The 113,326-nt window shown below is 71.6% G+C and carries 103 protein-coding genes and 5 pseudogenes (2 of these 108 running past the window's edge); 61 read left to right on the forward strand and 47 right to left on the reverse strand.

Annotated features, from left to right (window positions below; genetic code table 11):
- The 3 genes and pseudogenes from ACQP0N_RS15245 to ACQP0N_RS15255 all read right to left on the reverse strand — a co-directional run.
- Positions 1-778: pseudogene (locus tag ACQP0N_RS15245) on the reverse strand (hypothetical protein) (its annotated part extends 63 nt beyond the left edge of the window); the annotation flags it as partial.
- Between the two features lie 6 nt (positions 779-784).
- Positions 785-1,045, reverse strand: coding sequence for a hypothetical protein (locus tag ACQP0N_RS15250; RefSeq protein WP_007076395.1), 261 nt, complete (start codon positions 1,043-1,045; stop codon positions 785-787).
- 152 nt (positions 1,046-1,197) lie between these two features.
- Positions 1,198-1,578 (reverse strand): hypothetical protein, encoded by a 381-nt coding sequence (locus ACQP0N_RS15255; RefSeq protein WP_355052448.1) that lies wholly within the window; start codon positions 1,576-1,578, stop codon positions 1,198-1,200.
- A 138-nt stretch (positions 1,579-1,716) separates the two neighbouring features.
- Here ACQP0N_RS15255 and ACQP0N_RS15260 point away from each other — a divergent pair, with 138 nt between their 5' ends.
- From ACQP0N_RS15260 to ACQP0N_RS15270, 3 genes are read left to right on the forward strand one after another with little or no spacing between them, the layout of a single operon-like run.
- Positions 1,717-4,275 carry an ATP-dependent Clp protease ATP-binding subunit gene (locus tag ACQP0N_RS15260; RefSeq protein WP_433120973.1) on the forward strand — a complete coding sequence of 853 codons (2,559 nt, stop codon included), beginning with the start codon at positions 1,717-1,719 and terminating at the stop codon, positions 4,273-4,275.
- Entirely contained in the window at positions 4,272-4,445 is a 174-nt protein-coding gene (locus ACQP0N_RS15265; protein WP_357122105.1) for a hypothetical protein, read from the forward strand. The genes ACQP0N_RS15260 and ACQP0N_RS15265 overlap by 4 nt, the downstream gene beginning before the upstream one ends.
- Complete coding sequence (locus tag ACQP0N_RS15270; RefSeq protein ID WP_234582023.1) at positions 4,445-4,795, forward strand: DUF3140 domain-containing protein; 351 nt, start codon at positions 4,445-4,447, stop codon at positions 4,793-4,795. The genes ACQP0N_RS15265 and ACQP0N_RS15270 overlap by 1 nt, the downstream gene beginning before the upstream one ends.
- Before the next feature lie 56 nt (positions 4,796-4,851).
- On the opposite strand, the gene ACQP0N_RS15275 is transcribed toward ACQP0N_RS15270, so the two are convergent.
- Complete coding sequence (locus tag ACQP0N_RS15275; RefSeq protein ID WP_266241928.1) at positions 4,852-5,097, reverse strand: hypothetical protein; 246 nt, start codon at positions 5,095-5,097, stop codon at positions 4,852-4,854.
- 60 nt (positions 5,098-5,157) lie between these two features.
- Complete coding sequence (locus ACQP0N_RS15280) at positions 5,158-5,880, reverse strand: TetR/AcrR family transcriptional regulator (RefSeq protein WP_433120976.1); 723 nt, start codon at positions 5,878-5,880, stop codon at positions 5,158-5,160.
- Between the two features lie 24 nt (positions 5,881-5,904).
- On the opposite strand from ACQP0N_RS15280, the gene ACQP0N_RS15285 reads away from it, so the two are divergent.
- Positions 5,905-7,032: an FAD-dependent oxidoreductase gene (locus ACQP0N_RS15285; protein WP_433120977.1), complete on the forward strand. Its 1,128-nt coding sequence runs from the start codon at positions 5,905-5,907 to the stop codon at positions 7,030-7,032.
- A 4-nt stretch (positions 7,033-7,036) separates the two neighbouring features.
- Here ACQP0N_RS15285 and ACQP0N_RS15290 read toward each other — a convergent pair.
- Positions 7,037-8,007: pseudogene (locus ACQP0N_RS15290) on the reverse strand (LysR substrate-binding domain-containing protein).
- 88 nt (positions 8,008-8,095) lie between these two features.
- Positions 8,096-8,704, reverse strand: a complete 609-nt coding sequence (locus ACQP0N_RS15295) for a hemerythrin domain-containing protein (protein WP_433120979.1) — start codon at positions 8,702-8,704, stop codon at positions 8,096-8,098.
- Positions 8,705-8,877: 173 nt separating this feature from the next.
- Here ACQP0N_RS15295 and ACQP0N_RS15300 point away from each other — a divergent pair, with 173 nt between their 5' ends.
- Entirely contained in the window at positions 8,878-10,206 is a 1,329-nt protein-coding gene (locus ACQP0N_RS15300) for a M20/M25/M40 family metallo-hydrolase (RefSeq protein ID WP_433120981.1), read from the forward strand.
- A gap of 42 nt (positions 10,207-10,248) precedes the next feature.
- Positions 10,249-10,908: a hypothetical protein gene (locus ACQP0N_RS15305; RefSeq protein ID WP_396799381.1), complete on the forward strand. Its 660-nt coding sequence runs from the start codon at positions 10,249-10,251 to the stop codon at positions 10,906-10,908.
- Positions 10,909-10,992: 84 nt separating this feature from the next.
- Here the strand turns inward: ACQP0N_RS15305 and ACQP0N_RS15310 are convergent, their stop codons facing one another.
- Entirely contained in the window at positions 10,993-11,184 is a 192-nt protein-coding gene (locus ACQP0N_RS15310; protein ID WP_039906151.1) for a DUF5703 family protein, read from the reverse strand.
- A gap of 100 nt (positions 11,185-11,284) precedes the next feature.
- Positions 11,285-12,256 carry an aldo/keto reductase gene (locus ACQP0N_RS15315; RefSeq protein WP_421470824.1) on the reverse strand — a complete coding sequence of 324 codons (972 nt, stop codon included), beginning with the start codon at positions 12,254-12,256 and terminating at the stop codon, positions 11,285-11,287.
- 187 nt (positions 12,257-12,443) lie between these two features.
- On the opposite strand from ACQP0N_RS15315, the gene ACQP0N_RS15320 reads away from it, so the two are divergent.
- Both ACQP0N_RS15320 and ACQP0N_RS15325 read left to right on the forward strand, forming a co-directional pair.
- On the forward strand, positions 12,444-13,496 hold the full coding sequence (locus ACQP0N_RS15320; RefSeq protein WP_433120984.1) for an LLM class F420-dependent oxidoreductase: 1,053 nt from the start codon (positions 12,444-12,446) through the stop codon (positions 13,494-13,496).
- Positions 13,493-14,329, forward strand: coding sequence for an undecaprenyl-diphosphate phosphatase (locus ACQP0N_RS15325; protein WP_433120986.1), 837 nt, complete (start codon positions 13,493-13,495; stop codon positions 14,327-14,329). The genes ACQP0N_RS15320 and ACQP0N_RS15325 overlap by 4 nt, the downstream gene beginning before the upstream one ends.
- A 65-nt stretch (positions 14,330-14,394) precedes the next feature.
- On the opposite strand, the gene ACQP0N_RS15330 is transcribed toward ACQP0N_RS15325, so the two are convergent.
- Entirely contained in the window at positions 14,395-14,961 is a 567-nt protein-coding gene (locus tag ACQP0N_RS15330) for a hypothetical protein (RefSeq protein WP_433120988.1), read from the reverse strand.
- A gap of 751 nt (positions 14,962-15,712) precedes the next feature.
- Between ACQP0N_RS15330 and ACQP0N_RS15335 the strand changes: the two genes are divergently transcribed.
- From ACQP0N_RS15335 to mshC, 4 genes are all read left to right on the forward strand, one after another.
- Entirely contained in the window at positions 15,713-16,426 is a 714-nt protein-coding gene (locus tag ACQP0N_RS15335; RefSeq protein ID WP_433120990.1) for an MSMEG_4193 family putative phosphomutase, read from the forward strand.
- A gap of 172 nt (positions 16,427-16,598) precedes the next feature.
- Positions 16,599-17,177, forward strand: coding sequence for a DUF3090 domain-containing protein (locus tag ACQP0N_RS15340; RefSeq protein ID WP_355052975.1), 579 nt, complete (start codon positions 16,599-16,601; stop codon positions 17,175-17,177).
- The gene (locus tag ACQP0N_RS15345) at positions 17,174-17,992 is read left to right on the forward strand and encodes an SCO1664 family protein (protein ID WP_433120992.1); all 819 of its coding nucleotides are present in this window, start codon (positions 17,174-17,176) and stop codon (positions 17,990-17,992) included. Before ACQP0N_RS15340 ends, ACQP0N_RS15345 begins: the two co-directional genes overlap by 4 nt.
- Positions 17,993-18,059: 67 nt before the next feature.
- On the forward strand, positions 18,060-19,298 hold the full coding sequence (mshC, locus tag ACQP0N_RS15350) for a cysteine--1-D-myo-inosityl 2-amino-2-deoxy-alpha-D-glucopyranoside ligase (RefSeq protein WP_433120994.1): 1,239 nt from the start codon (positions 18,060-18,062) through the stop codon (positions 19,296-19,298).
- 419 nt (positions 19,299-19,717) lie between these two features.
- Here mshC and ACQP0N_RS15355 read toward each other — a convergent pair whose 3' ends face one another.
- Together ACQP0N_RS15355 and ACQP0N_RS15360 are read right to left on the reverse strand one after the other, a co-directional pair.
- Positions 19,718-20,509 (reverse strand): GntR family transcriptional regulator, encoded by a 792-nt coding sequence (locus tag ACQP0N_RS15355; RefSeq protein ID WP_355052978.1) that lies wholly within the window; start codon positions 20,507-20,509, stop codon positions 19,718-19,720.
- A gap of 122 nt (positions 20,510-20,631) precedes the next feature.
- A complete protein-coding gene (locus tag ACQP0N_RS15360; RefSeq protein ID WP_145782100.1) occupies positions 20,632-21,501 on the reverse strand; it encodes a PAC2 family protein in 870 nt (289 codons plus the stop codon).
- Between the two features lie 262 nt (positions 21,502-21,763).
- On the opposite strand from ACQP0N_RS15360, the gene metH reads away from it, so the two are divergent.
- Positions 21,764-25,279, forward strand: a complete 3,516-nt coding sequence (gene metH, locus ACQP0N_RS15365) for a methionine synthase (protein ID WP_433120997.1) — start codon at positions 21,764-21,766, stop codon at positions 25,277-25,279.
- Between the two features lie 398 nt (positions 25,280-25,677).
- Here the strand turns inward: metH and ACQP0N_RS15370 are convergent, their stop codons facing one another.
- Together ACQP0N_RS15370 and ACQP0N_RS15375 are read right to left on the reverse strand one after the other, a co-directional pair.
- A complete protein-coding gene (locus ACQP0N_RS15370) occupies positions 25,678-26,010 on the reverse strand; it encodes a hypothetical protein (protein WP_433120999.1) in 333 nt (110 codons plus the stop codon).
- A gap of 428 nt (positions 26,011-26,438) precedes the next feature.
- Positions 26,439-27,158 carry a hypothetical protein gene (locus ACQP0N_RS15375; protein WP_433121001.1) on the reverse strand — a complete coding sequence of 240 codons (720 nt, stop codon included), beginning with the start codon at positions 27,156-27,158 and terminating at the stop codon, positions 26,439-26,441.
- 257 nt (positions 27,159-27,415) lie between these two features.
- On the opposite strand from ACQP0N_RS15375, the gene ACQP0N_RS15380 reads away from it, so the two are divergent.
- Positions 27,416-27,844, forward strand: coding sequence for a hypothetical protein (locus ACQP0N_RS15380; RefSeq protein ID WP_433121003.1), 429 nt, complete (start codon positions 27,416-27,418; stop codon positions 27,842-27,844).
- On the opposite strand, the gene ACQP0N_RS15385 is transcribed toward ACQP0N_RS15380, so the two are convergent.
- Together ACQP0N_RS15385 and ACQP0N_RS15390 are read right to left on the reverse strand one after the other, a co-directional pair.
- A complete protein-coding gene (locus tag ACQP0N_RS15385; RefSeq protein WP_433121005.1) occupies positions 27,841-28,545 on the reverse strand; it encodes a hypothetical protein in 705 nt (234 codons plus the stop codon). The two genes, ACQP0N_RS15380 and ACQP0N_RS15385, sit on opposite strands and share 4 nt — an antisense overlap.
- A gap of 70 nt (positions 28,546-28,615) precedes the next feature.
- Positions 28,616-29,089: a response regulator transcription factor gene (locus ACQP0N_RS15390; RefSeq protein WP_433121007.1), complete on the reverse strand. Its 474-nt coding sequence runs from the start codon at positions 29,087-29,089 to the stop codon at positions 28,616-28,618.
- A 162-nt stretch (positions 29,090-29,251) separates the two neighbouring features.
- Between ACQP0N_RS15390 and ACQP0N_RS15395 the strand changes: the two genes are divergently transcribed.
- The 3 genes from ACQP0N_RS15395 (at position 29,252) to ACQP0N_RS15405 (ending at position 32,820) form a co-directional block, all read left to right on the forward strand.
- A complete protein-coding gene (locus ACQP0N_RS15395; protein ID WP_433121009.1) occupies positions 29,252-29,662 on the forward strand; it encodes a hypothetical protein in 411 nt (136 codons plus the stop codon).
- Complete coding sequence (gene fxsT, locus ACQP0N_RS15400; protein ID WP_433121011.1) at positions 29,659-32,286, forward strand: FxSxx-COOH system tetratricopeptide repeat protein; 2,628 nt, start codon at positions 29,659-29,661, stop codon at positions 32,284-32,286. The genes ACQP0N_RS15395 and fxsT overlap by 4 nt, the downstream gene beginning before the upstream one ends.
- Before the next feature lie 72 nt (positions 32,287-32,358).
- On the forward strand, positions 32,359-32,820 hold the full coding sequence (locus ACQP0N_RS15405; RefSeq protein ID WP_433121013.1) for a hypothetical protein: 462 nt from the start codon (positions 32,359-32,361) through the stop codon (positions 32,818-32,820).
- A gap of 16 nt (positions 32,821-32,836) precedes the next feature.
- On the opposite strand, the gene ACQP0N_RS15410 is transcribed toward ACQP0N_RS15405, so the two are convergent.
- A complete protein-coding gene (locus tag ACQP0N_RS15410) occupies positions 32,837-33,430 on the reverse strand; it encodes an N-acetyltransferase family protein (RefSeq protein WP_433121015.1) in 594 nt (197 codons plus the stop codon).
- A gap of 4 nt (positions 33,431-33,434) precedes the next feature.
- Here ACQP0N_RS15410 and ACQP0N_RS15415 point away from each other — a divergent pair, with 4 nt between their 5' ends.
- The gene (locus tag ACQP0N_RS15415; protein WP_433121016.1) at positions 33,435-33,908 is read left to right on the forward strand and encodes a hypothetical protein; all 474 of its coding nucleotides are present in this window, start codon (positions 33,435-33,437) and stop codon (positions 33,906-33,908) included.
- Positions 33,909-33,940: 32 nt separating this feature from the next.
- Here ACQP0N_RS15415 and ACQP0N_RS15420 read toward each other — a convergent pair whose 3' ends face one another.
- Positions 33,941-34,510: a TetR/AcrR family transcriptional regulator gene (locus ACQP0N_RS15420; RefSeq protein WP_433121017.1), complete on the reverse strand. Its 570-nt coding sequence runs from the start codon at positions 34,508-34,510 to the stop codon at positions 33,941-33,943.
- Positions 34,511-34,641: 131 nt separating this feature from the next.
- Here ACQP0N_RS15420 and ACQP0N_RS15425 point away from each other — a divergent pair, with 131 nt between their 5' ends.
- Entirely contained in the window at positions 34,642-35,556 is a 915-nt protein-coding gene (locus ACQP0N_RS15425; protein WP_433121018.1) for a zinc-binding dehydrogenase, read from the forward strand.
- Positions 35,557-35,602: 46 nt separating this feature from the next.
- On the opposite strand, the gene ACQP0N_RS15430 is transcribed toward ACQP0N_RS15425, so the two are convergent.
- Positions 35,603-36,322 (reverse strand): SDR family oxidoreductase, encoded by a 720-nt coding sequence (locus tag ACQP0N_RS15430; RefSeq protein ID WP_433121019.1) that lies wholly within the window; start codon positions 36,320-36,322, stop codon positions 35,603-35,605.
- A gap of 129 nt (positions 36,323-36,451) precedes the next feature.
- On the opposite strand from ACQP0N_RS15430, the gene ACQP0N_RS15435 reads away from it, so the two are divergent.
- Together ACQP0N_RS15435 and ACQP0N_RS15440 are read left to right on the forward strand one after the other, a co-directional pair.
- A complete protein-coding gene (locus tag ACQP0N_RS15435; protein ID WP_433121020.1) occupies positions 36,452-37,339 on the forward strand; it encodes a LysR family transcriptional regulator in 888 nt (295 codons plus the stop codon).
- A 181-nt stretch (positions 37,340-37,520) separates the two neighbouring features.
- Positions 37,521-37,961, forward strand: a complete 441-nt coding sequence (locus ACQP0N_RS15440; protein WP_433121021.1) for a VOC family protein — start codon at positions 37,521-37,523, stop codon at positions 37,959-37,961.
- An 81-nt stretch (positions 37,962-38,042) separates the two neighbouring features.
- Here the strand turns inward: ACQP0N_RS15440 and ACQP0N_RS15445 are convergent, their stop codons facing one another.
- On the reverse strand, positions 38,043-41,390 hold the full coding sequence (locus tag ACQP0N_RS15445; protein ID WP_433121022.1) for a GH92 family glycosyl hydrolase: 3,348 nt from the start codon (positions 41,388-41,390) through the stop codon (positions 38,043-38,045).
- Between the two features lie 224 nt (positions 41,391-41,614).
- Here ACQP0N_RS15445 and ACQP0N_RS15450 point away from each other — a divergent pair, with 224 nt between their 5' ends.
- Positions 41,615-42,055, forward strand: coding sequence for an N-acetyltransferase family protein (locus tag ACQP0N_RS15450; RefSeq protein WP_433121023.1), 441 nt, complete (start codon positions 41,615-41,617; stop codon positions 42,053-42,055).
- Here the strand turns inward: ACQP0N_RS15450 and ACQP0N_RS15455 are convergent.
- On the reverse strand, positions 42,052-42,960 hold the full coding sequence (locus ACQP0N_RS15455) for an NAD-dependent epimerase/dehydratase family protein (RefSeq protein WP_433121024.1): 909 nt from the start codon (positions 42,958-42,960) through the stop codon (positions 42,052-42,054). The two genes, ACQP0N_RS15450 and ACQP0N_RS15455, sit on opposite strands and share 4 nt — an antisense overlap.
- Positions 42,961-43,064: 104 nt before the next feature.
- Between ACQP0N_RS15455 and ACQP0N_RS15460 the strand changes: the two genes are divergently transcribed.
- A complete protein-coding gene (locus ACQP0N_RS15460) occupies positions 43,065-43,493 on the forward strand; it encodes a VOC family protein (RefSeq protein WP_433121025.1) in 429 nt (142 codons plus the stop codon).
- 69 nt (positions 43,494-43,562) lie between these two features.
- Positions 43,563-44,147 carry a hypothetical protein gene (locus ACQP0N_RS15465; protein WP_433121026.1) on the forward strand — a complete coding sequence of 195 codons (585 nt, stop codon included), beginning with the start codon at positions 43,563-43,565 and terminating at the stop codon, positions 44,145-44,147.
- Positions 44,148-44,237: 90 nt separating this feature from the next.
- Here ACQP0N_RS15465 and ACQP0N_RS15470 read toward each other — a convergent pair whose 3' ends face one another.
- From ACQP0N_RS15470 to ACQP0N_RS15480, 3 genes are all read right to left on the reverse strand, one after another.
- Positions 44,238-47,069 carry a PQQ-dependent sugar dehydrogenase gene (locus ACQP0N_RS15470; protein WP_433121027.1) on the reverse strand — a complete coding sequence of 944 codons (2,832 nt, stop codon included), beginning with the start codon at positions 47,067-47,069 and terminating at the stop codon, positions 44,238-44,240.
- Between the two features lie 87 nt (positions 47,070-47,156).
- On the reverse strand, positions 47,157-48,425 hold the full coding sequence (locus tag ACQP0N_RS15475) for a ThuA domain-containing protein (protein WP_433121028.1): 1,269 nt from the start codon (positions 48,423-48,425) through the stop codon (positions 47,157-47,159).
- Between the two features lie 269 nt (positions 48,426-48,694).
- Positions 48,695-49,438 (reverse strand): SAM-dependent methyltransferase, encoded by a 744-nt coding sequence (locus ACQP0N_RS15480; RefSeq protein WP_433121029.1) that lies wholly within the window; start codon positions 49,436-49,438, stop codon positions 48,695-48,697.
- Positions 49,439-49,543: 105 nt separating this feature from the next.
- Between ACQP0N_RS15480 and mug the strand changes: the two genes are divergently transcribed.
- Positions 49,544-50,137, forward strand: a complete 594-nt coding sequence (gene mug / locus ACQP0N_RS15485) for a G/U mismatch-specific DNA glycosylase (RefSeq protein ID WP_433121030.1) — start codon at positions 49,544-49,546, stop codon at positions 50,135-50,137.
- Here mug and ACQP0N_RS15490 read toward each other — a convergent pair.
- Positions 50,110-50,610 carry an SRPBCC family protein gene (locus tag ACQP0N_RS15490; protein ID WP_433121031.1) on the reverse strand — a complete coding sequence of 167 codons (501 nt, stop codon included), beginning with the start codon at positions 50,608-50,610 and terminating at the stop codon, positions 50,110-50,112. The two genes, mug and ACQP0N_RS15490, sit on opposite strands and share 28 nt — an antisense overlap.
- Positions 50,607-50,969, reverse strand: a complete 363-nt coding sequence (locus ACQP0N_RS15495) for an ArsR/SmtB family transcription factor (RefSeq protein WP_433121032.1) — start codon at positions 50,967-50,969, stop codon at positions 50,607-50,609. The genes ACQP0N_RS15490 and ACQP0N_RS15495 overlap by 4 nt, the downstream gene beginning before the upstream one ends.
- An 89-nt stretch (positions 50,970-51,058) precedes the next feature.
- Here ACQP0N_RS15495 and ACQP0N_RS15500 point away from each other — a divergent pair, with 89 nt between their 5' ends.
- Complete coding sequence (locus tag ACQP0N_RS15500) at positions 51,059-52,159, forward strand: calcium:proton antiporter (RefSeq protein ID WP_433121033.1); 1,101 nt, start codon at positions 51,059-51,061, stop codon at positions 52,157-52,159.
- Between the two features lie 67 nt (positions 52,160-52,226).
- Here ACQP0N_RS15500 and ACQP0N_RS15505 read toward each other — a convergent pair whose 3' ends face one another.
- The 3 genes from ACQP0N_RS15505 to ACQP0N_RS15515 form a co-directional block, all read right to left on the reverse strand.
- Positions 52,227-53,477 (reverse strand): RNA polymerase sigma factor, encoded by a 1,251-nt coding sequence (locus tag ACQP0N_RS15505; protein ID WP_433121034.1) that lies wholly within the window; start codon positions 53,475-53,477, stop codon positions 52,227-52,229.
- Between the two features lie 4 nt (positions 53,478-53,481).
- Positions 53,482-53,883 carry a YciI family protein gene (locus ACQP0N_RS15510; RefSeq protein WP_433121035.1) on the reverse strand — a complete coding sequence of 134 codons (402 nt, stop codon included), beginning with the start codon at positions 53,881-53,883 and terminating at the stop codon, positions 53,482-53,484.
- 237 nt (positions 53,884-54,120) lie between these two features.
- Positions 54,121-54,486: a hypothetical protein gene (locus tag ACQP0N_RS15515; protein WP_433121036.1), complete on the reverse strand. Its 366-nt coding sequence runs from the start codon at positions 54,484-54,486 to the stop codon at positions 54,121-54,123.
- 340 nt (positions 54,487-54,826) lie between these two features.
- On the opposite strand from ACQP0N_RS15515, the gene ACQP0N_RS15520 reads away from it, so the two are divergent.
- Positions 54,827-55,570, forward strand: coding sequence for a neutral zinc metallopeptidase (locus tag ACQP0N_RS15520; RefSeq protein WP_433121037.1), 744 nt, complete (start codon positions 54,827-54,829; stop codon positions 55,568-55,570).
- A gap of 122 nt (positions 55,571-55,692) precedes the next feature.
- Positions 55,693-56,343: an HAD family hydrolase gene (locus tag ACQP0N_RS15525; protein WP_433121038.1), complete on the forward strand. Its 651-nt coding sequence runs from the start codon at positions 55,693-55,695 to the stop codon at positions 56,341-56,343.
- Between the two features lie 69 nt (positions 56,344-56,412).
- On the opposite strand, the gene ACQP0N_RS15530 is transcribed toward ACQP0N_RS15525, so the two are convergent.
- The 4 genes from ACQP0N_RS15530 to ACQP0N_RS15545 all read right to left on the reverse strand — a co-directional run bounded on the left by ACQP0N_RS15530 (position 56,413) and on the right by ACQP0N_RS15545 (position 61,921).
- The gene (locus ACQP0N_RS15530) at positions 56,413-58,968 is read right to left on the reverse strand and encodes an ABC transporter permease (RefSeq protein ID WP_433121040.1); all 2,556 of its coding nucleotides are present in this window, start codon (positions 58,966-58,968) and stop codon (positions 56,413-56,415) included.
- A complete protein-coding gene (locus ACQP0N_RS15535; RefSeq protein WP_433121042.1) occupies positions 58,968-59,735 on the reverse strand; it encodes an ABC transporter ATP-binding protein in 768 nt (255 codons plus the stop codon). The genes ACQP0N_RS15530 and ACQP0N_RS15535 overlap by 1 nt, the downstream gene beginning before the upstream one ends.
- 330 nt (positions 59,736-60,065) lie before the next feature.
- Entirely contained in the window at positions 60,066-60,752 is a 687-nt protein-coding gene (locus tag ACQP0N_RS15540; protein ID WP_355053013.1) for a response regulator transcription factor, read from the reverse strand.
- A 254-nt stretch (positions 60,753-61,006) separates the two neighbouring features.
- Complete coding sequence (locus tag ACQP0N_RS15545; RefSeq protein WP_433121045.1) at positions 61,007-61,921, reverse strand: RecB family exonuclease; 915 nt, start codon at positions 61,919-61,921, stop codon at positions 61,007-61,009.
- Between the two features lie 173 nt (positions 61,922-62,094).
- On the opposite strand from ACQP0N_RS15545, the gene ACQP0N_RS15550 reads away from it, so the two are divergent.
- The 3 genes from ACQP0N_RS15550 to ACQP0N_RS15560 are packed head-to-tail and all read left to right on the forward strand — an operon-like array spanning position 62,095 to position 64,752.
- Positions 62,095-63,153: a M50 family metallopeptidase gene (locus ACQP0N_RS15550; protein WP_433121642.1), complete on the forward strand. Its 1,059-nt coding sequence runs from the start codon at positions 62,095-62,097 to the stop codon at positions 63,151-63,153.
- Complete coding sequence (locus ACQP0N_RS15555; RefSeq protein WP_433121047.1) at positions 63,150-64,151, forward strand: tRNA (adenine-N1)-methyltransferase; 1,002 nt, start codon at positions 63,150-63,152, stop codon at positions 64,149-64,151. The genes ACQP0N_RS15550 and ACQP0N_RS15555 overlap by 4 nt, the downstream gene beginning before the upstream one ends.
- Before the next feature lie 28 nt (positions 64,152-64,179).
- Complete coding sequence (locus ACQP0N_RS15560) at positions 64,180-64,752, forward strand: hypothetical protein (RefSeq protein WP_355053016.1); 573 nt, start codon at positions 64,180-64,182, stop codon at positions 64,750-64,752.
- 47 nt (positions 64,753-64,799) lie between these two features.
- Here the strand turns inward: ACQP0N_RS15560 and ACQP0N_RS15565 are convergent, their stop codons facing one another.
- On the reverse strand, positions 64,800-65,093 hold the full coding sequence (locus tag ACQP0N_RS15565; protein WP_433121049.1) for a ferredoxin: 294 nt from the start codon (positions 65,091-65,093) through the stop codon (positions 64,800-64,802).
- A gap of 179 nt (positions 65,094-65,272) precedes the next feature.
- On the opposite strand from ACQP0N_RS15565, the gene arc reads away from it, so the two are divergent.
- The 7 genes from arc (at position 65,273) to prcA (ending at position 73,470) form a co-directional block, all read left to right on the forward strand.
- The gene (gene arc / locus ACQP0N_RS15570; RefSeq protein ID WP_355053018.1) at positions 65,273-67,057 is read left to right on the forward strand and encodes a proteasome ATPase; all 1,785 of its coding nucleotides are present in this window, start codon (positions 65,273-65,275) and stop codon (positions 67,055-67,057) included.
- A 131-nt stretch (positions 67,058-67,188) separates the two neighbouring features.
- On the forward strand, positions 67,189-69,153 hold the full coding sequence (locus ACQP0N_RS15575; RefSeq protein WP_433121051.1) for a hypothetical protein: 1,965 nt from the start codon (positions 67,189-67,191) through the stop codon (positions 69,151-69,153).
- Between the two features lie 125 nt (positions 69,154-69,278).
- Entirely contained in the window at positions 69,279-70,796 is a 1,518-nt protein-coding gene (gene dop, locus ACQP0N_RS15580; protein ID WP_355053020.1) for a depupylase/deamidase Dop, read from the forward strand.
- Between the two features lie 105 nt (positions 70,797-70,901).
- Positions 70,902-71,117, forward strand: coding sequence for a ubiquitin-like protein Pup (locus tag ACQP0N_RS15585; RefSeq protein ID WP_088948111.1), 216 nt, complete (start codon positions 70,902-70,904; stop codon positions 71,115-71,117).
- 181 nt (positions 71,118-71,298) lie between these two features.
- Positions 71,299-71,820 carry an endonuclease VII domain-containing protein gene (locus tag ACQP0N_RS15590; RefSeq protein ID WP_357119264.1) on the forward strand — a complete coding sequence of 174 codons (522 nt, stop codon included), beginning with the start codon at positions 71,299-71,301 and terminating at the stop codon, positions 71,818-71,820.
- Positions 71,739-72,578, forward strand: a complete 840-nt coding sequence (prcB, locus tag ACQP0N_RS15595; RefSeq protein WP_357119261.1) for a proteasome subunit beta — start codon at positions 71,739-71,741, stop codon at positions 72,576-72,578. The genes ACQP0N_RS15590 and prcB overlap by 82 nt, the downstream gene beginning before the upstream one ends.
- Positions 72,579-72,639: 61 nt before the next feature.
- Positions 72,640-73,470, forward strand: coding sequence for a proteasome subunit alpha (prcA, locus tag ACQP0N_RS15600; protein WP_355053023.1), 831 nt, complete (start codon positions 72,640-72,642; stop codon positions 73,468-73,470).
- Positions 73,471-73,678: 208 nt separating this feature from the next.
- Here the strand turns inward: prcA and ACQP0N_RS15605 are convergent, their stop codons facing one another.
- The 4 genes from ACQP0N_RS15605 to rfbB form a co-directional block, all read right to left on the reverse strand.
- A complete protein-coding gene (locus ACQP0N_RS15605) occupies positions 73,679-74,983 on the reverse strand; it encodes a polysaccharide biosynthesis protein (RefSeq protein ID WP_433121055.1) in 1,305 nt (434 codons plus the stop codon).
- Positions 74,980-75,681, reverse strand: coding sequence for a glycosyltransferase family 2 protein (locus ACQP0N_RS15610; protein WP_355053025.1), 702 nt, complete (start codon positions 75,679-75,681; stop codon positions 74,980-74,982). The genes ACQP0N_RS15605 and ACQP0N_RS15610 overlap by 4 nt, the downstream gene beginning before the upstream one ends.
- Positions 75,674-76,045, reverse strand: coding sequence for a DUF2304 domain-containing protein (locus ACQP0N_RS15615; protein WP_007459918.1), 372 nt, complete (start codon positions 76,043-76,045; stop codon positions 75,674-75,676). The genes ACQP0N_RS15610 and ACQP0N_RS15615 overlap by 8 nt, the downstream gene beginning before the upstream one ends.
- A 169-nt stretch (positions 76,046-76,214) precedes the next feature.
- Positions 76,215-77,216 (reverse strand): dTDP-glucose 4,6-dehydratase, encoded by a 1,002-nt coding sequence (gene rfbB, locus ACQP0N_RS15620; protein WP_396805168.1) that lies wholly within the window; start codon positions 77,214-77,216, stop codon positions 76,215-76,217.
- Between the two features lie 88 nt (positions 77,217-77,304).
- On the opposite strand from rfbB, the gene rfbA reads away from it, so the two are divergent.
- The 5 genes from rfbA (at position 77,305) to ACQP0N_RS15645 (ending at position 81,875) form a co-directional block, all read left to right on the forward strand.
- Entirely contained in the window at positions 77,305-78,192 is an 888-nt protein-coding gene (gene rfbA / locus ACQP0N_RS15625) for a glucose-1-phosphate thymidylyltransferase RfbA (RefSeq protein WP_433121058.1), read from the forward strand.
- Entirely contained in the window at positions 78,189-78,812 is a 624-nt protein-coding gene (gene rfbC, locus ACQP0N_RS15630; RefSeq protein WP_433121060.1) for a dTDP-4-dehydrorhamnose 3,5-epimerase, read from the forward strand. The genes rfbA and rfbC overlap by 4 nt, the downstream gene beginning before the upstream one ends.
- Before the next feature lie 68 nt (positions 78,813-78,880).
- A complete protein-coding gene (pafA, locus tag ACQP0N_RS15635; protein ID WP_234581936.1) occupies positions 78,881-80,239 on the forward strand; it encodes a Pup--protein ligase in 1,359 nt (452 codons plus the stop codon).
- Between the two features lie 67 nt (positions 80,240-80,306).
- A complete protein-coding gene (locus ACQP0N_RS15640) occupies positions 80,307-80,501 on the forward strand; it encodes a hypothetical protein (RefSeq protein WP_355053029.1) in 195 nt (64 codons plus the stop codon).
- Between the two features lie 234 nt (positions 80,502-80,735).
- Positions 80,736-81,875 (forward strand): oxalate decarboxylase family bicupin, encoded by a 1,140-nt coding sequence (locus ACQP0N_RS15645; protein WP_433121063.1) that lies wholly within the window; start codon positions 80,736-80,738, stop codon positions 81,873-81,875.
- 103 nt (positions 81,876-81,978) lie between these two features.
- Here ACQP0N_RS15645 and ACQP0N_RS15650 read toward each other — a convergent pair.
- Together ACQP0N_RS15650 and ACQP0N_RS15655 are read right to left on the reverse strand one after the other, a co-directional pair.
- A pseudogene (locus ACQP0N_RS15650) lies at positions 81,979-83,063 on the reverse strand (DUF3866 family protein).
- Positions 83,064-83,123: 60 nt separating this feature from the next.
- Positions 83,124-84,125 (reverse strand): cation diffusion facilitator family transporter, encoded by a 1,002-nt coding sequence (locus ACQP0N_RS15655; RefSeq protein WP_433121065.1) that lies wholly within the window; start codon positions 84,123-84,125, stop codon positions 83,124-83,126.
- A 119-nt stretch (positions 84,126-84,244) separates the two neighbouring features.
- On the opposite strand from ACQP0N_RS15655, the gene ACQP0N_RS15660 reads away from it, so the two are divergent.
- The 6 genes and pseudogenes from ACQP0N_RS15660 to ACQP0N_RS15685 all read left to right on the forward strand — a co-directional run bounded on the left by ACQP0N_RS15660 (position 84,245) and on the right by ACQP0N_RS15685 (position 89,093).
- Positions 84,245-85,243, forward strand: coding sequence for a helix-turn-helix transcriptional regulator (locus ACQP0N_RS15660; protein WP_355053033.1), 999 nt, complete (start codon positions 84,245-84,247; stop codon positions 85,241-85,243).
- The gene (locus tag ACQP0N_RS15665; RefSeq protein ID WP_433121067.1) at positions 85,240-86,304 is read left to right on the forward strand and encodes a helix-turn-helix transcriptional regulator; all 1,065 of its coding nucleotides are present in this window, start codon (positions 85,240-85,242) and stop codon (positions 86,302-86,304) included. Before ACQP0N_RS15660 ends, ACQP0N_RS15665 begins: the two co-directional genes overlap by 4 nt.
- Before the next feature lie 10 nt (positions 86,305-86,314).
- Entirely contained in the window at positions 86,315-86,560 is a 246-nt protein-coding gene (locus tag ACQP0N_RS15670; protein ID WP_433121069.1) for a hypothetical protein, read from the forward strand.
- A gap of 158 nt (positions 86,561-86,718) precedes the next feature.
- On the forward strand, positions 86,719-87,054 hold the full coding sequence (gene tatA, locus ACQP0N_RS15675; protein ID WP_433121071.1) for a Sec-independent protein translocase subunit TatA: 336 nt from the start codon (positions 86,719-86,721) through the stop codon (positions 87,052-87,054).
- 18 nt (positions 87,055-87,072) lie between these two features.
- Positions 87,073-88,023: a twin-arginine translocase subunit TatC gene (gene tatC, locus ACQP0N_RS15680; protein ID WP_433121073.1), complete on the forward strand. Its 951-nt coding sequence runs from the start codon at positions 87,073-87,075 to the stop codon at positions 88,021-88,023.
- Positions 88,024-88,167: 144 nt separating this feature from the next.
- Positions 88,168-89,093, forward strand: a pseudogene (locus ACQP0N_RS15685) (diacylglycerol kinase family protein).
- On the opposite strand, the gene ACQP0N_RS15690 reads toward ACQP0N_RS15685, so the two are convergent.
- Complete coding sequence (locus ACQP0N_RS15690) at positions 89,056-89,967, reverse strand: EamA family transporter (RefSeq protein WP_433121075.1); 912 nt, start codon at positions 89,965-89,967, stop codon at positions 89,056-89,058. The pseudogene ACQP0N_RS15685 and the gene ACQP0N_RS15690 overlap by 38 nt on opposite strands.
- 65 nt (positions 89,968-90,032) lie before the next feature.
- Entirely contained in the window at positions 90,033-90,794 is a 762-nt protein-coding gene (locus tag ACQP0N_RS15695) for an HAD family hydrolase (RefSeq protein WP_433121077.1), read from the reverse strand.
- 86 nt (positions 90,795-90,880) lie between these two features.
- On the opposite strand from ACQP0N_RS15695, the gene ACQP0N_RS15700 reads away from it, so the two are divergent.
- The 9 genes and pseudogenes from ACQP0N_RS15700 to ACQP0N_RS15740 all read left to right on the forward strand — a co-directional run bounded on the left by ACQP0N_RS15700 (position 90,881) and on the right by ACQP0N_RS15740 (position 101,025).
- On the forward strand, positions 90,881-93,682 hold the full coding sequence (locus ACQP0N_RS15700) for a DEAD/DEAH box helicase (protein WP_433121079.1): 2,802 nt from the start codon (positions 90,881-90,883) through the stop codon (positions 93,680-93,682).
- A gap of 165 nt (positions 93,683-93,847) precedes the next feature.
- Entirely contained in the window at positions 93,848-94,732 is an 885-nt protein-coding gene (locus ACQP0N_RS15705) for an MHYT domain-containing protein (protein ID WP_433121081.1), read from the forward strand.
- A gap of 197 nt (positions 94,733-94,929) precedes the next feature.
- Complete coding sequence (locus ACQP0N_RS15710) at positions 94,930-95,781, forward strand: fumarylacetoacetate hydrolase family protein (RefSeq protein WP_433121083.1); 852 nt, start codon at positions 94,930-94,932, stop codon at positions 95,779-95,781.
- Complete coding sequence (locus tag ACQP0N_RS15715; RefSeq protein ID WP_433121085.1) at positions 95,778-96,527, forward strand: SDR family NAD(P)-dependent oxidoreductase; 750 nt, start codon at positions 95,778-95,780, stop codon at positions 96,525-96,527. Before ACQP0N_RS15710 ends, ACQP0N_RS15715 begins: the two co-directional genes overlap by 4 nt.
- 19 nt (positions 96,528-96,546) lie before the next feature.
- A complete protein-coding gene (locus ACQP0N_RS15720) occupies positions 96,547-97,302 on the forward strand; it encodes a (Fe-S)-binding protein (protein WP_433121087.1) in 756 nt (251 codons plus the stop codon).
- A 20-nt stretch (positions 97,303-97,322) separates the two neighbouring features.
- A pseudogene (locus ACQP0N_RS15725) lies at positions 97,323-98,743 on the forward strand (LutB/LldF family L-lactate oxidation iron-sulfur protein).
- Entirely contained in the window at positions 98,740-99,339 is a 600-nt protein-coding gene (locus tag ACQP0N_RS15730; protein WP_433121089.1) for a LutC/YkgG family protein, read from the forward strand. The pseudogene ACQP0N_RS15725 and the gene ACQP0N_RS15730 overlap by 4 nt, the downstream one beginning before the upstream one ends.
- A gap of 83 nt (positions 99,340-99,422) precedes the next feature.
- A complete protein-coding gene (locus ACQP0N_RS15735) occupies positions 99,423-99,998 on the forward strand; it encodes a TetR/AcrR family transcriptional regulator (RefSeq protein ID WP_433121092.1) in 576 nt (191 codons plus the stop codon).
- Positions 99,999-100,041: 43 nt separating this feature from the next.
- The gene (locus tag ACQP0N_RS15740; protein ID WP_433121094.1) at positions 100,042-101,025 is read left to right on the forward strand and encodes a zinc-dependent alcohol dehydrogenase family protein; all 984 of its coding nucleotides are present in this window, start codon (positions 100,042-100,044) and stop codon (positions 101,023-101,025) included.
- Positions 101,026-101,139: 114 nt separating this feature from the next.
- On the opposite strand, the gene ACQP0N_RS15745 is transcribed toward ACQP0N_RS15740, so the two are convergent.
- Complete coding sequence (locus tag ACQP0N_RS15745; protein WP_433121644.1) at positions 101,140-103,569, reverse strand: DUF4132 domain-containing protein; 2,430 nt, start codon at positions 103,567-103,569, stop codon at positions 101,140-101,142.
- 1 nt (position 103,570) lies between these two features.
- Positions 103,571-103,963: a hypothetical protein gene (locus tag ACQP0N_RS15750; RefSeq protein WP_433121096.1), complete on the reverse strand. Its 393-nt coding sequence runs from the start codon at positions 103,961-103,963 to the stop codon at positions 103,571-103,573.
- 124 nt (positions 103,964-104,087) lie between these two features.
- On the opposite strand from ACQP0N_RS15750, the gene ACQP0N_RS15755 reads away from it, so the two are divergent.
- Both ACQP0N_RS15755 and ACQP0N_RS15760 read left to right on the forward strand, forming a co-directional pair.
- Positions 104,088-105,878, forward strand: a complete 1,791-nt coding sequence (locus ACQP0N_RS15755) for an HSP90 family protein (protein WP_433121098.1) — start codon at positions 104,088-104,090, stop codon at positions 105,876-105,878.
- A complete protein-coding gene (locus ACQP0N_RS15760; protein WP_433121100.1) occupies positions 105,875-107,938 on the forward strand; it encodes a hypothetical protein in 2,064 nt (687 codons plus the stop codon). The genes ACQP0N_RS15755 and ACQP0N_RS15760 overlap by 4 nt, the downstream gene beginning before the upstream one ends.
- 9 nt (positions 107,939-107,947) lie before the next feature.
- On the opposite strand, the gene ACQP0N_RS15765 is transcribed toward ACQP0N_RS15760, so the two are convergent.
- Positions 107,948-108,817 (reverse strand): endonuclease/exonuclease/phosphatase family protein, encoded by an 870-nt coding sequence (locus ACQP0N_RS15765; protein WP_433121102.1) that lies wholly within the window; start codon positions 108,815-108,817, stop codon positions 107,948-107,950.
- Positions 108,818-108,907: 90 nt separating this feature from the next.
- Between ACQP0N_RS15765 and ACQP0N_RS15770 the strand changes: the two genes are divergently transcribed.
- Positions 108,908-109,237 carry an NIPSNAP family protein gene (locus tag ACQP0N_RS15770; RefSeq protein WP_355053057.1) on the forward strand — a complete coding sequence of 110 codons (330 nt, stop codon included), beginning with the start codon at positions 108,908-108,910 and terminating at the stop codon, positions 109,235-109,237.
- A gap of 45 nt (positions 109,238-109,282) precedes the next feature.
- Here the strand turns inward: ACQP0N_RS15770 and ACQP0N_RS15775 are convergent, their stop codons facing one another.
- Together ACQP0N_RS15775 and ACQP0N_RS15780 are read right to left on the reverse strand one after the other, a co-directional pair.
- A complete protein-coding gene (locus ACQP0N_RS15775) occupies positions 109,283-110,476 on the reverse strand; it encodes an endo-1,4-beta-xylanase (protein WP_433121104.1) in 1,194 nt (397 codons plus the stop codon).
- Positions 110,477-110,778: 302 nt separating this feature from the next.
- Positions 110,779-113,326, reverse strand: partial view of a carboxyl transferase domain-containing protein gene (locus ACQP0N_RS15780; protein ID WP_433121107.1) — the end only. It continues 2,915 nt past the right edge of the window; only the last 2,548 of its 5,463 coding nucleotides appear in the window; its start codon lies off the right edge, out of view; the stop codon is at positions 110,779-110,781.

The raw sequence follows: 113,326 nt of genomic DNA on the forward strand, positions 1-113,326 counted from the left end.
CCACGGCCGAGTCGGCGGCGTGCGGCGGCTCCCCGGACGAGCGTGGCGGCGGCATCCGGCACACCCGGGTCAGCAGGGTCTCCAGCACCGGCGGCGGCAGCCCGGGCAGCAGGTCCCGTACCCGGCCGTTCAGCTCCCCGCGCAGCCGGCCGAGGTCGCTGGCGCGGGGCGGGTGCCCCAGCAGCTCACCGGCCAGCTCGCGCAGCAACGGTGGCGCGAGCGCCGCCATGCCGAGGCCCACGTCGGCCGACGCGCGGCGCAGCTCGGTCCGCAGTCGGTCGCGGTCACCGGCGCGTACGCCGCCCACGACCCGGCGCAGCAGCTCCGTCGAGTCGCGTAGCCGCTCGTCGGGCTCGTCCGCGTCGGTCTCGCGCCCGCCGGTCAGCTCGGCCACCCGTACGGACCACCAGCGACGCATCCGTACCTGCTCGGGCCGCTCCGGCGCCACAGTGGTGGGTCCGTCCGACGGCGCCTCGTCGTGGCGCTGGTCGCGCTGCTGCGGTCGGGGTGCCGGGGCGCCGTCGGCGGCCAACCCGATCGCGGCCAGGTACGCCGACAGCTGCTCCTGCGCCACCCGTAGCGCGTAGTTCGCGCTCTCGGCGTGCTCGGTGGCGGCGGACAGCTCGGGCACGCCCATGGGGTTGGCCGACTCCTGGCGGACCCAGCGCAGCCGCTCGGCGGCCAGGCCGAACTTCTCCAGGGCCTGACCGAGCAGACCCACCGGGAACTCCTCGCTGGCCGCACGGACCTGACCGCCGATGTCCTCGATGATGGACATGTCGGCCTACAGGGTGGAGACGTAGAGCTGGGCCTGCTCCACCGCGACCAGTGTCGCGGCGAGACACTCCTCCAACTCCTGACTGGCCTGTGTCAGCGAGGCCTGGGCCGCCTCGACCGTCTCGTGGCCGCTGCCCTCCAGCGCGCCGGCCAGTGTCTGTTGCGCCTCGGCCAGCTTCTCACCTGCCGCCTGGACGGCTGTCTGCCCGTCACCGATCTGTTGGAGGGCGACATCGATGGCAGCCTTCAGCTCGGCGACGCTCGCCACGGCGGAACCTCCTGGGGGCGGGGAGATCTCCATTAGAGCCTACCGGCGTCGCCGGGAGAACATCCGCCCTGGCGGTGTTGATGCCCGCCTGACCGTTAACCCCCGTGAAGTGCCGGGAGTCCGTTCTGTGGGAGTCCCAGTGCGAGAACCTTTCAGTTATCGCGGAGCCAGCGGGGGCCGTACACCTCGGCGCCCAGGGCCGTGACCCGCTCGCGCAGCTCCCGGTCGGCGGTGACCACCAGCCGGCGGCGCTGCGGGGCCGTCCGCACCAGCTCGACCACCGTGTCGTCCCCCGAACCGGGGGCGGAGACCACGCGCACCTCGTCGATGCCCGGCACGTCCCGCGCCGCGCCCTCGACCACGAGCACCACGTCGACCGGTGCCGTCAACCGGGCGGGCAGCCCCTCGGCGGCCACCGGCGCGAGGGCGTCCCGCAGCCGGGCGGCGGCCCCGGCCCGGTCTCGCCACCACCCGTTGGGGCGGGAGCCCACCACGTTGGCACCGTCCACGATCAGCAGCGGGTTCTCCGTCATGCCGCCAGCCTGCCACCACCGGACCGAACCGGCCGGACGCCACTCCACGGCGAGGTGCGCCACCGCCTGCGGCGTTTGTCGGGCCGGGTGCCGGGTAGCCCCTGCCGACCGTGCCGCGCCCGACTGCGGAGGAGAGACATGATGGGACCCGGTGATCTCGGCTCCGACCCGTGGGATGAATTCCTGGCCCGGTACTTCGGCCGGGGCGAGGGAGGACGCCGACCGCCGCACCGGGTCGACATCACCCGACTGATGACCGCCGACGCGCGGGAGATGCTGGCCGACGCGGCCCGTCGCGCCGCGCAGCGGCAGAGCAACGACCTGGACACCGACCACCTGCTCTGGGCCGCGCTGCAACGCGAACCGCTGCGCGACCTGGTCCGCCGGGCCGGCGCCGACCCGGACACCCTGCTCAACGCCCTCGGTGGAAAGGGCGACGGCGCGCCGCGCGGCGAGGTGCCGCCCAACCTCTCGCTGACCCCGGCGGCCAAGCGGGCGCTGCTCGACGCCCACCAGTTGTCCCGGGCGATGGGCGCCAACTACATCGGCCCCGAGCACATCCTGATGGCCCTGCCGCTCAACCCCGAGTCGCCCGCCGGCCGGATGCTGGCCGCCGGTCGGATCCAACCCGAGTCGTTGCAGGCGGCCAACGCCGAGCGCGGCCCGATGAACGGACCGAAGCCGGACCGGGGTACGCCCACCCTCGACCAGTACGGCCAGGACCTCACCGACCTGGCCCGCAACGACCAGATCGACCCGGTGATCGGCCGGGCCGACGAGATCGAGCAGGCCGTGGAGATCCTGTCCCGCCGGACCAAGAACAACCCGGTGCTCATCGGCGAGGCCGGTGTCGGCAAGACCGCCATCGTCGAGGGATTGGCCGAGCGGATCTGTGACGGGGACGTCCCGCAGACCCTGCTCGGCAAGCGGGTCGTCCAGCTCGACCTCGCCGGCCTGGTCGCCGGCACCCGCTACCGGGGTGACTTCGAGGAACGCCTCAAGAAGGTCATCGACGAGATCCGCGCACACCGCGACGAGCTGATCATCTTCCTGGACGAGATCCACACCCTGGTCGGCGCGGGTGGCGCCGGCAGCGAGGGCGGGATGGACGCGTCCAACATGCTCAAGCCCGCCCTGGCGCGGGGCGAGCTGCGGGTGATCGGCGCGACCACGCTTGACGAGTACCGCAAGAGCATCGAGAAGGACGCCGCGCTGGCCCGGCGTTTCCAGCCCGTGTTGGTGCCCGAGCCGAGCATCGACGACACGATCGCGATCCTGCGCGGACTGCGGGACCGGTACGAGGCGCACCACCAGGTGCGCTTCACCGACGAGGCGCTGGTCACCGCCGCCGAGCTGTCCGACCGGTACGTAACCGACCGGTTCCTGCCGGACAAGGCGATCGACCTCATCGACCAGGCCGGCGCGCGCGTGCGGTTGCGCACCCGTACCCCGGCGTCCGACGTACGGGAGCTGGAACAGGAGCTCGACGACGTACGCCGCGACAAGGAGCAGGCCGTCACCGACGAGCAGTACGAGCGGGCCTCGGCGCTGCGCGACCGGATCTCCGAGCTGGAGGAGGAGATGCGGCGGGCCAACGGCGAGGACGGCCAGTCGTCCTCGCAGGTGCCCGAGGTGGGTCCGCAGGAGATCGCCGAAGTTGTCTCCCGGGCCACCGGTATCCCGGTCAGCCAACTCACCGAGGAGGAACGCGACCGGCTGCTGCGCCTGGAGGGTCACCTGCACGAGAAGGTGGTCGGCCAGGACGACGCGGTCACCGCGGTGGCCGAGGCGGTCCGCCGGTCCCGGGCCGGGCTGGCCGACCCGGAGCGCCCGATGGGCAGCTTCCTGTTCCTCGGCCCCACCGGCGTCGGCAAGACCGAGCTGGCCCGCGCCCTGGCCGAGGCGCTGTTCGGCGAGGCGGACCGGATGGTCCGGGTCGACATGAGCGAGTTCCAGGAGCGGCACACCGTCAGCCGGCTGGTCGGCGCCCCGCCCGGGTACGTCGGCTACGAGGAGGCCGGCCAGCTCACCGAGGCGGTACGCCGCCGCCCGTACGCGGTGGTGCTGCTCGACGAGATCGAGAAGGCGCACCCGGACGTGTTCAACATCCTGCTCCAGGTGCTCGACGACGGACGGCTCACCGACAGCCAGGGCCGTACGGTGAACTTCAAGAACACCGTCCTGATCATGACGAGCAACCTCGGCTCCGAGCTGATCACCGGCACCCAGCGTGCCGTCGGCTTCGGCACCGGCGCGCCCGGCAGCGAGCAGGAGAACGACGAGCTGCGCGAGCGGTTGATGCGCCGCCTGCAGGAGAACTTCCGCCCGGAGTTCCTGAACCGCATCGACGAGGTCATCATCTTCCGTCGACTGGAGGCCGAGCAGTTGCGCGACATCACCGCGCTGCTGCTGGAGGAGACCCGCCGCCGGATGCACGCCCAGGACATCCAGGTCGAGTTCACCACCGCCGGGGTGGACTGGCTCGCCGAGCACGGCTACCAGCCGGAGTTCGGCGCCCGTCCGCTGCGCCGGGTGATCCAGCGCGAGGTCGACAACCACCTGTCCCGGATGCTGCTCGAATCGGCGATCTCACCCGGCCAGAAGGTCGTCGTGGACGCCCGCGACGGGCAACTCACCTTCGACGTGACCGCGGGCGAGCGGGGCTACACCGCCGCCACGACAACACACCCACGATGAGCGGGCCGGCGGGACGCGAGGACCACGACGAGCCGCACGAGGACGCGGACGAGCACCCCGACCCGATCCTGGCGCCCCCGACGGCCAATCCACGTCGGACGCGGGTACCAGCCGAGGGCCTGCACCCCAAGACCGACCAGGACGACCCGGAGACGCGAGAGGAGACGTGATGGTACGCGACACGCGGCTCGACCCCGAGGTGGAAGTGCTCTGGGAGGACTTCCACGCCGAGGTCAACGTCCCGTCGGAGCAGCTGCGCACCTGGCTGTTGACCAGGGGATCGGGGGAGGAGTCGTTCAGTCCGAACCCGGACCTGGATCTGCCCCAGCCGGGGCGGGAGATCCTCAAGGTGCTCAACAAGCGCAAGGTCGACCTCACGCCGGAGGACATCGAGGTGATGCGCGAGGCGGTCGAGCGGATCCGCGAGCTGATGGACGCCAAGCCCCGGCGCGGCAACGCCGACGACGAGTGGCGGCACTCGCTGCTCGACCTCGGGCACGATCCGCTCGTGGAACGCTGAGCGCGGCCGTACGGGACGGCGCCGACCCGGTACCGGGTCGGCGCCGTCGTCGCGCCCTACTGGCCCTGGTCGGGTTCCAGGCTGCCGATGGTCAGCCCCGCCGCGTCGGCGGCGGCGTCGCGTTCGCCCCGGGTCTGGTCCTCGCGGGTGAGCAGGTTGGCGTACTCGGTGACGTCGGCCGGGTCGGGCACCTCCGGGAGCCGGCGCAGGAAAGCCTCCACCTGACGGGTGGCGGCGGTGTGCGCGGCGGCGGCCTGGCGGAGCAGTTCGCGGTCGTCGGCGGGCGGGTAGAGATCGGTCATGTCCGCCAGATACCCGGACAGCGGCGGTTCGCACCGGCGGTGGCCCTCGTCTCGCCTCATCTAGCCTCCCCGGCCGGCGATGCCGTCCAGGAGGGTGGTCAGGTTGTGGTCGAAGGTCTCCTCGGCGTCGAGGTGCGCGCCGTCGACGACGAGCCGGGCGATCGTGGGGTAGCGGCCCGTGTCGAGCATGCGCGTCAGGTAGGGGCCGAGGCTGGCCTGCCAGGCGCTCAACTCGGTGCCGGTGGCCCGGGCGGTGCGCCGCTCGGTGACCTCCCGCCGCAGCGCTCCGATGATGAAGGCGTTGAGGGCGCCCAGGGCCCGCTGGAGGTCGTCGACGTCGCGTACGGCGGGGGCCTGGCTGAGCGCCGCGGCGGTCGACTCGCCCACGGCGAGCGCGTGCGGCCCGAGCTGTGGTCGGCCGCCGAGCAGGTCGGAGAACCACTCGTGGTCGAGGGCGGCGGCGCGGGTCCGTCGCACGATGGCCAGCACCGTGGCACGCCACCCGGGGTGCGGGCCGCCCTCGGCGATCTCGCCGTAGACGGCGTCGACCATCAGGTCGAGCAGCTCCGACCGGTTGGTCACGTAGTCGTAGAGGCGCATCGGGCCGACGCCGAGTTCCTTGGCGATCCGGCGGACCGACAGGCCGTCGAGGCCGTGCGCGTCGGCGAGCCGGATCGCCGTGTCGGCGATCTTCGCGCGGCTCAGCGGCACCGGCGTCGCCCGCGGGCGGGGCTCGGGCCGTTCCCACACGGGCACCACTTCGCTACCGTACGGTGTATCCACGCAATACAGTGTACGGTAAGGAGCATGGCGATGCGACTGGCGATCGTGGGCGGCGGCCTGGGTGGGCTGACACTGGCACGGATCCTGCACCGGCACGGCGTCGAGGCGGTGGTCCACGAACGCGAGGCGGACCGGGCCGCGCGCTCGCAGGGCGGGATGCTCGACCTGCACCCGGAGTCCGGGCAGCGCGCCCTCGCCGAGGCGGGCCTCGGCGAGGAGTTCCGGTCGTCGGCGCGGCCCGAGGGCGAGGAGCACCGCATCCTCGACCCCGCCGGGCGTACGCTCGTGCACCACACACCGCGCCCCGGCTCGTTCGACGGACGCCCGGAGATCGACCGCACCGTCCTGCGTCATCTTCTGCTCGACGCGCTCCCGTCCGACGCGGTCGCCTGGGGTCATCGCCTCGTCGGGGCGACGCCGCGACCCGCCGGCGGTTTCCTGCTGACCTTCGACGGCGGTCGTCGCGTCGAGTGCGACATGCTCGTCGGCGCGGACGGCGCCCGCTCGGTGGTCCGACCGCTGCTGATCGACGCGCCACTGACGTACGTCTCCACCCACGTGGATCTCACCATCGGCGACGCCGACCGACGCCACCCGGATCTCGCCGAGATGGTCGGCCCCGGCAACCTGTGGTGCGTCGGCGTCAACCAGATCCTCGCCGCCCAGCGCCTCGGCGACGGCAGCATCCGGGTCGGGATCTCCCTCCGTGCCGAGGGCCGTGACCTGGACGCCTACCGCAGCAAGGATGCGCTACGGGCCCTCTTCGACGGCTGGGACGCGCGCCTGGTCGCGCTCATCGACGCCGGCGACGACGCGCCGACGCCGCGCCGGGTCGAGGCGATGCCGGTCGGCGCGCGCTGGGTCCACCAGCCGGGCGTCACCCTGCTCGGTGACGCCGCGCACCTCATGCCCCCGGTCGGCGAGGGCGCCAACCAGGCCATGCTCGACGCCGCCGAACTCGCCCACGAACTCGTCGTCCACCCCGACGACCCGGACGCGGCGATCCGGGCGTACGAGGAGGCGATGTTCGCCCGGGTCCAGCCGATCGCCGAGATGTGCGCACGGGTCCAGGCGATGATGCTGTCCCCGACGGCGGCCGACGACCTCGTCCGCTTCTTCACGCGGCGACCCGCCGAGCCCGTCGGGCAGTAGGCCCTCACGCCGCGCTGGGCTGCCGGACGCCGAAGGCCGGATTGCGCACCAGCCAGTCCAGGTAGGTGGGGTGCGACGCCAGCGAGTCGGTGTACGCCGCCTTCGCCGTGGCCAGCAGCAGCTCGGCGTCGCGGGCGGCGGGCGACTCCGGATGCCACCCCAGCAGCAGTCGCCAGCGCAGCGGGACACCGGCCAACCGCCGGGTGACCAGACCGGCCACCGGCCGGAACGTCGCCTGGCACAGGGCCACCGCCACGCCGGCGTCCACCAGGTCGACGCAGCCGCGGATGTCGGTCTCGTACACCTTGCGCGGGGTGAAGCCGGCGCGGGCGCAGGCGGCGGCGAAACAGTCGCCGAAGCAGCCGTCGCCGGGCGCCGCCACCCATTGCTCGTGGCGCAGGTCGGCCAGGCGCACCTCGTCCCGGTCGGCGAGCGGGTGGCTCGCCGGCAGCAGGACCAGCACCGGATCGACGGCCACCTCCCGCCACCTCAACCCGAACTCGGCCGACGGGGTGGCATCGCCGCAGACGCCGGTGAGGGCGAAGTCCAACCGTCCGCCGGCCACCAACTGCGCCAGCTCGTCCACCGACCACGAGGCGTACGTGGTGATCTGGGCCGGCGGCTCCTCGGCGGCGAGCCGGTGCACCAGCCGGCCCAGGATCGGGCTGTTCACGCCGCCGAGCCGGTAGCAGCGCGACACCTCGGCGGCGCCGGCCAGCCGCGCCGCCTCGTCCTGTAGGCCCTTCATGGCCGGCAGCAGCACCGGGCCCGGGCGAGCACCAGCTCACCGAGCGCGGTGGGGCGGGCGCCGCGCCGGTCCCGGTCGAACAGCGGCCCGCCCAGCGTCCGTTCGATCCGCTGGAGCTGGGCGGTCAGCGCCGGCTGGGCGAGCCCGAGGGCCGACGCCGCCTTGGTCACACTCCCTGTCTCCGCGATCGCGCAGACCACCCGTAGGTGTCGCAGCTCCAGGTTCATACGGTGACGGTAGGACCACGTCGCAGCCTGCGGAAGGGGCCAAGTGGATCGGTGACATTGAATGCATTCTGTGGTGCGGCCCGCGCCTTCAGTCGCGCGGCGGCTCCGGCAGGTCCTTCAGGTACGTCGGCCGCCGCGTCACCGCGTCGCGGAGCTTGTCCACCACGCCCACCGCCGGCTCGACGATGCGGTTCCACGGCGGCGTGGCCGGAGTGCCCGGGTGCGGCCGGGTCGGCGCGGCCTCCTCGGCGATCTCCAACCGGTTGCCCAGCCGGATCAGCTCCTCCGACGTCGCCACCGCGCGCAGCTCGGTGACGAGCGCGCCCACCCCGTCGACGTGGCGGCGGACCCGCTCGGCGACCTCGGTCACGCTCTCGTCGTTCAGCCCCTTGAGGGTGGCCAGCAGCGCCGCGTCACCGTCGATCTCCGCGTCCACCCGGGCGGCCTCGGCCGGCAGCGCCGCCCGCACCGCCGGCAGCAGGTACTGCTCCTCGGCGGAGATGTGCCGCGACAGCGCGGCGGTGAGCACCGCGAGTGCCTCGTTCGGCGTGGCGTCCGGGCCGCTCAGCTGGTCCACGAGGGTCAGCAACTGCCGGTGCTCGCGGTCCACGATGTCGGCGACGCTGCGGCCGCCGGGCCGGTAACCCTCGTCGGGGGCGGGCGTGGGCGGCAACGGGGGCAGGGGAACGGCGGACATGATGCCCTCCTCGACTGGCGGGCGGAAGCCCCGGCAGGGGATGTGCGGTCGTGGGCGGCGGTACCCGAACGCGGCCGCCGCGAAACCGCCGCCCGATTCGTCGACCTGGATGCCCGGCCGCGTCCCGTCGGTGCGCCGGCCCGCCGGTAACTCCGGGCTGGTATGAAGGGGCGATGACGAGCGACGCCGCCTCCGCCCGACCGGACCCCACCGCGGAGGTCGTGGACCTCTGCCGCGACCTGCTGCGCATCGACACCACCAACACCGGTGACAACGACACCAGCGTGGGCGAACGCCGCGCGGCCGAGTACGTGGCGGAGAAGCTCGCCGAGGTGGGCATCGAGCCGGTCCTGCACGAGTCCGCGCCCGGCCGGGCGAACGTGGTGGCCCGCATCCCCGGCGCCGACCCGAGCCGGGAAGCCCTGCTGGTGCACGGCCACCTGGACGTGGTGCCCGCCGACGCCGACGAGTGGTCGGTGCACCCGTTCTCCGGCGAGCAGCGCGACGGCTACCTGTGGGGTCGCGGCGCCATCGACATGAAGGACTTCGACGCGATGGTGCTCGCCGTGGTGCGGCACTGGCAGCGCACCGGCGTCCGGCCCCCGCGCGACATCGTCCTCGCGTACACCGCCGACGAGGAGGCGGGCAGCGACTACGGCGCGCGCTTCCTGGTCGAGAACCACCGCGACCTCTTCGACGGCTGCGCCGAGGCGATCGGCGAGGTCGGCGGGTTCTCCTACTCGGTGAACGACAGCCAGCGCCTCTACCTCATCGAGACCGCCGAGAAGGGCATCGACTGGCTGCGGCTGCACGCCAAGGGCCGACCCGGGCACGGGTCGATGGTGCACGACGACAACGCGGTCACCGCCCTCGCCGAGGCGGTGGCCCGCATCGGTCGGCACCGCTTCCCGGTGGTGGTCACCGACACCGTACGGGCGTTCCTGACCGAGGTCTCCGACCTGCTCGGCATCGAGCTGGACCCGGAGGACCCGGAGGTCGCCATCGCCAAGCTCGGCCCGATCGCCAACATCATCGGCGCGACCATCCGCAACACGGCCAACCCGACGCGCCTCGCCGCCGGCTACAAGGACAACGTCATCCCGGGCCGCGCCACCGCCACCATCGACTGCCGCAGCCTCCCCGGCCAGTCCGAGCTGCTGGAGCGGCAGTTGCGCGAGCTGGTCGGCCCGGACATCGACATCGAGTACATCCAGCGGCAGCCCGCGTTGGAGACCACCTTCGACGGCGACCTCGTCGAGGCCATGTCGGCGGCGCTGCGCGCCGAGGACCCGGGCGCTCGGCCGGTGCCGTACATGCTCTCCGGCGGCACCGACGCGAAGGCGTTCTCGACGCTCGGCATCCGCTGCTTCGGATTCGCGCCGCTGCGGCTGCCCGCCGACCTGAACTTCTCCGCGTTGTTCCACGGCATCGACGAGCGCGTTCCGGTCGACGGACTACAGTTCGGCGTGCGGGTTCTCGACCGGTTCCTCCGCACCTGCTAGCAGTGTCCGCGTTACCTACCCATCGTGAAGGGACTGCCCCACATGACCGACCAGCACGGTGAGCTGGACGCCGCACTCGAGCGGGTGATCGAAGCGGCCCGCCACCACCTGGCCGCCGTACGCGCCGCGCAGGGCCGCGTCGACGACGACGACGTCTGGCAGGCGTACGTGGCGTTGAACAACGCCTCCTTCGCCTACGACGAGCAGCTCCTCGACGCCTTCGGTGAGGTCACGCCGTGGGACGTCGACTCCATCGACCCGGACGAGGCCGACGAGCGCTTCGGCGGCGACGGTGTCGAGGCCAGCGACCCGCACCCCCGGGTGATCTCGGTGCGCCAACGCCGCGACTACCGGGTGCCGAGCATCTCCGCGCTGCTGCGGGCGGCCGAGGCGGCCCGCCGCGAGGGCACCCCCGAGGACGACGAGCCGGCGCCGGTGGAGGGCGTCGGTGAGGCGGTGCTGGAGCTGCTGCAGAGCGGCGACGGCTCGCTCGGCGCGCTGGACGTCCCGGAGCTGGAACCGCTCGACGGGGTGGTGATGGTCAGCGAGGTGGGCACCCCGGTCGACCTGGAGTCGTTCGACGACGACGACGCGGTCGGCCCGTTCCAGCCGGCCAGTGACGACCGGCTCGTCGGCCGGCTCGACGAGCACCCGTTCCTGGAACTCGACGACGACCACGACCACGCCGGGCACCAGCACTAGTTGGTTTCGGGCCGTACGACGCCCGGGGCCCGACCGAGCGCGGTTCGGGTCCCGGGCGTTCCGTCGCGGTGCCCCGGCCGGGTGTCAGTACGACAGGCCCGGCTGCGGCTGGTTGACCCGCCGACGGCGCAACATGACCTGCCGCGTGCCGTCCCGGAACAGCCGTACCCGGGCCAACTCCCATCCGGAGAACTCCGCCTGGATCGCCAACTGCGCCGCTGCGGTCAACCGGTCGACGTTGGGCGGCAACCGCAGCGGCGCGTACTCGTAGTCCATGCCACCCATGCTGCCCAGCCCGGCGGCAGTCCGCCACCCCCTGGAGGGTGACCGACGCCGCTGCCGTGCCCGGTTCCTGCCGTCCTTGGGCCGTCTCGGGTCACCCGTCGCGTTCCGGGTAGCCGACCGGCACCCCGGAGACATCCTCCAACGCCGTGGTGATCTCCTCGGGCAGCGTGATGCGCTCGACCTGCAACGCGCCGAGCAGTTGCCCGACCGTCCGGGCGCCCAGGATCGGCGCGGTCACCCCGGGCCGGTCCCGGATCCAGGCCAGCGCCACCTCCAGCGGCGAGACCCCCAGCCCGCCGGCCGCGGTCGCCACCGCCTCCACGATGCTGGAGCAGCGCGGCTCCAGGTAGGTGGAGACGAACCGCTCGAAGTGCGGGGAAGCGGCCCGGGAGTCCGCCGGACGCCCGTGCCGGTACTTGCCGGTGAGCACCCCCCGACCCAACGGCGACCAGGGCAGCACGCCGAGGCCCAACGCGTCTGCGGCCGGCAGGACCTCCCGCTCCACCCCCCGCTCCAGCAGCGAGTACTCCACCTGGGTGGCGACCACCGGCGCCCGCCCCGGCCAGGCCGTCTGCCAGGCGGCGGCCCGCGCGGTCTGCCAGCCGGAGAAGTTCGACACACCCACGTAACGGACCTTCCCGCTGGCCACCGCGTGGTCCAGCGCCGCGAGGGTCTCCTCCAGGGGGGTGTCCGGGTCGTAACCGTGCACCTGGAACAGGTCGACGTGGTCGGTGCCGAGCCGACGCAGCGACGCCTCCAGGGTGCGCAGCAGGTGACCCCGGGAGCCGTCGCGCCGCCGGGCGCTGCCCGGACGCAACCCCGCCTTCGTGGCGATCAGCAGCTCGTCGCGCGGGACGAGGGTGCCCAGCAGCGACCCGATCACCGACTCGGCATCGCCGTCGCCGTACACGTCGGCGGTGTCGATCAGGTTGCCGCCCGCGTCCAGGAAACTCTTCAGCTGGGCGGCCGCATCGTCGGCGTCGGTGTCCCGGCCCCAGGTCATGGTGCCGAGCGCGAGCCGCGAAACCGCCAGCCCGCTTCGGCCGAGCGGTCGCTGTTGCATGGGTGAACCTTATTTCGAACCCGCCGCCACGGATATCCTCGCTCCCGTCATCTCTGCCGGTTCTGCCGGTTCCGCCTCCGGAAGGCACCGCGACGGACGGGGGATCATTGGCGGTGAGCCGGTGATCGGGTCCGTTTTCGGCATTGCGTAACCTGGTGCGACCTGTGCCACGGATGGGGGAGGACCAGTGCGACTCGGGCTCAGCCTCGGATACCAGACAGCGTGGAGTACGCCCGCCGACCACCTGGCGCTCGCTCAGGAGGCGGACCGCCTCGGCTACTCGGTGGTGTGGGCCGCGGAGGCGTACGGCTCCGACTCGCCCAGCATGCTCGCCTGGATGGCCGGCCAGACGCAACGGATCGACGTGGGCTCGGCGGTGATGCAGATCCCCGCCCGTACACCGGCGGCCACCGCGATGACGGCCGCCACCATCGACGCCCTGTCCGGCGGCCGGTTCCGGCTCGGCCTCGGCGTCTCCGGCCCGCAGGTCTCCGAGGGCTGGCACGGCGTGCGGTTCGCCAAGCCCCTGGGCCGTACCCGCGAGTTCGTCGACATCGTCAAGCTGGCCATCGCCCGCAAGGAGGTGGCGTACGACGGTGAGCACTACACACTGCCGCTGCCCGACGGCCCCGGCAAGGCGCTGCGGCTGAGCTTCCACCCGCCCCGCGAGCACATCCCGATCTACCTGGCCGCGGTCGGCCCGAAGAACCTGGAGCTGGCCGGCGAGATCGCCGACGGCTGGCTCGCCGTGTTCTACGCCCCGGAGTTCGCCGACGAGCACCTCGCCGCCGTCTCCGCCGGCCGGGCCAAGGCCGGCAAGGAACTGGCCGGGTTCGACGTGGTGCCGTCCGTGCCGGTCGTCGTCGGCGACGACGTCGCCTCCTGCGCCGAGCTGGTCCGCTGGTACGCCGCGCTCTACGTCGGCGGGATGGGCAGCCGGCAGCAGAACTTCTACAACCAGCTCGCCACCCGGATGGGCTACGGCGACGCCGCCCGCGAGGTCCAGGACCTCTACCTGGCCAAGCGCCAGCGCGACGCCGCCGCCGCCGTACCCATGGAGTTCATCGACCGTACGTCGCTGCTGGGCCCGAAGGAGCGCATCGCCGAGAGGATGCGCGAGTACGCAGCCTCCGGCGTCACCACGCTGTCGGTGAGCCTGTTCGTGGCCGACCGGGACAGCGGCGTGCAGACCCTGCGGACCGTCGCCGAGGCTCTCGAGCTCTCGGGAGTCGGCGAGTGACCTGGGTTGAGGCCATCGTCCTGGGCATCGTCCAAGGGCTGACCGAGTTCCTGCCGGTCAGCTCGTCGGGGCATCTGCGGATCACCTCGGCGATCTTCTTCGACCGCGACGCGGGCGCGTCGTTCACCGCGGTCACCCAGCTCGGCACTGAGGCCGCCGTGCTGATCTACTTCGCGAAGGACATCTGGCGGATCACCCGTACCTGGCTGGTCGGGCTCAAGGACAAGTCCGTGCGTTCGAGCCTCGACTACCGGATGGGCTGGTACGTGATCGTCGGCTCGATCCCCATCGGGCTGTTCGGGTTCCTCTTCAAGGATCAGATCAAGACGGCCGGGCGCAACCTCTGGTTGGTGTCGACCACGCTGATCGTGTTCGCGTTCGTGCTGGCCTTCGCCGAGTACTGGGGTCGGCAGACGCGCACGCTGGAGAACTTCCGGATGAAGGACGGCATCGTGATGGGCTTCGCCCAGGCGATGGCGCTGGTCCCCGGCGTGTCCCGCTCCGGGGGCACGCTCACCGCCGGCCTGCTGCTCAACCTCACCCGGGAGGCGGCCGCGCGCTACTCGTTCCTGCTGGCCATCCCGGCGGTGGTGATGTCCGGGGTGTTCAGCCTCGGGGACGTCTTCGAACCGTCCGCCCCGGGGACGTCCGTGCCTACGGTGGCCCAGACGGTCGTGGCCACCCTCATCGCGTTCGGCATCGGGTACGCGGCGATCGCCTGGCTGCTGCGCTACGTCGCCCACCACACCCTGTACGTCTTCGTCCTGTACCGGGTCGCGCTGGGCACCCTGGTCCTGGCGCTCCTGCTGACCGGCACGATCAGCGCCACCTGACCGCTCGCACTGAAGGTACGGCGATGGCCGGCGCCCGTTGTCGGGTGCCGGCCATCGGTGATCTCTTAGCTGTTCCAGTTGTGGGCGACCAGGTCGGTGGCCTGCTGTTCCCACTGGGCGTACGCGTCCGGGTAGGCGGAGACCTGTACGGTCTGCGCGGCGTCGGTCAGGGGCATGTCCTGCCAGCCGTCAACCTGCTTGAGGCCCTTGAGGAACGCGGTGGTGGAGTACTCGGGGTCGGTGATCTGCTCGGGCGTGCCCCAACCGCTGGACGGGCGCTGCTGGAACAGACCCAACGAGTCGTGGTCGTTGGCGTCGCCGAGGTGGCCCAGGTTCTCCAGCTTGGACTCCTGCAGGCTGGTGGCGATGGAGATGACCGCGGCCCGCTCGGGCAGGCCGGCCTTCTTGGTGGCGGCGATGATGGCCTTGGCGTTGGCGGTCTGCTCGTCGTTGAGGGTGATGTGGGACTGGTCGCCCTGCGGCTTGGGTGCGGTGGTCTGCACCGCCGCTGCGGTGGCGGGCTTGGCGTTCACGGCCGGGTTGGCGTGGGCGGCGATGGGGCCGGCGAAGACGCCGCCGGCGAACGCGAGACCAGCGATGGACAGCATGCTCTTGCGGAAGATCGTGTTCATCAGGGGTTGCTCCTTCGGGGGTAGGAAACACCCACACACCACCCGTTGCGGGGGATTGGTGGCGGGGGTGTCAGCACCTCGTCCGGGCGCTCAAAAGTCTTGAGAGGGGGGCGGCCTGCGAGCGGGAGGCTCGTGGCGGCCGGTCCGTGTGTAACGACCTGCCGGCCGGGGCCATTCCCAGGGGCTAACGATCCGCGGAGGGCGGGGCCCGTCGCGCCGGGACCGGGTGTAACGACCCGCGGCTCGGGGTCATTCCCCGGGGGGCCGGGGGGCGGTGACCCGCCTTTGCTCTGCTTCAACCGAGGAAACACCTGCCCGTCCGATAATCGGGCACCGGGTGTTTCCTGGGTTGAAGCAGAGCAAAGGACGCGAGGTGATGGGCCCCGACCCGACGGGCGACGGGCGGCGGGCGGTGACCTGCGCTCCTGGCGATCGTCCGAGGGCCACGACCGCCGGCGCCCCAACAACTCCCCGGCCACGGGGCACACGCGCCACGGCACATCCGCAACGGCAGACCCGCCACGGCCCAGCCGCCACGGGGCACCCGGCCACCACAGCGGCCCCTGCCAATCGGACATACCGCCCGCGTGCGGCAGTCGGACCGGATGGTCGACTCCAGATCGCCGAAGTCGGGGTGTCCGGAGCCGGATGATGCCCCGATATCGGCGATGTCGAGTCGATCATGCTCGTTCCGGCCGAGCGGCGTGGCCACCGAGCCCGTGGCGATCGTGGGCGTGGGGGAGGCCCTAGGGTGATCAGTGTGGCGACCCTTCTGCTTCTGCGACACGGCCGTACCACCGCGAACGCCGACGGCGGCCTGGCCGGCCGGCAGCCGGTCGAGCTGGACGACACCGGGCGCGCCCAGGCCACCGCGGTCGGCGAGCGGTTGCGGGCGGTGCCGTTGGCAGCGGTCGTCACCAGTCCGCTGATTCGTTGCCGGCAGACCCTGGAACTGGCGTTACCCCAGGCCACGCCGGTGGTGGAGGAAGGGCTGATCGAGTGCGACTACGGCAGCTGGGAGGGGCAGCCGCTGAAGAAGCTCGCCAAGGAGCCGCTCTGGCCGGTGGTCCAGCAGCACCCCAGCGCGGCGGTCTTCCCGCAGGGCGAGGCGATGGCGGCGATGGCGGCCCGCGCGGTGGCGGCCGTCCGCGACTGGGATGCCCGGGTGAACGCCGAGCACGGGCCCGAGGCGGTCTGGCTCGCGTGCAGCCACGGCGACGTGATCAAGGCCATCGTGGCGGACGCTCTCGGCGTACACCTGGATGCCTTTCAGCGGATCGTGGCCGACCCGGCGTCGGTGACCGCGATCCGCTTCACGCCGCTGCGGCCCTTCCTGGTCCGGCTCAATGACACGGGCGGTGACCTCGCCGCGCTGGTCCCGCCGCCGCGCAAGCGGCGTCGGCGGACCACGCGGGCGGCCGACTCGGACGCCGCCGTCGGCGGCGGGGCGGGCGCGACCCGATGAGGCGCCCGGTGCGGATCCCGGCGCCCACCGCCGCGACGTCCGGGACCGCCATGACCGGGACGGACGCCGCCACGCCCGGGTGTGACGGCCGGTACACCGGGCGCGTTGCCCCTGCGGCGATTCGGGTCGGTGGGGTGCGCGATGCCATGGTGGGCCGGATAGGGTCGTGGGTATGACCCACCAGGTGCACGCCTTCGAACCGCCGGAGCGGTTCGTCGCCGGGACTGTCGGGCCGCCGGGGGAGCGCACGTTCTTCCTGCAGGCCCGCGGCGGCGGCAGGCTGGTCAGCGTCGCGCTGGAAAAGGTCCAGGTGTCCCTGCTGGCCGAGAAGCTGGAGGAACTGCTCACCGAGGCGCAGCGCCGCTTCGGGGTGGAGTTGCCCGAGCTGGCGCCGGTGACCGGCGACAACGAGCCGTTGGACACCCCGGTCGACGAGGAGTTCCGGGTCGGGACGCTCGGGCTGGCCTTCGACGTCGACACCGCGACCGTGGTGATCGAGGCGATCGCCGCCGGCGAGGTCGAGCCCGAGGTCGAGCTGGGCGACGAGGACGACGAAGAGGACGACGAGGACGAGGAGCCGGACGAGGACCTGGACCGGTTGCGCGTGCGGCTCACACCGCAGGCCACCCGCCAGTTCATCGAGCGGGCCCGGCGCGTGGTCAACGCGGGCCGGCCGCCGTGCCCGCTGTGCGGCCAGCCGTTGGACCCCGCCGGGCACCTGTGCCCGCGGCACAACGGTTACCACCGGTGACCTTGTCCGGCCTCCAACCTCTGCGCGACGGTGACGCCGCGCTGCGGCTGCTCCGCGACGGCACCCTCGACCTGGAGGGTCGGCTGGTCGACGCGTCGAACACCACCCTGCGGGGCATCCTGACCCTCGACGGCGTCACGGCCCGCTGCGTCTACAAGCCGGTCCGCGGGGAGCGCCCGCTGTGGGACTTCCCGGACGGCACCCTCGCCGGCCGGGAGGTGTCCGCGTACCTGGTGTCCCACGCCACCGGCTGGGGCCTGGTGCCGCCGACCGTGCTGCGGGATGGTCCGTTCGGCCCCGGTTCCTGCCAACTCTGGATCGACGAACCGGAGGACGCGGAGCCGTTGGTCGGGTTCGTGCCGGCCGAGGAGGTGCCGCCCCGCTGGTTCCCGATCGCGGCGGCCCGGGACGACGACGGAGCCGCGTACGCCCTCGCGCACGCCGACGATCCACGGCTGGCCCGCCTCGCCGTACTCGACGCGGTGATCAACAACGCGGACCGCAAGGGCGGGCACGTGCTCGTCGGCGCCGACGACCGCATCTACGGCGTCGACCACGGGGTGAGCTTCCACGTCGAGGACAAGCTCCGTACGGTGCTCTGGGGTTGGGCCGGCAAGCAGGTTCCGCCGGACGCCGTGGAGATGCTCGACGGGCTCGCCGCGCAGGTCGCCGGGCCGCTCGGCGAGGAGCTGGCCGACCACCTGACGATCAGCGAGATCGCCGAGCTGGCCGCCCGCGTCGAGAGGTTGCGCGAGACCGGCCGCTTCCCGCAGCCGCCGGAGGACTGGCCGGCGATACCCTGGCCCCCCATGTGACCCCGCTGTCATCTTGATCACCCGTGGGGCGTCCCGGTGTCGCCTGAGGGCTGGTTAGGCTGAGGCCATGGAGTCTTGGGCGGGACACGAGGTGCCACGGCTGCCGGGTCGGGGCGAGCCGTTGGCGTTGTACGACTCGGCGCGGCAGAGTGTCCACCCGAGCGACCCGGCCGACGCGGCGAGCATGTACGTCTGCGGCATCACCCCGTATGACGCCACCCACCTCGGTCACGCCGCCACCATGATCACGTTCGATCTGGTGCAGCGGATGTGGCGCGATGCCGGCCGTCCCGTGCGGTACGTGCAGAACGTCACCGACATCGACGACCCCCTGCTGGAACGGGCCGCCCGCGACGGCGAGGACTGGGTGGTCCTGGCGATGCGGGAGACCGCCCTGTTCCGCGAGGACATGGAGGCGCTGCGGATCATCCCGCCGGAGCGTTACGTGGGCGCGGTCGAGTCGATCCCGGACATCGCCGACAAGGTCGAGGTGTTGCTCAAGGACGGCGCCGCCTACCGACTCGACGACGGCACCGGCGACGTCTACTTCGACGTCTCCGCCACGGGCCGGTTCGGCTACGAGTCGAACCTGACCCGCGAGCAGATGCTGGAGATCTTCCCCGAGCGCGGCGGCGACCCCGACCGGGCCGGCAAGCGCGATCCCCTCGACCCCCTGCTGTGGCGGGGCGCGCGCGAGGGTGAGCCGTCCTGGCCGGGCGGGGAGCTGGGCCCGGGCCGGCCCGGCTGGCACATCGAGTGCGCGGTCATCGCACTGAACCTGCTCGGCGACCGCATCGACGTGCAGGGCGGCGGCAACGACCTGCTCTTCCCGCACCACGAGGCCTCCGCCGCGCACGCCGAACGACTCACCGGCCAGGCCCCGTTCGCCGAGCACTACGTGCACGCCGGCATGATCGGCCTGGACGGCGAGAAGATGTCCAAGTCCCGCGGCAACCTGGTCTTCGTGTCCCGGCTGCGCGCCGACAAGGTCGACCCGATGGCGATCCGCCTCGCGTTGATCTCCGAGCACTACCGCAGCGACCGCACCTGGACCGACGAGTTGCTCACCGCCGCGCAGGAGCGGCTGGACCGCTGGCGGCGGGCCGCCGCCGCGCCCGCCGGGCCGTCCGGGGCCGAGCTGCTGTCCGGGGTACGCGCCAGACTGGCCGACGACCTCGACACTCCCGGCGCTCTGGTGGTGGCCGATCACTGGGCCGACGCGGCCCTCTCCGGCGCCACGGAAGACCCGGAAGCCCCCGCCCTCTTCGGGAAAACAGTAGACGCCCTCCTCGGCATCCGCCTGTAACGCCCCCCGCCCACGCGCGGCCTGGCGCCTCCGCGCTAGCTGGCGGGCTCCCGCGCTAGCTGGCGGGCTCCCGCGCTAGCTGGCGGGCTCCCGCGCTAGCTGGCGGGCCTTCGCGCTCGCGGCGGGCGCCTGTGTGCCCGTCGCTCAGTGTCGATCATGGACTTGTGGTGGCCGTCATGAGGTGCTATGCCCCTTATTTGAGGCACCACAACTCCATGATCGACGCGAGCCTCGCTGCCTCGCCGTCGATCTTGCACTTTCTGACGTTGCGAAAGGTGCCGATCGGGGCAAAGCGTCGACAGAAAGTGCAAGATCGACGGCGGGACCGGGACCGGGACCGGGACCGGGACCGGGACCGGGACCGGGACCGGGACCGGGGTGGGGTGGGACTGGGACCGGGTGGGGCCGGGCGGGTGGGGTTAGCCGAGGACCAGGCCCGGGTCTGGGTCTGGGTCGGGGGTGGGGGCGGGGATCTGGTACTCCTCGGTAAGGGTGGTCATCGGGCCGGGCCAGGTGGCCTGGGCGACCTCGATGGGCTTGCGGTGACTGTCGTACGCGACGTGCAGCAGGTGCAGCACCGGTGTGTCGGGCCGGATCTGGAGGGTCTCGGCCTCCTCCCGGCTGGGCTGGCGGGCGCTGATCGTGTCGGTGGCGGAGGCGTACCGGCGGCCGGTGGCCTCCTCGGCCTCCTGGTAGAGCGGCCGGCCGAACGCCTCGGCCCGCTCCAGCGATGTGCCGTCGGTGTCGCGGGGAAGGAACCAGGAGGCGCCGACCTCGACGGGAGAGTCGTCGGTGCGTACGAGGTGGCGACGGCAGAGCAGGTTGGTGCCGTCGGAGACGCCGAACGCGTCGGCGACCTCGGCGGGCGCGGGGGAGAGGCCGACGGAGACGAGCTGTTGGCGGTATCGGGCGGCCAGGTCGGTGTGGTAGCCGCGGAACCCGCCGTACCGGCCCCGGGAGAGGCGGTTCAGTCGACGCCGGGTGCCGCGGACGTACGTACCGGAGCCGGGTTTGGTGATCAGGATGCCCTCGACCCGCAGCTGGTCGACGGCGCGTTGGACGGTCTGCTTGGCGACGCCGAACATCTCGGCGATGGCCGGGATGGACGGCAGTCGCTCGCCGGGGCCCCAGTCGCCGCGGCGGACCTGGGCCTTGAGCTGCGCGGCGATCTGCCGGTGGGGAAACTCGGCGGCGCCGGGATTGATCTGCACACCCGCCTCCTTGATCACATCTAGGTTCCTAGGATGCCTTAGAGGGTGTGACGGCGCCACCCCGAACACGCGAAAACGGGCCCTCGGACCAGAAAAGATCCGAGGGCCCGCGACGGACAGTGCTACCAGGAGCCGGCGGTGGGGCCGGCCGAACCGCCTCGACGCCGCAGGTACTTCTCGAACTCCTGGGCGATCTCGTCACCGGTCAACGGGGTGATGCCCTCGTCGCCGACGCGTTCCTCCAGCTCGCGGACGTACTCGCCCAGCTCGGCGTCCTGCTCGGCGGCGCTGCGTACCCGCTGCTCCCACTCGGCGGACTCCTCGGCCAGGTCGGCCATCGGCACCGGCAGGTCGACGACCTCCTCGACCCGGTGCAGCAGGGCGAGGGTGGCCTTCGGGCAGGGCGGGTTGTTGGCGTAGTGCGGCACGTGCACCCAGAACGACACGGCGTCGACCTCGGCGCGGGCGCACGCGTCGTGCAGCACGCCGACGATGCCGGTCGGCCCGTCGTAACGGGTGGGCGTCAGCTGGTAGCGCTCGGCGGCCTGGGCGTCGGAGGCGCTGCCGCTGATGGGCAACGGCCGGGTGTACGGCACGTCGGCCAGCAACGCGCCGAGCAGTACGACCCGCTCCACCTCCAGGCTGTGGCAGATCTCCAGCACCTGTTCGCAGAACGTCCGCCAGCGCATGCTCGGCTCGATGCCCCGGATCAGCACCACGTCGCGGTCGGTGCCCTCGGGGCTGGCCACCATGAACCGGGTCGTCGGCCACTCCACTCGGCGGGTCTCCCCGTCGGCCATGGTGATGGTCGGCCGGCTGACCTGGAAGTCGTAGAAGTCCTCCGGGTCCAGCTCGGCGATCTGTCGGGCGTTCCAGACCTGTTCCAGGTGCTCGACGGCCGCGGTGGACGCGTCGGCGGCGTCGTTCCAGCCCTCGAACGCGGCGATGGCCACGGGGGACCGCAGGACCGGCAGTCCGTCGAACTCGGTCACGCCGTCACCTCACCCTGCTCGTCGCGGCCGGCACCGGGACCGCGCCCGGTTGTCGAACCGTGGTGCACGATGGCGTCCCTGTTCTCCTTCACGTCCGTCAGCCTACGTGCCGAGCAGGGATGCGGCCCGTCGGCCGCGCCGGTCCACCCGCTGTGCCACCGGGCATACGGCGGCGAACCGGACAGGGTGATCCGCCCGACACAATATGGGATCGGGCGTGGACGGGGCTCAGGTTCGCCTGGGGCCGCACTAACCTGAACGGGTGCGGACTTCGTTGCTGGATGTGCTGGCCGATCGGATCCTCATCGCCGACGGGGCGATGGGCACGATGCTGCAGGCCGCCGACCTCACGCTCGACGACTTCGACGGCCTCGAGGGTTGCAACGAGATCCTCAACGTCACCCGTCCCGACGTGGTGCGCGGGGTGCACGACGCGTACCTGGCCGCCGGCGCGGACTGCGTGGAGACCAACACCTTCGGCGCCAACCTGGCCAACCTCGCCGAGTACGACATCCCGCAGCGCATCCGCGAGCTGTCCGAGGCGGGCGCGCGGATCGCCCGGGAGGCCGCCGACGCGGCCAGCACGCCGGAGCGGCCCCGCTTCGTGCTCGGCTCGATCGGCCCGGGCACCAAGCTGCCCACCCTCGGGCACGCCCCTTACGCGACGCTGCGCGACGCGTACCAGGAGAACGCCGCGGGCCTCATCGCCGGCGGCGCGGACGCGTTGATCATCGAGACCTGCCAGGACCTTTTGCAGGTCAAGGCGGCGATCGTCGGGTCGAAGCGGGCGATGGCCGAGCTGGACCAGCAGGTGCCGATCATCTGTCACGTGGCCGTGGAGACCACCGGCACGATGCTGGTGGGCAGCGAGATCGGCGCGGCCCTCGCGGCGATCGAGCCGCTCGGGGTCGACCTGATCGGGTTGAACTGCTCGACCGGCCCGGCCGAGATGAGCGAGCACCTGCGCTACCTGTCGCAGCACTCCCGGATCCCGCTGTCGGTGATGCCGAACGCCGGCCTGCCGGTGTTGACGGCCGACGGGGCGTACTTCCCGCTGACTCCCGTGGAGCTGGCCGAGGCTCTGGAACGGTTCATCACCGAGTACGGGGTGGGGCTCGTCGGTGGCTGCTGCGGCACCACCCCGGAGCACATCCGGGTGCTGGCCGAGCGGCTGCACGGCGTCACCGCGGCCGGGCGCGAGCCCCGCCACGAGGCCGGCGTCTCGTCGGTCTACCACCCGGTGCCGTTCGCGCAGGACGCCTCGGTGCTGATGGTGGGGGAGCGGACCAACGCCAACGGCTCGAAGGCGTTCCGGGAGGCGATGCTCGCCGGTGACTTCCGCGCCTGCGTCGAAATCGCCCGCAGCCAGGCCCGCGACGGCTCGCACCTGCTGGACCTGTGCGTCGACTACGTCGGCCGCGACGGCACGCGGGACATGCGCGAGCTGGCCGGTCGGTTCGCCACCGCGTCGACGCTCCCGATCATGCTGGACTCCACCGAGCCGGCGGTCGTCGAGGCGGGGTTGGAGATGCTCGGCGGCCGGTGCGTGGTCAACTCGGTGAACTTCGAGGACGGCGACGGCCCCGACTCCCGCTACGCGCGGGTGATGCCTGTCGTGCGGGAGCACGGCGCCGCCGTGGTGGCGCTGCTCATCGACGAGGAGGGCCAGGCGCGGACGAAGGAGTGGAAGGTCCGGGTCGCGGCGCGGCTGATTGACGACCTGACCGGCCGGTGGGGCATGGACCGCGCCGACATCCTGATCGACGCGTTGACGTTCCCGATCGCCACCGGTCAGGAGGAGACCCGCCGCGACGGCCTCGAGACGATCGAGGCGATCCGGGAGATCGCCACGCGCTACCCGGGGGTCAACTTCACCCTGGGCATCTCGAACATCTCCTTCGGCCTCAACCCGGCGGCCCGGCAGGTGCTCAACTCGGTGTTCCTGCACGAGTGCGTGCAGGCCGGTCTGACCTCGGCCATCGTGCACGCCAGCAAGATCCTGCCGATGTCGAAGATCCCCGACGAGCAGCGGGAGGTCGCGCTCGACCTGGTCTACGACCGGCGTCGCGAGGGGTACGACCCGGTGCAGCGCTTCCTGGAGCTGTTCGAGGGCGTCGACGTGACCAGCGCGCGGGCCACCCGCGCCCAGGAGTTGGCCGCGCTGCCGCTGGACGAGCGACTCAAGCGCCGCATCATCGACGGTGAGCGCAACGGCCTGGAGGCCGACCTGGACGAGGCGATGGCCGGCGGCCGGTCCCCGTTGTCGATCATCAACGACATTCTGCTGGACGGCATGAAGGTCGTCGGCGAGCTGTTCGGCTCCGGGCAGATGCAGCTGCCGTTCGTGCTCCAGTCCGCCGAGGTGATGAAGACCGCCGTGGCGTACCTGGAACCGCACATGGAGACCACCGAGGACGGCGGCAAGGGCCGCATCGTGCTGGCCACCGTGCGCGGCGACGTGCACGACATCGGCAAGAACCTGGTCGACATCATCCTGTCCAACAACGGCTACGAGGTCGTCAACATCGGCATCAAGCAGCCGATCAGCGCGATCCTCGACGCCGCCGAGCAGCACCGCGCCGACGCGATCGGCATGTCCGGGCTGCTGGTCAAGAGCACGGTCATCATGAAGGAGAACCTGGCCGAGATGGCCACCCGCGGAGTCGCGGAGCGTTGGCCGGTCCTGCTCGGAGGCGCGGCGTTGACCCGCGCGTACGTCGAGGACGACCTGCGGTCGATGTTCCCCGGCCAGGTGCACTACGCGCGGGACGCGTTCGAGGGACTGTCCCTGATGGACAAGGTGATGACCGCCAAGCGAGGCGGCGCCCCGGTGATCGACCCGGAGCGGGAGGCCGCCCTCGCGGCCCGGCGCGCCCGCCGGGAACGGCAGCGCACCATGGTCACCGATTCATTGCCGGAGCTGCACGACTCCTCGGTCCGCTCCGACGTGGCCGTCGACGTGGAGGTACCCACCCCGCCGTTCTTCGGCACGCGCGTCGTCAAGGGCGTTCCGATGGCCGACTACGCGGCGCTGCTCGACGAGCGGGCCACGTTCCGTGGGCAGTGGGGGCTCAACGGCGCCCGCGGCGGCGACGGGCCCTCCTACGACGAGTTGGTCGAGACCGAAGGCCGCCCCCGTCTGCGGTACTGGCTGGACCGGTTGATCGCCGACCAGGTCCTCGAGGCAGCCGTGGTGTACGGCTACTTCCCGGCGTACTCCGAAGGAAATGACCTGGTGGTGCTCGACGAGAACGGGCACGCGGAGCGCGCCCGGTTCTCGTTCCCCCGCCAGCGGCAGGAGCGACGGCTCTGCCTCGCGGACTTCTTCCGGCCCAAGGGCGACCAGCTCGATGTGGTCGCGCTGCAACTGGTCACGGTCGGGCAACCCGTCAGCGAGTACGCGGCGAAGCTGTTCGCCCGCAACGAGTACCGCGACTACCTGGAGGTACACGGGCTGTCCGTGCAGCTCACCGAGGCGCTCGCCGAGTACTGGCACCGGCGCGTGCGCGCCGAGCTGACCCTGCCCGACGGGCGTCCGCTGGGCCACGACGACCCGCAGGACCTGGCGGGCATTCTGCGCAACGACTACCGGGGCTGCCGGTACGCGTTCGGCTACCCGGCCTGCCCCGATCTGGAGGACCGGGCGAAGATCGTCGACCTGTTGGGCGCCGAGCGGATCGGCGTCGAGCTGTCGGAGGAGTTCCAGCTCATGCCCGAGCAGGCCACCGACGCCATTGTGGTCCACCACCCGGAGGCCAGCTACTTCAACGCCAAGTAGCGGGCGCAAGTGCCCTGACCTGCGCCTGAGATTGCCGGGAAGGCCGCTGAACCATGATCATGCCGTCTCCGGGCCGTCAACGGCATCCGGGCCGTCCGCAGCTGATTGGTCCTCACCGAAGGCTGCATCGATGGCTCGGCGCGTACGGGGCGCTCCGGCTCCAGGATGGCCGGGCTGCGCTGGCGGGTCACGGTCCGTGGGTGGTTGCGGTAGGCCATCCCACCGCCGACGACCCGGGCCGAGCCGAGCAGACGACCGCCGGGGCCGCCAGCGTCCGTCCGTGCGTCAAGACCGTCTTGACGTGGCGGCCCCGACGGCGGCCCGCTCCCACAAGGGCGGGTCGACGGCGGCGGGATGGCGAGGCTCGTGCGGTGCTCGCGCCTGTCGGGCGAGGCCGCTTACTGCGACTCAGCCCAGGCGTCGACGGCTGCGGCGAACTGTGCGGCCGCAAGCCTCACGATGACGACGTCGCCCGATGATCGTCCGCTCTTGGAGACCTCAAGCCCAAGCAAGGCGAGATCACCAGCGCGAAGCCGGGAACGAACCTGCTCGCAGGTTTCCTCAGCCCTCGGTCCCTCCTCGTCTCGCTCCCAAGCAGCGACGGCAGCTGAGGCGAGGCTCTTGGGGATCGTGCACTCCACGTAGGGGACCACGGAAACCAGATGAGCCCCGATCTTGCCCAGGACCTCGACGTCCCGCCGGTATCGGTCGTACTCCGGTGGCTCAGCCATACCGGCACAGTACCCAGGGTCTAGGCCCCCGCTCGTCTTGGACCGCCTGGTCCAGGTCGTGATGGGTCCGGGTGCCGGGTACGTGGGTGACTAGCTGGGTGACGACGGGGTGGGCGACGCCGGACGCCCATGGACGGTGGTGGACTGTTCCGGCAGCTCAGCACAGATGCTCGCCCAGCTCAAGCGACCCTGATCGTTCTTTCGGGACGAAGCGGTCACGTCTCACGTAGCCGATCGCCGCTCGTGAGAACGCCGGCCGTGGGCCACACTTGAGACGTGCGGAGGTCTCTGGGCAACGGCTGGTGGATAATGAGCCGCGATCATGCCTTCTCCACGCCGTCGACGGCGTGCGGAACTCACCCGAGTGTGGGATCCATACCAAGCCTCTCGATACGGATGTCACGAGGTCCGGGCGAGTTGCGCCGGACTCATCGTCCATCACGTCGCCGGATGGCCGCGAGGTTCGTCCCGTCGGTGGTCTTGGCAATGAGTTCCTTGAACCGGACCGGGTCGGCTTCGGCGATAGCCCGGGCCTGGGCCACCCTGCGGTGCAGGTTCGACGGGTAGAAGGACTCGTCCAGAATGAAGCCTCGGGCCAGCCATTCACGCGTGGTGTCGTGGTCGCACTCGACGAAGGCGGTGAGGCAGGCTGCGCGATACCACGCGCGCAGGTCGGCAACCTCATCATCTTGGGTTTGGCTGACCGTCGTGGGCTGTCTGCTGTGCAGCGCCTCAGTCGACCCGTACACGAGCACGGCCTGCGACCAATACCAGGCGCGGACTGCGCAGACGCGTTGCAGTAGCGGTCCAGAGGTGACGACCGAGATCAGGTACTCCTGAACCCTGCGACGACCCACAGCCGTCAACATCGGCTCGATGAGTTGGCGGTTGGCGGCCACATCTTCGTCGCAGACCACAGCGGCCAGGACTCGGTCGGCCAGGGTGGCCGCCAGGTTAGGACGTTCTCGAAGAACGCAGGCAAGCTGCCAGCGCTTGCCATTTCTCCGGTGGTAGCGACGGAACGACTCGTCACTCGCGAACCTCGGCGGTAGTTCGGGCTCGACCCAGTCTGAGTTCAGCTCAGCCAGGAGGTCATCAAGCTGCCGCTCGAACTCGCCAGCAAGGTCGCCGTCTACCCATGCGTCCATGCCGACATCATCTCCGCCGAGCCACTCCGTCATCGACTAGCCGAACGGATCTTGTAAGGACGTGGTGGAACGCGAGTGTCATGCATGCCCCTGACGGGACAGGCCGGGCTGCAGGTGATGTCGAGTCTCAGGACGGGGGGCACGGTCTTGGGTGGGACGCCGTCGATGAGCAGGTGGATGACGGTGGTGTCGGCTCACCCCCGGCGTCGACGGCATCGACGGTCGTATTCGGCCGGCGGTCGTAGGAGGATGGGGGCGTGCCTGAAGCCTTCGTCTTCGAGCCGCCGTGCGCGGTGTGTGGGCGACCGGCGACCCACGTGGAACTCGTCCCACCGGATGGCAAGCCGGTCGCTTGGCAGCGCTGGTCACCGGCGCAGCGCGACGCCTACACCGCCGCGCGAGAGCGCCACACCGGCCAGCAGTGGTGGCTGCTGTACTCCGGAATCGCGGCGGGTAACGGGCTCGGCCGACCGGCGGACCCGGCAGAGGCACAGCGCATCGTCGACGCCTTCACCCAGCCGTACCGGTACGCCGCCGTCACGACGGCCGGCTTCTACGACGACGCGGGATTCTGTGCGCAGTGCGACGTCCCGTACTGCTCCCACCACTGGAACGTGTCCAGCACCGGCTACGGACGATGCCCCCGGGGGCACGGCAAGAGCCTCGACCCGCACTGGTCGCCCTAACGAGCTTTGATGCGCCGGGCCGTGGCGGCGACGGGGTTGTCCTTGACCTCCCGTAGTCGGGAGAAGAAGGCGGAGAGCAGGAGGACCGCGAAGATCACCAGGTTGAGGATCCACCGCGGGTCGTCGACGTGCAGCGCTGCGGCGAACTGCTCCTTCTCCGCCGGGGTCAGTGCCGCTGTGGACCGCTCCGCCGCGGCGAAGTCCAGACGGTCGGGGGCGAACACCAGATAGGTCCAGATCCGGTGGACGAAGTACAGCGCGGCCGCCGTGACGAAGAGGACTCGGCGAGTGCCGGGACGCCACCCGAGGATCAGCAGACCCGGAAGGATGATGAGTTCGGTGGGGACGTTCGCCGCGATCGCGATGGGGATGCTCGGCAGGAACATCGTCACCATCGTCTCGCCGGTGATCGAGGAGCTGTCCAGTGCGGTGCCCAGCATCAGCAGACCGACGGCGCCTCCGAACGCGAACAGTGCCATGGTGACGCAGCCCAGCGCGACGAGGCTGTCCTCCACCCGGGCGCTCCGCGTCGGTCCACGGCTGGCCCAGCGCGCGGCCAGCCCGACGATGACCGCCCAGGCGGCACCGATCAGCAGCGCCACCGGCAGCGGCAGGAACTCCATCAGGGACAGGCCCTGCACCACGATGGTGAAGACCGCGACGAGAACGAATGGCACGACCTGATCAACACGTTGCTTCATGCCCCGGACGCTAGGAAGCGCCGCTGGTTACGGCATCTGCCGAACGGCGTACCGGCGGCCTAAACCGGGTTTAGTCGAGCAACCCGGCCTCGCGGGCGTGCGCCACGGCCTGCAGACGGCTCGCCGCGTCGAGCTTGCGGAAGATGTGGTTGAGGTGCGCCTTCACCGTGCCGGGCGCGACAAAGAGTGCCTTGGCGATCTCCGCGTTCGTGCGACCGGCCGCCAGGTGGCGCAGCACCTCCACCTCGCGCGCGCTGAGCGTCTCGGCGGGCTTGCGTCGCACGGCGACGGTCGGCGACCCCGGGGCGGCGGCGGGTGGAGGCGGGTCCGCCGGCGCCGTGCCGGCCACCGACGTGCTCGCGGGAATCCAGCGGACGGCCAGCACCGCGATCGACATGACGAACGCGCCGAAGAGCGGAATGACCCACCACTGTCGCCTGTCGTGCTCCGCCATGGCGAACGACAGCCCGACGACGACCATCGCCCAGACGAAGCAGCCGACGAGCACGGCGGTGATGAGAAGGTGCCTGCGGGTAACGCGCATCGACATCTCCTCGAAGGTCAGGCAGCGCACCGAGCCTAACGTGGCACGTCCCGCCGCTGGTGGCCGCCGCGGCGGTCGTGGTCGTGGTCGTGCCGTGACGGTACGTGCATCGGTGTGGTACTGATCGAGGTCGCTGGTTGCTGGCTCGGAGGGCGAGGGCTGATGGATCCGGATGTGACTTCGCTGGCTGGTGCGGTGGTGCCGTACGTGGCGGCGGCTGCCGGAGCGTACGGGGCGGGTGTGGTGGCGCGCGTGCAGGAGGTGGCCGCGGACGCGACGGTCGGTCTGGGTGGACGGCTGCTGCGCCGGTTGCTAGGACGGGAGGAGTCGGCGCCACTGGTGGAGGCGGCGGTGCTGGATGTGGCCGAGGACCCGGCCGATGAGGATCGGTTGGCGGCGTTGCGGTGGCAGATCCGTAAGGCGGTTACTGCCGATGCGCGGTTGGCCGCCGAGTTGTCGCAGATGCTGGCGTCGGCGGGGGTGACGATCACGGCATCGGGTGAACGGTCTGTCGCCGGCCAGACGATCAGCGGGGTGGTGATCACCGGGGACGGTGGCCAGGTGACTCGATGAGCGACCGGGATGCCCCCGGCCCGGGGGAGTCCGGTGAGGTGAGCGCCGAGGGCCGTCGGTCGATCGCGGCGCGGGAGATCAGCGGGCTCGCCATCACCGGGGACGACGCGAAGGTCGACGCGCGGCGCATTGAGCTGCATCGGGCGTCGACGGCGCCCGACACGGGGAAGCGGTTGCACAACCTGCCCAAGCCGGCGACGCGGCTGTTCGTTGGCCGTCAGGACGAGTTGGCGGCATTGGAGGCGGTGATGTCCGCCGGTAGCGGGGTGATCTGCCAGGCGGTGCACGGCCTGGGTGGGGTGGGTAAGACCGAGTTGGCGTTGCAATACGCCCACCAGCGGCGTGATCGGTACCCGATGCGGTGGTGGGTGACCGCTGACAGCCCGGCGTCGATCGAGAACGGCTTGGCCGCATTGACGGCCCGCATGAACCCGGAATTGATGCTGACGGCGACAGCCGCGGAGGCCGCGAGGTGGGCTGTCGGTTGGTTGCAGAACCAGTCGGGCTGGCTGCTCGTGCTGGACAACGTGGAGCAGCGCTCGGATGTCGAACCTCTGTTGGCGCAGCTCGACACCGGGCACTTGTTGATCACGACGCGGCGTGATGTGAACTGGGAGACGCTTGTCGACGGGTGTCTACGTCTCGACATGCTGGATCGTGAGTCCGCAGTGCGGCTTCTGCTGGAGCCGGGGGAGCAGCGGGATGTGTTGGCGGCGGCGGTGTTGGCCGACGAGTTGGGGTACCTGCCGTTGGCGTTGCAGCAGGCGGCGGGCTACCTGAGGCAGACCCGCCTGCCGGTGTCGGCCTACCTGGATCGGCTACGGGAGCAGCCGTCCGAGGTTTTGAACACCATCGCCGAGGGGGACCAGGCGGAGCGGGCGGTGGCCCAGGTGTGGCTCCTCACCCTCGACCAGCTACGCGAGGTCCGGCCGGCGGCGATCGACCTGCTGCGGATTCTGTCGTGCTACGCGCCCGATGACGTCCCACGTTCGATCTTGGCTGGTTATGCCGAGCAGGCCGGTGCTGTCGACCAGGCGTTGGCGGCGTTGGCGTCGTACAACCTGGTCATACTCACGCAGACGACGGTCAGCATGCACCGACTCCTGCAGACGGTGGTCCGCAGCCAGACGCACACGCAGGCCGAGGCTGACGACCACGACGAGCGCAGCGATCCGCCCGAATCCTTCTGGTACGGGATCGTCGACCAAGCCTTGGCGCTGCTCGACGAAGCCCTCCCACCGGGCAATCTACAAGAAGACGTGGACATCTGGCCCCAGTGGAGACTGTTCACCCCCCACGTCGAAGCGCTCGCCCAACACATTTCCCAGGACACCGCAGATCTGACCTTCGCAAACCTGCTGGGACAGCTTGGTTCCTATCACTACACGCAGGGCAGGTACCACCAGGCCCTACAGGCCGATAAGCGGGCGTTGGAGATCAGTGAGGCGGCGTTATCTGCGGGGCATCCCACTATCGCGACTCGGTTGGACAACCTGGCGCGCACTTTGGGGGAGTTGGGGCGAGCGGGTGAGGCGTTGCCGTTGCGGCGGCGGGCGTTGGAGATCAGTGAGGCGGCGTTGCTGGCCGGGCATCCCACTATCGCGATTCGGTTGAACAACCTGGCGCATACGTTGGGGGAGTTGGGGCGAGCGGGTGAGGCGTTGCCGTTGCGGCGGCGGGCGTTGGAGATCAGTGAGGCGGCGTTGCCGGCGGGGCATCCCACTATCGCGACTCGGTTGAACAACCTGGCGCATACGTTGGGGGAGTTGGGGCGACCGGGTGAGGCGTTGCCGTTGCAGCGGCGGGCGTTGGAGATCAGTGAGGCGGCGTTGCCGGCGGGGCACCCCGACATCGCGACTCGATTAGACAACCTGGCGTACACGTTGGGGGAGCTGGGGCAACCGGGTGAGGCGCTGGCGTTGCAGCGGCGGGCGTTGGAGATCAGTGAGGCGGCGTTGCCGGCGGGGCACCCCGACATCGCGACTCGATTAGACAACCTGGCGTACACGTTGGGGGATCTAGGGCAGGCAGGTGAGGCGTTGCCGTTGCAGCGGCGGGCGTTGGAGATCAGTGAGGCGGCGTTGCCGGCGGGGCATCCCACTATCGCGCTGCGGATGGACAACCTGGCGTACACGTTGGGCGCTCTGGGGCGAGCGGGTGAGGCGTTGGCGTTGCAGCGGCGGGCGTTGGAGATCAGTGAGGCGGCGTTGCCGGCGGGGCACCCCGACATCGCGACTCGATTAGACAACCTGGCGTACACGTTGGGGGAGCTGGGGCAACCGGGTGAGGCGTTGCCGTTGCAGCGGCGGGCGTTGGAGATCAGTGAGGCGGCGTTGCCAACGGGGCACCCCGACATCGCGACCCGTTTGAACAACCTGGCGCATACGTTGGGCGCTCTGGGGCGAGCGGGTGAGGCGTTGCCGTTGCAGCGGCGGGCGTTGGAGATCAGTGAGGCGGCGTTGCCAGCGGGGCACCCCGACACCGCGATCCGGTTGCACAACCTGGCGTACACGTTGCGCGCTCTGGGGCTGGTGGAGGAGGCGCTGCCGTTGCAGAGGCGGGCGGCCGAGATCAACGCGGAGATTCAGCGTAGGAGATCCAGTGCGGACGACGTCGCTGGATGACGATCACGTCGCACTCTGATCGAGTATTGCCGCCGTCGAGGGATTGCGCTCGGTGCCGCTAGAGTTCGCGCCGTGAATCTCGTGATCGATGAGAGCAGCCGTCAGGTACGCGAGTTCGTGTGCCAGTGCTGCGACACGCAGGCGGATCGGACCTGGGCCAACATCTACGAGGGCGACACCGCCTTCGCTGTCTACTTCGCAAGCTGCTATCACCACGACGGGGTTCACGAGGCTTGGATCGATGCCATCTTGGGGACCTGGGGCCAGGATCGCGTCGACGACCACATCACGTTCGGCTGCCGGGTCGGTCCGGTGGTCGGCTCCCCGGCCCCTGCCGCGACGCTCGTCAACGGTGGCGAGGTTGCCGGTGACAATCCGGTCTTCGGGCGCAAGCTCAGCCGGGAAGAAGGGCTGGATCACCCGAGGATCGCTGAGTTCTGGCAGGTCGTCGACGTGATCCTGGAACGGGACGACCTCGTGCGTCGCCACGTGTACGGGTCGGTCGCGCCGGACGGTGCGCGGCCCGGGCAGTAGACCGCGACATCGACGGTCAGGGGTTCGCGCTGACCGACGGGTCGGCGTCGGCCGAGGGGCGGCCGGTGTGGGCCACCATGGTGTCAGCGTCGTCGAACGACTCGACCGTGTGGAAGCCTTCGCTCGCGTAGAGCTTCGCGGCGAAGTTGGCCCGCTCCACGCTCAACGACACCGCCCGTAGGCCGCGCTCGGCTCCGACGGACAGAACCGCGCGTACGAGCGCCCGGCCCACGCCGCGATTGCGCCAGGAGTCCACCACGCCGAGGGTCAGCTCGGGCACGTCGTCACTCACGTACCCGTAGCCCGGGTCGGCGGCCGTCAGGTGTCGGCACCAGGCCGCGCCGATCGGCCGATCAGCCGGGTCCACGGCGACGACTCCGAAGTCTTCCGGTCGCATCCAGCCGGCGACGTAGTGGGCCAGCTCGGGCTTTGTCAGGATCTCCTCACGTGACCAGTTGCGCTCGGGCAGCCAGTTGACGGCCTGCACGAGCATGTCGACCAGGAAACCGTGGTCAGCCGGCGTGGCGGTACGGATGTTGAACGTCGTCACCGCCGCAGCCTGCCACGAGGGGCCGAGGCAGCGCACCGTCGACACCCGGGCTACCGTCACGGGCATGATCGTGCGTACGCGCTGGATGATGCCCCACCCGCCCGAGGCGTTGTGGCCGGCGCTGTGCGACTCCCGGTTGGAGTTGCAGCCCCGGTGTCCGGTCTTCTATCTGGGTACGCCCCGGCCGACGACGTGCCGCCTGCCCGAGGGCCCGGGTGAGGTGGGCGCCGCTCGGCAGTGCGTGTCGGAGCAGGGTGTGGTGCGGCAACGCATCACGACGTGGGAGCCGCCGAGCCGCTTGGCCTTCCACATGGAGTCGACCGACCTGGGCTTCCACCGCTTCGTCGACCAGCTCGGTGACGTGTTCGAGTTGACCGGGACGGAGCGCGGCACGCAGGTGACCCGGACGACGACGGTGACGGTTCGCGGGTTCGGTCGGGCGGCCCTCTATCCGGCCCTGTGGGTCGGGTTGAAGTCGGTGCACCGCTTCGTGTTCCGCAACTGGCAGAAGATGCGGTTGTCGTCGGCGACGGTGTGAGGAGTAGCACGAGGCGCGGCGAACGACTCGCCTCAGGCGCGGAACGCTCTGATGGCGAGCGCGGCGAAGCGTCGGGACGCGGCGACCCGGGTGTCGGTCGAGGTCGCGTGCAGGCCGCCGTTGGCCATCAGGACGAGGATGAGGTCGTCCAGGACGAAGTCGGACCGCAGATGGCCGGTGGTCTCGGCTCGGCGGGCCAGTTCGGCGAGTGCGGCCAGGGCCGCTTCGCGTTTCGCGGCGAGATCCACGGCACGCGGGAAGGCTGCGGTGAACGCCGAGGTGTAACCCCGGTCGCGGGCGTGTAGCTCGCAGAGCTTCTCGATCACCAGGCACAGGCCATGCCACGGGTCGGGGTCGGCGAGCCCTTCGTCGACGATGACCTGGCAGGCGTCCATCTGCTCGGCGAACGCCTCGGTGGCCAGTGCCTCCTTGGTGGGGAAGCGCCGGTAGAGGGTGGCGGGGCCCACCCCGGCCCTGCGGGCTATCTCGCGCATCGGCACGTCCATGCCGTCGGTGGCGAACATCGTCCGGGCGGCTTCGAGGATCCGCTGGCGGTTGTCCCGCGCGTCCGACCGCAGGTTTCGAGTCAACTGCTCGGTCACGCTCTCATTTTAGCTAAACGGACGCCGGCGTCCACTACCGTTTGCGCTGACCACAGGGCGGTCCGGCTCGAGAAGAGGCACCCGTGAAGGCAGTCATGATCAGTAAGTTCGGCGATCCTCGGGGCTTGTCGGTGACCGACATCCCTGACCCGGTTCCGGCTCGGGGGCAGGTGATGATCAACGTCGAGGCGGTCGGTGTCGCGGGCGCCGACGTCATGATCCGAAGCGGTGCCCTCGCCGCGTACGGCTTCCAGGAGGGTCACCTCCTCGGCGGCGAGGTGGCGGGGACGGTGGCCGCGGTCGGCGAAGGTGTCGACGCGGCGTGGATCGGGCAGCGCGTGTGGGCGTTCACCGGCACCGGCGGCGGCTACGCCGAGCGCGCCGTCGCCCCGATCTCGGAGGTGCTGCCCGTCCCCGCCGGCCTCTCCGTCGTCGACGCCGTGACGCTCGGCAGCTCCGGGGTCGTGGCCCACTTCGGTCTCGCCCAGGCGCACTTCGCCGAAGGCGAGACCGTTCTGGTGCGCGGTGCCGCCGGCAGCATCGGGATCATGACGGTGCAACTGGCGGCCCGCCGTGGCGCCAGCGCCGTCGCGGTCACCACCTCGTCACCCGAGCGTGGTCGTCGGCTGCGTGGCCTTGGCGCCACCCACGTGCTCGACCGTGCCGGAGCAGGAGGGTCGGACGCTCCTCGCGGCTATGACGTGATCATCGACGTTGTCGCGGGCGACCGCATGCCCTCGTTCTTCGACCGGCTCAATCCCAACGGGCGCCTCGTGCTCGTCGGCGCGGTCGGGGGTCAGCCGCCGGCAGACTTCGGCGCGACGCTGATGGCCTCCTTTCAGAAGTCCCTGTCCTTCGCCACGTTCAGCGCCGCGACGGTACCGGAACCCGCTCGCCAGGCCGTGCGGCGAGACCAGCTCGCCGCGGCGGCCCGTGGCGAGCTGGTCTCCGTGGTGCACGAGGTGCTGCCTCTGAAGCAGGCGGTGGTCGCCCACCAGAGGATGGACGCCGGCCAGGTCTTCGGGCGGATCGTCCTCACTCCGTAGCGGGGACGGGCGGCGACGAACGGCGCAGGGCAGCGGCGCACGGGTCTCAGGCGAGCAGGGTGCCGCCGTCCACGGTGACCAGTGTGCCGGTGGCGTACGTCGACCGCAGGAGGTAGACGTACGCTTCGGCGACCTCCTCGGGCTCGCCCACGCGGCCGAGCGGCAGTGACGTGCTGAGATGGTCGTACATCTGCTCTCGGGTGTCCTCGGACAGCGAGTCCCACAGCGGTGAGCGGATGACGCCGGCGGAGACGGCGTTGACCCGGATCGGTGCCAGTTCGACGGCGAGCGAGCGGACCAGCGCGTCGATCGCTCCGGTGATGCCGGCGACCACCGACCAGCCCGCCTTCGGCCGGTGATTGGCGGTGCCGGTGGTGAGGGTGATCGACCCGCCGGGCCGCAGGTGCGGGAGCGCCGCGTGGACCGCCGCCAGCGCACCGAAGTAGCGCAGGTTGAAGGCGGTGCGGGCGGCGGCGAGGTCGAGGGCGTCGACGGACATCAGCGCGAGCGGTTCGCCGGCGGTGTAGACGAGGTGGTCGAACGGGCCGAGCCCCTGGAACAGGCGCGTCACGTCGGCCGGGTCGGCGAGGTCGGCGACGTACCCCTGGGTGCCGGCCGGCAGGGCGGCGAGGGCGCGGTCCACGCGGTGCCGGTTGCGCGAGGCGACCACGACCTGGGCGCCCTCCTGGGCGGCCCGGGCGGCGGTCGCGAGCCCGATTCCCGAGGTGCCGCCGAGGACGACGACGCGCTGGTCGGTGAGGGTCATGATGGTCCTTCCGGATCGTGTTCGGCTGACGCTCACCACGGTGCGTCGGCGCTGACCCTCACGTCCAAGACCTCTTTGAGCTGCTGTGATACCCGACGGGTATGGTGGGTGCTGGACGGGAGGGGTCGGATGGACGTCGATCTGCGTAAGCTCCGCTACTTCGTGGCCGTCGCCGAGGAGCTGCACTTCGGCCGGGCTGCCGCGCGGCTGCACATCGCCCAGCCGGTCCTGTCGCGGCAGATCCGGGCGTTCGAGCGCGAACTCCGCGCCGAGCTGTTCGTGCGGGATCGCCGCTCCACCGTGCTGACCGAGGCCGGTCGTCAACTGTTGGCCGACGCCGGTCCGCTTCTGGCCTCGGCCGAGGCCCTGGGTCGGCGGGTGCAGCGGGCGGCGCACGGCCGGCCGACGTTCACCATCGCGTTCATGCCGGGCATCATCGTCACGGCCGAGGCCCGTGCCATCGCGCAGATGCACCCCGACCTGGCCGTCGGTGTCGTCCGCACCTCCCGAGACGACCAGGCCGAGGTTCTCCGCGAGGGGCGCGCCGACGTCGGCTACGTGCGGCTCCCGGTCGACCAGCGGGGCCTGTGCCTCCGCCCCCTCTTCACCGAACCCCGTGTCGTGGTCCTGGCCGCCGGACATCGTCTGGCGGGCAAGGAGTCGGTCGACCTCGCCGAGCTGGCCGAGGAGCGCCTGCTTCAGGACCCGGACGCGGTGCCGGAGTGGCGGGACCTGCCGAATCGTCCGATGGACCCGGAGCCCCGCCCCCGGCCGGTGCTGACCTCCGTCGAGGAGAAGCTGGAGCACGTCGCCGCGGAGGCCGGGGTGGTGATCCTGCCGGTGTCGATCGCGAGGTTCTACACCAGGCCGGACGTCGTCCACGTGCCCGTCGGCGACCTCGCTGACAACCAGGTGTGCCTGGCCTGGGCCGAGAACAACCGGTCACCGCTGGTGCGGGAGTTCGTCGACATCGCCGCGCGGCAGGCCGGCGACGTCGATCCCGGCGACCGCACGTAGGGCCTGTTTCATAAGAACTGGTCGGCCTGCGGCGGGCCCGGACGACGACCGGCGGCGTTGCGGTGGTGTCCGGATACAACACCGGTATCCGGACACCACCGCGCCTTGCCGGATCGCCGCCCGGACTCCGCCTCGGCTCGACCGCCCTTATGAAACAGGCCCTAGAGCAGGAGGAAGCAGCATGGCGATCCGGCGGATGGACAACGTCCTCATCGTGGTCGAGGACCTCGACGCGGTCATCGCGTTCTTCGTCGAACTCGGCCTGGAGGTGGAGGGCCGGGGACCGGTCGAGGGGCGCTGGGTGGAGCGGGTCATCGGCATCGACGACGTGCGGCAGGAGGTCGCCATGCTGCGGACCCCGGACGGTCACGGCAAGGTCGAGCTGGCGATGTTCCACGCGCCCAAGGCCGTTCGCCACGAGCCGGAGGACGCGCCGGCGAACACCCTCGGCATTCGCCGGATCATGTTCGCCGTGGACGACGTCGAGGACACGATCGCCCGGCTGCGCCGCCACGGGGCGGAACTGGTCGGGGAGGTGCAGCGGTACGAGGACATCTTCCTGCTCTGCTACGTCCGCGGCCCCGAGGGCATCGTCGTCGGGTTGGCCGAGGAGCTGGGCTGAGCGCTGGCGTTGAGGCCAGCCCCCCGACTACCCGGAAGGGCCTGCTCCGCCGCGCGGCGGAGCAGGCCCCTCTGCCGTGCGTCAGGCCGTCGCCACCCCGAAGAGGTGAAGGACGCCGCCCTCGGCGGTGGTGGGCAGCGTCAGGCTCGCGAGCCGCTTGCCCGGCAGCAGGTCGATCGGGGCGGTCGCGAAGACGTACGTCGCCACCGGCTCGACCCCCGACCCCATCTTGTCGCGGTAGGTGGTGTGCACCGCCGTCACGTTGCCGAACGACGGCTGGTCGCCGCCGCCACCCAGCGTCCAGTCGCTGAAGCCGACCGTCGCCTGCTGCGTCGTGCCGTCGGTGTACGTCAGCGTCACCGTGCCGGTGGTGGCACCGAACGCGGCGCTGCCCAGCAGGCTCAGCTTCGTGTCACTCTCGGCGGCCTGGACGCTGAGCACCTGACCGCCGCCGCCGACCAGGATGTTGTCCGGGTCGCCGGGGGCCACGTTCGGCCAGGTGAAGTCGAACCCGTTGGCAGACACGGTGGATCCCGGCCGCACCCCGGCGGCCGCGAGCGCCGTGGCGGAGTAGCTCCAGCCTCCGGTGTCGAAGTTGGCCTGCGGATTGGTGTCGTCGGCCGAGATGCCGTTGTTGTTGAGGTTCCACAACACGCTGTCCCGCACGGCCACCGTCACGGGGATGGTGACGGTGGGCAGTGCCGTACCGGAGGTGGTGCTGGCGGTCACCGTCACGGCGTAGGCGCCGGGCTTGAGGTCGGCCGGCGCGGAGACGGTGAGCTCCTTGCTGCCCAACCCGTCGCCGGTCAGCCTGAACTCGCCCTGCGCGGGCGTGACGGTCAGGCCGGCGGGCGCGTTGACCTTCCAGCGCGCGGTGGTGGGAGCCTCGGTCAATGCCTGGATCTTGTACGTCGTCGCCGAGGTGCTACCCGGCTCCACCTTGAGCGTCTGCGGGCTCGCGCCCGTCAGGTACGGCCGCCGGCCGTCGCCGTACGAGGGTGGGGCGTCGGCGGGGGAGCTGCCCCACGTGGTGTTCGGCTTGTCGCCGAGTACGAAGGCGACGGTGCCGCCCTTGTTGACGAGGGTGTCGGGGACCCAGCTCCGGGTCGACGTCCTACCGTTTACCTTGACCGACTGGATGTACGTGTTCTGGGCCGACGCGGCCGGGGCGTCGACGGTGATCCGGCGGCCGGGTCCGGCGTCGATGACCGCGCGCCGGAAGAGCGGCGCGGTGAGCACCAGGTCAGCCCGGCTCGGGTTCTGCGGGTACATGCCCAGCGCGGAGAAGACGTACCACGACGACATGGTGCCGGCGTCGTCGTTGCCCGGGATGCCGCCGGGGGTGTTGCCCCAGAGCTGGTCCATCACCGCGCGGACCGTCTGCTGGGTCTTGTAGGGCGCGCCGAAGTAGTTGTAGAGGTAGGGCGCGTTCATGTCCGGTTCGTTCGTGGGGTCGTACCGGGTGAGGTCGCGGGCCGAGAAGTCGAAGGCGCCGTCCGGCGTACGGAAGAAGGCGTCGAGGCGCTGCTCAGCCACCTTGTTGCCGCCCATGGCGCGGGCCAGGCCGGCGACGTCGGAGTAGACCATCCAGGTGTAGCGGGCACTGCTGCCCTCGACGAACCCGCTCTCGGTCGCGGGCTGGAAGGCGCGCTCCGCCCAGGTGCCGTCGGCCTTGCGGGAGCGCGGGTAGCCGCCCTGCGCGGTGGCGGTCAGGTCGAAGACGTTGCTCCAGGTGCCCGACCGCTTGCGGAAGACCCGCTCGTTCGCCTGGTCGCCGACCTGCCCGGCGAGCTCGGCGAGCGCGGAGTCGGCGACCGCGTCCTCCATCGTCTCGGCCGCGCCGCCCCAGCAGGAGCAGCCGTCGGCGGGGACGTAGCCCAACTCCAGGTACTTGTCGAGGGCGGGACGCTGACCGACGCACGCCACGTTGCAACCGGCGCTGTCGGAGTCGTTGGCGTTCGGCACCGTCGCCGCGGTGATCAGCGACCGGAGGGCGCCCTTGACGTCGAAGTCCCGCCCGCCGAAGGCGTGGATGCCGGCGACCGCCGGGGCCGACGGGTCGCCGGACATGACGCTCGTCTTGCCGTGCTGGAGCAGCCAGCGGTCCCACTCGCCGCCCCGCTGGGTGGCGTAGTTGAACAACGACTGCGCATAGTCGCTGCCCGCCTTCGGGTTGACCAGCGTCATCAGCTGCACCTGGGCGCGGTACTGGTCCCAACCGGAGAAGGTGCCGTACTGCGCGTCCTGGCCCTTGGTGAGGCGGTGCGGCTTGCCGTCGGCGCCGAGGTACCGGCCGTCGACGTCACTGGTCAGGGTCGGTTCGAGCATGGAGTGGTACAGCGCCGTGTAGAAGGTGCTGAGCTGGTCGTTGGTGCCGCCGCCGACCTTGATCTTGCTCAGCTCGCGCTGCCAGGCCGCCGTGGCCTCCGACCGGACCGCGTCGAAGCTCTTCTGCCGCGGGTTCTCCGCCCGCAGGTTGGCCTCGGCGTTGTCCAGGCTGACGTACGAGATCGCGACCTTCACGCCGACGGTCGTGGTGCCCTGGGCGAAGGTGACGTACGCGCCGGACCCCTTGCCCGGCACGGGGTTGCCCGCGTCGAGGCCGGTGCCGCCGGCGGCCGTCGTGGCGTCCGGCGTCCGGGTGCCGTCCTGCCACGTGCCGACCTTGGCGAAGGGCTGGTCGAAGTGGGCGGTGAAGTGCAGCGTGTACAGGGACTTGCGGTTGTTCTCGCTGTGCGGGCCGCAGAAGTTGCCGGCGGTGACCGAGCCGGTGACGGTTCGGGCCGCGGCGTCCACCCGTACGGTGGCGTCGGTGCTGCCGGTCTCCGAGTTGGAGGTGCGGAACAGCATGCTGGCGGGTTGGTCGGCCGGGAAGCCGAACCGGCCCGAGCCGGTGCGTGCAGTGGTGGTCAGCTCCGCCGACGCGCCACTGTCGAGGCCCACCCGGTAGTACCCGGCCCGCGCGGTCTCGTTCTGGTGGGAGAAGCTGCTCGCGTACGTCGCGTCCGAGGTGTCGACGGACGGCGAGGAGGTGACGTCACCCACGATCGGCATGATCGGGATGTCGCCCGCACCGCCGTTGCAGCCGACCCCGTTGAGGTGGGTGAGGCTGAAGCCGCGGATCCGGGTCGCGCCGTACTCGTAGCCACCGGGCGCGGGGGTGGAGGTCTGCTTCCCGGTGCTGGTCTGCGGGCTCCAGGCCAGCATCCCGAAGGGACGGACCGCTCCGGGGTAGGTGTTGCCGAGGTTGGTGGACCCGATCAGCGGGTTGACGTACCCGGCGGGGTCGGTGACCAGGCGGACAGGCGCGGCGGCCGCGGCGGGTGTGCCCGCGGAGACCGCCGCCAGCGCCGCCACGGTCACGGCGGTGGCGGCGGCGAGGGTTCGGCGTTTGGCGGTGTACGCCAGGCGCGCCGGTGTGTCTGACACAGTGTTGGCCCTTCGGTTGGCACCGTCTGCACGAAGCTCGGCGGGGCGACCCGTCACACGTTCGCGCTCCACATCGGAGCCGAACACGGGTGTGACAACGTTGTCTAATCGGCGATGATGCTTCCCTTCCCACCCAGGGCTGTCAAGATCCTGATCGCGATCGGTCAGGCAGGGGACGTGCCGCGCGAACGGCGACCGGCACCGGCGTTCGTTACGCTGCCGGCATGTTCCGTGCGGCCCGGCCCGACGACTTCGCGCAGATCATCCGCCTCTACCGACAGCTGAACCCGGACGATCCGGTGTTGGACGACGGCACCGACCGGGCGGCCTTCGCGCAGATTCTCCGCTCACCAGGCCTGCGGCTGTTCGTCCTGGAACTGGACGGGATCGTCGTCGCCACCACGTACCTCAACGTGATTCCCAATCTGAGCCGGTCGGCGTCGCCGTATGCGGTGATCGAGAACGTCGTCGTCGAGGAATCGCGGCGGGGTACCGGTCTGGGCCGGCAGATCATGGCCGGCACGCTCCAGGCCGCCTGGGACGCGGGCTGCTACAAGGCGATGCTGATGACGGGGTCGCGGAGCCCGGCGACGCACGCCTTCTATCGTGCCTGCGGGTTCTTGACCGACGTCAAGACGGCGTACCTCGCGCGTCCACCCCGCTAACCGGGGAAGGTCTCGCGCAGCGCGGCGTCCAGCGAACGGCCGGTCGTCGGCTCGATGAACAGTTCGGCGAGCAGGAGGTCGGCGAGGAAAGTCGGGTTGATTCCGGACTCCTTGCGACCGAGCGCCTGCGCCGCGCCGCCCAGTCGCAGCGCCGTCCGCGCCGCGCCGGCCGGCAGCCGGCCGACCCGGCGGCGTCGGCCGACCGCGTCGGCGATGCGCGCGAGCATGTCGTGCCAGGTGAGGTTCTCGTCGGCGACCGGGATGTCCGCGCCGCTGGCGCTCTCGAGGGCGTCGGCCGCGACCTCGGCCACGCTGCGCGCCGAGGCCGCGGCGCTTCCGCCCGTCGGCGCCAGCAGAGGGGTACGAGAGCGCGCCCACCGGTCCAGCGGACCGGCCCAGTTCGGCAGCCGGTCACCGGCCCGACCGAAGACGAAGGGCAGTTCGAGTACGGCGACCGGCAGCCCCGGGCCGGCGGCGGCCCGCCCCTGGAGGGCCTGCTCCAGCCGGCAGCGGATGTACGTGTGCCGCTCACCGAGCCGCCACTGCGGATGGAGCCGGTCGAAGTACGTGTAGTACGAGCCCATGACCACCCCACGGGTGAGGCCCTCGTCGCGGGCGGCGGTGAACAGGCGTACCACCGGGTCGACGTTCTCGCGCCGGAACTGCGGGTAGATCGGCTTCGGCAACGGCCGCTGCTCGTCGGTCCGGGTGGCGTACACGACGCCGTCGTGACTGGCGAGCAACGGCCGCAGCTCGTCGATCGAGACGGACCCCACATCGAGCAGGTGGTCGACCCCCGGCTGGGCGGAACGCGCCACCGAGGTCGTGTCGTGGCCGCGCTCGCGCAGCACCTCCACGACGTGCGCGCCGATCAGGCCACTGCCACCCACCACGAGAATTCGCACGCTGAATCGTCCACTGTCCAACGGGGTACGTGTCAAGTACGGTGCCGCCTGCGGATGCGACGCCAGCGTGGGCCGACCAGAATGGCGTCCGGAGGTGATCGTGGATGGTCGACCAGGAGAGCGTTCCCCGGCTGACATCGGTGGTGCTCGACGGCACCGACGCGCGGCAGTTGGCGGAGTTCTACCGGCAGCTCATGGGCTTCGTCTACCGGCCCGGCGACGAGCCACCGACGGACGGCCGACCCGACGAGCGCGGTCGTGACTGGCTGGTGCTCAGGTCACCGGACGGTGGCCCGCAGATCGCGTTCCAGCAGGTCGACGACCTGCCCGAGACGACGTGGCCGAAGAACGACGTGCCACAACAGCTACACCTCGACCTGACCGTGGAATCCGTCGACGAACTGCTGGTCCAGCACGAGCGCGTGCTGCGCCTCGGCGGCCGGCTGCGCTACGACCGGATCGAGGACCCCGAGGAGCCGTTGCGCGTGTACGCCGACCCGGCCGGCCACCCGTTCTGCATCATGGTGGGATAGAGGCGTCCGTATCCGTGCGTGACCGACGCGTGACCGTGGCGGGCGCGATCGTTGAGAACGGGGTCGAGGATGCCGGAACCGCGCGCCTTCTGGCTGGACGAGCAGTTCGACCGTGAGCACGGTGTCGACGGCCACGGCCGGTACGAGGCCGAGGTGCTCCGTCGGATCGGTGACTTCGCCGAGACCTGGGGGGACTTCGCGCCGGTCGCGTTCGCCGCGACGGCCTGGCGGGTGGCCAGCGAGCTGTCGCCCGGCTTCGTCCGGTGGCACCGGCGGATCATCTCGGCGACCTGCGAACGCAGCCCGTGGGACGGCAGCATGGTCTGCGCGGTCACCGTGGCCTCCCGCTGGCCCGCCGAGCTGACCTGGAGCAAGCAGTGGCAACGCGACCGCGGGTGGGAGAACTGGCCACAGATGTTCGGGCAGTTCACCACCCCCACCGAGCAGGACCGGACGCGCCGTCCGCACCTGCGTGCGCTGCTCCAGGTGGAGGCGCCGCTGCCGCTCGACGGCCTGCCGCCGACACCCGACGGCCCGGACGACGATGTCCCCGCCGCGGCGCGTCGGGCGGTCGCGGTGCTGGCCCGGGAACTCAACGACCTGCTGGCGCCGGTGATCGGGCAACTGGACAGCGGGGTCCCCGCCGACTCGTGACGGCGGGGACCCCTCTTCGACGCGGCGCGTCGGCAGTCGATGGTGCGGTGGGCCCGGCCCGGTCACCGAACGGGCCGGGCCCACCACGTGTCAGCCGGTGGTCAGGTAGAACTTCTCCCAGGCTCCGGCGGACGTGCGGTTGGCGATCAGAGACCCGGCCCCGGAGTTCTCCGCGCACACGAACTGGTTGTTGATCGTGGCGCGCAGACTGACCGTCCCGTCCGAGTTGTTGACGATCTGGAAGGTCTGCGCCGCCCCGATCGACGTGCCGGTGGCGACCAACGGTGCGGTAGTGCTCGTGGCCGAGACGTAGAGCCCGTTGGAGCGCGACTTCAGGGCGATGTTGCCGTTGCCGGCGTCCACCCGGTCGAACTGCTCGGTGCTGCCGACGCTGGCCTTGTTGGCGATCAACGCGGTGGTGCCGACCGCCGACACGTACTGGTTGTTGATCTGCGCCCGCAGCGTGGTCACTGGCGTGCTGCCACCGGTGCCGGTGGTGAAGGTGAACGCGTCCACGTCGAACAGGTAGCCCGACCCGCCCTTGAACACCAGGTACAGGGTGGTCGACGCGCTGGGCGGGTTGCTGATCGTGCCGGACACCTCGGTGAAGGTCTCCCAGTTGCCGGTCACCGGCACCGTGACGGTGCCCAGCAGGGTGCCGGTTGCCGACCCGGTCCGCACCTCGATCGTGCCGCCGGCCCCGGCCGACGACGCCCGCACGGTGATGCGGTTCGCGCCGGTCAGGTTGTACGGCGTGTACGAGATCCAGTCGTTGTTCTCGATGAACCCGGCCGTGCGGCCACCCTCGGCGCTGGTGTGGTCGGTGGCCTGGACACCCGACTGGCCGCCGAAGTGCTCACCCTGGCGGTGCTTCGGTTGCAGCGTCCGGATGCTGTGCGTGGTCAGCCCGCCGTTGTCGGTGTAGGCGGCGTCGAAGACCCCGTAGATGTTGGCCGCGGAGTCGTGCTCGCCGTCCGTCGGGACGGTGATCGAGCCGCTGCACCCGTTCTTCGAGGTGATCTGGTGAGCGTGACTGTCGTGGCCCAGCGCGTACGTCAGGCTCACCTTGGAACAGTCGATGGTGCCGTCCTGCGGGTCGCTCACGCTGATCTGGTACGAGATGGTGTCACCGAAGTTGAACAGCTGCCCGTCGGCGGGCGAGGTGAGCGTCACCGTCGGCGCGGTGTTGCCCACGGTGACGACCAGGCTCGCCGTACCGGTCAGCCCGGTCGGGTCGGTGACCTTCAGCGTGGGGGAGTACGTGCCGTTGGTGGTGTACGTCTTGGTGGGGTTCGCCGCCGTCGACGTGGTGCCGTCACCGAACGTCCACAGGTAGCTCAGCGCCCCGCCCTCGGGGTCGGAGCTGCCCGCCGAGGAGAAGTTCACCGTCAACGGGTTGGCCCCGGAGGTCGGGTTCGCCGAGGCGACCGCGATGGGGTTGCGGTTGCCGCCGCCGATGTACTCGATCCGGAACAGCGCCTGGTTGTTCGAGCCCGTGCCGTAGTCCAGCACGTACAGCGCGCCGTCCGGGCCGAAGGCCATGTCCATGACCTGCGTGCCGGACCACGGGAAGCTGGAGATCTCACCCCGGGAGCCGTCGGCGTTGATGGCGATGGGCTTGATCCAGCGGCGACCGTACTCACCGGCGAAGAACAGGCCGTTCAGCGACTGCGGGAACTTGACGCTGGAGTTGAGCGAGGCGTCGTACCGGTACACCGGTCCGGCCATCGGCGACTCGGAGCCGCTGCCGAACTCCGACGGTGAGCCGGAGTCGCCCGCGTACTTGATCCAGGCCGGCTTCGCCGCGGGCAGGGTCTGCAGGCCCGTGTTGCGGAACGAGTTGTTGGTCGGCCCGCCCGTGCAGTTGTACTTCGACTGCGACGGCCCGGACGGGAACGTGTATTCGTTGTATGTTTCCGTGCTCGTGTTGCTGCCGGTGCAGTACGGCCAGCCGTAGTTGCCGGGCGCCGTGATCCGGTTGAACTCGACCTGACCCTGCGGGCCCCGGCTCGAGTTGGTGCTTCCCGCGTCCGGGCCGTAGTCGCCGACGTAGACGACGCCGGTCGCCTTGTCCACGCTCATCCGGAACGGGTTGCGCATACCCATCGCGTAGATCTCGGGACGGGTGTTGGCCGTGCCGGGCGCGAACAGGTTGCCCGACGGGATGGTGTACGTCCCGTCCGCCTGCGGCGTGATCCGCAGCACCTTGCCCCGCAGGTCGTTGGTGTTGCCCGCCGAGCGCTGGGCGTCGAACTGCGGGTTGCGGTTGGTCCGCTCGTCCAGTGGCGCGTAGCCCGACGACTCGAACGGGTTGGTGTCGTCGCCGGTGGTCAGGTACAGGTTGCCGGCGGCGTCGAAGTCCAGGTCACCACCGACGTGGCAGCACTGCCCACGATCGTTGGCGACCTGGAGCACGATCTTCTCGCTGCTCAGGTTGAGCGTGTCGTCGCTGTTGAGGGTGAACCGGGACAGCCGCAGGTGCCCCTTCCACCGGTCCCAGTCGGACTGCGAGCCGGTGGTGGGCGCGTCCCCGGACGGGGTGCTCAGCGTCGGCGAGTAGTACAGGTAGATCCACCGGTTGGTGGCGAAGCCGGGGTCGACGGCGACGCCCTGCAACCCCTCCTCGTCGTGCGTGTAGACCGACAGGGTGCCGGAGGTCTTGGTGTTGCCGGCCACGTCGGTCACCCGCAGGACGCCGTTGCGGGCGGTGTGCAGCACCGAGCGGTTGGGCAGAACGGCCAGGGACATGGCCTCGCCCAGCTCGGCGGAGCCGGTGGCGAGTTTGATCTGCTGGTAGTCACTGGCGGGAATCACCACCGCCTGCGCGGCGGGGGAGTTGGCGGCCACGGCCAGGGTCACACTCGCGACGGTGGTGACCGCCGCGACGAGTGCCCGGGACCAGCGCCGGGATTTCGAAAGCATGATCGTCCTTCCTCGACGACCAGGGCCGGGGCGTGCTGGGGCGCACCACGACCAGGTGTGGGTGGCGGGGTGTGGGTCGTGGTGCGGTCAGTTGGTGGTGACGAGGTCGAACTTCTCCCACTGACCGATGGAGGTCCGGTTGGCGATCAGCGGGGAGGAGCCTCCGTTGTCGGCGGCCACGTACCGGCTGTTCACCGTGGCCCGCAGGCTCACCGTGCCGTCGGAGTTGCGGATCAGCTGGAACGTCTCCCACGCGCCGGCGGTGGCCCGGTTGGCGATCAGCGCGTTGGCCCCGGCGTTCTCCGCCGCGACGAACTGCCCGTTGCTCTTGGCCTTCAGCGCGACGTTGCCGTTGGCGAGGTTGACCAGTTCGAACCGCTCACTGGTGCCGACGGACGTCTTGTTGGCGATCAGCGGGGTGCTGGCGTTGGCCGCGCTGACGTACTGGTTGTTGGCGCGGGCCCGCAGGGTGGAACCGGCGACGGCGGGCGGCGGGGTGGTCGGCGGGGCCGTCGTGGGCGGAGCGGTGGTCGGCGGCGGGGTGGTCGGCGGAGCGGTGGTCGGCGGCGGGGTGGTCGGGTTCGTCCCCGGCGAGCAGTTGGCGCTCACCGAACCAGCGGCGACCTGCAGGCCACCGAGCAGCATCCGGGTGAAGTTCGGGTCGGTGTACGACGCCTCGGTGTGCCCGAGACCCGTGTACCAGGCCCGTCCGCCGCCGTACGCCTTGCACCAGGTGATCGGGTGGTCGCCGTTCATGTTGCCGCCGCTGTAGGACGACTCGTCGAGGCTGGCGAGGATCCGTGCGCTGGACCGGGGGTTGGTGCGGTAGTTGTACCACTCGTCGGAGCGGACCCAGGTGGCGCCGAGGTGCGCGGTCGAGGGGTTGCTCCGGTCCTCGATCTTCACGGTCGCGGTCTGGATCGCCGGGTGCGAGTCGAACCACGCCCCGACCAACTGCCCGTACCACGGCCAGCTGTACTCGGTGTCCGCGGCCGCGTGCACGCCGACGTATCCACCGCCAGCGGCGATGTACTGCTCGAAGGCCGTCTGCTGGCTGGAGTTGAGCACATCGCCGGTCGTCGACATGAAGACCACCGCCTGGTACTGGGCCAGGTTGGAGGTGGTGAACTGGTTGGCGTCCTCGGTGGCGGTCACGCTGAAGCCGTTGGCAGCGCCGAGCTGCTGGATGGCCGCGATGCCGTTGGGGATGGCCGAGTGCCGGAAGCCGGCGGTCTTGCTGAACACCAGGACCTTGGTCAGTGGTGCCGCCGAGGCGGTGGTCGGCAGCGCGACCAGACCGGCCATCATCACGGCCAGGCCGGTGACGAGGGCCAACAGGCGGGGACGGGAACGCATGGTGATGCTCCTTAGCTGAGCGTCGACCCCGCACAGCGCACGTGGGCGCGTCAGGGGCCATGGTGGCGGTGATGCGGAAGCCGGGCCGCCGATGCTCGGCTGAGGTGATGTGGAGCGGTGGTGATGGTGCCGTGTTGCGGTACACGACCCAGCCGACGACTCCGACCGGCCAGTGTGGACGGACGGATGGTATCGACTGGTGTCGTTGAGGCAGTAAACCTCCGATGTCTGCGCCCGTCAACCCCACGGGCTGTGGCCTGGGACGCGGGTCAGCGACCGAGGACCAGGTACGCGAGGCCGAGCACGTCGCGGTAGCCGCCCACGTACTCGCGGAGCCGGTCGTCGAGCTCGGTGCGGACCTGTGCCGCGCGGGGATCCTCGGGATAGGTCAACAGCCACTCCTGTCGGCCCGCGAGCCAGCTGGACTCGAAGTCGTCCCACTCCCGCTGGTCGGCGGTACTGAGATGAAGCAGCCGCCAGCCCCGCTCACGGGCGGCCTCGACGAGGCCCGCGAGGTCGGTGACGTCCGCACCGAAGATCTCCGTGACCTCCGCGCTGGGCTCGCGCTGCCAGTACCCCTCGCCGAACAGCAGCCGCCCGCCGGGGCGGACCACGGTGGCGAGGGCGTCGAGAGCCGCTCCGGTGCCCCCGAAGGCGTGCGCCGAGCCGACGCACAGAACCCGGTCGGCCGGCTCCTGCCAGGCGGCGGCCTCGCCCTCCACGAAGGCGACGTGCCGGTTCAGCGATCTCTCGGTGGCGAGCCTGCGGCCCCGGGCGAGGACCGCCTCGTCGGTGTCGACGCCCACGCCCCTCGTCGCGACCGGTCCGGCCACACCGCCGGCGGCGACAGCGCGCAGCAGCAGCTCACCCCATCCGCAGCCCAGGTCCAGCACGCGCGCGCCGGGGCGTACGTCGAGGCGCCGCAGCAGCAGGGCCGCGTGCTCCTCCGACAGGGGCGTGTTCCAGCGCATCCGCGCGTAACGGCTGGCGGCGAGGTGGTCGGTGGATTGCATCGGTTGAGGGTGTCAAAGCATGACCATCGGCGCACACCGGGTCCGGTGCGTCGGCGTCGTCGGCAAGCGGGGACGGGCGTCGGCGCGTACGGCAGGATCGGTGTCATGGACGCGGACGGGTCACCGCCGTGGCGGCCGCCGACCCGCCACGAGGTCGCGGCGGCGGCCGGTCGCGGCCTGGTGGATGTGATCGGCCCCGGCCTGCGGGTGCTGTTCTGCGGGTTCAACCCGGGGCTCTACTCGGCGGCGGTGGGGGAGCACTTCGCCCGGCGGGGTAGCCGCTTCTGGCCGGCCCTGCACGGCGCGGGCTTCACCGACCGGGAACTGCGCCCGTGGGAGCGCGCCGAGCTGCTCCGGCAGGGGCTGGGCGTCACCAGTCTCAGCAACCGGGCCACGGCCCGGGCCAACGAGCTGACCGCCGCCGAGCTGGTCGCCGGGGTGACCGGGCTGGCGGTCAAGGTCGAGCGGTACCGGCCGCGGTGGGTGGCGGTGCTCGGGGTTACCGCGTACCGGATCGCGTTCGTTCGGCCGAAGGCCGCGCTGGGACCGCAGCCGGAACGGATCGGCCCGACCCGGGTCTGGGTGCTGCCCAACCCCAGCGGCCTGAACGCCCACTTTCCGTTGCCGGCGCTGACCGCCGAGTTCGCCCGACTGCGGCGGGAGGTCGATTCTCAGACCCCCTCGGCCAGCGCCTCGTAGTAGGACCGCATGGCCGGGTGGTACTCGTCGAACTCCGGTCGGGGCGTGCCGTCCCGGTACGCGACCAGCATGTCGAGGTAGTACTCCCAGCCGGCGCCCACCTCGGCGACGCCGTCGAGGCTGCGCAGGCGCTGGGTGAAGCGCAGCTCGGTCACGTCGTCGGTCTCGGTCAGCGCGAACCCCAGCAGCCAGTCGCCGTGATCGTCGACCATCGACACGGCCAGGCGGCGGGGCGGTTCGCACTCCTCGACGCGTACGTCGCACCAGGGCTGCTCCTGCTCGTACGCCATCTGGACGCGGATGGTGTTGCCGGGCCGGGCGTCGCCCTCCCACGGGCCGAACCAGCGGGCCGTGCGCTCCGGGTCCGTCAGGCTCGCCCACACGTCCGCCGCCGGAGCGCGGAAGGTGCGGGTGAGGACGAGGTCGTGGCCGGTAGCGGTGCGGAACAGGCGGCCAGCGGGGGTACGGGTCATGCGGTGTGCTCCGTTCGATGGGCGGCCGGGCCGCGGGTGCGGCGTTCCCGGCGGGTTCGATAGACCTCGGTCTCCAGGGCGTCGAGGCGCTGCTCCCACTCCTCCGGCGCGACCAGCCCGCCGAGCCAGTCGACGAGCGGGGCGAGCGGGCCGGGATCGAGGCGGTAGATCCTGGTGCGGCCGACCAGCTCGTCGCGGACCAGCCCGCTCTCGCGGAGCACCCGCAGATGGCGGCTGACCGCCGGGCGGCTGATGGCGAACCGATTGGCGATCTCGCCAGCGGCCAGCGGCGCGTCGCGCAGCATGCTCAGGATCCGCCGCCGTACCGGGTCCGCGATCGCCACGGCCACCTCGTCCACGCCAGGAAGCGTAACCCAAAGGTTACGGATTACGCGACGAGGTGCGTCGATGGTGGGCACATGATCACGTGACCTGGCACCCTTGACGCATGCCAGCCCAGCTTCGATCCCGCCTGCTCGATTGGACCGTCGCCGTACCCGTGCTCGCGGTGCTGGTGTTGCTCGTGACGTGGGGACGAGATCTCCCCGGCCCGGTCGTCATGGTGGTCGCCGCGCTACTGGGCGGCGCGGTGCTCGCGGCCGTGCACCACGCCGAGGTGGTGGCGCACCGGGTGGGCGAGCCGTACGGCTCGCTGGTGCTCGCCGTCGCGGTCACCGTCATCGAGGTGGCCCTCATCGTCACCCTGATGATCAGCGGCCCGGAGAAGACCCAGTCGCTCGCCCGCGACACCGTCTTCGCCGCCGTCATGATCACATGTAACGGCATCCTGGGCCTGTCCCTGCTGCTCGGGGCGCTGCGCCGGCGGGTGGCCGTGTTCAACCCCGAGGGCACCGGCGGCGCCCTGGCGACCGTGATCACCCTGGCCACGCTGAGCCTGGTCATCCCGACCTTCACCACGGCCCGCCCCGGCCCGGAGTTCAGCCCGGCCCAGCTCACCTTCGCCGCCGTTGCCTCGCTCGCGCTGTACGGGCTGTTCGTGCTGGTGCAGACCGGCCGGCACCGCGACTACTTCCTGCCGGTCGACACCGAGGGCCGGGTCATCGACGCGGAGGAGCACGCCCAACCGCCCACCACCCGCGCCGCGCTGGTCAGCCTCGCCCTGCTGCTGGTGGCGCTGGTCGCGGTGGTCGGCGACGCCAAGACCGTCTCACCGACCATCGAGGCCGGCGTGGCGGCCGCCAACCTGCCGCACGCGTTCGTCGGCGTGATCATCGCCCTGCTGGTGCTGCTGCCGGAGACCCTCGCCGCCGCCCGCGCCGCCCGCCGCGACCGCGTACAGATCAGCCTCAACCTGGCCCTCGGCTCCGCGATGGCCAGCATCGGTCTGACCATTCCGGTCATCGCCATCGCCTCGATCTGGCTGGACGGGCCGCTGCTGCTCGGCCTCGGCGGCACCCAGCTCGCGCTGCTGGCCCTCACCGCGGTGACCGCGGTGCTGACCGTCGTACCAGGGCGGGCCAACGTGTTGCAGGGCGGCGTCCACCTCGTGTTGCTGGCCGCGTTCGTCTTCCTCGCCGCCAGTCCGTGAGGTGCGGCCGGGCCCGGCCCGGCCCACGCCCGCGTCGTTCCCTCGGCCTGGCGCCCGCGTCGGCCGCTCAGCCGGTGACCGCGTCGTCCGACAGGGCGTCCGCGCGGGAGTTGAGGTAGCGCTGCTGCGCCAGGTTCGTCGAGCGCGCGGCCGCCATCCGGTACGCCTCGCGCGCCGCGGCCCGCTCACCGATCAGTTCCCACAGGTGGGCGCGCGCGGCCGGCAGCCGTGGGTCGTCGGCCAACCGGGTGTCCCCGTCCAGGTCGGCGAGCAGCGCCAGGCCGGCCCGCGCCCCCCGGCTCATCGCCACCGCGACGGCGTGGTTGAGCGCCACCACCGGGTTGTCGGACAGGCCGAGCAGCACCTCGTACAGGGCGGTGATCTGTGCCCAGTCGGTGGCCGCCGCGCTCGGCGCCTCGTCGTGCACGGCCGCGATGGCCGCCTGGAGCTGGTACGGCCCGACGGGCCCGCGCGGCAACGCCTCGCCGACCAACGCGACGCCCTCGGCGATCTGGTCGGCCCGCCACCGGGTGCGGTCCTGCTCGGCCATCGGCACCAACTCGCCGTGTGGCCCGATCCGTGCCGGCGCGCGGGCGTCGGTGAGCAGCATCAACGCGAGCAGTCCCGTGACCTCGGGGTCGTCGGGCAGCAGCCGGCGCACCAAGCGCGTCAGCCGGATCGCCTCGGTGGTCAGGTCGGCGCGCAGCAGTCCCGGCCCGGCGGTGCGCGCGTACCCCTCGGTGAACACCAGGTAGAGCACGTGCAATACCGCGGCGACCCGATCGGCGCGCTCCGCCGCCGTCGGTGGCGCGAACCGGAGGCCGCTGTCGCGGATCCGCTGCTTTCCCCGGCTGATCCGCCGGGTCATGGTCGCCTCCGGCACCAGGAACGCGCGGGCCACCTCCGCGGTGCTCAACCCGCCGACCGCGCGCAGCGTCAGCGCGATCTGCGACGCCGGGGTGAGCGCCGGATGGCAGCACAGGAACAACAGGATGAGCGTGTCGTCGGCGTCCTGGAGTCGGTCGGCGGCCGGCGCGAGCCACTGCTCCGGCAGCATCCACCGTGCCGCCGTCTCCTCCCGCCGCGCCCGCGCCTGGTCGCGCCGGAGCAGATCGGTGAGCCGCCGGGACGCGACGGTGATCAACCAGGCGCGGGGACTGTCCGGTACGCCATCGCGCGGCCAGGTGTCCGCCGCCGCGATCAACGACTCCTGCACCGCGTCCTCGGCCGTCTCGAAGTGCCCGAAGCGGCGGACGAGCGCGCCGAGGACCTGCGGCGCCAACTCGCGCAGCAGGTCCTCGGCGGGTGTCTCGGGCACGTGCTCAGCCGGCCAGGTCCTCGACGCCGTCCAGCACCGGCCGCACGTCCACGTACGCCCCCGGGGTGTCCGGGTCGACCAGACCGGCGGCGATCTCGGTGGCCCGGTCGAAGCTGACGCACTCCACGACCGTGTAACCCGCCAGGACCTCCTGCGTCTCCGCGTACGGGCCGTCGGTCACCACGGGCGCCCCGCCCTGCACCCGTACGCGACGGGCGTGCACGGGCTCGCTCAAGCCCCGCGCGTCGACGAGTTCCCCGGACTCGGCGAGCGCCTGGTGGAACGTCTCCATGTGCCGGTGCATGGCCGCCACCTGCTCGGCCGACATGGCCGGCCGGTCCGAGGGCCGGCCGGACAACGCGTCATAGTCCCGCTGCGACCCGTAAAGCATGATCATGTATTTCATGGTGGCCTTCCTGTTCCCGGTGCCGCCCCGGCACCGCTCACCAGAAACGTCGAACCCAACCCCCCCTCCCCGGACGCCCCCGCCCCCGCCCTCGCCTTTCGCCCCCGCCCCCGCTCTCGCCCCCGCCCCGTTGATCATGAAGTTATTGCCACCGATGTCGGCGTGTCGGCGCAATAACCTCATGATCAACGGCGGTCGGCGGTCGGCGGTCGGCGGGTGGGGGTGCGGGGTGCGGGGTTATTGGCCGTAGGAGAGGCGGAGGCGGTTGTTGATCAGATAGTTGAGGCGGTGGCGGAGGTAGCCGAGGGTGCTCTCGCTGGGCAGGTCCGGGTCGGGGGTGGTCAGTGTCCAGCGCACCGCACAGTCATCGCCGGGAAGCCCGGGCGAGATGTCGAAACGGATCTCGTCCAGTGGCCGGTGCGGCCACAGCGACGACCACACCAGCAGCACCGGCGCGTACCCCGCCACCACCCGTGGCGGCACCTCGTCGTCGCGCAGTTCCAGCCAGGGCCGGCTTCCGGGCTCGTACGGGTCCCGCAGCGACCGCCACACGACATGCGCCGGGGCCGGCTGGCTTCGTCGACGGCTGCCCAGTACGTGCACGTCGCCCTCCCGACCGGACGGCCACCTCCGCCCCGGCCCATTGTGGCCGCCCGACCCCCACCAGGCGAACCGTCCCCACCCCACCCCGAACCTGTCGATCAAGAGGTTCGCGTCACGACACGCCGGACGGGCTGACGCAAACTTCTTGATCACCGGGCCGAGCGGGTCGGGGGTCCGGGGGTCCGGAGGCGGGGTCGGGGGTCCGGGGGGAGGGGGAGGGGAGGGGGCGTGCTCGGGGCGTGAACCGTTCGGGTCGGTTGTGCGTGAATCCGGTGGTGGGCGTGGTGGTCGTACCGTCGGGGTATGGCGTGGTGCGAGCGCCGAGGTCTGGGGAGGCACAGTGGGGGCATGGTCGGGACGCGTCGCGCGGGGACCTCTCGTGGGCCTGGTGGTCGTCGCGCTGGTGTCGCTCGCCTGCGCGGGCGGTGGGCTGGCCGAACCGGAGGGCGAACGTCCAGGGGCCAACCCGCCGGCCGCCTCACCTGAGCCGAACACCACCCGCGCCGACAGCACCACAAGCGTGGCCGAGTTCAAACAGGACGTCGCCGACGCGCAGGCGATCGCGGAGCGCTACTGGGCGGCCCAGTTCAAGGCGTCCGGGCAGCGCTTCACGCCCATCCGGCGGGTCACCCCTTACCAGCGGGCCGGTGAGGTCTCCTGCGGCGGTCAGCCACTGCCGCGCAACAACGCGGTCTACTGCTCGCAGGGCGACTTCATCGCGTACGACGTGGCCTGGTCGGTGGCGGCGTTCCGCGAGGTCGGTGACGCGTTCGTGTTCTATCTGCTCGGGCACGAGTACGCCCACGGCATCCAGGTGCGCCTGGGTATCAACTACAGCTTCACCATCCAGCAGGAGTTGCAGGCCGACTGCATGGCCGGGGCGTACCTCGGCGACTCGGTGCGCGCCGGCGACCTGAAACTCGCCGAGGGCGACCTGGACGAGTTTCGCGAGGGCGTGGCGGCGGTCGGCGACGACCCGGACCAGCCGTGGTTCGCCGAGGGCGCGCACGGCACCGCCGAACAGCGTACCGACAGGTTCTTCCGTGGCTACGAACGCTCGCTGAAGGAGTGCGACCTGAGCTGAGCGGGGTTGCCCCGGTCACCCTCGGAGCCGTTGCCGCCACCGGCGGCGGACCCGGCTGGCAGGATCCCCGGTGTCGGTCACGACCCCTGGAGGATCCGCTGAGCAGCCAACACCCCGCCGCTGTGCTCTTCGACATGGACGGCACGCTGGTCGACAGCGAGAAGCTGTGGGACGTCGCGTTGCAGGAGCTGGCCCGCGAGTACGGCGGGGAGCTGTCCGCCGATGCCCGCCGGTCGATCATCGGCACCGCCATGGCCGAGTCGATGCGCATCCTGCACGACGACCTGGGCCAACCAGAGCGCGATCCGGAGATCAGCGCGGCGTGGATCAACGCCCGGATTCTGGAGCTGTTCCGTACCGGCCTGCCCTGGCGGCCGGGCGCGTTCGAGTTGCTGCACACGGTCCGCGTGGCGGGAGTCCCCACCGCCCTGGTCACCTCCAGCCCTCGGGCGCTGGTCGAGATCGCCCTGGACACCCTCGGGCGGGACAGCTTCGACGTGGTGGTCGCCGGTGACGAGGTGGTCGCGGCCAAGCCGCACCCCGAGCCGTACCTGACCGCCGCCCGGCTGCTGGGCGTGCCGATCGAGCGGTGTGTGGCGATCGAGGACTCGCCCACCGGCGTCGCCAGCGCGCTCGCCTCCGGCGCGGCCGTGCTGGCCGTACCCGCCGAAGTGCCGCTGCCTCCCATCGAGGGCGTACGCCAGGTGCGAAGCCTGGTGGGCGTGGACCTGGAGGCGCTCGCGGCGCTGCTGACCGACCGCGCCGCGGCCTGAAAGAAAGCCGCGGCCGGAGAGAACGAGGGGGTCCCGCGGTGCGGGACCCCCTCGTTGTCGTACCTGGTGTCAGTCGTGGGCGATCGCGCCCAGGACATTGATCCGGGCCGCCCGCACGGCGGGGAGCACCGCGGCCACCACCCCGATGAGCGCGGCGAAACCGAGGTAGACAGCCATCTGGAGCCAGGGCAGGTTCAGCTCGGTGATGCCCTCGTCCTTGAGCGCCTCGACCACCGCTGCGCCGAGGCCGGTGCCGACCGCCACGCCCAGCAGCGCACCGAACACGGAGATCACCACCGCCTCCACGGTGATCATGCCCATCGTCTGGCCACGGCGCAGCCCGATCGCCCGCAGCAGACCCAGCTCCCGCGTGCGCTCCAGCACCGACAGCGCCAGGGTGTTGACGACGCCGAGCCCGGCGATGATGATGGCCAGCCCCAACAGGATCTTGATCATCGTGAGCAGCCCGTCGAGCGAACTCGTCTGCTGCTTGATGAACGCGTCCCGGTCGGCCACCGACACCTCGGGGCTGTCCGCGAGCAACGTCTCCACCCGCGGTTGCACGTCGGCCACCCGGGCCCCGGGCGCGAGCTGGATGAAGCCCTGGATGGGCTGCGGGATCGCGAAGTCCTTCGCCGCAGTCGCCGGCAACGTCACCGGGTTGGTCAGCTGTGACGACTCGTAGATGCCGCTGATCGTGTACGTGCGGGCCTCGCCCCGGGTCAGCTGCACGCTGACGGTCGAGCCGACCGACCAGCCCCGGGACTTGGCGGTGTCGGAGCTGGCGAGCATCTGAGTCGGCGAGAGCCGGTCGATGTCACCGGCGGTGGCCTTCGCGCCGAAGATCTGCCGCAGTGACGCGATGTCGCTGCTCGCCGCCACCCACGTGCTCTCGCCGTCGATGCGCCCCATGTCGCCGTACTCGCCGTCGACCATCCGCACACCGGGCAGCGCCTTCACCTGGTCCAGCACGCTCGGGTCGAAGCTCGGCGGACGCGGGCCGCCCTGCTGACCGGCGATCACCAGTTCGGCCTTGATGGTGTCCTGGGCGAGCGCGCTGATACTGCTCTTGGCCGAGTCGAGGATCACCGTGATGCCGATGACCAGCGCGATGCCGACCATCAGCGCGGCGGCCGTGATGGCGGTGCGGCGCGGGTTGCGCCCGGAGTTGAGCTGGCCCAGCTTGCCCGGCACGGACCAGGAGAAGATCGCGCCGAGCAGGTTCACCACCGGCCGACTGATCAGCGGGGTCAGCAGCGCCACGCCGATGAAGGCGAACAGCACGCCGCCCAGGATGGTGACGAGCGTCTGGCCGCCCGCGTTGCCGCTGAGCCCCAGGAACAGCAGCACCGCGCCGATGCCGGTGACCACCGAACCGGCCACGGTGATCTTGGTCAACGGTCGGTCCGGTGTGGCCACGTCCTGCATGGCGGCGATCGGCGGGATCCGCGACGCCCGCAGCGCCGGCAGCAGCGCCGCCACCACCGTGATCACCAGACCGACGGCGAACGACCCGATCACCGCAGCCGCCGGCACGCCGATACCGGCCAGGGTCAGGCCACCGGCCAGCTTGCCGAACAGGAACGCCAGTAGCGCCCCCACCCCGATGCCGGCGGCGAGACCGAGCACCGAGGCGAGCAGACCGACCGTGACGGCCTCCAGCACCACCGAGCCGATGATCTGCCGCCCGCTCGCCCCGATAGCGCGCATCAGCGCCAATTCCCGGGTGCGCTGCGCCACGATGATCGAGAAGGTGTTGAGGATCAGGAACGTGGCGACCAGCACCGCCACCGCGCCGAAGCCCAGCAGGATCTTGTTGAAGAAGGACAGGCCCTCCTTCAGGCCGGCTGCAGCGTCCTCGGCCACCTGCTCACCGGTCTTCACGTCGAAATCCGCGCCGAGGGTGCGGGCCACGTCGTCGCGCAGCGCCTCGTCCGAGACGCCGCCGGCGGCGGTCACCGTGATGCTGCTGAACATCCCGGGCTCGCCCAGCATCAGCCGCTGCGCCACCGGGGTGGTGAAGAAGACCTCGTTGACGCCGCCGATCGAGTCCCGGTCACCGCTGTAACCGGCGATGCCGACGAGGGTGAAGTCCCGCTTCTTCGACTCGAACGCGGTCAGCACGCCGACCTTCTCGCCGACGCGCACCTTCGCCGAGGTGGCCAGCGACTTGTTGATCACGATCTCGTCCTCGGCCTGCGGAGCGCGGCCCTCGCGCAGTTGCAGCAGGTCGCTCTCGCCGACCCAGTTCTCCCCCAGCTGTGGCGGACCGAACGACGTGACGACCTTGCCGTTGCTGCCGATCACCCGTGCGCCGTCGGCGTTGACGACACCGGTCGCGGAGGCCACCCCCGGCACCTGCTTGACCCGGTCGACCACGGCGGCCGGCAGCGGAGCGGCGGTCTGCTCGCCCTCCAACTCGTTGACCTCGACCTTGGGCTTCGCCGCGACGTTCACGTCGATCTCGGAGAAGCCGTCGGCGAACACCGAGTCGAAGGAACGACCCAGCGTGTCGGTCAGCACGAACGCGCCGGAGACGAACATGACCCCGAGCACCACCGCCAGACCGGACAGGATCAGCCGGACCTTGCGGGCCAGCAGACTCTTGAATGTCGCCCGGAACATCAGTTGCCCACCTCGGCCGGAGTGTCCAGCTTCTTCATGGTGTCCAGCACGGTGTCGGCGGTCGGCTCGATCAGCTCCGACACGATCTGCCCGTCGGCCAGGAAGACCACCCGGTCGGCGTACGCGGCGGCCGTCGGGTCGTGGGTGACCATCACGATGGTCTGACCGTGCTCGCGCACCGAGTCGCGCAGGAAGCCGAGCACCTCCGCGCCGGAGCGCGAGTCCAGGTTTCCGGTCGGCTCGTCCGCGAAGATCACCTCAGGGCGGGCGACAAGCGCCCGCGCGCACGCCACCCGCTGCTGCTGACCGCCGGAGAGCTGCGCCGGCCGGTGGTCCAGCCGGTCCTGCAGGCCCACCGTTCTGATCACCGTGTCGTACCAGGCCTGGTCGGGCTTGCGCCCGGCGATCGACATCGGCAGCAGGATGTTCTCCTTCGCGGTGAGCGTCGGCAGCAGGTTGAACTGCTGGAAGATGAAGCCCACCTTCTCCCGGCGCAGCTTCGTCAGCCCCGAGTCGCCCAGCCCGGTGACCGTCGTCTCACCGATCGACACCGTCCCCCGGGTCACCGAGTCCAGACCGGCGAGGCAGTGCATCAACGTGGACTTGCCGGAACCCGACGGCCCCATGATCGCGGTGAAGCGGCCACGTTCGAACTCCGCGCTGACCCCCCGCAGCGCGATGACCTGGGCCTCGCCGCTGCCGTACACCTTCCACACGTCGTTCGCCCGGGCCGCGGCCTGCGCCTGCCGGCCTACCGTCGCGGTCACGTCATCTACCTCTTCCGTCTGTCCGAATCCCACGCCGCCCCCCGATGGTCCGGCGCGACCGTTCAATCATCGGCGCTGCGAGCGCCCGTCCCGTCCGCCCCTGGGGGGACGCGCAGCGGATTTCCCGCTGCGGGTGCACCCCCATGCCGCATCAGGGTTGCCCCTGACCCGACGGCCGATCGACCGGTTTTGCACACTTCCCCCGCACGTCACAGGAGGGTCAACCGCGCGACGCCGCCTCCGGTCACGGTAGGTGACGACGGCAACCCGGGCCGTCCCTCCCCGGGGGGATCTTCGGGTACGCCGGGTGAGGTAGTCGCCGCGCGGCGGCTACGCCCGTGGGCGGACCAGACCCGACTCGTACGCCAGCACGACGGCCTGTACACGGTCGCGCAGCCGCAGCTTGGTCAGCAGGTGTCCGACGTGGGTCTTGACGGTCGTCTCACTGACCGACAACACCGCCGCGATCTCGGCGTTGGACAGTCCTCGGGCCACCTGTACCAGCACCTCACGCTCCCGGTCGGTGAGGGCGTTGAGGGCCGCCGACGGCGTCGCCGCCGGGTCGGGCAACAGGTCGGCGAAGCGGTCGAGCAGTCGCCGCAGGATCCGCGGCGCGACCACCGCGTCCCCGCCGGCCACCGTGCGGATCGCCGCGATCAGCTCCTCGGCGGGTACGTCCTTGGCCAGGAATCCGCTCGCGCCCGCGCGCAGCGCCCCCACCACGTACTCGTCGAGGTCGAACGTCGTCAGCACCAGCACCCGCACCGGCAGGCGGGAGTCGACGATGGCCCGGGTCGCCGCCACCCCGTCCATGCGGGGCATCCGGATGTCCATCAGCACGACGTCGGGCAGGAGCCGTCGGGACAGCTCCACGGCCTCCACGCCGTCACCGGCCTCCGCCACCACGTCCAGGTCGCCCTCGGCGCCCAGCACCATCCGAAAGCCCGTCCGCAGCAGCGGCTGGTCGTCGGCGAGCAGGATCCGTACCGGCCGCGCCGGGGCCACCCGATCGCTCATGTCGTCTCCCGTCCCCGCTCCACCGGCCTGTGCGTCGCGGACCACGGTAGAGGTCGGCCGGGTGCCCTGTCCCGACCCGGACAGCACCGCTCCGGTCGGGCGGTGCCGGGGCTTGACCCTCCTGCCGCCGTCGATCTTGCACTTTCTGCGGGGATAAATGGTGCGAATTCGATGAAGTCGACATCCGAAAGTGCAAGATCGGCGGGGCGGGGGCGGGGGCGGGGCGGGGTGCGGTGCGGTGCGCGGGGCGGGGGTTAGTCGTCGGCGCCGGGGGGTGCGGGGGTGGTGCGGGCGTCGTGGAGGGGGTTGGCGGTTGTCGCCTCGACGGGGAACGGGGGTGGGGTGCCGCCGAACGTGGGGCACAGCGCCTGGTGACTGCACCAGTCGCACAGCTTGCTCGGACGGGGTCGGAAGTCCTGCCGGGCGGTGGCCTGCTCGATCGCCCGCCACAGCGCCACCACGGTGCGCTCGAAGCGGACCAGCTCGTCGGCGTCGGGCGTGTAGTCCAACACCTCGGCGTCGCGCAGGTAGAGCAGGCGCAGGACCCGGGGCACCACCCCACGGGTGCGCCACAGCACCAGCGCGTAGAACTTCAGTTGGAACAGCGCCCGCGCCTCGAACGCCTCCCGGGGCGCGCCGCCGGTCTTGTAGTCGACCACCCGCAGCGCGCCGTCCGGTGCCACGTCAAGCCGGTCGAGGTAGCCCCGGATCAGCAGCTCCTCGTCGACGACCGCCGAGATCAGGCTCTCGCGCTCGGCCGGTTCCAGGCGGGTCGGATCCTCCACCGCGAAGTAGCCCTCGAGCAGCCCCGCCGCGGAGCGCAGGAACTCCACCGGGCCGGCCGGCTCGGCGTCGTCGAAGATCGCGGCCAGCTCCGGCTGCTCGGTGACCAGCCGGTCCCACTGGGGGGCCACCAGGTCACCGGCCGCGGCCGGTGTGCGGCCCGACGCGGGCAGGTCGAACAGCCGCTCCAGCACCGCGTGCACCAGCGTGCCCCGGGCCTGCTCAAGGGTCGTCCGCTCGGGCAGCCGGTCGATGCTGCGGAACCGGTAGAGCAGCGGGCAGGTCTTGAAATCCGCCGCCCGCGACGGCGACAGCGAGGCCCGCACCGTCGGCGGCGTCTGCGCCGGGGGAGAGGACTGGGGGGTGGTGACCGGTTCCGCCGTCATGTGCGCAAAGGTTAGGGCACCGGTGTGACACCGCCCGCCGCCCGCCCCGCAGGTGACCGGTCCGTAGCATCGGTGCGATGGAGCAGACCTCCCGGCCGCCGCGCCGGTCCGACCGGCGACCCGGTCTGAGCGTGGGCCGGGTGTTCGGGGTGCCCCTGCACCTGAACGCGTCGATGCTCCTGCTGGCCGTGCTGGTCGCCGTGCTCTACGCCGAGTTCGCCCGCCGACAACTGGACCTGCCGCAGATCAGCGGCTACCTCATCGGCTTCGGATTCGTGGTCTCCCTGCTCGGCTCGGTGCTGCTGCACGAGCTGGGCCACGCGCTCACCGCCCGCCGCTACGGCATCGGTGTGCGGGGAATCACCCTCGAACTGCTCGGCGGGTACACCGAGATGGAGCGGGACGCCCCGACGCCCCGGATCGACCTGCTGGTCTCGCTGGCCGGCCCGGCGGTCTCCGCGGTGCTCGGCGCCCTCGCGGTCGCCGCCACCCTCGCCCTGCCGGCGGGCACCGTCGGCCATCAGCTCGCCTTCCAGCTTGCGCTGAGCAACGTCATCGTGGCGGTGTTCAACATCCTGCCCGGGCTGCCGCTGGACGGCGGCCGGGCGCTCCGCGCCGCCGTGTGGGGTCTCACCCGTGACCGGCACCGTGGCACCGAGGTCGCCGGCTGGGCCGGCCGGGTCGTCGCCGTCGGCACCGCCGCGCTGGTCGGGTTGCTGACCGCGACCGACCACCTGGCCCCGGTGGCGCTGCCACTGATGCTGCTGGTCGCCGTCACCCTCTGGCGCGGCGCCGGGCAGTCGATCCGCGCCGCGCGCGTCAGCCGACGGTTCCCGCTGATCGACCTGGCCCAACTGGCGCGGCCGATCTGGCCGGTGACCACCGGCACGCCGCTGGCCGAGGCCCAGCGCCGCCGCGCCGAGGGCGGGCAGCCCGCCGCCGCGCTGCTGATCACCGACTCCACCGGTCACCCGGTGGCGTTGGTCGACCCGGCCGCCGCCGCGGCCGTACCCGTCGAGCGTCGCGCCTGGCTGGCGGTGGACTCGGTCGCCCGGCCGCTCACCGCGCTCCCCACGCTGACGCTGGGACTCGACGGCGAACGGGTGATGGAGGCCGTGCAGACCCACCCGGGCGCGCAGTACGTGGTGACGTCAGGCGAAGATGTCGTCGGCATTCTGCACATCGGGGACCTGGCACAGCTCCTCGAACCCAACCGGAAGATGACACCGTGACCGCAACTCCCTCCACCGTCGCAGCCGACGACGCCCCCCGGACGCTGACACCCGTGCACCGAGGCCCGTTCCGGCCCGGCGACCGGGTGCAGCTGACCGACCCCAAGGGGCGGATGCACACCGTCACGCTGGAGCACGGCAAGGAGTTCCACACCCACCGCGGCATCCTGGCGCACGACGCGCTGATCGGGCTGCCCGACGGCAGCGTGGTGACCACCTCCGGCGGCGGCACCGCGTTCCTGGCGCTGCGTCCGCTGCTGTCGGACTACGTGCTCTCCATGCCGCGCGGCGCCCAGGTGATCTACCCGAAGGACTCGGCGCAGATCGTCGCGATGGGCGACATCTTCCCCGGCGCGAAGGTCCTCGAGGCCGGCGCCGGCTCCGGCGCGCTGAGCTGCTCCCTGCTGCGCGCCGTCGGCACCGAGGGCGAGCTGCACTCGTTCGAGGTACGCGACGACTTCGCCCAGATCGCCAAGCGCAACGTCGAGGCGTTCTTCAACGGGCCGCACCCGTCGTGGCACCTGCACGTCGGCGACGTCGCGCAGTGCCAGGAGACCGGCTTCGACCGGATCATCCTGGACATGCTCACCCCCTGGGAGACCCTCGACATGGTCGAGCGGGCGTTGGTGCCCGGCGGCGTGTTCATCGGGTACGTCGCCACCACCCCGCAGCTCTCCGAGCTGGTCGAGGCGCTGCGTGAGCGCGGCGGCTGGACCGAGCCGCGCGCCTGGGAGTCGCTGGTGCGCGACTGGCACGCCGAGGGCCTCGCCGTCCGACCCGACCACCGGATGATCGCGCACACCGCGTTCCTGGTCTCGGCGCGCAAGCTCGCCCCGGGCGTCACCGCGCCGCCGCGTCGCCGCAAACCCAGCAAGGGCACCGAGGCGTACGTGCAGCGCCGCGAGGACCTGCGCGCGGCCGAGGCGGCCCGCCAGGCAGCCGCCGCCCAGGCCACCGACGCGCAGCCCGACGCGACGGGGGAGATGGACAGGCCGTGACCATCGGTGAGCGGGGGGAGGCGGCCCGATGAGCCGACCGGGTTACGGCGGCGGCGACCTGCCCGCCGTGTTTCCGGACTGGTCGCCCTACCAGGACCTGGAGTCGGCGGCGCGCGCCTATCTGCGGGACCCGGACGTCGCGCTGGAAGCGCTCGGCGGGGTGCTGCGCGGCGCCTCGGTGCTCGGCTTCACCCTGGAACGCTTCGTCAACGAGGTCAACGGGGTGTGGCAGGAGGTCGTCGTCTGCGACGGCAGCCGGCTGATCCTCTGGCACGGCGAGGACGTGCCGCCGGGGGAGGGGCCGCCGGGTTCGATGACGTCGTCACTGCGGGTGGTGCCCGTCTCCACGGTCACCGAGGTGGGCTGCCGGCGGCGGCTGAACCGCTCCGAGAGCGGCGAGATCCGGGTCGACAGCATCGACGTCTACCTGCTGCTCACCTCGCTCGACGAGGCGCCGCCGAGCGAGGAGATGGCCGGTACGCCCCGGCACGACGCGCTGCGGTTCGGCAAGACCCTCGACGACGGTGGGGCTGGGCAGATCGCCCGGCTGGAGGAGTTCGCGCGGCTGGTCGCCTCGGTGGTCGGCCGCCCGATGCTCTGAGGCGTACCCGGTTCGGGCCGGCGTCGCGCGGACCGCGCGGCGTCGGTTCAGTCGTCCTCGGCGTCCGGGCCGGCGATCTCGACGCCGTCGCCGCGCACCACGTGGATGCAGTCGCCCGGGCACTCCTTCGCGGAGTCGATCACTTCGAGTCGCAGGTGCTCGGGCACGTCGACCCGGCTGCCCGGGGCCAACCTCAGCTCACCGTCGGCGCCCTTGACGTACGCCAGGCCGTCGATGTCGAACTCGAACACCTCTGGCGCGTACTGCACGCAGAGCCCATCGCCCGTGCAGAGATCCTGGTCCACCCAGACCTGCAACTGGTCGGTCGCGACCTCGGCCACCGGTGCACCCCCCATGTTCTCCCGTACCAGCCTCCGACGGTACCCGAACGCCGTTAACGACCCCGCAGACCACCCCTTGGCGATCAAGGTTCAGTGACGAGGGTGTTGCGTGGGACCGAATCGGGCTCATAGCGGCTAGTGTTAGCTCAGAACGTTCAAGCCCCCCGGGGAGGTGGGACGTGGCAGCACGCAGCGACGACGCGGACTCGCGCGCCGCACGGTGGGAGAAGGAAGCCCACGATCTCTCCACGCAGGTCGCGTTCCTTCAGGAGGAACTCGCCCTGGTGCGGCGCAAGTTGACCGAAAGCCCCCGACACGTCCGGCAGCTCGAAGAGCGGCTGGCGGCCACCCAGGCACAGTTGGCGCGGCTGACCGAGAACAACGACCGGCTGGTGAGCACCCTCAAGGAGGCTCGCACGCAGATCGTCACGCTCAAGGAGGAGATCGACCGGCTCGCACAGCCGCCGAGTGGCTACGGAGTCTTCCTGGCCAAGCACGACGACGGCACCGTGGACGTGTTCACCGGCGGCCGCAAACTGCGGGTCGCCGTCTCGCCCTCGCTGGACGTGGCCGAGCTGCGGCGCGGCCAGGAGGTCCTGCTCAACGACGCGCTCAACATCGTCGACGCGTTCGGGTACGAGCGGGTCGGCGAGGTCGTGATGCTCAAGGAGGTGCTGGAGGGGCCGAACGGCGGGCCGGGCGACCGGGCGCTGGTGGTCTCCCACTCCGACGAGGAGCGCATCGTGCACCTCGCCGAGACGCTCATCGGCTCGGCGATCCGGGCCGGCGACTCGCTCATGATCGAGCCCCGCTCGGCGTACGCGTACGAGCGGATCCCGAAGAGCGAGGTCGAGGAGCTGGTCCTGGAGGAGGTGCCGGACGTCGACTACTCCGACATCGGTGGCCTCCAGTCCCAGATCGAGCAGATCCGCGACGCGGTGGAGCTGCCGTTCCTGCACGCGGACCTGTTCCGTGAGCACCAGCTCCGTCCGCCCAAGGGCATCCTGCTCTACGGGCCGCCCGGCTGCGGCAAGACGCTGATCGCCAAGGCGGTGGCCAACTCCCTGGCCAAGAAGATCGCCGAGCGGCAGGGCAAGGAGAAGCACACCAGCTTCTTCCTGAACATCAAGGGCCCGGAGCTGCTCAACAAGTACGTCGGCGAGACCGAGCGGCACATCCGGCTGATCTTCCAGCGGGCTCGGGAGAAGGCCGGTGAGGGCACCCCGGTGATCGTGTTCTTCGACGAGATGGACTCGATCTTCCGGACCCGTGGCTCCGGCGTCTCGTCCGACGTGGAGAACACCATCGTCCCGCAGCTGCTCAGCGAGATCGACGGCGTGGAGGGGCTGGAGAACGTCATCGTCATCGGCGCCTCCAACCGGGAAGACATGATCGACCCGGCGATCCTGCGCCCGGGCCGGCTCGACGTCAAGATCAAGATCGAGCGGCCGGACGCCGAGGCGGCCAAGGACATCTTCTCCAAGTACATCCTCTCCGGGCTGCCACTGCACCCGGACGACCTCGCCGAACACGGCACCGACGCGCAGGCCACGGTGGCCGCGATGATCGACGCCGTCGTTCTGCGGATGTACTCGGAGACCGAGGAGAACCGCTTCCTCGAGGTCACCTACGCCAACGGTGACAAGGAGGTCCTCTACTTCAAGGACTTCAACTCCGGCGCGATGATCCAGAACATCGTCGACCGGAGCAAGAAGATGGCCATCAAGGAATTCCTCACCTCCGGTCGCAAGGGCCTACGCCTGCAGCACCTCCTCGACGCCTGCGTCGACGAGTTCCGCGAGAACGAGGACCTGCCCAACACCACCAACCCCGACGACTGGGCCCGCATCTCCGGCAAGAAGGGCGAACGGATCGTCTACATCCGTACGCTCGTCTCCGGCGGCAAGGGCACCGAGGCCGGCCGGTCCATCGAGACCGCCAGCAACACCGGCCAGTACCTGTAGGCAGGCGCTGACACCAGCGGGGCCCGGGACGCATCGCGTCCCGGGCCCCGCCCGTTCACACCGGCCCACACCCGCCCACCCGACCCGGTACGCTGTGGCGCTTCCAACCCTGCGAAACGTCGAGGATCCGCGTGCCGTCCGAACTCACCGTCACCGACCCGCCGGCACGCCCGGCGGTCGACCCGCGGACCCCTCCTCCCACCCGCCCGTACCGCGCGCTGCCCATCGCGCTGGCGGTCGCCTGGCTGGTACCCGCGGTGGCGTACCCCCTGCACCTGGCCTGGCTGCTGCCCCCGCTCGTGCTGCTGGCCACGGCCAGCCTGCTACGCGGCGGCCGCACCCTGCTCGACCGGCTCGTGCTCGCCATGCTGCTGCTCGTCGGTGCCACCACGGTCGGCGGGCTGCTCTTCACCGTCTGGCCCTGGGGATTGCACCCCGTCGCGGTCAGCGGTACCGCACTCACCGTCCTCGCCCTCACCGCCGTGCTGACCGGCCGACGTCCCGCCCTGCCCCGGCCCGGCTGGACCGACCTGCTGCCGGTCGTCACCACCGTCGCCGTCGTCGGCTACCTCGCGTCGCCCTGGCTGCGGGCCAGCGCGCTCGTCGGCCGCCTCAGCCTGCTCGCCCTCGGCGAGGACAACTTCCGCCACGTCGCCCTCGTCGACGCCATCGGCCGGCTCGGCGGCTACGTCTTCCTCGACCCGTCGGCCGCCCGCGACGACATCGTCTCCCTGCTCGCCCGCTACCCGCAGGGCTGGCACCTCAACGCCGCCGTGCTCGACGCGCATCTGCGCTCCGCCACCGGCACCCCGAGCGGTGCCAGCAGCCTCAGCCACTACGAGTGGTGGTGCTTCGCCACCTTCGGCCTGTTCGTGCTCACCCTCTTCTGGGCCGCCCAACGACTTCCCGGCCCCCTGCACCCGCTGCACCGGGTCGTCCTGACCGTCGTCGTCGGCGCCCTCGTCCTCGGCAGCCAACTGCCCCGCCTGCTCATCGCCGGCTACCCCAGCGAGGTGCTGGGGCTCGCGCTCGCCGTCGCGCTGACCGCGCTCGTCGTACGCCCGCTCGCCGGCAACCGGGAACAGCTCGTTCTGCTCGGCGCCCTGCTCATCGGCATCGGCTTCACCTACTACCTGTTCCTCCCCCCGGCCGGGCTGCTGGTGCTCGGTTGGCTGATCGCGCACCGCCGGGAGTTGCTCCGCATCCGCCGGACCGTGCTCGTCGTCGGCCTGGTCACCGCCGTGCTCGCGCCGCTGCCCCTGCTGCTGGGGATCTTCGCCGCGGGCCAGACCGAGGCCCTCGACGCCAAGGCCGGCCTGGAACTCGCCGAGGCCTGGCGGGCCCTGCTGGGCCTCACCCCGATCGTCCTCATCGGCCTGGTGATCCAGGCCCGTCGCGCCGACCGGGCCTGGCGCCGGCACCTCGCCGCCGTGCTGGTGGCCGTCGGCTTCGCCCTCGCCATCGCCCTCGCCAACATCCTCGCCGGCGTCCAACCCGCCTACTACTTCATGAAGGGCGTGCACCTCGCCACCGTCGGGCTCATCGTCGGCACCGCCGCCCTGGTCGTGCTGCTGCCCGTGCCGAAGGCCGACGCACGTGCCAACCGGGCCCGCGCCGCCGCCGTCCCCGCGCTCGCCGCCGCGCTGGCCGTGCTCACCGTCGTGATCCTCTGCGGGCTCACCGGTTGGAGTCGGAGCCTGCTCACGGTGGACAAGCAGAGCTGGACCCAGCTCTGGGTCCAGCACAGCGTCGACAAGCCGTCGAGGGTCGCCCAGGTCTGCGCCGCGGCCTACCGCCGCCACCCCGACCAGCCGGGCACCATCACCGTCGTGCTCGACCGGACCGGCTACCGCGGCTACGTGGAATCGATCTGCCTCTCCGCCCTACAGGGCACCACCGCCCAGAGCGAGCCGGCGATCTACCTGCCGATGTTCGAGGAACCCGAGCGGACCCGCGAGATCCTGCGCTCGACCCGCGGTCCGCTCCGCCTGCTGATCAGCGACCCGGCCGCGCAACGACGCGTCGACAAGCTGCTGACCAGGTACCCGGACCTGCGCGGTCGGGTCACCACCGTTCCAATGATCATCAAGTACTGAACGCGGCGGGCGGGACGCGGGGCGACACCCGTGACCCGCCCGCACCGGCGCGCCCCCGACCCCGAACAGTCGGACTACGCTCGACATGACGGGGACCGGGTCGGGCGAGCGAAGCGGGTAGGTCGATGAGCGTAAGACGGATCATGGGCACCGAGGTCGAGTACGGCATCTCCGTGCCCGGCCAGGCCGGAGCCAACCCGATGGTCACCTCGTCCCAGGTGGTCAACGCCTACGGGGCCCGGCCCGAACTCAACCGGGGCGGTCGCGCCCGCTGGGACTACGAGGAAGAGTCGCCGCTGCGCGACGCCCGCGGCTTCACCTACTCCGGGGCCGCCTACGACCCCGCCGAGGCCCTCGCCGACGAGGACCTCGGCCTGGCCAACGTGATACTCACCAACGGCGCACGCCTCTACGTGGACCACGCGCACCCCGAATACTCCACCCCCGAGGTCACCACTCCCCGCGACATCGTGCGCTGGGACAAGGCCGGCGAGCGGGTGATGGCCGAGGCGTCCCGCCGCGCCGCCACCATCCCCGGCAGCCAGCCCATCCACCTCTACAAGAACAACACCGACAACAAGGGCGCGAGCTACGGCGCCCACGAGAACTACCTGATGCGCCGGCAGACCCCGTTCGCCGACATCGTGGCGTACCTGACGCCCTTCTTCGTGACCCGCCAGATCGTCTGCGGCGCCGGCCGCGTCGGCATCGGACAGGACGGCGGGCAGAGCGGCTTCCAGATCTCCCAGCGCGCCGACTTCTTCGAGGTCGAGGTCGGCCTCGAGACCACCCTCAAGCGACCGATCATCAACACCCGCGACGAGCCGCACGCCGACGCCGACAAGTACCGCCGGCTGCACGTCATCATCGGCGACGCCAACCTCTCCGAGATCTCCACCTACCTCAAGGTGGGCACCACGGCGCTGATCCTCACCATGATCGAGGAGAAGGCGCTCAGCGCCGACCTCGGCATCGCTGACCCGGTCAGCGAACTGCGCGCGGTCAGCCACGACCCGTCCCTCACGCACCTCATGCGGCTGCGCGATGGCCGCCGCCTGACCGCCCTGGACGTGCAGTGGGCGTACCTCGAACGGGTCCGGTCCTTTGTCGACGACCGGTACGGCGCCGACGTCGACGAGCAGACCGCCGACGTGCTGGACCGGTGGGAGGGCGTCCTGGACCGGCTCGGTCGCGACCCGATGCTCTGCGTGGACGAGTTGGACTGGGTGGCCAAGCTACGGCTGCTGGAGGGCTACCGGGAGCGGGAGAAGCTCGGCTGGGGCTCCCACAAGCTCCAGCTCGTCGACCTGCAGTACTCCGACGTACGCCCGGAGAAGGGCCTCTACAACCGGCTCGTCTCCCGAGGGGCGATGAAGACGCTGCTCACCGACGAGGAGGTCCGCAGCGCGATGACCGAGCCCCCGGAGGACACCCGGGCCTACTTCCGGGGCCGCTGCCTCGCGCAGTACGCCTCCGAGGTGGTCGCCGCGAGCTGGGACTCGGTGATCTTCGACGTGGGTCGGGAGTCGCTGGTCCGGGTGCCGATGATGGAGCCGGAGCGGGGCACCCGTGCCCACGTCGGGGCCCTGTTCGACCGCTGCGCCAGCGCCAAGGACCTGCTGGAGACGCTGACCGGCGGCTGAACGCGCCAACCGAATGCCCGCCGTGTGCCGCAAGCCGGCGCGCGGCGGGCTTTTCGTCGCCCCAGCGAGGTAAGTTCATCGCAGACGATCGTGGAGGAGGCAGCAATGGCCACTCATGACAGCGGCGGCCAGTCGCAGTCCGGCAAGTCCCGCCAGGGCGAGGAAATCGAGGACGTCACCACCGAGGCCAACCCCGAGGTGGCCGAGCGGCACGCCGAGATCACCGAGGACGTCGACGACCTGCTCGACGAGATCGACTCCGTCCTGGAGGAGAACGCAGAAGAGTTCGTGAGGGGCTATGTACAGAAAGGGGGCGAATAGGGCATAGCCGCGCAAAACGGACATGGCTCTGAATGGCCAAGATGGCCACCGCCGCTGCCGCGACTGCGGTGAGTGGCTCCCCCTTGATCAATTCTGCGCGAACAGCAAGCGGCCGGAGGGTCGGGGTAGCTACTGCAAGCCCTGCTTCAACGCTCGATCCAAGGCGAGCTATGCCAAGCGCGTGAAGGAGCAGCAGGGCAGGGACGTGCGGCAGTTGCCCGCGGTGCCGGAAGGGCATCGAAGGTGCCCTGACTGCGATGTCACAAAGCCCCTGGATGACTTTCCGCGTAACCGCTCCGCCCGCAGCGGCTACGGCCGATACTGCAAGCCCTGCCACAACGAGAAGGGCAAGGAGAGCAGGCTCCGACTGCATGGCGGCAGTCGCGAGTACCACCTCCAGCGGCGCTACGGCATCGGGGAGAAGGAGTTTCAGGAGCTCCTGGCCGAGCAGGACGGGGTCTGCGCGATCTGTGGGGGCGCGGACCCGCAACATCTGGACCACGATCATCGCACCGGATGGGTGCGCGGGATACTCTGCTTCAACTGCAACGGTGGTCTTGGCCAGTTCCGTGACAGTCCTACGAGGCTGGCCAGGGCGATCACGTACCTGAGAGGAACCACGTGGCAGCGGGCTTTGATCCATCCGGGCGTCTACCAGATGTGTTCACCAACGCGGGGACGTCCTCCTTCACCACGTTTCTGAGCCGGGTGGCCCCCGAGATGCTGCCCGGTCGTCGGCCGCTCCCGCCGGGCATGGCCGCCGACCTGGCGCCGCACGCGACCACCATCGTGGCCATCTCGGCCGCCGGTGGAGTGGTGATGGCCGGCGACCGGCGGGCCACCATGGGCAACCTGATCGCCCAGCGCGACATCGAGAAGGTGCACCCCGCCGACGCGTACTCGCTGGTCGGCATCGCGGGCACCGCGGGCATCGGCATCGAGCTGATGCGACTGTTCCAGGTGGAACTGGAGCACTACGAGAAGATCGAGGGCGCGATGCTCTCGCTCGACGGCAAGGCCAACCGGTTGGCGTCGATGATCCGGGGCAACCTGGGCGCGGCCATGCAGGGCCTCGCCGTGGTCCCGCTGTTCGCGGGCTTCGACCTGGCCGCCAGTGACCCGGCGCGCGCCGGGCGGATCTTCAGCTTCGACGTGACCGGTGGCCCGTACGAGGAGACCGGGTACGACGCCATCGGCTCCGGCTCGCTCTTCGCCAAGTCGGCGCTCAAGAAGCGTTTCCGGACCGGCGTGTCCCTCGAGGACGCGACCCGGCTCGCGGTCGAGGCGCTCTACGACGCGGCCGACGACGACACCGCGACCGGCGGTCCGGACCTGACCCGCCGGATCTATCCGGTGGTGATGACCGCTACCGCCGAGGGCACCCGCCGGTTGACCGACACCGAGACGGCGGCGATCGCCGAGGGTGTGGTCGCCGGTCGGATGGAGAATCCGGGCGGCTGAGCGCCGTCCACCCCCACCAGTCAGCAGTCGTCAGCACAGCGCCGTAAGGAGAACCGCCGCCGTGGCCATGCAGTTCTACGCCTCGCCCGAACAGATCATGCGCGACCGCTCCGAGCTGGCCCGCAAGGGCATCGCCCGGGGTCGCAGCGCGGTGGTCCTGAGTTACTCCGGCGGGGTGCTCTTCGTCGCGGAGAACCTCTCCAGCGCCCTGCACAAGGTCAGCGAGATCTACGACCGGATCGGCTTCGCCGCGGTCGGCCGGTACAACGAGTTCGAGAACCTGCGCCGCGCGGGTGTGCGGATGGCCGACCTGAACGGCCTCAGCTACGACCGGCGTGACGTGACCGGGCGGGCCCTCGCCAACGCGTTCGCGCAGACGCTCGGCGCGATCTTCACCGAGCAGTCGAAGCCCTTCGAGGTGGAGATCTGTGTGGCGGAGGTCGGGGCGACCCCGGACGACGACGAGCTGTACCGGCTCACGTACGACGGGTCGGTCAACGACGAGCCGGGGCGGATGGCGATGGGCGGCCAGGCCGAGGCGATCACCGGTGTGTTGAAGTCGCAGCACCGGGCGGACATGTCCCTCGGTGAGGCCGTCCGGGTGGCGGTGCAGGCGTTGAGCACCGTCGGCGGTGAGGGTGGCGCGGCCCGTACGATCGCCGCGAACCAGCTCGAGGTGGCGGTGCTGGACCGTCAGCGGGTGGGGCGTACGTTCCGGCGGATCACGGGGGCGGCGCTGACGGCGCTGCTCGACGGTGATGTCGCGGCGGCGGAGGAGCCCGCCGAGGCGGGTGGGCCGGACACGCCGGCGCAGCCGACCACTGAGGCGCACAAGCCGACGACGTCGGCGGGCTCGGCCGACCTGGAGGACAAGCCGGCGGACGGCAAGTAGTTCCCGTACGTGCATACGGCGGGCAGCCCGGAGACCGGGCTGCCCGCCGTATGCGTTCCCACCCCGCTCCAGCCCGCCGATCTTGCACTTTCGGTTGACGAAAAGCCAGTTTGATGACGATTGGTCGCGACAGGAACTGCAAGATCGCCGGGCCGGGCCGGGCCGGGGCGGGGCGGGGCGGGGCGCGGCGCGGTCTGGGACGGGTGGGTTAGGGGGCGGTGGTTACTTCGGGTGCGACGGCTTCGTGGGTGGGGGTGGAGGCCGGCGTGGGGAACCGGGTGCCGCGCAGGAGGGCGGCCATGGTGGCGGCGACCACGACGGAGCCGATGGCGTAGCCGAGTTCGACCCGCAGCGCGGTGGCCACGGGTGCGAGGGTGGCGGCGACCAGCGCGGCCACGCCCACGGCCCAGGCGACGGCCTGGGCCCGGTGCCGGTCGAGGGCGAGCAGCGCCTGACCGAGGACCATCGCCCAGAGGTAGGCGAGGGTGGCCGCGGCGAGCCAGGCGAAGTCACCGTGGCCGAGGACGTCGGGCGCGTCGAACAGGGTCTGCACCAGCCACGGGCCGAGCAGGATGGCGAGCACGGCGCCGGTGACGCCGAGCGCGGTGACGATGCCCAGGGCTCGCCGCAGGAGGCTGTTGAAGGCCGTGCGGTCGCCGGTCGCGGCGGAGGTGGCGAGGCCGGGTAGCAGGGACGCCTGGAGCGAGGCGAAGACGAACAGCGGGATCCGGACGAGCACCAGCGCGGAGAGCAGCGCGCCGGCGGTGGCCACGTCGGAGGGGTCCAGCACCTTCACGTTGATCACGCCGATGTTGACGACGACCTGGGAGAGCAGGCTGGACGTGATGAGCAGGCCGAGGCCGCGCAGGAACGCGGCCCAGGCGACGGGGACGCCGCCGCCGACGGCCCGGAGCACGGGTGCGGCGGTGATCGCCACGCCGATCAGGGGCGCGGCGATCAGCACCGCGCCGAACCAGACGGGGGAGGTGACGCCGGTCAGGCCGAGCAGGGCGACGAGGGCGATGCGCAGGCCGCCGTCGACGCCGAGCTGGGTGCCGTACCAGGGGAACAGTTGCAGGCCGGAGAGCACGCCACGGGTGGTGTGCGCGACGGCGAGCGCGGCGAGCGACCCGATCAGGACGGCGACCATCCGGTCGTCGCCGGCGAAGAGCCGGTCGGCGAGCGGCGCCCGCGCGACGATGATCAGCGCGACGACCGCGACGAGCAGGCCGAGGGCCAGGGCGGCCCCCCGGGCCAGTACGGGCCCGGGGGTGAGGCCCTGGCTGTGCCGGCCGGCGACGAGGCGGGCGACCTCCTGTTCGACGGGCATGAACAGGCCGATGCCGAGGGTGAAGACGATCGTCCAGAGGGCCGCGAGCGACGAGTAGTCAGCCTCGGTGAGGCTGTGCCCGGCGACAGCCAGGTGGACGTAGGAGGCGAGCCCCAGCAGGGCCAGGCCGGCGCCGACGGCGACGGTGCCCGGTGGGACCAGACTCAGCAGCCGCCGGATCACCGGCGAATGAGCGCCAACGTGAGGACGGCGAAGGCCCGACCGAGGTAGATCATGGCCTTGGCCGGGGAGTGGCTGGGGGTGCCCGCCATCCGCTTGCGCATGGCCACCGGCACCTGGCGGATGGTGTAACCCCGCCGGGCGGTGTGCACGAGCGTCTCGACCGTGTCGCCGAGGTACTCCACCGGGTACCAGGTGGCGAACATGTCGATGACCCGGCGGTTGGCGGCCCGGAACCCGGACGTGGTGTCGGTGAGCTTGGTGCGGGCGACGCGGGAGAGGACGCCGGAGAGCATGACCATGGCCCAGCGGCGGGGGCCGCGGACGCTGTAGTCGCCCTCGCCGGCGAACCGGGCGCCGATCACCAGGTCGGTGTCGTCCAGCAGGTCGACGAGCTTCGGCACGTACCGGGGGTCGTGCTGGCCGTCCGCGTCGATCTGGATGGCCACGTCGTAGTCGTGGTCGCGGGCGTACCGGTAGCCGAGGCGCATGGCGCCGCCGACGCCGAGGTTGTACGGCAGCTTGGCGACCCGGGCGCCGGCGGCGGCGGCGACGGCGGCGGTGCGGTCGGTGGAGCCGTCGTCGACGACGAGCACGTCGACGCCGGGTAGCTCGCCACGGACCTCGCCCACGACGTCGGCGATGGACCCGGACTCGTTGAGCGCGGGGATGATGATCAGGACCCGCTTGCCGTTAACCATCGTGCGACACCAGTTCGTCTCGGGCCGCCCGGTCCGCGTCGATCTCGGCGCGCAGCAGGGCGAAGTCTTCTGCCAGGGTCCGGGTCTCTTCCTCCAGGGCGCTGACCTCCCAGCTGAGGTGCACGCAGACCAGCAGCAGGAAGACGATGCCGAGGAAGAGCACGAGGCTCACGCCGGACTGGACGCCGAGCAGTTCGGCGACGTTGTCCAGCAGGCGGGGGAAGAGCGACAGCGGAATGACGATCACCAGGACACAGAGCCAGAGCATGCCGTACTTCTCGCGGAGCTGCCGGCGGCGCAGCAGCTCGACGATCGTGGCCAGCAGTATCAGGCCGGTCAGGCCGGTGACGAGGGTGAGCTTCATGCGACCTTCCACGGGGCGGGGGGAGCGGCGGAGGCGTACGTGGCGGCCAGGGTGGTGCGCGCGCCCTGAAGGGGTGGCACACCGGTGGCGGCCCAACGGCCGTTCCCTAGCAGACTGTACGCCGTTCGGGGGGCGGAACGGGGGGACCGAACGTTGGTGTTCGCCCTCCTCATGCGGTCGGCGCCGCCTTGAGCGGCTCCCACCAGGCGCGGTTGTCGCGGTACCACCGCACGGTCTGCGCCAGACCGTCGGTGAGGTCGATGCTCGGGGCGTACCCCAGCTCTTGGTTGATCTTGGTGATGTCGAGCGAGTAGCGCCGGTCGTGGCCCTTGCGGTCGGCGACCGGGACGACCCGGTCCCAGCCGGCGCCGCAGGCCTCCAGCAGCAGGCCGGTCAGCTCCTTGTTGGTGAGCTCGGTGCCGCCGCCGATGTTGTAGACCTCGCCGGCGCGGCCCTTCTGCTGGACCATCGCGATGCCCCGGCAGTGGTCGTGCACGTGCAGCCAGTCGCGGATGTTGCCGCCGTCGCCGTAGAGCGGGACGGTGCCACCGTCGAGCAGGTTGGAGACGAAGAGCGGGATGACCTTCTCGGGGAACTGGTACGGCCCGTAGTTGTTGGAGCAGCGGGTGACCACCACGTCCATGCCGTGGGTGCGGTGGTAGGCCAGCGCGAGCAGGTCGGAGCCGGCCTTCGAGGCCGAGTACGGCGAGTTGGGGGCGAGCGGCCAGGTCTCCGTCCAGGAGCCCTCGTCGATCGAGCCGTACACCTCGTCGGTGGAGACGTGCACGAAGCGGCCGGTGCCGTGGCGCAGCGCCGCGTCGAGCAGGGTCTGGGTGCCGAGCACGTTGGTGGTGACGAACGGCGCGGCGCCGGCGATCGAGCGGTCGACGTGTGATTCCGCCGCGAAGTGCACGATCACGTCGTGCCCGGCGACCACCTCGTCGACGACGGTCGGGTCGCAGATGTCGCCCTGCACGAACCGCAGCCGGGGGTCGTCGCGCACCGGGTCCAGGTTCGCCAGGTTGCCCGAGTAGGTGAGCTTGTCGAGCACGGTCACGCCGGCCGGGTCGAGCGCCGGCACCCCCGCGGCCGTGCCACCGGGCACGCCCAGCAGCATGCGGACGTACTCTGAACCGATGAATCCGGCACCGCCGGTGACGAGGATCCTCACGGGTCCAGGAGTGTACGCGAAGCGGTCGGCAGGCTTTCGGCGGCGACCACCGACATGCCGACGGGCCGGTAGCGGCTAAGCTCCCCCGGTGCGCGGAATCCTACTCGCCGGCGGCACCGGTTCCCGGCTCTGGCCGATTACCCGGGCAGTGTCCAAGCAGCTGATGCCGGTCTTCGACAAGCCGATGATCTATTACCCCCTCTCCACCCTGGTGATGTCCGGGGTACGGGAGATCCTGGTGATCACCACCCCGGAGGACCAGGACCAGTTCCGTCGACTGCTGGGCGACGGCAGCCAGTTCGGGCTGCGGCTGGAGTACGTGACGCAGGCGCGCCCGGAGGGCATCGCCCAGGCGTTCGTGCTGGGGGCGGACTTCATCGGCGGCGAGTCGGTGGCGTTGATCCTCGGCGACAACATCTTCCACGGGGTGGGCCTGGGCCGGCAGCTCGCCGCCCACGGCGACCTGGTCGGTGGCCGGGTGTTCGCCTACCCGGTGGCCAACCCGCAGGAGTACGGCGTGGTGGACTTCGACGCCGAGGGGCGGGTGCTCTCGATCGAGGAGAAGCCGGCCCGGCCGAAGTCCCGCTACGCGGTCCCCGGGCTGTACTTCTACGACAACCGGGTGGTCGACATCGCGGCCAAGCTGACCCCGAGCGCCCGGGGCGAGCTGGAGATCACGGCGGTCAACGAGACGTACCGGGAGACCGGCGAGCTGTCCGTCACCCTGCTGGACCGGGGAACCGCCTGGCTGGACACCGGCACCTTCGCCTCGATGATGCAGGCCGGCGAGTTCGTCCGGGTGATCGAGGAGCGGCAGGGTCTGAAGATCGGCTGCATCGAGGAGGTGGCCTGGCGGGCCGGCCTCATCGACGACGACCAGCTGCGGGCGCTCGCCGAGCCGTTGGTCAAGAGCGGGTACGGCGACTACCTGTTCGGCCTTCTGGCCGAGAAGAACGAAGCGCAGGTGGGCCGGTGAAGATCCGCGAGCTGAGCATCGAGGGCGCCTGGGAGATCACCCCCCAGCAGCACGGCGACCCGCGCGGCATGTTCATGGAGTGGTACCGCTTCGACAAGCTCGCCGAGGCGGTGGGGCACCCGCTGCGCCTCGCCCAGGCCAACCTGTCGGTCTCCGCGCGCGGCGTGGTGCGCGGCATCCACTTCGCCGACGTGCCTCCCGGGCAGGCCAAGTACGTGACCTGCGTGCGCGGGGCGGTCCTCGACATGATCGTCGACCTGCGGGTGGGGTCGCCGACCTTCGGCCGCTGGGAGGGCGTCCGGTTGGACGACACCGACCGGCGGGCCGTCTACCTCAGCGAGGGCCTGGGGCACGGGTTCTGCGCGCTGACCGACGACGCGACGCTGAGCTACCTCTGCTCGGCCACGTACAACCCGACCGGCGAGCACGCGGTGCACCCGCTCGACGAGGAACTGGGCATCGAGTGGCCGGCCGACACGCCACTGCTGTCCGCGCGCGACGACGCCGCGCCGACCCTCGCGCAGGCCCGCGAGAGCGGCCTGCTTCCGGAGTACGACGCCTGCCGGCGGTTCGTGGCCAGCCTTGGACCGGACGGAATGTCGCACTCAGCCGGTATGTGACCATCCCTCGGGCACGACCTGTGGTGTGACAGTGACGAACCGGGCCTCCGGGCGGCTAATGTCTCATCATGGAGCGGCGAATCTTCGGCCTCGAGACCGAGTACGGCGTCACCTGCACCTATCGCGGGCAGCGCAGGCTGTCCCCGGACGAGGTCGCGCGGTATCTGTTCCGGCGCGTCGTGTCCTGGGGTCGGTCGAGCAACGTTTTCCTGCGCAACGGGGCCCGTCTCTACCTGGACGTCGGGTCGCACCCGGAGTACGCGACACCGGAGTGCGACTCGGTGACCGACCTGGTGGCCCACGACCGGGCCGGCGAGCGGATCCTGGAGGGGCTGCTCGTCGACGCGGAGAAGCGGCTGCACGACGAGGGCATCGCAGGTGAGATCTACCTGTTCAAGAACAACACCGACTCGGCCGGCAACTCGTACGGCTGCCACGAGAACTACCTGGTCTCCCGGCACGGGGAGTTCGGCCGGCTCGCCGACGTACTCATCCCGTTCCTGGTCACCCGGCAGTTGATCTGCGGTGCCGGCAAGGTCCTGCAGACGCCACGCGGCGCGGTCTACTGCCTGTCGCAGCGGGCCGAGCACATCTGGGAGGGCGTCTCCTCGGCGACGACCCGCAGCCGACCGATCATCAACACCCGCGACGAGCCGCACGCCGACGCCGAGCGCTACCGGCGCCTGCACGTCATCGTCGGTGACTCGAACATGAACGAGGTCACCACGCTGCTCAAGGTCGGCACGGCCGACATCGTGCTGCGGATGATCGAGGCCGGCGTGGTCATGCGGGACCTGTCGCTGGAGAACCCGATCCGGGCGATCCGCGAGGTGTCGCACGACATCACCGGCCGCCGCAAGGTGCGCCTGGCCTCCGGCAAGGAGGTGAGCGCGCTGGACATCCAGCAGGAGTACCTGGCCAAGGCCACCGAGTTCGTCGAGCGGCGCGGCGGCGACCAGGCCGCCAAGCGGGTGGTCGAGTTGTGGGGCCGGGTGCTCAACGCCGTGGAGAGCGGTGACCTGGAGCCGGTCTCGCGGGAGATCGACTGGGTCAGCAAGCTGCGGCTGATCGAGCGGTACCAGCGCAAGCACGACCTGCCGCTGTCGCACCCCCGGGTGGCGCAGATGGACCTGGCGTACCACGACGTGCGCCGTGGCCGGGGCCTCTACGGGCTGTTGGAGCGCCGCGGCGAGGTGGACCGGGTCGCCACCGACCCGGAGATCTTCGAGGCCAAGGAGACCCCGCCGCAGACCACCCGGGCGCGGCTGCGCGGCGAGTTCATCCGGCACGCCCAGGAGAAGCGGCGCGACTTCACCGTCGACTGGGTGCACCTGAAGCTCAACGACCAGGCGCAGCGCACCGTGCTCTGCAAGGACCCGTTCCGGGCGTACGACGAGCGGGTGGAGCGGCTGATCGCCAGCATGTGACGGGACCGCCGGCCCCGACGGTGGTGTACGCCGACGGGGCCGGCGCAACCGGTAGGCTGGGCGCGCCATGACGACTTCTGGACCATCCGAACCCTCCGAGCGCGGCGGCGCGCGGCAGAACTGGGTCGAGCGCCGGCGGGAGAAGATCCGCGCCGAGATCGATCGCAACCGGCGTGGTGAGTACACCGTGCCGACCTGGGTACTGGCCGTGGCGCTGGCGCTCATCGTGGGCGGCTGGCTCGCCCTGATCTTCCTCTCCTGATCCGCCCCGCGCGCTCGCGCGTGATGTCCGGTGATCCCTGCCCCGCCCCGTCGCCCGTTGTCCGGTGATCCTCGCCCCGCGCCGTCGCCCGCTGTCCGGCGTGCTGACCCGTCGGGGCCAGGGGTTGGCCCGGCCGGGTCGTACCGCCGGGTATCCGCTGGCCGTCGCCGTCGCGGGCCGTCCTGCCGCCCAGCGTGCCGGCGGCGCCAGGACGCGACGACGCGGGAGGCGATCATGAACGACCCGACGGTGCCCCAGCCGGAACGCGACGGTGGGGGCTGGGTGGACCCCGGGCCACGTGACGTGGTCCGCGACCGGCAGAACCCCGATCTGTTGACCCCACCGAGCACGGACGCGGGCACGCTGCCGAACCTGCGGTTCTCCTTTTCGGACGCGCACACCCGGGTGCAGCGCGGCGGATGGACCCGGGAGGTGACCGTACGGGAGTTGCCCATCGCCACCGAGCTCAGTGGCGTGGACATGGCGCTGGAACCGGGCGGGTACCGGGAGATGCACTGGCACAAGCAGTCCGAGTGGGCGTACGTGTCGCGGGGCAGCGCCCGGATCAGTGCCGTCGACCAGGAGGGCCGCAACTTCCTCGACGACGTACGCGCCGGTGACCTGTGGTTCTTTCCGCAGGGGGTGCCGCACCACATCCAGGCGCTCGACGAGGGTGTGGAGTTCCTGCTGGTCTTCGACGACGGCGCGTTCACCGAGAACGGCACCTTCCTGATCAGCGACTTCTTCGCGCACACCCCGAAGGACGTGCTGGCCAAGAACTTCGGGTGGCGGCTCGATCAGCTCGACACGATCCCCGAGCGCGAGAAGTACATCTTCGCCGGCCAGGTGCCGCCGCCGTTGGACCAGGACCGGGTCGTCAGCCCGACCGGGGACGTGCCCCGCACCCTCAGCCACCGGCTGCTCGCCCAGAAGCCGCAGCGGTTCCCGGGCGGGCAGGTCCGCATCGCCGACGTCACCCAGTTCGCCGCGGCCACCACGATCTGCGCCGCGTTGGTCGAGGTGGATCCGGGCGGGATGCGGGAACTGCACTGGCACCCCACCGACGACGAGTGGCAGTACTACCTGTCCGGTCACGGCCGGATGGGCGTGTTCGCCAGCTCCGGTGTGGCCGGCACCTTCGACATGCGCGCCGGCGACGTCGGGTACGTGCCGTTCGCCTACGGCCACTACATCGAGAACCTCGGCACCGAGCCGCTGGTGTTCCTGGAGATGTTCCGTAAGCCCCGGTTCGAGTCCGTCTCGCTGACCCAGTGGATGGCGAACACCCCGCCCGAGGTCAGCGCGGCGACTCTCAACCTGCCGAGAGAACTCATCGAGGCCCTACCCCGAGACCAACGCCCGGTCATCCGCTGACCCCCACCCGATCGGTCCCGGTGATCAAGAGGTTTGCGTCAAAATCGCGCCGGATTCTGACGCAAACCTCTTGATCACCAGGGCTGGGGGTGGGGGTGGGGGGTTAGGGGAGGTGGGTTGTGGCTTGGCGGCCGGCGGCTGCTGCTGCCAGGAAGTAGACGTGGTCGGCGTCCAGGGTGCGGCCCATGGTGGACAGGGGGACGGGGCTGGCGCGCAGCGCGGCGTCGAGGCCGGCGGTGGGCACCCGCACGATCCGGTGGCGGGCCGCCAGCGGCGCCAGGGCCGCGTCGACCTCGGCCGCGAGTGCCGGGTCCAGGTCGTCGGGCACCACCAGCTCCGCCGGGGCGAGCGCCACCCGGCCGTACGCGGTGAGGCTGTGGTGCGACACGCCGTTGTGCCGGGGGCGGGGGTCGGCGTCGGAGATGCGCAGCGAGCCGACCGGCCGCCCGCCGAGCGTGGCGATCGCGTTGACCGCCTCACCGACGGCGACGCCGGAGAATCCCCACCGGGTGCCGGTGCCCAGGTTGCCGGGGCCCTGCGCCACGATCGCCACGTCCGCGTTCAGCACGTGGCGGGCGGCGAGCAGACCGCCGTGCAGGGTGGTGGCCTCCAGGTCGCCGCCGAACGCCTGCCCGACGGTGATCGTCCCGGCCAGCTCGTCGCGCAGCCCGGCCAGGGTGCGGGAGAACCAGGCGGGCAGCGCGCCACCGTCGGTGAGCAGGTACGCGACCCGCGCCCCGGAGCGTCGGCCCGGATGCCGGCCAGGATCGCCGGCAACGCCGAGTGCAGGTCGGCGGTGACCACGGGCAGGCCGCCCAGGTCGTCGGCGTCGGCCAGCACGGCCCGGTGCGGGGACGCCTCCTCGTCGACGCCGAGCAGGATCGGCTGCAACGGCGTGTAGCGGGCCTTGACGAGGTGCCCGGCGTCGCGGGTGTCGCCGGCGTCCGGCGGGTCCGGGGGCAGTCGGTCCGGCACCGCCACCACGAGGGCGTACCCGCCGGTGCCCAGCCCCATCAGCAGCGCGCCGGCGTTGAGGAGCACCCGGTCGCCGGGCTCGGGCGTGCCGACCAGCTCGGGATAGGCCAGCGCCCGCATGCGCGTGCCGTCGGGCAGGTCGACGTCGAGTTCCACCGCTCCGGTCCACTGCCGTCGCAGCGCCGCCACCGTCCCCGTACGCCATCGCACCATGACGGGCACGCTAGCCGCGCGGGCGCGGCGGACCGCGACCGGGTGCGACGCCGCTCGGGTTCAGGTCCGCTCGTCGCCTGGGGAGGCGGGCGGCGCGGCCTGGGTGTGCCGGGCGGTGCCGGTGGCGCCCGGCAGTGAGCGGGTCGGGTCGAGGAAGACGAACCGGATCTCCGGGTACCGCTCGGTGAGCCGCCGTTCGGCCTCGTCGGCGGCGGCCTCGATCTGCGCGCCGGTGGCCTCGTCGCGGAAGTCGACCTTCGCGGCGACGAGGATGTCGTCCGGGCCGAGCTGCATGGTCAGCAGGGTGTCAATGCGTTCCACCTCGGGCAGTTCGGCCAGCTCCTGCTCGATCTCGCGGCGCAGCCGTTCCGGCACGGCCCGGCCGACCAGCAGCGACAGGTTGTTGCCGGCGAGGATCCCGGCGACGGTCAGCAGCAGCAGGCCGATGAGGATCGACGCGACGCCGTCCCACACCTCGTCGCCGGTGGCGTGCGACAGGCCGACGCCGAGGCCCGCGAGCACCAGGCCGATCAGGGCCGCGCTGTCCTCCAGGAAGACGGCCTTGACGGTGGTGTCGGCGGTGAGCCGCAGGAACCGTCGCGGGGTGGTCTGCCAGCGCTCGGACTCGCGCCGGACCTGCCGGACGGCCCGTGCCAGCGAGATCGACTCGATGACGAACGAGACCGCCAGCACGATGTACGAGACGAGGTAGTCGCCGCTGTGCTCGTGCACGAGGATCGTGGTGACGCCGTGGGTGACGGCGAAACCGGCGCCGGCCACGAAGGTGAACATCGCGGCGAAGAACGCCCAGACGTAGCTCTCCTTGCCGTACCCGAAGGGGTGCCGTTTGTCGGCCGGCCGGGCCCCCCGGCGCAGCGCCTGGAACAGCAGCACCTCGGTGGTGGTGTCGGCGACCGAGTGCGCCGCCTCGGACAGCATCGCGGCCGAGCCGGAGATCAGCCCGGCGACCAGCTTGGCGACCGCGATGGCGAGGTTGGCGACGCCCGCGACGACCACGGTGCCGACGCTCTCGCTCTCGGTCTTCATCCCGGCTTGCGACATGAGGAGAACCCTATGGCGGTGGGCGGCGGCGCGCCGGGGGAGGACCCGATCCGAACAAGTGTGCGGCACGCCCCGCGTGGGTGCACGATGCGGGCGCGTCGGCTGCTAGCGTCTACCGCGTGTCGCGGACCCGCACCGAACGCCTGGTCAACCTGGTGATCTGCCTGCTGTCCACGCGACGGTTCCTGACCGCCGCGCAGATCGCCGCGACCGTGCCCGGCTACGAGCACGATCCCGACGACGCGCGCGACCACGAGGCGTTCCAGCGCAAGTTCGAGCGGGACAAGGCCGAGCTGCGCGAGTTGGGCGTCCCCCTGGAGACCGGCACGGCCAGCGTCTTCGACGCCGAGCCCGGCTACCGCATCGCCCACCGCGAGTACGCGTTGCCCGACATACCCCTCGAACCGGACGAGGCCGCCGCCGTCGGCATCGCCGCCCGCCTGTGGCAGCACGCCGGGCTGGCCGCCGCCGCGTCCTCCGGGCTGGCCAAGCTGCGCGCCGCCGGGGTGGACGTCGACCCGCAGGCCACCCTCGGCCTGGAGCCGATGGTCACCGTCGACCCGGCGTTCGCGCCGCTGACCGCCGCCGCGCGGGACCGCCGGGAGGTGGGCTTCGACTACCGGGTACCCGACCGGGACGCCCCCAGCCGCCGCCGGCTCCAACCGTGGGGCGTGGTCTGCTGGCGGGGCCGGTGGTACGTGGTCGGCCACGACCTCGACCGGGACGCCACCCGCTGCTTCCGACTCTCCCGGGTGGTCGGCGCGGTCCGGGTGACCGGCGCGTCCGGCGCCTACGAGCCGCCGCTGGGAGAAGACCTGATCAGTCACGTGGCCCGCTGGTCCGGGCCGGTGGAGCGCACCGGCCGGGCGACCGTGCTGGCCGCGCCCGGCCGGGCCGCCGGCCTGCGTCGCTGGGCGGTCGAGGTGACCGCCGGGCCGGACGGCGACCACCTGGTCCTGCCGTACGCCGACCCGGACGGTCTGGCCGGCCACCTCGTCGGCTACGGGCCGGACGTACGCGTGCTCGACCCACCGGAGGTCCGCGAGGCGGTCATCCAGCGGCTCAAGGAGATCGCGGTCCGCCACGACGAGCTGGCGGTCTCCGGGGGTGCCCGGTGACCCGCCCGGCCGCCCGTGGCGGTTCCAAGACCTCGGCGGACCGGTTGGCCCGCCTGCTCAACCTGGTGCCCTACCTGCTGGCCCGACCGGGCATCGAGGTCGCCGAGGCGGCCGGTGACCTGGGTGTCACCGAACGGCAGCTCCGCGAGGACCTGGAGCTGCTGTGGGTGTGCGGGCTGCCCGGTTACGGCCCCGGCGATCTGATCGACATGGCGTTCGACGGTGACCGGGTGACCATCACCTACGACGCCGGCATCGACCGGCCGCTGCGGCTCACCCCCGACGAGGCCCTCGCGCTCGTGGTGGCGCTGCGGATGCTCGCCGAGACCCCCGGCGTCGCCAACCGGGACGCCATCGAACGGGCCCTCGCCAAGATCGAGGACGCCGCCGGTGACCTCGTGGGCGCGCCGGTCGCGGTCCGGCTCCCCGGGGACACCCGGCGGGTCGAGGCGCTGCGCGCCGCCGTGGAGGGCGGCCGGGCGCTGCGGATCACCTACTACACGGCGGCCCGGGACGAGACCACCGAGCGGGTGATCGACCCGCTGCGGATGCTGATGGTCGGCGGTCGGGCGTACGTGGAGGCGTGGTGCCGGCGCGCGGAGGCGGTGCGGCTGTTCCGTGCCGACCGGATCGACGCGATCACCGAGCTGGACGAGCCGGCCGCCGTTCCGCCGCAGGCCGTCCCGCACGACCGCACCGAGGGGGTCTTCCGGCCGTCGCCCGACCTGCCGCTGATCACCCTGCGGATCGGGCGCGGCGAACGGTGGATCACCGAGTACTACCCGTGCGAGCGGGTCGAGGCCGGCGACGGTGACCAGTGGCTCGTCTCGCTGCGCGTGACCGACCTGGGCTGGGCGCGACGATTCGTGCTCGGCCTCGGCCCGGACGTCACCGTGGTCGCCCCCGTCGAGCTGGCCGAGCAGGTCCGGGCGACCGCGTCCGCCGCGCTCGACGCGTACGCGGTGCCCGCGCCGGTGACGCGGCTGCCCGAGGACGAGCGCGCGGCCGTGGCCCCCGGCGCGCCGTCGGGCGATCCGGCGGTGGCCGGCCGCACCCAGTAGGCTGGCCGGCGTGCTGATCTGGATCGTGCTCGCGCTGGTGCTGCTCCCGCTCGTGGTGCTCGCGCTGGCCGTGCGCCCGGTGCTGGCCCGGCTGCCCAAGCTGCGCCGTGCCGCCGAGGCGTTGCAGCGCCGGGCCGGGGAGGCGGAGGCCCTGCGGGAGACCGCGGAGGCGTTGCAGCAGCGCGCCGAGGGCGTCCAACGCCAGCTCGACACCGCCCAGCAGCGCCTTGAGCTGATCAAGGCCAAGCGCGGCTGACCGCGCCGTCGGCCCAGGTGGTTGACGGATCATCGCGCGTTGGTCAAGACTTCACCGGCCGGGCCGGACCACCACCACCCGGCGGGTGGCATCGCACCGATCCGCACGTACGATGGGCTGCGTACCACCCCCCGGACACAGAGCGACTGGAGCTTCTCATGGGTGCCCTCAAGCCGTGGCACATCGCCGTTCTCGTGGTTGTGCTGATCCTGCTCTTCGGCGCGAAGCGGCTTCCCGACGCGGCCCGCTCGCTGGGTCGCTCGCTGCGGATCATCAAGGCCGAGACCAAGAGCCTGCAGGACGACGACCGCGACCTCGCCGAGAAGGCCGACGCGCAGGCCGGCTACCAGCCGCTGCCGCCGCACGCCGGGCAGCAGGCGCCGTACGCGGGGCAGCAGGCGCCGTACGCCGGGCAGCCGCAGCAGCCGCCGTACCAGCAGGCGCCGGCGCAGCAGCCGGTCGTCGACCCGGTGCACCGCGTCCGCGACAACTGACCGAAGGGCCTTCGCACCGTGGCCTTCGCCCTGCGTAAGCGCGGCCCGAGCACGTTCGAGCGGGCCGCCGACGGCTCGATGACGCTCATCGAGCACGTCCGTGAGCTGCGCAACCGTCTGTTCCGCGCCTCGCTGGCGATCCTGGTCGGTTTCGGCTTCGGCATCTGGCTGGCCGAGCCGGTGCGGCATTTGCTGTCGCAGCCGTACTGCGACCTGCCGGGGTCGAAGGACGCGTCCGGCAAGTGCCTGTTCGTCCAGCTCGGCCCGGCGGACCTCTTCCTGCTGAACCTGAAGATCGGCCTCTGGGTGGGCCTGATCATCGCGGCGCCGATCTGGCTCTACCAGCTCTGGGCGTTCATCGCGCCCGGGCTGCACCGGCACGAGCGGCGCTACGCGTACGCGTTCACGGCCCTGGCGGCGCCGCTGTTCGCCGCCGGCGCGGTGTTGGCCTTCTTCGTCACCGCCAAGGGCCTCGAGTTCCTGATGAACGTGTCCGGCGACGACATCTCGACCACGCTGGAAGTCACCCGGTACATCTCCTTCGTCACCAACCTGATCCTGCTGTTCGGGGTGGCGTTCGAGTTCCCGCTGATCGTGCTGATGCTCAACTTCGTCGGCCTGGCCAGCGCGAAGCGGCTGCTGAGCTGGTGGCGGGTGGCGATCTTCGTGTTCTTCGCGTTCTCCGCCGTGGTCACCCCCACTCCCGACCCGTTCGGGATGACCGCCCTGGCGGTCTGCCTCTCCGCGCTCTACTTCGGCGCGGTGGGCGTCGCGTTCATCAACGACAAGCGGCGGGGTCGCGGCAAGGAGGTCTACGCCGGTCTCGACGACGACGAGGTCTCGCCGCTGGAGTTCGACACGGACCCGGTCGTGGCCGGGCAGCGGGTCGACGCGACCGCGCCGATCGGCGCTCCGGAGCCGATCGCGAAGCCGGCGCCGATCGAACGCCGTTACGACGACATGACCTGACGGCCCCGCGCCGCCAGAGCCAGCCGACGCCGTCCCCGCCACGTGGGGGCGGCGTCGCGGTGTCCGCCGTCGCCCGAATCGAGCCGCCCGGTGGGCTGGGAGCGCTACCTCCGCACGATGAACATCAGATGTACGACGAGTACGGTGCTGGCCGTGACCGTGAAAGAGTTTCGGCCCGGACCGGCGGAGGACGCCGCGTCGGCCGCTGGCCCGGTGGCCGTGCTCGCCAACCCGACGGCCGGCCGGGGACGGCGTCGGGCTCTGCAGCCGGCCGGCCGGTGACGGTGCTGTCGGCGTCCACCCCCGATGAGGCGGAGGTGGCCTGTCGCACGGCGGTCGCCGAGGGCGCGGGCGCACTGGTCGCGATCGGCGGGGACGGCACCGTGCACCGGGCGCTGCAAGCCGTGGCCGGCACCGACATCCCGTTCGGACCGGTGCCCGCCGGCACCGGCAACGACTTCGCGATCGACACCGGCTTTCCCGCCGATCCCGTCGCCGCCGTGGAGGTGATCGCCGAGGCGCTGCGGGACGGTCGGAGCCGCGAGGTCGACCTGGCCCGGATGACGGGCGTCGACGGCGAGCAACGCTGGTACGGGGCCGTCCTCGCGGCGGGCTTCGACGCGATCGTCAACGAGCGGGCCAACCGGATGCGGTGGCCGCGCGGCCCCCGCCGGTACGACCTGGCGATCCTGATCGAGATGGCCCGCCTGAAGCCGCGGCGCTACACGATGCGCCTCGACGGGGTGCTGCACGAGATGGACTCGGTGCTGGTGGCGGTGGGCAACTGCCCGTCGTACGGCGGTGGGATGCGGATCTGCCCCGACGCCGACCCGACCGACGGGCTGCTGGACGTGGTGGTGGCCGGCCGGGCCGACCGGCGCACGATGATCCGGGTGAAGCCGCACATCTACCAGGGCACCCACGTCGAGCACCCGGTGGTGAGCAGCTACCGGGCCCGTACGGTGGAGTTGGCCGCCGACGGGATCGTCACGTACGCCGACGGGGAACGCTCGCTCGGCCTCCCGGTGACGATCACCGCGGTGCCCGGGGCCCTGCGACTGCTGCGCTGACCCGTACCGCGCCGATGCTGGCGGCGATCACCAGCACGATGGCGACGCATTCGGTCAGGGTCAGCGCCTGGCGCAGCACCAGCCAGCCGGCGAGGGTGGCGACGGCCGGGCCGAGACTCATCAGCACCGCGAAGGTGGCGGTGGGCATCCGGCGCAGCGCCAGCAGTTCCAGGGTGTACGGCAGGCCGGAGGCGAGCACCGCCAGGGCCGCGCCGAACGCGAGCACCTGGGGGTCGAGCAGGACGGCGCCGCCGTCGGCGATGCCCAGCGGCAGGGTGACCAGCGCGGCCAGGGTGAGCGCGAGGGCGAGCCCGTCCGCGCCGGGGAACCGGCCGCCGACGCGGGCGCTGAGCACGATGTACGCGGCCCACATCGTGCCCGCGCCGAACGCGAACGCCACCCCGGCCGGGTTGAGCCGGTCGAAGCCGCCCTGCCCGAGCAGCGCCACCCCGGCCAGCGCGAGCCCCGCCCAGCACCAGCTCGCCAACCGGCGGGCGGTGAACACGGACAGAGCGAGGGGACCGAGCACCTCAAGCGTCACCGTCGGTCCGAGCGGGATGCGTTCGATGGCCTGGTAGAACAGCGAGTTCATGCCGGCCAGGGCCAGCCCGAACGCGCCGACGGCGAGCCAGGCCGAGCGGTCGTGCCCGCGCAGTCGCGGCCGGCACACGACGAGCAGCAACACCGCCGAGATCGTCAGCCGCAGGGTGACCGCCCCGGCCACGCCGGTGCGCGGAAAGAGCAGCGCGGCGACGGCGGACCCGAACTGGACCGACAGCGCCCCGCCGAGCACCAGCCCCACGGCGAGGACACCACCGTGCCGCTGTGGGGGCGCGTCGGTCGGTGTCGACGCAGGCAGGAGGGTGTCCGTCACGGCCCTGACGCTAGGCGGTCGGCTCCCGGGACGCGCGGGCGGCCTCGACGCGGATCAGCCCGGGATCAGGCGGGCAGGGCCAGGTCCAGGACCGCGCCCAGCCCGTTCTCCCGGCCCGGCTCGGCGGCCGGCAGCACCAGCACCGCGCAGCCGGCGGCCACCGCGCCCGCGTCGGCCGGGCTGTCGCCGACCATCAGCGTCTGCTCCGGGTCGACGCCCAGTAGCCCGCACGCGCGCCAGAAGATCGCCGGGTCGGGCTTGCAGCGCCCCACCTCGTACGACAGCACGAACGCGTCGACGAGGTCGGTCAACCCCCAGGCGTCGAAGTGCGGGCGCAGGTCGAAACCGATGTTGCTGACCACCGCGACGCGTACGCCGGCGTCGCGCAGCGCGGCCAGCGTGGGGGCCGTGTCCGGGTAGGGCACCCAGCCCTCGGCGAGGAGCAGCCGTTCGTAGAGCGCGTCGGCCAACCCCTCGATGCCGGCGTCCACGGTCTCGGCCAGCCCCGTGTACGCGCCCCGGTGGGCGTGCGGGTAGAGGTCCCGGTCGGCCCACAGCTCGGCCAGTCGGGGCGGAACCCGGGCCGGTAGCGGGCCGCCCGCGCGGCCGGCGGTCAGCAGGCGGTCGGCCAGCGAGGTGGCGCGGACCCGGTCCAGGGTGACCCCGCACGCCGCCGCGGCCTCCAGCACCCACTGCCGAGGCTCCTCCACCTGGGCCAGGGTGCCGTGGAAGTCGAAGAGCACCGCCTTCACGGGCCGTCGGGACGTCCGGCGGGCGGTGGCGCTGCCCGGCGGAGTGGTCTGGGGCGGTTCGGCATGGTCCGGCACGCCGTGCACCCTACCGACCCTCGCCGACAGCCCTGCCGGACGGCCTTGTGGGGTGCACTGTGCCGGCACGCACTAATCTTGGTGCCATGTCGAGCCCCGCCGAGCGGTACGCCGCGGCGCGCCGCCGGGCCGCGCAGGCCTCCGAGTTTCCGGCGCTGGACGAGTTCGCCCTGGACCTGGGGTTCGACCTCGACGACTTCCAGCGCGAGGCGTGTCAGTCGTTGGAGCGGGGCAGCGGTGTGCTGGTGTGCGCCCCGACCGGCGCCGGCAAGACCGTGGTCGGCGAGTTCGCCGTACACCTGGCTCTGCGGGGGCGGCCCGACGACCCGCCGGCGGCCGGCGGCGCGACACCGCCGACGGCCCGCCGCAAGTGCTTCTACACGACGCCGATCAAGGCGCTGTCCAACCAGAAGTACCACGACCTCGTCGACCGGTACGGCGCCGAGCAGGTCGGCCTGTTGACCGGCGACAACGCGATCAACGGCGACGCGCCCGTGGTGGTGATGACCACCGAGGTGCTGCGCAACATGCTCTACGCGGGCTCCAGCACCTTGCAGGGGCTCGCCTACGTGGTGATGGACGAGGTGCACTACCTCGCCGACCGGTTCCGCGGCGGCGTGTGGGAAGAGGTAATCATCCACCTGCCGGAGTCGGTCACCCTGGTCTCGTTGTCGGCGACCGTGTCGAACGCCGAGGAGTTCGCCGACTGGCTGGTCACCGTGCGCGGCGAGACCGCCGTGGTGGTCAGCGAGCACCGGCCGGTGCCGCTGTGGCAGCACATGCTGGTCGGCAAGCGGATGTTCGACCTGTTCCACGACGCCGACGCCGCCCGCAAGCACGACGTGCACCCGGAGCTGCTGCGCTACACCCGCGACACGATGCGTCGCCTGGAGCTGGGGGAGGGGCGCAGCGCCGGGCCGGGCTCCGGACGCCGAGGTCCGCGCTGGCGCGGCCCGATCCGCCCGGACATCGTGGACCGGCTCGACCGCGAGGGCCTGCTGCCGGCCATCCTGTTCATCTTCAGCCGCGCGGGCTGCGCCGCCGCCGTGCAGCAGTGCCTGGCGGCCGGGCTGCGGCTCACCTCGCCCGAGGAGCGCGCCGAGATCCGCCGGGTGGTCGAGTCCCGGGTCACCGCCATCCCCGGCGAGGACCTGACGGTGCTGGGCTACTGGGAGTGGCTGGACGGGCTGGAGCGCGGCCTCGCCGCCCACCACGCCGGCATGCTGCCGGTGTTCAAGGAGGTCGTCGAGGAGTTGTTCGTCCGGGGCCTGGTCAAGGCGGTCTTCGCCACCGAGACCCTCGCGCTGGGCATCAACATGCCGGCGCGCTGCGTGGTGCTGGAACGCCTCGTCAAGTACAACGGCGAGGCGCACGTCGACCTGACCCCGGGGGAGTACACCCAGCTCACCGGCCGCGCCGGCCGACGGGGCATCGACGTCGAGGGGCACGCCGTGGTGGTGTGGTCCCCGGAGACCGATCCGCGCCACGTGGCCGGGCTCGCCTCCACCCGCACCTATCCGCTGCGGTCCAGCTTCCGGCCGTCGTACAACATGGCGGTGAACCTGGTCGGCTCGGTCGGCGCGGAGCCCGCCCGGGCGCTGCTGGAGTCCTCGTTCGCCCAGTTCCAGGCCGACCGGTCGGTGGTCGGCCTGGCGCGGCAGGTGCAGCGCAACACCGAGACCATCGAGGCGTACGGCGCGGAGGCCGCCTGCCACCACGGCGACTTCGACGAGTACTTCGCGCTGCGGGTGGCGATCGCCGACCGGGAGAAGGCCATCGCCCGGCAGGGGCAGACCCAGCGCAAGGCCGCGGCGGTGGCGTCGTTGGAGCGGCTGCGTATCGGCGATGTGATCCGGGTGCCGTCGGGCCGACGGGCCGGTCTGGCCGTCGTGCTGGACCCGGCGACCGGCGGGTTCGGCGAACCCCGTCCGCTGGTGCTCACCCAGGACCGCTGGGCGGGGCGGGTCAGCCCGGGCGACTTCACCACGCCCGCCGAGGTGTTGGCCCGGATCCGGGTGCCCAAGCACTTCAACCACCGCTCGCCTGGGGCTCGGCGGGATCTGGCCGCCGAGGTCAGCGGCACCGGCCTGGACCGGCACGGCGGCCGCCGAGGTGGCCGCTCCCGGCAGACGCCGGGCGAGGACCACCGGCTCAGCCAGCTCCGTACCGAGCTGCGTAACCACCCCTGTCACGCCTGCCCGGAGCGGGAGGAGCACGCCCGCTGGGCGGAGCGCCGCCGTCGTCTCGAACGGGACACCGAGGAGCTGCGCGAGCGGGTCTCCGGGCGTACCGGCTCCCTCGCCCGGACGTTCGACCGGATCGTCGCGCTGCTGACCGAGCGCGGGTACCTCGGCCGCGACGGCGCGGTCACCGACGCCGGTCGGATGCTCGGCCGGATCTGGACCGAGGCGGATCTGCTGGTCGCCGAGTGCCTGCGTCGACGCGTGTGGGACGGGCTCTCCCCGGCCGAGCTGGCCGCCGCGGTGTCCGTGGTGGTCTTCGAGGCGCGCCGCGACGTCGACGAGCGGGCGTCCCTGCCGCGCGGCCCGGTCTCCGACGCGGTGGACGAGACGCTGAAGCTGTGGGGCGAGATCGAGGCCGACGAGGCCGCCCGTGGCCTGACCGCGACCCGCGAGCCGGATCTGGGCTTCGCCTGGCCGGTCTACCGGTGGGCCCGGGGCGAGGCCCTGGCGAAGGTGCTCGGCAGCGGGCACGAGATCGACGGCGAGATGCCGGCCGGCGACTTCGTCCGGTGGGCGCGGCAGGTGGTCGACCTTCTTGGTCAACTTTCCGACTCCGGCGGCGCCTCGCCGGAGCTGCGTTCCACGGCCCGGCAGGCCATTGCGGCCATCAACCGGGGAGTGCTGGCGTACCACACCTCGGCTTGATGATCACTTTCGGTCAACCGTCCCGATGAATCGACGCATCAGACGGTCACCGTGACGGCACCCCACGAATAGCCCGGGGGTGCTATTGCGCCTGCTCGGAGCACCCCTGATCATTGCCCCGGCGCTGTGCATACGCGCCGGTAACGAGTGGGGAGAGACATCGCCGTGGCGGACATCAATCACTTTGAGTACGGGTGGATCACGCCCGCGCTGAGCTACGCGCTGTCGGTGCTCGGGTCGGTCCTGGGGCTCGTCTGCGCCGGACGCATCCGCACGGCCCGTACCGCCCGCCAGCGCGCCTGGTGGGGCCTGCTGGCCGCCTGGGCGCTCGGCGGCACCGCCATCTGGGCCATGCACTTCATGGCCATGCTCGGCTTCGCCGTCGACGGCACCCGCATCCGGTACGACGTGCCACTGACCGCCGCCAGCACCGCCATCGCGGTGGTCGCCGTCGGCATCGGCCTGGCCATCGTCGGCACCGGCCGGCTGAACCCGGTACGCCTCATCGCCGGCGGCGTGTTCACCGGCGCCGGGGTCGCCGCCATGCACTACACCGGCATGGCGGCGATGCGCCTCAACGGCAGCCTCGGCTACGACACCATCCGGGTCGTCCTCTCCGTGGTCATCGCCGTCGTCGCCGCGACCGTGGCCCTGTGGCTCGCGATGACCGTCCGGCGCGGGCTGGCGATCTTCGCCTCCGCGCTGGTCATGGGCGTCGCGGTGAACGGCATGCACTTCACCGGCATGAGCGCCCTCTCGGTGCACCTGCACGAGCGCTCGGGCGGAGTGACCGGTGCCGGGGTGAGCGCCCTGCTGGTGCCGATCGTCGTGGCGGTGATCTTCGGCGTGGTCGGGCTGCTCTACGCCCTGCTCGCCGCGCCCACCGACGACGACCTGGCTGCCGCCGCGTACCTGGACGCGCGCCGGACCCCGGAGCCCACCCCGGTCGCGCCGGCAGCCGCCCCGGACCCGGTCGGGCTGCGCGCCCGCTCCACCCTCGGGCAGCCCGGCACCCCGTTCCCCTCCCGCCGGGACAATCCGCCGCGCTGACGCCGGCCGGTGCCGTCCGGCGCTGAGGCGACCCGGATCATCGCGCCACACCGCCGACGCGGCGCGTGCGGCGCGGTGGCCGCGTCCCAGTCCGCCGACCGAGGTGATCCCGCCGTGCGGGCGGCGAGGCGTGTCGGTGTTGAATGCGGTGGTGTCCGCCACCCCCGCGAGTCAGCCCGGACACAGAGGAGGGTGAGATGAACTTCCAGCGCCTCGGCCCGAGCGGCCAGGAGATCCCGGTCGTCCAGCACGACGGTACGACCTTCGACCTGCGGCCGCTCACCGCTGACCTGGACGGGGCGTTCTGGGCGTCGGACGGGATCGCGCGGACGCGCGGCGCGCTCGACCGGGGCGAGCTGCCCGAGCTGCCCGGGGCCGCGTCGCTGCGGGTGGGCGCCCCGGTGGCGCGTCCGGCGAAGATCGTCTGCATCGGACTCAACTACCGCGACCACGCGGCGGAGACGGGCGCGGCGCTGCCCGCCGAGCCGGTCGTCTTCATGAAGGACCCGATGACCATCGTCGGGCCGTACGACGACGTCCTCGTCCCCCGTGGCTCGACCAAGACCGACTGGGAGGTCGAACTCGCGGTCGTCGTCGGAACGACCATCCGGTACGCCGAGTCTCCGGAGCAGGCCCTGCGCCACGTCGCCGGGTACGCGGTGTCACACGACGTCTCCGAGCGCGCCTTCCAGTTGGAGCGCGGCGGCCAGTGGGACAAGGGCAAGAGCTGCGAGACCTTCAACCCGCTGGGGCCGAGTCTCGTGCCCGCCGACGAGGTCGACGATCCGCAGTCGCTCGCGCTGCGCCTCTGGGTGAACGGTGTGCTCCGCCAGGACGGGTCCACCGCCAACATGATCTTCCCGGTGGCGCACGTGCTGTGGTACCTGAGTCAGTTCATGGTTCTGTACCCGGGCGACGTCATCAACACGGGAACGCCGGCCGGGGTGGCGCTGGGTCTTCCGGATCACCCGTACCTGCGCGCCGGTGACGTGGTGGAGCTGGAGGTCGCCGGCCTGGGTCGGGCACGCCAGACGCTGGCCGTCGCATGACCGCGGAGTTCGCCGGGCTGGCCGCGATCGTCACGGGCGGCTCGTCCGGCATCGGACGCGCCACCGCCGTGGAGTTGAGCGCCCGGGGCGCCCGGGTGGCCGTCCTCGACCTCGACCCGAGCGGGCTTGACGACGGCATCGCCGGCATCACCGCCGACGTGTCGAGCCGGGCGTCGGTGGAGGCGGCGGTCGCCGAGGCGGCCAGCGTGCTCGGCGGCCTGGACGTGGTGGTCAACAACGCCGGCATCGGCGCGACCGGAACCGTCGCCGACCAGGGCGACGACGAGTGGCGCCGGGTGCTCGACGTCAACGTGGTCGGCATGGCCCGGGTGGTCAGCGCCGCGCTGCCCTGGCTGCGCCGCTCGGAGCACGCGTCGGTCGTCAACATCTCGTCCATCGCGGCGCTCAACGGCCTGCCGGGCCGCGCGCTCTACTCGGCCAGCAAGGGCGCCGTGCTGTCGCTGACCCTCGCCATGGCCACCGACCACGTCCGCGAGGGCATCCGGTTCAACTGCGTCTGCCCCGGCACGGCGGACACGCCGTGGGTGGGGCGGCTGCTCGCGCAGGCGGACGACCCGGCGGCCGAGCGGGCCGCGCTGCGGGCCCGCCAACCCATCGGACGGCTGGTCACCCCAGAGGAGGTCGCCAACGCGATCCTCTACCTCGCGTCACCCCGGTCGGCATCGACCACGGGTACGGTGTTGGACGTCGACGGTGGGGTCACCCACCTGCGGGTCCGACCGTGACGACGGGCGGGGGTGTGCCGTGCGGATCGCGCTCTTCGTGACCTGCCTGGCCGACACCATGTTCCCGCAGGCGGCCACGGCGACCGTACGGCTGCTGGAACGGCTCGGCCACGAGGTCGTCTTCCCGACCGAGCAGACCTGCTGCGGGCAGATGCACGTCAACACCGGCTACCGGCGCGAGGCCGTGCCGCTGGTGCGCCGCCACGTGCGTACCTTCGATCCGTACGACGTGATCGTCGCGCCGTCGGGCTCCTGCGTCGGGTCGGTCCGGCACCAGCACGCGATGGTGGCCCGGCACGCGGGCGACGAGGGCTTGGCCGACCGGGCCGAGTCGGTGGCCGCGCGGACGTACGAGTTGTCGGAGCTGCTCGTGGACGTGCTCGGGGTGACCGACGTGGGCGCGTACTACCCGCACCGGGTCACCTACCATCCGACCTGCCACTCACTGCGGATGCTGCGGGTCGGCGACCGGCCGCGACAGTTGCTGCGTGAGGTGCGCGGCCTCGACCTGGTCGAGTTGCCGGCGGCGGAGCAGTGCTGCGGCTTCGGCGGCACGTTCGCCGTGAAGAACCCGGAGACGTCCACGGCGATGCTGGCGGACAAGATGCGCCACGTGCTGGACACCGGCGCCGACGTGTGCGCCGCCGGTGACGTGTCCTGCCTCATGCACATCGGCGGTGGACTGTCCCGGCTGCGCACCGGCGTGCGTACCGTGCACCTGGCCGAGATCCTGGCGTCGACGGAGACCAGCGGCGCAGCGGCGGTCCGGTCGTGACCCGCCGCACGTTCCTCGGGATGCCGACGACCGCGCCGGGCGGCGTGGGGCACCTGCGCGGCGACGAGTCGTTCCCGACCGCCGCGCGGCGCAGCCTGGCCGACCCGCAGCTGCGGCGGAACCTGCGGCACGCGACGACGACGATCCGGACCAAGTCCGGATCGGTGATCGCCGAGCAGACCGACTGGGAGCAGTTGCGCGCGGCCGGCGCGGCCATCAAGACCGACACCCTGCACCGCCTGCCCGAGCTGCTGGAACAGCTCGAAGCGAAGGTCGTCGAGGCGGGCGGCGTGGTGCACTGGGCGGCGGACGCGATCGAGGCCAACCGCATCGTCACCGACCTCGTCCAGGCGACCGGCGCGGACCGCGTCATCAAGGTCAAGTCGATGGCGACCCAGGAGATCGGGCTCAACGAGGCCCTGGAGGCGGCGGGGATCACCGCCGTCGAGACCGACCTCGCGGAGCTGATCGTGCAGCTCGGCGACGACCGGCCGAGCCACATCCTGGTACCCGCGATCCACCGCAACCGGGCCGAGATCCGGGAGATCTTCCTGCGCGAGATGCCCGGCGTCGACCCCGCGCTCACCGACGACCCGGCGGCCCTGGCGGCCGCCGCGCGCCGGTTCCTGCGCCAGACCTTCCTGAGTACGCCGGTGGCGGTGTCCGGCGCGAACTTCGCCGTCGCCGAGACCGGCACCCTCGCGGTGGTGGAGTCCGAGGGCAACGGCCGGATGTGCCTGACGCTGCCGGAAACCCTCATCACCGTGATGGGCGTGGAAAAGGTGGTGCCCACCTGGCGTGACCTGGAGGTCTTCCTCCAACTCCTGCCGCGCGCGTCGACGGGGGAGCGGATGAACCCGTACACCTCGATGTGGACGGGCGTCACCCCGGGCGACGGGCCGCAGGCGTTCTACCTGGTCCTGCTGGACAACGGGCGCAGCGCGGTGCTCGCCGACGAGGTGGGCCGGCAGGCGTTGCGGTGCATCCGCTGCTCGGCGTGCCTCAACGTGTGCCCGGTGTACGAGCGCGCGGGCGGGCACGCGTACGGGTCGGTGTATCCCGGTCCGATCGGGGCGGTGCTGTCTCCCCAGCTCACCGGCATCGAGGACAATGCGTCCCTGCCGTACGCGTCGACGCTCTGCGGCGCCTGCTACGACGCCTGCCCCGTGAAGATCAACATTCCGGAGGTGCTGGTGCACCTGCGTGCCGAGGCCGTCGAGGCGCGACAGCGACCCACCGCCGAGTCGATCGCGATGGCCGCCGCCGCGTACACGATGGACCGACCCCGGTTGTTCGCGGCCGGGCAGCGCGCGGCCCGGCTGAGCCGGTTCGCCGGTCGGCGGGGCCGGGGCCTGCCCCGCCGCTGAACGGCTGGACCGCCAGCCGCGACCTGCCCGACCCGCCGGAGCAGACCTTCCGCGAGTGGTGGGATGCCCGGTGACCTCCCGCGACCTCGTCCTCGGCCGGCTGCGTGCCGCGCTCGCCGGCAGTCCCGCCGATCCGGTGCCGGTGCCGCGCGACTACCGCCGGACCGCCGACGCGGACCTCGACCAGTTGGCGCAGCGCCTGACCGACTACCGGGCGCAGGTGCACCGGGTTCCCGAGGCCGCCGTCGCCGACACGATCGCCGACATCCTGCCGGCGGGCGGTACGGTCGTCGTACCCCCGGGTCTGGCCCCCGCCTGGCTGCCGCCGACGGTGACCGCGCTGCCCGACGACGGTCTCGACCACGCGCGGATCGGCGCGGCGGACGGGGTCGTCACCGCCGCCGCGGTCGCGATCGCCGAGACCGGCACGGTCGTCCTCGACGGCTCGCCCGACCAGGGACGCCGCGTGCTCAGCCTGCTGCCGGACCTGCACGTCTGCGTGGTCCGCGCCGACCAGGTCGTGGCCACCGTGCCCGAGGCCCTGGCCCGGCTGACGCCACAGCGCCCGCTGACCTGGATCAGCGGGCCGTCGGCCACCAGCGACATCGAGTTGATCCGTGTGGAGGGCGTGCACGGTCCACGCCGCCTGCACATCCTCCTGCTGCCCTGACCCACGCCTGTCACGGTGTGTGACGGCGCTCATGTGGGCTCCCTTAATCGAACGGACTAGTCTGTTCGATTAAGGGAGGGATCATGGCTACGAAGACCAGGAAGACCACTACCGAGGAACGGATCCTCAGCACCGCCGCCGACCTGTTCTACGCCCACGGCCTGCGCGGCGTCGGCATCGAACAGGTCATCGCCGAGAGCGGGGTGGCCAAGTCGACGCTGTACGTCCATTTCCGTACCAAGGACGAACTTGTGGCCGCCTACCTGCGGCGTACCGACGACTCGTGGATGGCGCAGTTGCAGCGGGCCGCCGAGCGCGCCGGTGACCGGCCGGCGGATCAGCTCATCGGCCTCTTCGACGCCCTCCTGGACGCGTTCGACCGACACGGCTTTTTCGGATGCCCCTTCGTCAGCGCCGCCGTGGAGGCATCGTTGGACTCGGAAGCCCGCGCCATCACCATCCGGCACATCGAGCGGCGCCAGACGTGGCTCACCGAGTTGACCAGGCGAGCCGGTGCGAGCGATCCGGCGGACCTCGCCCGCCAGATCGGGCTCCTGATCGACGGCGCGTTGGCCTCGGGCCGCCTTCTGCAGGACCGGGTCGTCGTGCACGAGGCGAAGAACGCCGCCCGGTCGCTGGTCGCTCACCAGACGGCATGAACCCGAAACGTGCTCATCAGGAACGGAAAGGTGAGGTAGCGCCATGCGCGCGGTAGTGCTCAGCGAATTCGGCGGCCCGCTCGTCGTCGAGGAGGTCGACACGCCGGTCCCCGGCGCGGGGCAGGTGCTCGTCCGAATCGCGGCCAGTGGCGTCAACCCCCTGGACACCAAGATCCGGGAGGGCAAGGCGCCGCACGCCCGGAACCATCCGCCCGTCGTCCTCGGCCTGGACCTGGCCGGGGTCGTGGCGGAGGTCGGCCCGGGCGTCGTCGGCTTCGCCGAGGGTGACGAGGTGTACGGCCTCACCGGCGGAGTCGGTGATGTTCAGGGGTCACTCGCCGAGTACGCGGCCGTCGACGCCCGGCTGCTGGCCCGCACCGCGAAGGCGTGGAGCCTGCGCGAGGCGGCGGCGCTGCCGCTGGCCGTCATCACCAGTTGGGAGGCGCTGGTGCACCGGGCGCAGGTGCACGCCGGCCAGCGGGTCCTGGTGCACGGCGGGGCCGGTGGTGTCGGTCAGGTCGCGATCCAGATCGCCCGCGCCCGGGGCGCGGAGGTCTTCGCCACCGGTTCACCCCGGAACCTGGAGACCATCGCGCGGCTCGGCGCGACGCCGATCGACTACAACGCCACCGCGGTCGAGGACTACGTGGCCGCGCACACCGGCGGCGAGGGCTTCGACGTCGTCTTCGACACCGTCGGCGGCGCCACCCTGGACAAGTCCTTCACCGCCGTGCGCACCTACACCGGCCACGTCGTGAGCGCGCTCGGTTGGGGTACGCACAGCCTGGCGCCGCTGTCGTTCCGGGGCGCCAGCTACTCCGGCGTCTTCACCCTGTTGCCACTGTTGACCGGTCAGGGACGCGACGCGCACGGCGAGATCCTGCGCGAGGCCAGCGCCCTCGGCGACGCGGGCGCGCTGCGGCCGATCGTCGATCCCCGACAGTTCACGCTGGACACCGTCGCGGACGCCCACGCCGTCGTGGAGGCCGGCACCAGCACGGGCAAGATCGTCATCGACGTGCCCTGAACCGGCCGGATTGGCTATTCGGATTGCTCCGCTTCAGCCACGTAGACACCCTTACCGGGGTGTCCCTCGACCAACCCGCGATCCTTCGCCGGTAGTCCACTCTCTCGGTCGGCATCAACCGATCACCGTGGGTCGGAGTTGGCTCAGGACGGTGGGGTCGGTGATGCGGTCGTCGGCGGCCAGCATGATCGCCTTGGACAGGATCGTGGCGAGCATGGGGTCGTCGTCGAACGGCAGATGCAGACGGCCGGTCTGGCTGCGGGCGGCGACGATGCACAGGTACCTGTCGTCGGGCTCCATCATGATGTTGCCCGACCCGAGGTGGATGCGGTACGCGCGCAGGTTGCCCCGCACCCGCAGGTACCGCTCGGCGAGGTCCACCCGGTCGGCGATCGCCATCCGGGGCAGCAGCCGGGCGAGCGCGTCCCGGCGTACCTGCGCGGACGGGGTCAGCTCGGCCACCGCGGTGCGGTGCCAGTAGGCGGAGAACCGGTCCTCACCACGGTCGGCCCACTGCGGATCGGTGGCGATCGAGGTGACGCCGACGAACAGGTCCACGTCGCGCATGGCCTCGGTGAACACCAGCGGCGGCACGTCGACGATGCGCGCCGGTTGCCACGTCCTGCCGTCGTGCCGGGCGAAGCGCACCTGGTCGGTCGCGCAGTACTCGACGTCGTAGCGACGCTCCTCCTGGTCGTCGACGAGCGCATGGTGGAAGGACGCTTGCCACGCGCCGCCGCCGAAGACCTTGGTGGCCTCGCTGTCGTACCCGCCGTCCCACGTGCCCAGGTAGCCCGCCTGCCAGCCACGGGCGCGCAGCAGGGCGTTGGCCTGCCGGTAGCGCAGGATGTGCGCGGCGAAGCGGTTCGAGTAGGTCTCCGTCTTCTCCTCGGCCGGCGTGCGCAGGTAGACCTCGCGGAACGCCTGTTTGAACGGCTGCGTCAGGCCGGCGGCGACCAGGTGCGCGCGCCAGGCCAGCACCTCGGCCGTGTCCGCGCGGGCCGGATGCCACAACCGGACCGCTCCGTCGGCGAGGGCGTGGCCGTCCCGGTCGACGATCGCCCACCCGTCGCCGTTGCGCCGGGGCAGACCGGCCGTCCAGCGCCGGCCGTCGGCGCTGGCCTCCCACAGCAGACGCCGCCCGTAGGTCGCGGTCACCGGGTGGTCGAGCAAGCGCGACGACCAGTCGGGGTACGACCAGACGCGCTCCTCGGACAGCAGCCCTTCCACGCGTTGCCGCTCGCTGACCAGCGTCGCGCCGATCCGCTTGACCAGGCTCCGTAACTCGGCGAGATCGTCCTCGTGGGACTGCTTCACCTGCGCCGGAACGCCCTTGAGGGTGGCCCCGTCGCGGGCGAAGACCAGGCGTGCCCGTTCGCCCACGATCTCGACCGTCGCCTGGTACGGGCCGACCGCCCGGGTCAGCCGCCCGTCCGGTCCGAGTCCGTGGTCATCGACGGCCAGCTCCATGACCTCGCTGAGCGACCAGCCGCGCCGGGCCCCGAGCTGGGTCAGCGCGGTCTGGACCCGGCTGCGTACGGCCTTGTTGCGGACCGTCACGGCGAGGCGGGCCAGCGTACGCAGCGGCACGTCGCCGTCCCGGTCGGCCAGTAGTCGTACCGCCGCGATCGCCGTCCGCGAGGCGTACGGAAATCCGGCGGCCTGGCGTGGCGCGGACGCCGCGCTCGTGGTGGCCCGGGCCAGCAGCTCCGTCGCCCGCTCGTCACGCTCGCGGGACAGCGCCCAGACCAGCCCGCGCAGGAGGCGGTCCGTGTCGTCGTGCACGCTCCGCCCGTGGGCGGTGAACGCGTCGAGGAGCCGGCGGACGACCTGCCGGCCGCCGTGCGCGGCCACGAGCAGTTCGTCGAGGCGACGCAGCCACTTCGCGGTCGCCGCCGGTTTGTCCAGCGCGGCGCAGTGCTCCAGCAGCTCCGGCACGCCCGGCTCGACGAGGTCGCCCCCCAGGTCGGCGCGGACGGCGGGCCCGAAGGTATCCCCGTGGTGCAGCAGCCACGCCGGCAGGCGGCTGCCGGTGGCGCGGTCGATGGCCTGGCCGAGCAGCGTGACGGTACGCCGTCGGGTCGCCGCCGTGACGAAGTGGTCGTCGAGCAGCTCGCTGCTCAGGGCGGACAGCGCCGGCACCAGGTCGGCCAGCTCGGCGGCCGTCAGGCGCGGCGCGATCAGGGCGGGTAGTTCCAGGTCGGTGCCGTCGTCGACGCCGCCTCGGCGAGCGACCACGTCCAGGCACCACAGCAGGTCCGCCCGCGTGAAGTGGACATCCTCGGTGGCGAGATCGGGCATCACCCCGCTCATCCCGGACGTCGATCCCCGGTGCAGGGCCAGGGCGGCGCGGCGGTGCTCCTCGGCCGACCACGACTCCACGGTGGACCACTCGGGCACGTTCGTCACCGAGGATCCCCAGTGGTAGGTGCTGGCGATGCGCAGCACCGCGCGGATCCGTTCGTCGGCCTCGGCGAGACCGGTCTCCACCTGCCGCCGGTCCGCGTCGCTCAGGTGGGGGAGCAGTGCCGTCCAGGCACCCATGTCAGCCACCCACCAACGCGATGAGCCGGACGAACGCCACGTCGGGGTCGGTTCGCAGGTCGATCTCCTCGTCGAGGTCGTCGACCTGGTGGTCGCCGACCAGCAGCAGGAAACCGTTGTGGGCGAACGCGGCGCAGGCCCGGTCCGCCTGCGCCTCCCAGTCGAGTCGCCGGCCCGGGGCGACCCGGTAGCCGTTCAGGGTGGCCTCCGTGTCGGTCGGCTGGACCAGGCCCCGGAAGTGCCGGGGCCGCTCGGCGTTGAACCGCGCCACCTCCTCGCGGACCCGCAGCCGGACCAACTCCCGCGCGGAGATGCGCTCCGGCAGGCCGGTCAACGGCCAGCTGTCGACGGCTCTGCCGGTCGCCGTCTCGTCCCGAACCATCACCGTGACCATCCGTTGTGCTCCTCGCCCTGAAGGTGAGCGGCAGCATGGCACGACCGTCCGACGAAAACGCGCCCCCCAGCGGATCAGGTCAGCCGCTAGTGTGCAGCCGATCGGATCACGGGAGAGGGCGGTTGTGAGCTACACCTTCCACGTCGACCTGCGCGGCATCGTCGACCTGCTCAGTCACCACCTGTACGCCAGCCCGCGCGTCTACGTCCGCGAGCTGATGCAGAACGCCGTCGACGCGATCACCGCCCGTCGGGTGGGCGAGCCCGGCGCGCCGGGCGCGATCCGCATTTTCCCACCGGAGTCCACCGGGGACGGCACGCTGCGCGTGGAGGACACCGGCGTCGGGCTGACCGAGGCGCAGGTGCACGAGCTGCTCGCCACGATCGGCCGCAGCTCCAAGCGGGACGAGCTGGGATTCGCCCGGCACGAGTTCCTCGGCCAGTTCGGTATCGGGCTGCTCTCCTGTTTCCTGGTCGCCGACGAGATCCGGGTAAGCACCCGTGCCGCCGGCTCGCCGACCGTCGAGTGGATCGGCTACGGCGACGGGCGCTACGAGCTGCACGTCGCCCCGGCCGAGCGGGAACGCCCCGCGCAGGGCACCACGGTGACCCTGGTGCCCCGACGCGGCGCCGAGCACTGGCTGCGCAGGGACACCGTCGTCGAGATCGCCGCGCTGTACGGGTCGCTGCTGCCGATCGACGTCCACGTCGAGCACGAGGCCATCACCACCGGCCCCGCCCCCTGGGAGAACGACCCGGCCGAGCCGGCGGCGGCACGGCGGGAGCGTCTCGACGCGTACGCCCAGGAGGTCTTTGGTTTTCCGCCCTTCGACGTGATCGACCTGGCGGTGCCCGCGGCGGGCCTGCGCGGGGTGGCGTTCGTGCTGCCCATGCCGGCCAACCCGACGTCGCGGGTGGCCCACCGGGTCTACCTCAAACAGATGCTCCTCTCCGAGGACATCGAACGGCTGCTGCCGGAGTGGGCCTTCTTCGTCCGGTGCGTGGTCGACACCACCGAGTTGCGCCCGACCGCGAGTCGGGAGGCGCTCTACGAGAACGAGCTGCTCGACGAGGTCCGCGACGCGCTGGGCGACACCCTGCGCGGCTGGATGACCCGGCTCGGGCGCACCGACCCGCGTCGCCTCCAGGCCTTCCTGCGGGTGCACCACCTGGGCGTCAAGGCCCTGGCGGTGCACGACGACGAGATGCTGCGCCTGGTCGAGCAGTGGTGGCCGTTCGAGACGAACATGGGCCCGCTGACGCTCGCTGAGTTCCTCCAGCGGCACGGCGTGGTGCGGTACACGCCGTCGGTCGACGAGTTCCGGCAGCTCGCCGCGGTCGCCGCCGCCCAGGGGATCGCCGTGGTCAACGCGGGCTACGTCTACGACGCCGAGTTGCTGCGTCGGCTGCCCGACGTGGACAGCGGCGTCGCCACCGAGATCCTCACCGCGAGTGACCTGGCGACCCGGCTGGAACCGCTCGACCCGGACGTCGAGCTGGCCGTGCGGCCCTTCCTCGTCCTGGCGCAGCGCACCCTCGACCGGCTCGGCGTGCAGGTGCTGGTGCGTGCCTTCGAACCGGCCAGCATGCCGGCGCTGCACCTGCTCGACGGTGACACCGCCCTGGCGGTGGACCTGCGTCAGGGGCAGGAGCAGGCCGACGAGCTGTGGTCGTCGATCCTCGGCACCTTCACCGAGGGTCGCGACGAGCGACCGCAGCTCGTGTTCAACCACCGCAACCCCCTCGTCCGGCAGGCCATCGCCACCGGCGACGACGAGCTGACGACGCTCGCGATCGAGGGCCTGTACGTGCAGGCGTTGCTGCTGGGCCACCAACCGCTGCGGCCCGCCGACACGGCCGCCCTGAACCAGTCGTTCCTCGGGCTGCTCGCGCGCGCCATGGAGGGAACCCGATGACCACCTCCGAGCAGGAACTGCGGGAACGCCTCAGCCAGGCGTACGCGCTGCCGCGTGGCCCGGTGCGGTTCGCCGCGCTGGACGCGGTCTTCCGGCACGCCGACGCGGCCGGCGACGTGCCGTTCGCCTTCTCGGCCCGGATCAACGCGATCAGCGACTTCCATCACGGTGGTGACCCCACCCGGGCGTTCCTCGCCTTCTCCTGGTGCCTCGCGACCGCCGATCGGCAGCCCGAGGTGGTCCACGGGCACCACACCCGCACGTTGCTGTGGGACTTCAAGTGGATCGTCTGGGCACTGCCCCAGTTCCCGGACATCCCGCTGGAGCGCACCATGGCGGTGCTCGACGACATGCAGCGTCGCTACCAGCTCGCCGGGCACAGCCTGCACGCGGTGCACCAGCACCGCTGGCTCGTGGCGCACCACGTGGGGGACATGGCGGCCGCCCAGGAGGCGTACGACCGGATGGTCACCGCCAAGCGGGACTCGATGTCCGACTGCCAGGCATGCGTTCCGTCGGGGCAGGTCCGGCACCTCGCGTCGCTCGGCCGGTTCGACGAGGCCATCACCATCGGGGAGCCGTACAAGCGCGGCGGCTGCACCGAACAGCCACAGTGGATGCTCAGCGAGCTGCTCACGCCGTACCTGCGGACGGGCCGTTTCGACGAGGCCGTCGAGGCCCACCGGGACGGCTACCGCCGCATCCGCGACGACCGTCACCACCTCGACAACCTCGCCCAGCACGTGCTGTTCTGCGGGCTGACCGGCAACGAGGCGCGGGGCCTGGAGTTGGTGGAGCGGCACCTGAGCTGGCTGGAGCGCCCCTCGTCGCCGTACGCGGCGATGGAGTTCGCCGCGTCCGCCGCGTTGGTGCTCGGCCGGCTGCGCGCGGCGGGCCACGCGGATCTGGTGGTGTCCCGCCGCTCGGACGACGGCACCCGCCGCTGGGAGACGACGGTCGCCGAGGTCCACGACGAGCTGGCCGCGCAGGCCCGCACCATCGCCGCCCGGTTCGACGTCCGCAACGGCAACCGGCACCAGAGCGAGCGGGTCGAGGCGCGTATGGCGGCGACGCCGGTGGCGCAGCACGTGCCGCTCACCGTCCTCGCCGGGCGGGTCACCACGTCCGAGCGGGCGGCCGATCCGGCGCTGGCCGCGCTCGTCGAACAGGTTGCCGCGCTCACCGCGGCCGGCGACCAGGCCGGCGCCGCGCGGACCCGGCTCGACGTGGCGCACACCCTGCGCAACGCGGGCCGGCAGGAGGACGCGATCGAGGCCGCCGAGGAGGCGGTCCGCAGCCTCGACCGGATCGGTCTGCGCGACGACGGGCTGCGCTGCCGCCACCTGCTGTGGGAGCTGTACCGCCGGGGCTACCACCACCGCGATGCCGCGCGGGTGGTGCTGGCCGAGCTGATCCGGGCCGGGGACCTGCCGGACGGGCTGCCGCCGCTGGAGGTCGTCCTGGAGGACGCCGCCGACCTGCTCCACGGTGCGGAGGGGGTCACCCACCTGGTCACGGCCGCCGACCGGCACCGGGCCAACGGCGACACCGACGCCGAGCTGCGGGTGCTGCGCAAGGCGCTGGGTCGGCTCGCCAACCGGCCGCCGGACGACGTCGCCTGGGCGGTGCTGGCGCGCGTCGACGCCCTCGGCGCGGCGGCGCGGCCCACCTCCGCTGAGCTGTCGGGCCGGGACCAGGTGGCCGCCGCGCAGTTGCTGGACCGCGCCGGCGGTACCGCCGAAGCGCTCGACCGGCTCGACAGGGCCGTCACCCTGTTCGACGGCGACGAGGTGGCGGACGATCGTCGCTCGGCCCGGCTGCACCGGGCGCGGTTGCGGCTGCGTCTCGGTGAGCCGGCGCGCGCCGAGGCGGAGGCCCGGGAGGTACTGGCCGAGGACCCCGACGAACACGGCTACGAGGCCACCGCGGTGCTGACCCTGGCGCTGCGGGCCCAGGGTCGCGCGGACGAGGCCGAGAAGGCCCTGGCCGCGCAGGACATGGACGAGGAGGACCTCGACTACTACGAGCAGGACCTCGAACCGGACGACGACGAGGACTGACGGTCGTCGTCAGCGCCGAGCGCCGTCGACGACGAGGGTGGCCAACAGGGCGGGGTGGTCGGTCGCTCCGCCCATGCCCACCGACCGCGCGCAGCAGAGCGTGACGTCGGCGCTGGTGACGAGGTGCTGCACCGCGCCGTCACCGACGCGGTGGTGACCGGGCGGCACGCAGGACCCCACGTCATCGACGCGCAGGTTGAGGTCGCCGCTCAGCACGGTGCGGGCGTACCCGGTGCGCGGACCGATGGCGGGCAGGATCTCGTCGAGCAGGTCGCCGCACTGGGCGAGCGCGACGGCGTGGCTGGTGGCCGCGAGGTGGGTGGTGCAGGCGTTGAGCGCCCCGTCGACGTGCACGCAGAGCCAGGGTCGCTCCTCGGGGTCCGCGAGGTCCTGCGTCCGGTGGATTCCACTGTGCACGGCGTACCTGCTGCCCGCCCACGGCAGCCGGGTCAGCAGACCGATGCCGTACGCCTGGCCGTTGCGGCACAACGTGTCGGCGCCGCTGGGCCGGTCGCCGGCGCTCTGGAAGGCCGACACGACCTCCGCGCCGCCGTGGGCCCGGGCGAACACCGCCGCGAGCGAGGGTACGTCGTCCTGACAGATCTCGTTGAGAGTGACCAGGTCGGGGCGCTCGGCCCGGACCAGCTCGGCGGCCCGGGCCAGCGACCGGCCGGTGTAGCAGCCGGCGCGTCCGCTGTTGCACAGGTTCATCTGCGCCACGATCAGCGTCGTGGGCGCCGGTGACGCGGGCACGGGTCTGGCGGGCAGCCCGGCGACGGCGACCAGGCAGGCGACGGCGAGGGCCCGACGGATCACCCGGTGCGTACCGAGGGGTCTGCCTCGACGGTGGCTGGTGTTGCCGGGCGGATCTGTGGACATGGGGGCTCCGGCCGGGCGGCGACGATCGTCGCCGAGGTGCCCGCGATCCTACTGCCGGTCGTCCCGGCGAAGGAGCCCTATGGTGGACCGATGATCACCTGCGTCGTGCACTACACCATCGACCCCGCGCAGATCGAGACGTTCGAACAGTTCGCCCGCGCGTGGATGCGGCTCGTGGCCCGGCACGGCGGCGTGCACCACGGCTACTTCCTGCCCGCCGAGGGCGCCAGCGACCGGGCCGAGGCGTTGTTCAGCTTCGACAGCCTCGCGGCGTACGAGCGGTACCGCGCACGGTTCGGCCACGACCCGGAGTTCGTCGCGGCCGACGCCATCCGCGACGAGTCGGGTTGTGTGGTGCGCTACGAGCGGACGTTCATGCGCCCGCTCCTGCCCGATGACGACCTGACAGTGGCCCGCTGACACGGGCCGTGCGGGGAGGGTGGACCCCGCACGACCCGTGCCGGTTCAGCGGTGCGGTCGGGGCGCGACGCGCGGCAGGACGTACGGCGGGCCGGCGAAGATCAGATCCGACTTCAGCTCCTGGTACGCCCGCTTGGGCTGGTAGTTCTCGTCGTAGATGGTGGCCAGGCCCTCCGGCGGGTCGTTGAACCAGTCCGGCACCCATGAGTACTTGTCGCTGAAACCCCAGACGGTGTACGACAGGCAGTCGCGTACGGCGAGGCACGCCTTCATCAGCACGCTGAAGTTGGCGGCCGACGCCTGCAACCGGGGGTTGATCTCCTCGGAGTTACCGGCCTGGACGCCCGCGGTCATCTGGCTACGGACGTCGACCTCGGTGAACGCGGTGGCCAGGCCGAGCGCGGAGAAGCGCTTCAGGGCGGCGGTCACCTGGAGGGTGTCGAAGTTGCCGTACTGGGTGCCCAGGTGGCCCTGTGAGCCGACGCCGTCGATCGGTACGCCCTTGGCGCGCAGGCCCTTGGCCATGTCGTAGACGAACTGCGTCTTGTCGTCGGCCGGGTTGCCCGAACCGAACGCCTCGATGTTGTAGTCGTTGTAGAACAGCAGCGCCTTCGGGTCGGCGGCGCGGGCCCAGCGGAACGCGTCGGCGATGTAGTCCGGACCCAGGTTCTGCGCCCAGAAACCCTTGTAGTGCAGCGTCGACGGGGTGTCCCAGGGGTCGCTGACCGCCTCGTTGACGACGTCCCACTGCCAGATCTTGCCCTGGTAGCGGCTCACGACGGCGGTGATGTGCTTGCGCAGCAACTCGCGCAGCTCCTGCTTGCTGATGGTGCCGTCGGCGACGCCGCTGGTGAGCCAGGCGGGCAGTTGGTTGTGCCAGACCAGCACGTGGCCCCGGACGCTCTGGCGGTTGCGCTGGGCGAACTGGATGAGCTGGTCGGCGGCCGTCCAGTCGTAGGTGCCCCGGGTGGGCTCCAGGCTCTCCCACTTCATCGCGTTCTCGGCGGTGACCGAGGAGAACTCCGAGGCGGCGAGCTGGCGGTAGCGCGGGTCGTTGGCGTCGTTGAGGGCTTCCGCGTTGACCGCGGTGCCGATCTTCAGGCCGTGGCGCTGGCCGAGGGCCGCGAGCGTCTGGGTGGTCGGGTCGTACGGCCGGCTCGCGGTGGCCGGAACCGCGTTCAACGCCGCAGCGGTCGCGACGGCGACGACGCCGGCGCTGATCCACCGTCTTGGCTTCATCTGCCTGCCTCTCGATAATGATCGACAAGTGTCGATCTTTGAAGGAAGGGTGCGGCCCGGGAATGAAAGGGCACGGGGAGTGGCTTCGAAGAACCGGAAACTCGTTCGAAACATTATGGGCGTCGATGGGCCCCGTCAACTCTGAAAACTTCCGGAAAACAGTCGGGTGAGCTGCGCGACTGTGGATAGTCATCGGATGAAAGTTTCGCCGCCGCGCCGAGCCGCAGGGCGGCAACGGCAGTGGGGACGGCACCGACCCGGATGGGTCGGCGCCGTCCCCACTCGGCGGGACCGGCGGCGGATCAGGCGTTCAGCCGTGTCTCGATCGCCTCGATGACGCGCGGACGCAGCTCCGCAGCGCGGATGACGGCGTCCACCGAGCCGACCTCGACGGCCCGCTGGATGTTGTGCACCCGGTCGAACTCGGTAGCCACCTCGCCGAGCTTCTCCGCCCGCACCGAGGAGCGCAGCTCGTCGAGCTCGGCCGTCAGCGCGGCGCGCTCGGTGCCGGACGCGGCGGCGACCCGGGCCTCCAGGGCGCGTACCCGCTCGTCGGCGGCCGTACGGGCGTTGACGTCGGCGGAGAACACCACCGCGGCGGCGGGAGCGCCACCGAGCACCGAGGCGAACGAGCCTTCCAACGCGAGCACCGTCATGCTCGGGTTCAGCGCCTTCGAGAACACCACGAACGCGCCGCCGTGGTACCGCGAGATCACGCAGAACACGATCGGACCCTGGAAGTTGACGATCGCCCGGCCGATCTCCGCGCCGTACTCCAGTTGCAGCTTGCGCATCGACTCGGGCGAGCCGTCGAAGCCCGACAGGTTGGCCAGCACGACCAGCGGTCGGTTGCCGCTGGCCGCGTTGATGGCCCGCGCGGCCTTCTTCGACGAGCGGGGGAAGAGCGTGCCCGCCGTGTAGGTGTCCGGGCCGTCGGTGGGCGGGAACCCCCGACGCGGCACCGACCGGGACTCGATGCCGAGCAGGCACACCGGGATGCCGCCCAGGTGGGCGTCCTGCACGACCGCCGTGTCGGCGTCGGCCATGCCCGCCCACCGCTCCAGCACCGGGCGGTCCTGGTCGGCCAGGGCCCGCAGCACCGTCCGGATGTCGAACGGCTTCTTGCGGTCCGGGTTGGCCTCGGCCGAGAAGATCTCGCCGACCGTGCGGAACGGACTGCCCGCCACGTCGTGCGGGAACTCCGAGATGTCCCGGTCCACCGGGTCGGTGCTGGTCGCCCGCCGCGGGGCGTCCTCGCCGGGCGCGACGTACGTGTGCTCGTAGTGGGCCATCAGCACGTCCCGCGCGGCGGTCAGGTTCGGCGCCCAGTACTGCGCCTGCCCGTTCGGGCCCATCACCCGGTCGTACCCGCCGATGCCGAAGTTGTCCTCGGCGGAGACGCCGCCGGAGAAGTCCAACGACTGCTTGCCGGTGAGCACCATCGCCGAATCCGGGGTCATCACCAGGACACCCTTGGTGTGCATGAGCATCGTGGCCTCGGCGTTCCAGTACGGCTGCGCGCCCACGTTGATGCCCGCGACCACGATGTTGATCTCACCGCCGGCCTGGGTGAACTCGACGATGCGCTTGAGCGCCGCCGCCACCCAGTCCATGTTCTCCGTACCCGAGGTCATCGAGATCCTGGCCCCGGCGGACAGTGCCCACCACTCCACCGGCACCCGCATCCGCTCGGCCAGGTCCAGCGCGGCGATCACCCGCCGGCACTCCGGCTCGGACAGCGCGCCCAACGACTTCGTCGGGTCGCCGAGCAGCACGACCCGGGTCACGCCCTGCGGGTGTCGCTCGGTGGGCGCGGTGACGACACCGGCGACGATCGCGGCGCGGTTGCGCCCCCTCGGCCGGTCCACCGGCACCAGCACGTGCGCGTCGTCGAGGTCGTGCTCGACGAACTCACCGAGCCGACCGGTCAGCTCGTACGGGTACACCGTGTTGCGGCTGCTGGCCCGCAGCACCTTGAGCCGGTACTCGTCGAGCGGCTCGACGGGCTCGGCCGGCGGCTCGCCCACGGTCAGCTCCGCGCCGCCCTGGGCGTCGAACGAGATCCGTACGGCGATCTTGGTCAGCTCGCCGGTGCGACGATCGCGCTGACGCGCGATGAACAGGATCTCCTCCAGGCCGGCGCCCACCGTCGTCGGGCGCACCCGCCCGGCGATCATCTCCATCTCCTCGCGGGTCAGCTCGCTCGGCGGCCACACGTAGACGACGATCCGGTTGGTGGTGAAGCGCGTCTTCGACGGCCGGCGCGACTGGGCCCGGCGGATCGAGTCGAGGCAGGCCGCCACCGCGTCCTCGGCGGTGGGCAGCGCCACCAGCCGGCCGTCCTGCTCACGCAGCTCGGTCAGGTCACGCACCTGGGCGAACGCCACCAGGCGCTCGTCGGCCGGGTTCTCCCGCGCCACGCACTGGAAGAGGTAGACCTCCTCGTCCGACGACGGCAGCCGGGTCAGGTCGAACTTGTGCAGCCGCTCCAACTGCATCCGCTGCGCGATGTACGGGTGCAGACCGCGGATCAGCCGGTCCTCGACCATCCCGGCATCCGACGGGCGGAAGGTGAAGTGGTGGTGCATGACCGCCCCGCCGCGACCCGCGACGGTGGCGGTGAGCCGACGGACCTGCGCCGGCAGCGGATGGGCGGCGAGCACGTCGCGCAGCGCGGCGGCCATCGCGTCGAAGTCCTCCGGCTGGTTCTCCCAGCCGAGGTAGATGTCGGCGTCGACGGAGTCCTCCGCGCCGGCCAGCTCGGCGAGCCCGCGCAGCGCGTCGCCCAGCCCGTCGAAGCGTACGGCCGCGGAGACCACGGTGGAGTCCGTCCGCTCGGCGACCACGAAG

The organism is Micromonospora sp. CA-246542, from assembly GCF_050942905.1.
Lineage (GTDB): Bacteria > Actinomycetota > Actinomycetes > Mycobacteriales > Micromonosporaceae > Micromonospora.

Excerpts from the sequence above, each read along its gene's own strand:
- ACQP0N_RS15375 (WP_433121001.1), bottom strand. The coding sequence starts at position 27,158 with ATGGACGCATGGGTAGACGGCGACCTTGCTGGCGAGTTCGAGCGGCAG.
- ACQP0N_RS15610 (WP_355053025.1), bottom strand. The coding sequence starts at position 75,681 with ATGGTTAACGGCAAGCGGGTCCTGATCATCATCCCCGCGCTCAACGAG.
- ACQP0N_RS15330 (WP_433120988.1), bottom strand. The coding sequence starts at position 14,961 with ATGAACACGATCTTCCGCAAGAGCATGCTGTCCATCGCTGGTCTCGCG.
- ACQP0N_RS15370 (WP_433120999.1), bottom strand. The coding sequence starts at position 26,010 with ATGGCTGAGCCACCGGAGTACGACCGATACCGGCGGGACGTCGAGGTC.
- ACQP0N_RS15390 (WP_433121007.1), bottom strand. The coding sequence starts at position 29,089 with ATGCGCGTTACCCGCAGGCACCTTCTCATCACCGCCGTGCTCGTCGGC.
- ACQP0N_RS15260 (WP_433120973.1), top strand. The coding sequence starts at position 1,717 with ATGATGGGACCCGGTGATCTCGGCTCCGACCCGTGGGATGAATTCCTG.
- ACQP0N_RS15655 (WP_433121065.1), bottom strand. The coding sequence starts at position 84,125 with ATGTCGCAAGCCGGGATGAAGACCGAGAGCGAGAGCGTCGGCACCGTG.
- ACQP0N_RS15450 (WP_433121023.1), top strand. The coding sequence starts at position 41,615 with ATGTTCCGTGCGGCCCGGCCCGACGACTTCGCGCAGATCATCCGCCTC.
- ACQP0N_RS15615 (WP_007459918.1), bottom strand. The coding sequence starts at position 76,045 with ATGAAGCTCACCCTCGTCACCGGCCTGACCGGCCTGATACTGCTGGCC.
- tatA (WP_433121071.1), top strand. The coding sequence starts at position 86,719 with ATGGGTGCCCTCAAGCCGTGGCACATCGCCGTTCTCGTGGTTGTGCTG.
- ACQP0N_RS15740 (WP_433121094.1), top strand. The coding sequence starts at position 100,042 with ATGCGCGCGGTAGTGCTCAGCGAATTCGGCGGCCCGCTCGTCGTCGAG.
- ACQP0N_RS15275 (WP_266241928.1), bottom strand. The coding sequence starts at position 5,097 with ATGACCGATCTCTACCCGCCCGCCGACGACCGCGAACTGCTCCGCCAG.
- ACQP0N_RS15760 (WP_433121100.1), top strand. The coding sequence starts at position 105,875 with ATGACCACCTCCGAGCAGGAACTGCGGGAACGCCTCAGCCAGGCGTAC.
- ACQP0N_RS15475 (WP_433121028.1), bottom strand. The coding sequence starts at position 48,425 with ATGCGTTCCCGTCCCCGCCTGTTGGCCCTCGTCACCGGCCTGGCCGTG.
- ACQP0N_RS15265 (WP_357122105.1), top strand. The coding sequence starts at position 4,272 with ATGAGCGGGCCGGCGGGACGCGAGGACCACGACGAGCCGCACGAGGAC.
- ACQP0N_RS15715 (WP_433121085.1), top strand. The coding sequence starts at position 95,778 with ATGACCGCGGAGTTCGCCGGGCTGGCCGCGATCGTCACGGGCGGCTCG.
- ACQP0N_RS15415 (WP_433121016.1), top strand. The coding sequence starts at position 33,435 with ATGATCGTGCGTACGCGCTGGATGATGCCCCACCCGCCCGAGGCGTTG.
- ACQP0N_RS15300 (WP_433120981.1), top strand. The coding sequence starts at position 8,878 with ATGACGAGCGACGCCGCCTCCGCCCGACCGGACCCCACCGCGGAGGTC.
- ACQP0N_RS15305 (WP_396799381.1), top strand. The coding sequence starts at position 10,249 with ATGACCGACCAGCACGGTGAGCTGGACGCCGCACTCGAGCGGGTGATC.
- ACQP0N_RS15465 (WP_433121026.1), top strand. The coding sequence starts at position 43,563 with ATGCCGGAACCGCGCGCCTTCTGGCTGGACGAGCAGTTCGACCGTGAG.
- ACQP0N_RS15640 (WP_355053029.1), top strand. The coding sequence starts at position 80,307 with ATGACGACTTCTGGACCATCCGAACCCTCCGAGCGCGGCGGCGCGCGG.
- ACQP0N_RS15285 (WP_433120977.1), top strand. The coding sequence starts at position 5,905 with ATGGCGATGCGACTGGCGATCGTGGGCGGCGGCCTGGGTGGGCTGACA.
- fxsT (WP_433121011.1), top strand. The coding sequence starts at position 29,659 with ATGAGCGACCGGGATGCCCCCGGCCCGGGGGAGTCCGGTGAGGTGAGC.
- pafA (WP_234581936.1), top strand. The coding sequence starts at position 78,881 with ATGGAGCGGCGAATCTTCGGCCTCGAGACCGAGTACGGCGTCACCTGC.
- ACQP0N_RS15385 (WP_433121005.1), bottom strand. The coding sequence starts at position 28,545 with ATGAAGCAACGTGTTGATCAGGTCGTGCCATTCGTTCTCGTCGCGGTC.
- ACQP0N_RS15540 (WP_355053013.1), bottom strand. The coding sequence starts at position 60,752 with ATGAGCGATCGGGTGGCCCCGGCGCGGCCGGTACGGATCCTGCTCGCC.
- ACQP0N_RS15510 (WP_433121035.1), bottom strand. The coding sequence starts at position 53,883 with ATGAAATACATGATCATGCTTTACGGGTCGCAGCGGGACTATGACGCG.
- ACQP0N_RS15490 (WP_433121031.1), bottom strand. The coding sequence starts at position 50,610 with ATGACCCGTACCCCCGCTGGCCGCCTGTTCCGCACCGCTACCGGCCAC.
- ACQP0N_RS15545 (WP_433121045.1), bottom strand. The coding sequence starts at position 61,921 with ATGACGGCGGAACCGGTCACCACCCCCCAGTCCTCTCCCCCGGCGCAG.
- ACQP0N_RS15315 (WP_421470824.1), bottom strand. The coding sequence starts at position 12,256 with ATGCAACAGCGACCGCTCGGCCGAAGCGGGCTGGCGGTTTCGCGGCTC.
- ACQP0N_RS15530 (WP_433121040.1), bottom strand. The coding sequence starts at position 58,968 with ATGTTCCGGGCGACATTCAAGAGTCTGCTGGCCCGCAAGGTCCGGCTG.
- mshC (WP_433120994.1), top strand. The coding sequence starts at position 18,060 with ATGGAGTCTTGGGCGGGACACGAGGTGCCACGGCTGCCGGGTCGGGGC.
- ACQP0N_RS15255 (WP_355052448.1), bottom strand. The coding sequence starts at position 1,578 with ATGACGGAGAACCCGCTGCTGATCGTGGACGGTGCCAACGTGGTGGGC.
- ACQP0N_RS15710 (WP_433121083.1), top strand. The coding sequence starts at position 94,930 with ATGAACTTCCAGCGCCTCGGCCCGAGCGGCCAGGAGATCCCGGTCGTC.
- ACQP0N_RS15480 (WP_433121029.1), bottom strand. The coding sequence starts at position 49,438 with ATGCAATCCACCGACCACCTCGCCGCCAGCCGTTACGCGCGGATGCGC.
- ACQP0N_RS15745 (WP_433121644.1), bottom strand. The coding sequence starts at position 103,569 with ATGGGTGCCTGGACGGCACTGCTCCCCCACCTGAGCGACGCGGACCGG.
- ACQP0N_RS15550 (WP_433121642.1), top strand. The coding sequence starts at position 62,095 with ATGCTCCTGCTGGCCGTGCTGGTCGCCGTGCTCTACGCCGAGTTCGCC.
- ACQP0N_RS15435 (WP_433121020.1), top strand. The coding sequence starts at position 36,452 with ATGGACGTCGATCTGCGTAAGCTCCGCTACTTCGTGGCCGTCGCCGAG.
- ACQP0N_RS15340 (WP_355052975.1), top strand. The coding sequence starts at position 16,599 with ATGACCCACCAGGTGCACGCCTTCGAACCGCCGGAGCGGTTCGTCGCC.
- ACQP0N_RS15440 (WP_433121021.1), top strand. The coding sequence starts at position 37,521 with ATGGCGATCCGGCGGATGGACAACGTCCTCATCGTGGTCGAGGACCTC.
- ACQP0N_RS15775 (WP_433121104.1), bottom strand. The coding sequence starts at position 110,476 with ATGAAGCCAAGACGGTGGATCAGCGCCGGCGTCGTCGCCGTCGCGACC.
- mug (WP_433121030.1), top strand. The coding sequence starts at position 49,544 with ATGGACGCGGACGGGTCACCGCCGTGGCGGCCGCCGACCCGCCACGAG.
- ACQP0N_RS15395 (WP_433121009.1), top strand. The coding sequence starts at position 29,252 with ATGGATCCGGATGTGACTTCGCTGGCTGGTGCGGTGGTGCCGTACGTG.
- ACQP0N_RS15700 (WP_433121079.1), top strand. The coding sequence starts at position 90,881 with ATGTCGAGCCCCGCCGAGCGGTACGCCGCGGCGCGCCGCCGGGCCGCG.
- ACQP0N_RS15295 (WP_433120979.1), bottom strand. The coding sequence starts at position 8,704 with ATGTCCGCCGTTCCCCTGCCCCCGTTGCCGCCCACGCCCGCCCCCGAC.
- dop (WP_355053020.1), top strand. The coding sequence starts at position 69,279 with ATGAGCGTAAGACGGATCATGGGCACCGAGGTCGAGTACGGCATCTCC.
- ACQP0N_RS15310 (WP_039906151.1), bottom strand. The coding sequence starts at position 11,184 with ATGGACTACGAGTACGCGCCGCTGCGGTTGCCGCCCAACGTCGACCGG.
- ACQP0N_RS15460 (WP_433121025.1), top strand. The coding sequence starts at position 43,065 with ATGGTCGACCAGGAGAGCGTTCCCCGGCTGACATCGGTGGTGCTCGAC.
- ACQP0N_RS15585 (WP_088948111.1), top strand. The coding sequence starts at position 70,902 with ATGGCCACTCATGACAGCGGCGGCCAGTCGCAGTCCGGCAAGTCCCGC.
- ACQP0N_RS15560 (WP_355053016.1), top strand. The coding sequence starts at position 64,180 with ATGAGCCGACCGGGTTACGGCGGCGGCGACCTGCCCGCCGTGTTTCCG.
- ACQP0N_RS15270 (WP_234582023.1), top strand. The coding sequence starts at position 4,445 with ATGGTACGCGACACGCGGCTCGACCCCGAGGTGGAAGTGCTCTGGGAG.
- ACQP0N_RS15750 (WP_433121096.1), bottom strand. The coding sequence starts at position 103,963 with ATGGTCACGGTGATGGTTCGGGACGAGACGGCGACCGGCAGAGCCGTC.
- ACQP0N_RS15645 (WP_433121063.1), top strand. The coding sequence starts at position 80,736 with ATGAACGACCCGACGGTGCCCCAGCCGGAACGCGACGGTGGGGGCTGG.
- ACQP0N_RS15765 (WP_433121102.1), bottom strand. The coding sequence starts at position 108,817 with ATGTCCACAGATCCGCCCGGCAACACCAGCCACCGTCGAGGCAGACCC.
- ACQP0N_RS15770 (WP_355053057.1), top strand. The coding sequence starts at position 108,908 with ATGATCACCTGCGTCGTGCACTACACCATCGACCCCGCGCAGATCGAG.
- ACQP0N_RS15430 (WP_433121019.1), bottom strand. The coding sequence starts at position 36,322 with ATGACCCTCACCGACCAGCGCGTCGTCGTCCTCGGCGGCACCTCGGGA.
- ACQP0N_RS15735 (WP_433121092.1), top strand. The coding sequence starts at position 99,423 with ATGGCTACGAAGACCAGGAAGACCACTACCGAGGAACGGATCCTCAGC.
- ACQP0N_RS15470 (WP_433121027.1), bottom strand. The coding sequence starts at position 47,069 with ATGCTTTCGAAATCCCGGCGCTGGTCCCGGGCACTCGTCGCGGCGGTC.
- ACQP0N_RS15500 (WP_433121033.1), top strand. The coding sequence starts at position 51,059 with ATGCCAGCCCAGCTTCGATCCCGCCTGCTCGATTGGACCGTCGCCGTA.